Consider the following 115,343-nt stretch of genomic DNA (forward strand, 5'->3'; position numbering starts at 1 on the left):
CTGGATCAGACCTGAAGGCAAGGGAAAAGTCATGTACGCCTCCCCATCCCACAATGCCCAGAGTTTTGATAACCCTCAATTGCTCCAATTCTTTCTGGATGGAATGCAATATGTGGCTGGTGATGTAGACTGTGATGAAACTCCTATCGGGAAGATGAAACCCTAATGAGTAGGCATGTAGGAATGAATAATAGCCTGTGCTGCCGTACGCCCTGAAGTCATTGCGGCATTGATGGAGCCATTTAGAAGGTAATCTCCTGCTAGAAAGACCTGATCTGTGATTTTGCAAGCCGTAGGTGCAATCTCATATTTCATATCATCCACATGAGGGAGTGCATAAGAGATTTCATACAGCTTTAGAAACTTGAAGTATTCCGCCTTCACTCCTGAAATCTTTGAAAGTTCTTGTTGCACCTTCGAAATAAGCGTTTTCTGATCCATATCCGCTTCTAAAACTGTGACTGATAGCAAAGAACGGTCTCCATTTGCATAAGCCTCAGACACATCATCCATGAAGACGATATTATTGACCAAATGGTCACCTGGGAGCAATCCGATCATCGGCCTAGCCAGAAATGATCTCTGTAATGTAAAGTAAAGGTTGCAAACCTTGCGAGGGCTTCCAAATTGTCCCTGTAGTTGCTTCATCACTCGGTCAGGCTGTACAGCAATGATTACTCGATCCGCAATCAAAGTTTCTCCATTTTCCAGATGGATTACATTTCCCTGTACTTCTTTCACAGGATGATTAAAATAAATCTGTGTCTCACTCAATTGCTCCCGGATCATAGTAGGAATTTCTCCCATTCCTTTCTCAGGAACCGCCGCATGTCCTTGGGCAAACATCTTGAATACAAACTCAAACATCCTAGCCGAGGTATTCAAATGCTTTTCTAAGAAAATTCCTCTAAAGAAGGGAGAAAAGAAATTCTCAATAATCCGATCCGAAAAGCCATAATTCTTCAGATATTGATGGGTGGGGATATTTTCTCCGGCAAAAATCTCCTGGTTCGATTTATTTTTTAACTCCTGGGTAAGGGAAAACATTTTCACCTTATCCATAAAAGTCCCAACCTTAGAAAAGGCCATACTGACCACTTTCAGCGGATTTCTCATTGGGTCTGAAATAATGTAAGTATCATTTTGATCAAAAATGACAGCACCCGGGTCGAAAGTTTTCAGGTGAAGAGCCTGAAAATCCAGATACTTTTTAGCCTCTGGATAAGCAGTATTTAAGACTTGAAACCCATGATCTAAAAGAAATCCATCCACTTCATCGGTCTTCATTCTACCTCCGATTCGATCACTTGCCTCCAAAATAACAGGACGAAATCCAGCTCGCTCTAACTCAAGTGCCGAAATCAAGCCTGATATTCCAGCGCCGATGATGTAAATTTTTTCTTCTTTCATAGTTCAAGGGTTCAAATCATTCTAATTACAAAAATGGCCAAAATCTTCGAATCTGACCTGAATTTCTAACTCATGCGAATTCAAAGAGTTTTGCCAAATTTTGATGAAATCCATCAATGGTCTAGTCCTTTCACCTGCAATTTCTTAAAATCACAAAAAAATTAGACCATGCGATCCATCCTATTCATTTGCTTTCTACTATTCAGTTTCTCTGCTACCCAAGCGCAAACTTACTTTCCAGAAAAAGGTAATTGGGAAAGAAAATCACCTCAAGAGCTAAACATGGACGCCTCAAAAATCCAAGAGGCTATTGATTTTGCAAAAACTCATGAAAGTGACGCAAACCCAAATTTAAAAATCGCTCACTATGAAAGTGGCTTCGGAAGGGAACCCTTTGGCTACCCCATCGGGCCAATGAAAGTAAGAGGACCAGCCACCGGCTTGATCATTTACAAAGGCTATGTAGTTGGTCAATGGGGAGATCCAGATCGGGTAGATTTGACTTTTTCTGTTGCAAAAAGCTTTCTATCAACCACCGTGGGACTGGCTGTCCAAGAAGGCCTCATTCGCAGCGAACAAGATTTGGTATATCCATACATGGCACCGATCTATCCCTACTTGCCAGAGCGACCCTCCATCAATAAAGCTGACCATCTGGAAGAGGAGGACGTATTTGATCTTTTTGGAACAGAACACAACCGAAAAATCACTTGGGATCATTTGTTGAGACAAACTTCCGATTGGGAAGGAAGTCTATGGGGCAAACCTGATTGGGCTGATCGTCCTGCTGAAGGAGTAGCACAGAAGCGAGCAAGACCGCAAAATGAACCCGGAAGCAAATATGAATACAATGACACTCGGGTAAATGTACTTGCTTTGGCTGCCATGAACATATGGAGAAAGCCTTTACCGGTAGTCCTCAAGGAAAAAATCATGTATCCGATCGGTGCAAGTGATACTTGGAGATGGACCGGCTATGAAAATTCCTTTGTAATCATCGATGGACAAATCATGCAGTCTGTCAGCGGTGGATCGCATTGGGGAGGTGGAATGATGCTTTCAGCTTGGGATCAAGCAAGATTTGGATACCTGACTTTACGAAATGGTAACTGGCAGGGAGAGCAGCTTATTCCGGAGACTTGGATGGAAAAATCCAAAACCCCCACTCCTGCCAATCCTAGCTATGGGTTTATGAACTATTTCCTCAATGAGGATCAAAAGCAAGTCCCCGCTGGTCCCAAATCAGCTTTTCTCCATATTGGAGCTGGCACCAATATGATCTATGTCGATCCTGAAAATGATTTGGTGGTGGTAGCTAGATGGATTCCGAATGGAGATAAGGCCGAATTGGTAAGGCTAATCCTAGAAAGCATTAAATAAAAAAAGCCCCGGAAAACCGGGGCTAGGTGATCGTGAACAACTTTTCACTATTCCTTTTTGTGACTGAAGGAGTACCGCTTAATCGGCATTTTAGAACAACCTTAAACCTATTAACCTATTTCTAACCTAGAGCAAGACTAGCCGACTAAACCAAATAATCTTCTGTAATTGAAAATTACTTACTCGTCTTGCATACAAAATTACGGGAAAAATTAAGTCGCGGTTAACCCCTTCACCTTTTCTTGACTTATATCAAGATAGAATTAAACGATAGAGGAAATAAACAGCATTAAAGCCCTGTTGACTTAATAATGAGTTAAAAAAAGTGCAAAGAATCAGGTATGAAGATTAAATTGAAATTGTAATAATGAAATCGAGCCTGCCTGAGGCAGACAGGCATGACGCAAGCGACACACAGAGGGATGATTATAAATGCGAGATTCTCCCGAATCAAGTTCGGGACAAGCTATGTGACCGCTTTAAGACAAATTATAAACACATGAAAAGAATAGGGATTTTTATATTCGACAATGTGGAGCTCTTGGATTTTGCAGGGCCACTGGAAGTTTTTTCCATCGTTGGAGAAATCATCGGAAAAAGCGAATTGGAAGTGTTTACCATTTCGGAAAATGAAAGCCCTATCAAGACCATTCATGGGCTTTCAGTCTCGGCTGATCTCAGTCTAGATCATCTTGAAAGCTTAGACTACTTGGTAATCCCGGGAGGAGATGGTTCCAAACAAGTGATCCAAAATGAGGGTCTGATGAATTCCTTGGAGCAACTCATTCTAAAATCTGAGTGGACCATGACCGTATGCTCAGGGGCAAGAATTCCTGCTAAACTCGGTCTATTGGCTGATAAACCATTTTGTACGCATGCTTCGGTTTATGAGGATTTAAAAAGGATGGAACCCACAGGCATCCCAAGGCCGGATCAGCGTTTTGTCCAATCTGATAAAAAGCTATTTACTGCGGCAGGTATTTCTGCGGGCATAGATTTAGCCCTTTACTTGACAGCAAGAACTTTTGGAAAAAGCGTAGCTGAAAAAACTGCCGAATACATGGAATATCCAATGAATTACCAATGATTGCAAAGACGCCCCCACCACCCTATTATGCTGTGATTTTCACCAATCTCCTTACTGAGAACACAGATGGATATCAAAAAATGGCCGAAAGAATGGTTTTGCTAGCTGAAAAGCAGGCTGGCTACTTAGGCCACGAAAGTGTCAGAGATGGCCTTGGAATCACCGTGAGTTATTGGGAAAGTTTGGAAGCCATCAAAAATTGGAAAGCCGTCTCGGAGCATATTTTGGCTCAGGAATTGGGCAAAGAAAAATGGTATAAATCTTTTAAAACAAGGGTTTGCTTGGTGGAGCGTGATTATGGATTCGATCGAGAGTCAGATCAAAATGCGTAACCTAGGCTGATCCCGAACCAAAAAGGGAAAAAGGTACCTTGTCCGAATAATGGTGTCATGGAGGCTCGGAAAAGAAATCCACCCTCCTCAGGTTCCCTTCTATATCCAAAAATCATATGACCAACAGTCCCGGTTCCTACAGACCGACTATCCCCTACTGCAAATGCATTTGTACTATCCTCTGCACGGAGGAAAGTAGCTCCCGCCCCCATTTCGAAGTATTTTCCATTTTTCCCCAATAGGTAATTCAAGCCAACAGGTAGCGTTGCAACAGAATTTCCATCTATGGCGAAATAAGATAATCCAGCTTTAAAGCCTAAGCCATCAAAGCGCTTATCAAATCGCTGATCGTAATTAAACGAATAGCCCAAACCATTCCCAAAAAGCTCCATGTAAACCCCTCTACCCCTTTCTCTTGTGTTTTCTTGTGCAAAGGAGATTGTCGATACGGACAACAGTAGCAAGATGACTGCAAAAGTGAATATAGATTTCATGATTATATTAAAATGCATATCCAACTCCTATTCCTGCAAAAAGAGGCCAGAAGCCATTATTGTTAAAAATCGGGTTCAAATTCACCTTCCAAGTAAACCCTCCGTCAACAGGCACTCTTCGGTAGCCAAAATTCATCGTACCCATGATACTTGGCGAGCCATCTACATCCAGAATAAAGTTGTAAGAGTCAGACCCAGTGGTGGTACAGACATACTGTCCTGTGGTCTGATCAAAATAGCCTTCGATACAATACTCATAATAGCTATTATCAAAAGCAAAGAAGGTAGCTCCAAAACCTAATTCAAAATAATGGGGCCCCTTGCCATACAATCTATTAACCATGATAGGCAATGAAAAAAAAGAATCCCCATCCGGAGAGAGTGTATAGCCCCCTGCTCCAATCCGCATACCCCAAGAATTGATATTATCCTTGTCGAAACGGAAATCATAATTGAAACTATATGGAAGACCAGCTCCACCTAGTTCCACATAGACGGCCTTGGTTGGAGATGTGGGACTTTCCTGTGCCAAAACGAAATTTGAAAAAGTAATGGCAAGAATGGCGAGTAAAACTTTTTTCATTATAAAGGATTTTGTTCTTGTAACGCAAGACTAAAAGAAACGATACAGTTTTCCATGAAAATTGTTAAAGATTCTTTCAAAAATTTTCCGGTGATATAATTCTCTTAAATTAGGAAGGCATTTGGACGGATGAAAAAGAAATTAAAAGCATTATCGATGGTGATTGTGGGTTATTTTACCCTACTAATTGGACCTTCATGTGTCGAGGAACAATTGCCTGATCTCTTTGCCCGCTGCCCAGATCCGCGCGATGCTAATGCGATTGACATTACAGTCGATTTTGCTCCCTATCTCACCGATCGCTATGCTACCTCTTCTGATACGGTTGACTTCGAAGATTTTTTTATGGTCTTGGATTTGGAGGCTGAAGTATTGTCCGAAGCTAGTTCCTCTTGGACATTTGGAAGAGCCTATGCGCTTTCATGTGCTCCGATATACAATTTCAAAAACATCTCCAATATCGCTGTGACTTTGCGTGAACCTTTTGATGATCTATCAGCGGGTACGGATATTTCCTATCTCTTTGAAACCTTAGAAGGCACTCAGCTTTCGGATTTGAGAGACTTTCAGAATTTCATTCCTACTTTTGGGCTTTATTATCAAAACACTCCCGAAAACTTCTCACAAATGTCACTAAGAATATTTCTATTCCTGAGAGATGGAAGGCAAATACTAGTCGATACCACTTCCCCTACTTTGAAAACCAACTAATTATGCTGAAAAAGCTGTTTTTATTCATTTTCGCAGCAGCGATGATCATTGCTGTGGTGTATATGCTAGGCCCAAAAGTAGAAAGACAAGAACTGACGATCGAATATCCTGAAGTTCCCACCCGACTGACAGAGCTTGAGTCCTACCTACAAACAAGAGAAGATACGGTCATCGGTCTGAAAGAAGGTAATCAGGCCTACATTCAGTGGGCTGATGAAAGCAATAAGCGAAAAACCCCCTATTCCATCGTTTACATCCATGGTTTTGGAGCCAGCCCCATGGAAGGTGATCCGGTGCATCGATTTCTGGCAGAGCATTTTGGAGCAAACCTTTTCGTGACAAGACTTCCGGAGCATGGGATCAGACGGGAAAATGGGATGGAATACTTAAGTCCTCAAATCTTAGCCAATGCTGCTGGAGAGGCCTATCAAATCGGAAAAAGCCTTGGAGATGAGGTCATTATAGTCGGAACATCCATGGGTGGAGCTTTGACCCTACTGCTCGCTTCACAGCAGCCGGATATCAAAGCAGTTGTGGTCTACTCGCCTGCTATTACTGATTATGGAGGAAGATTGGAAGCTCTATTTAGTCCCTGGGCTCAGTGGATCATGGAAAAGACAAGCATGAAGAACAAAGTACTCCATCAAAACCGAGAAGGAGAAAAAGCAGCCTATTGGTCTGAGGACTACCATAGCAATGCCTATGAAAGCCTAGCGGTGATTATGTATGGAAATATGGAAGAAAAAACCTTCCAAAAAATCAGCCAACCGCTTATGCTAGGATACTATTATAAAAATGATGAAGAGCAGGACAAGGTGGTATCAGTGCCAAAAATGCTGGAAATGTACGAGCAACTTGGAACTCCTACCGAATTGAAAAGAGAGAAAGCGTTCCCGAAAACGGGCGATCATGTGATTGCCAGTTCCATTACTTCCAAGGATTGGGAAGCTGTCCTATTTGAAACCATTGATTTTCTGGAAAATGTGGTTGGAATTCCTGCTAACCCCAAGTTTCAGGAAAATATTGAAGAATTGACCGAGGCTAATGAACTGATGAAGAATTAAAAAAAGGCCCGAAAAATCAGATGATTTTCGGGCCTTTTGGCTTTAATCAATTAAAATCTAATTATCTACTTTTTACAATTCAAATTGTGAGCGGCTTAAAACCCGTTTTGAGGTTCAGCTTCCGTATGCTTCACGCTTCTAGCTTCAAGCTTCCGACCAGATATAAATAGAAAATCTTACAAAGGTCTTAAAGCTAATATTCGCATTTTAAATAAATCTATTCAGAAGATTCTCATAGTATTCCTGCTTGCCACTTATTTGCTCAGGTTCACCTGCCACAGCTGCATAGTTTCTCAAATCTTCCAATCCAAGTTGACCTTCTTCAAATTCCTTTCCTTTTCCTGAATCAAAGCTTTTATATCGATTGATTCTTCTCTCTAGGTAATCAGATTTTTCGAGGATATCCTGAGCGATCAACATGCTCCTTGCAAAGGCATCCATACTTCCGATATGAGCTAAGAACAAGTCATCTGCATCTGTTGAATTTCTTCTGATTTTTGCGTCAAAGTTGACACCACCACCTTGAAGACCTCCGGAAGTCAAGAGCACAAGCATCGCTTCTGTAAGTTCCTGAAGATTCAATGCAAACTGATCGGTATCCCATCCATTTTGATAGTCTCCTCGATTCGCATCTATACTTCCCAAAAGCCCTGCATCGGCAGCTACCTGCAATTCATGCTGGAAAGTATGCCCCGCCAGAGTCGCATGATTCACTTCGATATTTAATTTGAAATCCTTATCCAGACCATAGTGACGGAGGAAACCGATGACTGTTGCAGAATCATAGTCATATTGATGCTTGGTTGGCTCCATTGGTTTTGGCTCGATGAAAAAGGTACCCTTGAATCCATTCTTTCGGGCATAGTCTCTGGCCATAGTTAGAAAACGTGCAAGGTGCTCCGTTTCTCTTTTCATATCGGTATTTAGCAAGGACATGTAGCCCTCTCTACCTCCCCAAAACACATAGTTCTCTCCATCCAATTTGATGGTAGCATCAATGGCATTCTTAACCTGAGCTCCAGCCCAAGCCACCACATCAAAATTAGGATTGGTGGAAGCTCCATTCATATAGCGCGGGTTACTGAATACATTCGCAGTACCCCAAAGCAACTTTATTCCTGTTTCCTGTTGTTTCTGCTTCGCATAATCAGTGATGATTTCCATTCGCTTTTCATACTCAGCAAGAGAAGCTCCCTCATCTACCAAATCCACATCATGGAAACAGTAGTACGGTGCTCCAATCTTTGTAATAAATTCAAAAGCAGCATCCATTTTGTCCTTCGCACGTTGTACAGGATCTGGATTTTTATCCCAAGGATGCTGAATAGTCCCAGGTCCGAATGGATCACCGCCCGTTCCGCAGAATGAATGCCAATAGGCAATGGCGAACTTGAAATGCTCTTTCATGGTCTTTCCGCCTATCATTCGATTCTCATCGTAGTAGCGAAAAGCTAAAGGATTATCACTTTTGGGTCCGTCAAAAGGGATTTTTCCTATCTCTGGAAAATAATTTGTTGACATATAGGTTATGTTTAGGTTTGATATTTTTCGAATTATAAGTCCATTTTTTCAATATCTGAAAGCCGTTTTTTCCATCGGGAAAATAACTCTTCGTATGGCTCAAAGAAATTTTCATTGGGTTCATAGGTTTCGATCAACTGAAGCCCTTCAAAAGCCTCTGATTCATTGGAAAATAAACCCATTCCAATTCCTGCACCCCGAGCAGCTCCTTGAGCTCCATCCGTATCATAAAGGTCCAAAGTCACCCTATTCATATGAATAAAAGCACTTCGGAATATTGGACTCAAAAACATATTTGCCTTTCCGGCTTTTACGGTTTTGAGATCCAAACCCATTTCATTCATAATTTGAAATCCATAGGTCAATGCAGAAACAATTCCTTCCTGTGCTGCTCGAAGCATATGCCCTTTGCTATGCTTCAGCAAATCAAGCCCTATTAAATGAGCACCAAGTTGTCGATTTTGGAGAATTCGCTCGGCTCCATTTCCGAATGGAAGGAAAATTAATCCGTCTGAACCGATGGGAGCAGATCTTGCCGAGGTATTCATTTCAGTATAGTTGATATGACTTCCCCCAAGGAGTTTACGCATCCAACTATTCAGAATTCCAGTCCCATTGACACAAAGCAAAACGCCGTAAGAGGGTTTTTCTTTAGCATGGTTGACATGGACAAAGGTATTCACTCTCGAAAGTGGATCATGAAGAGGTGTATCACAAACCCCATAGACAGTACCGGAGGTACCGGCAGTAGTGGCAAGCTCTCCCGGCTTCAATACTTGCAGCGAAAACGCATTATTGGGCTGGTCCCCCGCTCGGTAAGCTACAGGCACCCCTACTTCTATACCCGTCAGCTTGGATGCTTGGGCTGTTACTTTTCCTTGCTCAGAAAAAGAAGGAACCGCCTTAGGCATCCAGTTCTTATCGATTTGGTAATTTTTTAAAACGGAATCACTCAAGCCATTTTTCTGGAAATCCCAAAAAATCCCCTCAGAAAGTCCTGTCTCTGAAGTCAGAATTTCACCCGTCAACTTCATGGCAATAAAGTCCCCGGGAAGCATCATTTTATGAATTTTAGAGGCAATCTCGGGTTGATTTTCAATCACCCAGCGAAGTTTGGATGCAGTGAAATTTCCGGGGGAATTCAAAAGGTTATTCATGCAATAATCCTCGCCCAGAGACTGGAAAGCTTTTTCGCCAATTCCAACCGCACGGCTGTCGCACCAAATAATTGAAGATCGAAGTACATTTTGATCCTTGTCGACCAAAACCAGACCATGCATTTGATAGGCGATACCGATTCCTTTCAGTTCGCCCTTTTTGACATTTGCCTGCTTGATTACATAGCGTGAGGCTTGCTGTACATATTTCCACCACATTTCTGGATCCTGCTCAGCATAGCCTGTTTCAGGAGCATCGATGGGCATTTCTTCCTCTGGAAATGCTTTTGAGACAATGGGTGCTCCAGTATCTGCGTCCAAAAGAGAGGCTTTGACGGAGGAGCTTCCGATATCAAATCCAATTAATAAGCTTCTCATTTTACCAGAAAATTATATAAAGTGCCGCGATAATACCCGAAATCAAAAATGCCCCAATCTTGAAACTGGTACTGGTCTGGAATAGCTCCTTATTTACATCGATACTGTTTGGATGATCCTTACCTTTTCCTTCATACAAACTGATCACAATCATCAATGCCGCAAGTACCAAGAAGACAATCCCCATTCGGTCAAGGAAAGGAAGATCAGGGAATGCTAATTTCAACACTACTGAAAGCGGAATACTCAACCCTGCACCTACCAAAGCTGCATTGGAAGTGGTTTTCTTCCAGAATACTCCAAAGAAGAAAATCGCAAAAACCCCTGGACTGATGAATCCTGTATACTCCTGAATAAACTGGAAGGCCTGATCTAATTGTCCTAAAGCAGGAGCTACAAAAGCTGCAATCACGAAAGCAACAACAGCCGTAATTCTGCCTACTCGAACCTGCTGCGTTTCTGTCGCATTTTTACCAAAATATTTGCTATAGATATCCATGGTAAAAATCGTAGAGGTACTATTGGCCATGGAAGCCAAAGAAGACACAATAGCCGCAGTCAAAGCAGCAAAAGCAAGCCCTTTCAATCCTACAGGAAGTAATTGTAAGAGTGTTGGGTAAGCCCGGTCTGATTTAATCAAGCCCGTAGCAGGATCTTCCATGGAAGAGATGAAGCTCGCGTCCATACCGTTATTGACGATCACCAATGCCGCAATTCCAGGAATTACAACGATCAAAGGCATTAAAATCTTCAAGAAACCGGCAAAAATCATCCCTTTCTGGGCCTCATCAAGGCTTTTTGCAGCTAGAGCACGCTGCGTGATATACTGGTTAAAACCCCAATAGCTCAGGTTGGTAATCCACATGCCACCTACCAAAACACTCAAGCCTGGCAGGTCTTTATACGCATCATAAGTTCCTCCCTTTCCGTCAGGAATCATCATTTCTCCTTTGGATAAAATCATTGAGAAATGGCCCGGAACTTCTTTTCTAAGTAGGCCTAAACCTTCCCAAGCATCTCCATTACCGACCATTTGCAAGGCAATGTAGGTAGTCGCAAGACCACCCGCGATTAGGAAAAAGACCTGAACTACATCAGTCCAAGCCACTGCTTTGAGACCTCCATAGATGGAATAAATCATCGCAAAAAGAGCCAAGCCGATAATTCCGTAGGTCAGGGGAATGTTCAAAATGGTATTCAAACTCAAGGCTCCGAGATAAAGCACCGATGTCAAGTTGACAAAAACATAAAGAAGAAGCCAAAAGATCGCCATGGTGGTTCTCACCCTTGTATCGTAGCGATCCAAAAGGAATCCCGGCATGGTGTAGATTCCTTTTTTGATGTATACCGGTAAAAAGAAAATAGCCACCACCAATAAGGTCGCAGCTGCCATCCATTCATAGGTAGAGATTGCCAATCCAAGGGCAAAACCTGAACCGGACATTCCGATAAATTGCTCTGCCGAGATATTGGAAGCAATCAATGAAGCACCTACCGCCCACCAGGGCAGTGCTTTGGAGGCGAGAAAGTAATCTGAGGAGTTTTTTACGTGTCCTTTTTTTTCTCGGGAGACAAAAAGCCCCATTCCGACAATTAATAGACAGTATCCAATGAATACCGCCAGGTCTAAAGGTTCTAAGAGCATAGGATTTTGGGTTGTAAAGCTACTAAATAAGGTTTTGGTTTAAAGACTAAGGGATAAATAGGGATTAAATATAAAACTTTCATGCAAACGTATGCGTGCCCTATCACCATTTTCAAAGAGAATTTTTGTAAAAGGCCAAAAGGTAATCCGGGAGATCGGTTTGAAATGCTTTGGAACCAATTTGTCCCAACATACTGATTCCAGTCACATTACTTACCCATAACCGGTCCGCTTTTAAAAGATCATCCATAGGAAATAGATCTTGGACAAAATCAATTCTTCTTTCCTCCAAAAAATCGAGGAAACTCCTACGCATCACTCCTCCGATACATCCGGATTCCAAGGAAGGAGTATAAATCTCCCCTCCTTTTTCCCAAAAAATATTAGCGGCTCCTGCTTCAGCCACATTACCATGATTATCTAGGAGAATAATTTCATCCGCCCCATTTCTCTTTCTTTCCAAATTGGCCAAAACGTAAGGTATCCCATTCAAGGACTTACTTGAGGAAAAAATACTGGGGTTTAATCGAATTCTTTCAGAAATTATTGCTCTATGCTTAATAGCTGGAGCTCTATGAAAATCAGAAATCTGAAGGACCTGAACCACATCAGATGATTCCGGAGTGTATTTTCCCTTTCCGGCCCTAATGACAGTCCAACGAAGACGGGATTCACTGTCCAGATTCAAAGATTGTATGAGCTGGAGTAGGCTATGCTCTTGCAGACCTGATACTGATAGTTCAAGGATTTCCATCCCATGTCTGAGTCTATCTAAATGAAAGTCGAAAAGCCTTATCTTTTCTCCATCCCAATACATCGTCTCGAATAAACCATCACCAAAACTCATGGCACGATTGGGTAAATCAATCTGACTTGCGAAAGACCAAGTATCAGATTCGGACATTTTTATAAAAATTGTATCGCTAGCGTTCATTAAACCGTTCATTTTCGAACATAAAATCCCACAACTTATTTAGACCTTTGTTAAATTTCGCCATTGATATAAAGATTTTTCTTCTAATTGACTAAATATTTACATTTTTGGACCGTCGAAATGATCCTAGCTTTCATTAGCATCATTATTGACTATTTCGGGCAATGGCAGGTAAAAGTAGTGTATTTGATATGATCGGGCCAGTCATGATTGGACCTTCTTCTTCCCATACCGCGGGTGTGGTCCGAATAGCTCGTGCTGCCATTCGGGTACTGGGGGAGACACCGGATCATGCAAGCATTGTCTTTTACAATTCCTTTGCGAGAACTTATGAAGGACATGGAAGCGACCGTGCGATTATTGGCGGATTGATGGATTTCAAAACTGATGATGAGCGAATTCGAGAAGCTTTAGATTTGGCAAAGTCAAGCGGCTTGACTTACCAGTTCAAATCCATCGGCAACTCCTCTGTTCATCATCCGAATACGATTAAGCTCAACCTCAAGAAAGGTGAAAAGTCTGTGGAGGTAGTTGGAGAAAGTCTCGGAGGTGGGCTCATCAACATTGCAGAAGTGGATGGATTTGTAGCCAATTTTTCGGCTCAGTTTCATACACTGATCATAAAGGCTCAGGATATTTCAGGAGCAATTGCTTTTATATCTTCAGTCATCGCTCAGGAAAAAGCCAATATTGCTACCATGTCAGTTTCGAGAAAGGGAAAAAATGACCTAGCTTGCCATGTCATTGAGATGGACTCAGGGATTAAGGCACTTACCCTAGAATATCTCAAGTCGCTCTCTTGGGTAAAAGAATTAATCTACATTCCAGATATAGATTTATAGAATAAAGTGAATTGAACCTATAAAAAATTTTAAACGCAACTTGCAACAAGCATCTGATTATAAACAGATTAACCAAAAAAAACTAAACCAAATGAAGAAACTTTTATTAGGTTTTGCATTAATGTTTGGAGCTTCTTTTGGAGTGAATGCACAAAACGCCGGTCCTTACGACCTGGAGACCGCTGTGACTATTGCTCTAGAGAATAACCTAACTTTAAAGCGAAGCGAATTAAACCAACTTAATAACGAAGCAAACCTGCTAAGTACAAAAGGCAACCGCTACCCTACCCTTTCCACTGGTGCTAGTAGTGGTTTTAGATGGGGGCGTTCAATCAACCCTGTGACCAACTTGTTTGAAACTGAGAGAATTGGAAACATCAACCTTTCCATGAACTCAAACATGACTCTTTTTGCTGCAGGAAGAATCAACAACACGATCAATCAAAACAAAGCGGATTTGGAAGCGGGTCAATTCAATATCGAGGCTACCCGAAACAATATCACCTTAAATACAATCAACCTATTTATCAATGTAGTTTTTAATAGAGAGCAGGTAAAAATCGCTGAGAATCAATTAGAAACTACCGAAGATCAACTTGCCCGTACAACTACCTTGGTTGAAGCAGGTCAGTTGCCGATTTCAGATCAATTAGACCTAGAGGCTCAGAACGCTACCAATCAGCTCGAGGTGATCAATGCCAAAAATGCTCTGCGAATTGCAAAATTGAACTTAGCACAAGCTATGCAGATTCCATTCACAGAGGAATTTGATATTGTAGATCCTGAGTTGGAGATAGATCAAAACTTGATGGCAACGGAGACTCCAGCTATGATTTATGAAACTGCTGTAGAAATTATGCCTGAAATTGCAGCTGCTGAGAAAGCAATCGAAAGTGCTGAATATGGTGTAAAATCGGCAAAAGGAGCCTTCTATCCATCTCTTGGACTTGGTGCAAATATTTTCTCAAACTACGTAGACCGGGTTTTTGGTACGGAAAGACCAGGCTTTGGGGAACAGATCGAGAATAACCTTTCTCAATCCTTGAACCTTAGCTTGAATATCCCAATCTTCACACAGTTCAACAATAAAGCTTCCTTACAAAGAGCGCGCGTTTCGCGCCAAATCGCCGAGGTGGCAGAATTGGAAGCCAAGAACCAATTGAGACAGGATATTGAAACAGCTTACAATCAGGCGCTCGCTGCTAGACTTTCCTACGAAGCTTCGCAGACAAGAGTAGAAAGCCTTGGAGAAAGCTTCCGAATTGCTCAGCAACGATTCGATCTGGGCGCTATCAATTCGGTAGATTTCCAAGTTGCTCAGACTAACTTCTTCAATGCCCAAGCGGATCTACTAAATGCTAAATACACTTACATTTTCCGAGTGAAAGTTCTTGACTTTTACCTAGGTAACCCCATCAACCTAAACTAAACCATGGCTACTAAAAAATCCAACAAATCACTCTATTACCTCCTTGGCGTAGTCGCCTTGATTATTGTTTTTGCAATCATTGCTAAATCTGCCGGATGGATTGGCGGAGAAAGAACTACTTCCGTACAAACCGCAAAAGCTAAGAAAACCAAGATTATCGAGAAGGTCTCTGCATCAGGAGAGATTCAACCAGAAATCGAAGTAAATCTTAGCCCGGATGTCGCTGGAGAGATCATTGAACTTAATGTCGCAGAAGGAGATTCTGTGGAAATGGGTAAGCTTTTGGTGAAAATCCGCCCTGATAACTTTATCTCTGCACTTGACAGATCCAGAGCAAACCTGAATCAGCAGCAAGCTAACCTTGCGCAAGCAAGGGCTAGTCTTCAAAGAGCAGAAGCACAATTTACCCAAAGCGAGCTAAACTTCAATCGTCAAAAGGTCCTTTTCGAGCAAAAGGCTATCTCAGAAGCTGATTATGAGCAGGCTGAAGCAAACTACATTTCTTCCCAAAAGGATTTGGAAGCTGCCAAGCAAAATGTAGTTGCTGCAGAATTTATCGTGAAAAGTTCGCAGGCAACCGTCAACGAAGCAGCTGAAAACCTCCGACTGACCAATGTTTACTCTCCTGTTTCGGGAATCGTATCCAATCTTCTTGTCGAAAAAGGTGAGCGTGTTGTAGGTACGCAGCAGATGGCAGGTACAGAAATGTTGACTATTGCTGACTTGACCAAAATGGAAGTCCGAGTAGATGTAAATGAAAATGATATTGTCCGTCTAGCCAAAGGAGATACCACAATCATTGAAGTGGACGCTTATTCTTTCTCAGGAAAGAATTTCAAAGGAGTAGTGACAAGCATCGCTAATACTGCCAATCAAAAAGCTTCGGCTGATGCGGTAACTGAATTTGAGGTGAAAATCAGAATCCTCAACTCCTCATATGCTGACCTAGTTGCTGAAGGAAATCGCTATCCATTCCGACCTGGAATGACGGCATCTGTAGAAATTATCACAACTGAAAAGTCTGATGTTCTTTCAGTCCCACTTTCGGCCGTGACTACAAGAGAAAGCGAATTGGATACCCTATCTGATGGAACTACCCGCATGAAGGAACTCATTTTCGTGGTAGAAAATGGCACTGCCAAAATGCGTACTATTAAAACAGGTATTTCTGACTACCAAAACATTGAGGTATTGGAAGGACTTTCAGAAGGCGAGGAAGTTATTTCAGGTCCCTACTTCACTGTCAGTAAAGAATTGAAAGATGGTGATAAAGTAGAAGTAACAAAAGCCCCTGCAATGGGCGAAAGTATCGCAGAGAATTAATTCTAGATCTTTTTTCAAAAAGCTTTCTTTCGAAAGTCTATCGGGAAAAACCCTTCATTTAGACTCTAGAAAGAAAGCTTTTTTATTTCCCTCCTTAGCACCCAACCGAACTTTTTCAGCGGATATTTTTTTATGAATTTGTGTGATTTGATACAATTTATTTATCTCATAAGAGTCACCTTTACCAGCTAGATTGATTTTCATTTTTAACTATGGAGCAAAGTACCCTCGACAAACCAAGCATAACACGCATTTTCCCCGTAACGGGAATGACTTGTGCTGCCTGTGCTTCCAGCGTAGAAACTATTTTGAGCTATACCGATGGGGTAGTTTCGGCCGCAGTCAATTTTGCAAGCAATACAGTAAAAGTCGAATTTGAAGAGGGTATTGATCCACAGCAGCTTCATGAGGCTTTAGCAGATGTTGGCTATGGTCTGATCATTTCTGACAAAAAGGTACAAGACAGTGTGGAGGAAGCTCAGGCCGAGCAATATCAAAAAATCAAAAAGCAAACGATCGGAGCAGCCATTCTCAGCATTCCTGTTTTCTTACTGGGAATGTTTTTTATGGATTGGCTACCGGGAAGGTGGATCAGTCTTGTTTTGACCATTCCAGTCCTTTTCTATTTTGGTTCTCACTTTTTTGTCAATGCATGGAAACAGTCAAAAAGTAGAAAGGCCAACATGGATACCCTGGTTGCTCTATCCACTGGAATCGCATTTATCTTTAGTAGCTTCAATACCATTTTTCCTCAAGTCCTCAGAAATCAGGGACTTGTACCACATGTGTATTTTGAAGCTGCGGTGGTGATTATCACTTTTATTTCCTTCGGAAAACTCCTGGAGGAACGCGCCAAATCCAGTACTTCTGCCTCATTAAAAAAGCTGATCGGACTTCAGCCTAAAACACTTACAAGACTGCGTGGAGAAAAATCCGAAGAAATCCCAATCGAAGAAGTCCAAAAGACAGATGTTATTTTGGTCAAGCCCGGTGAAAAAATCCCTGTGGATGGTCAAGTAATGGAAGGAGTGTCTTTCGTGGATGAAAGTATGATTTCGGGAGAACCAATCCCAGTAGAAAAGAAATCCGGAGATGAACTTTTTGCTGGCACGATCAATCAAAATGGGAGTCTTCAACTTCAAGCCACGGCCGTAGGCTCTGAAACTATCCTTTCACAGATCATTCAGCGAGTTCAGGAAGCTCAAGGAAGCAAGGCTCCGGTACAAAAATTGGTCGATAAAATAGCCGGAATCTTCGTTCCCACAGTGATGGGTATTTCGATTTTAACCTTTATCATTTGGATGGTTTTTGGTGGTGAGAATGCACTTACGCAAGGAATATTAGCATCCATTGCCGTTTTGGTGATTGCCTGTCCATGTGCACTAGGTCTAGCGACCCCAACCGCAGTCATGGTGGGAATGGGAAAAGGAGCAGAAAACAATATTTTGATCCGCGATGCGGAAAGTCTCGAGCTTGCTCATCAGGTAGATGCGATTATTTTGGATAAAACCGGAACCATTACCCAAGGCAAGCCTGAGGTCCAAAACGTAAAATGGGACAATGATTTGGATCCGCAAGAGCTAAATAGACTTTCTGGAGCATTACTTGCAATGGAATCCCAATCCGAGCATCCTCTAGCTAAAGCTATTACTAAGAATCTGCAGGAAAAAGGAATCAAATCCCAAAAAGTAGAAAACTTCCAAAATCTCTCAGGTCGTGGAATTCAGGCTTTCTTTGAGGGTAAAAAGTTACTGATTGGAAATCAGAGTTACATTCATGAAAATGGTATCGAAATCCCCGAAGCATTCACTGATTTTTCAAAAGAAGCGATGCTTGACGGAAGTTCTACCATTCATTTTGCAGATGAAGAAAGAGTCCTTGCTATTTTCAATATAGCCGATCAGGTTAAAGAGGGTTCTCTTGAAGCTATCAAAACTCTCCAAAAGGACGGGATTGAAGTTCACATGCTGACAGGAGATCAACAGAGTGCTGCTGAGAAAATCGCAAAAAGTACCGGAATCAAGCATTTTAAGGCAGGAGTACTTCCTTCTGAGAAAGGCGAATATGTGGAAATGCTGAAATCCCAAGGCAAAAAAGTGGCCATGGTTGGCGATGGCATCAATGACTCGGAGGCACTAGCCCGAGCAGATGTAAGTATCGCAATGGGCCATGGATCGGATGTGGCCATGGATGTGGCAAAAATCACGCTCATCACCTCCGATCTTAGAAAAATCCCCCAAGCAATCCACCTTTCTAAGTTGACAGTCAAAGGAATCCGGCAAAACCTGTTTTGGGCATTTATCTACAATGTAATCGGTATCCCGATCGCTGCCGGCTTGCTCTATCCGATCAATGGATTTATGCTTGACCCGATGATTGCAGGAGCAGCCATGGCTTTCAGTTCAGTATCCGTGGTGGGGAATAGCCTTTTGCTAAAGAGGAAATCGCTCTAAAGTTTGTTAAGTGAAAACTTGTTAAGGATTGTAGCATATATTTTGCAATCTCTGTTCTGAATTAAAATCCAAGAACTATGAATAAATTAATTCTATCATTTTTCACCTCCATTTTGATTCTAAGTGCTTTCTCCGCGACAGCACAGCAAATGGAAAATATTCCCATCATCGAGGTGATCGGGACTGCCAGCAGAAGTACAGCGCCTGATCAGGCTACATTCAATATCCTTTTAGAGGAAAAAGCCATGAATGTGCCCACAGCCACAGGCGTATTGAATACCAAGACAAAAAACCTCGCCGATGCCCTAAAAAAGGCCAGAATCAAGGACTATAAACTAGTGGCAGACAATTATTCTGTCAACGTCAATCGGGTAAAGCGCGGCAATTCCCTACAGGACAGCGGATTTGTGGCTAGGCAATCCTTAAGAGTAGTTACAACCAGTCAAAATGAAGACTTGCAAAAAATCTCAGAAGCCATCCAATCAGCGGGAGATATGAGTTATCAACTACGATTTGAGCTTTCCGAAGAACTCCAAAAATCACTGGAAAATACCCTGATCACCGAGGCACTAAGAGACGCTCAATCCAGAGCGAGATTGATTGCGGAGACTTTGGGAATTGCATCCATTCGTGTCCATCATGTTACTTTCGAACAGGATCTTCAAAAAGGCATTCGAATGATGTTGGGCGACTCGGAAAGCAGCCCAATGCTTATAGCCCCTGATAATCAGGATATTTCAAAAAGAGTATACGTGAAATATACCTATTGATAAAAAGCGAGGTCTTGGGTTAATACCCCAAGACCTTTAGCATACTTTCTTGTGTTTGATCCTCCGCAAAAAGGCGGTGAGTTACTTTTCCATTTTCATCACGATCAATCAACACATGCTTCGGCGCAGGAATCAGGCAATGCTGAATTCCCCCATACCCACCAAGTGATTCCTGATAAGCACCCGTGTGGAAGAATCCAATGTATTGCTTTTTCCCTTTTTGAACTTTAGGAAGATAAATATTAAACTGATGCGCCTCTGAGTTGTAATAGTCCATGCTATCACAAGTCAGACCTCCAAGTGAGATATTGTGATATTCTTCATCCCAGTTATTCACTGCGAGCATGATGTATTTTTGATTAAGTCCCCAGCTATCAGGCAATTGCGTGATAAAGGACCCATCGATCATATACCACAGCTCCTTATCATTTTGTAGCTTTTCATCCAAAATAGAATAAAGAACTGCCCCACTCTCCCCTACTGTATAGCTACCAAATTCAGTGAAAATATTCGGCTCGGTAGTGTTGTTTTTGGCGCACATCCATTTGATGTTCTTGACGATTTGATCTGCCATGTATTGGTAATCATAGTCAAAAAAGACATTGGTCTTGATCGGCCAACCGCCTCCAATATCCATAGTATCAAGACTTGGAGCGATTTTTTTCAAATCTACATACTTCTGAATAAAGCGAGTTAATTCAGACCAATAGTATGCCGTATCCCTTATTCCTGAATTGATAAAAAAGTGCAGCATTTTCAGGCTCACCAAGGGGTGCTCTTTGATTTTCTCCTCGTAAAGCTTGATGATATCATTGTAACGAACTCCCAATCGGGAAGTGTAGAATCCAAACTTTGGCTCCTCATCAGCAGCAATTCGAATTCCTACCTGAAATGGCACTTTCACATGCTCCAAATAGTAATCGATCTCACTTAGATTATCTAGAATCGGCACGCAGTTTTTGAATCCGTCATTGAGCAATTCGGTGATGTATTGCTTATACAAATCCCGCTTGTACCCATTACAGATAATAAAGGTATCCTTGGTGATTTTTCCACGCTCAAATAAAGTTCGCACAAGCGGAATATCGAAAGTGGAAGAGGTTTCGATATGAATATCATTTTTCAACGCCTCATCCAATACAAAGCTGAAATGCGAAGATTTGGTACAATAGCAATAAGTATAATTCCCCTTGTAATCATGCGTTTTCATCGCATTTCCAAAGTAAGACTTAGCGTTTTGAATGCTTTCAGAAATCTTTGGAAGATAGGTCAGTTTGAGCGGTGTTCCGTAGGTTTCAATTATCTCCATCAAGTTGACCCCATTGAAGAAAAGTTGGTTGTTTTCTACATGGAATTCCTTGGTAGGAAAGTCAAAAGTCTGTTGAATGAGGTCTATATAACGATTCATTTTTAAATATTTTCTTCTTTACAAAACTGCCACAAAATTTGGGGAATCCCATGAATTTTCAAAAACAAAGGTGCTCCCATTATATATAATTTATTTAATACTGCTTGTGTTTGAATTCCTCAGCTTCATTGGGCATCTCAATTGCCAAATAGCGGGATAAGCTAGATTCCTTAGAGTATATTAAGTACTTTTGCAAGCTGAAAATAACCCACCCAAAATACCATGAGAGATATCCGACTCGTAGAAGTACGATCTGAAATAGCTGCCGGCACACGAGGCGCGAGTTTAGGAATAGACGCACTCAAAATTGCTTCCTTGGATGCTAAATCAGACTTTTTTACTCAGTTTGACCCGATCAATGTGCCAGATGCCAATGATTACCTCTGGAAAGGCAATAAATTTCCTCATGCCAAGTACATTGATGGCGTATATCAGGTTTTGAAAAATGTGTACAGCACTATCGAATCGCTTAGAATCGACAAGAAATTCCCAATAGTCCTGGCAGGGGATCATAGTACTGCAGCAGGCACCATCATGGGAATCAAAGCAGCCCATCCCGATAAGCGCTTGGGCGTGATTTGGATCGATGCACATGCAGATCTCCATACCCCATTCACCACTCCTTCCGGCAATATGCACGGCATGCCTTTGGCTATGGCTTCGCAAACAGATAATCCTGAATGCAAGATTAATGAGCCTTCGGAGGACACTTTGATGTTTTGGGAGCGTATCAAAAATATCGGTGGCAATTTCCCAAAAATCAACCTTGAGGACATCGTTTTCATTTCGGTAAGAGATACAGAGTCACCGGAAGATTTCTTGATAGAAAAGCACGGAATCAAAAACTTTAAAACCAAAGAAGTACGGGAATTGGGAATCCAAGAAGTAGCCAAGCAAAGTCTGGAAATTCTGAAGGATTGCGATCAGATTTACATTTCCTTTGATGTGGATAGTCTGGACTCTTCCATTTCGGTAGGTACTGGAACACCCGTTCCGGATGGCCTTACGGTGAAAGAGGCCATCGAACTCAATGCAGAGCTTATCAAAGACAAGCGTGTCTGCTGCTGGGAAATTGTGGAAGTCAATCCTACTTTGGACACCGAAAACACCATGGCTGAAAACGCCTTTGAGGTCCTGGAAGTCACCACCAAATCTCTTGTAGATAATTTCTAAGGCATTTATTCAAAATAAATCCGGACGGCGACAGATAAAAATCGAGAAAACTGATTTATTACTGAAGCAGTCTTAAATTTGGCATTCAAAATATATCAACCTGCTTCGGCTTATTTACTGCTAAAAATCTAGCATGACCATACAAGAAAACATCCAAAAAGGCCTCCAACTTGCCTTTCAAAATATCTTTAATCATTCAGTAGAAACCCAAGATTTGGCTTTGGCCCCAACCCGGAAGGAGTTTGAAGGGACATATACTTTTGTGGTTTTTCCCTATTTGAAAATTTCCAGAACTACTCCTGAAAATACCGCGACTTTACTCGGTGAATACCTTCAGGAAAATGTCAAAGAAGTAGCAGGCTTCAATGTGGTCAAGGGTTTCTTGAATCTTGTGCTCAATCAAAGTTCTTGGTTGGACCTTTTTACAAAAATCTACCAAAACTCTTCCCGAGGCCAAATGCCTTCCAATGGTAAGCGGGTCATGGTAGAGTATTCTTCCCCAAACACCAATAAACCCCTTCACCTCGGGCATTTAAGAAATAACTTCTTGGGTTATTCTGTGGCTCAAATTCTGGAGGCGAATGGCTATGAAGTGATCAAATCCAATCTGGTCAATGATCGGGGAATTCACATTTGTAAATCCATGGTCGCCTATCTCCGATTTGGAAATGGAGAAACTCCTGAGTCATCCGGACTAAAGGGAGATCATCTTGCTGGAAAGTATTATGTGCTTTTTGACAAAGAGTACAAAAATGAGATCAAGGAACTGATAGCGTCTGGACAGACAGAGGAAGCTGCAAAGAAAAATGCTCCAATCTTGCTTGAAGCTCAGGAAATGCTTCGAAAGTGGGAAGCAAATGATCAGGAAACAGTCGCTCTTTGGAAGCAGATGAATACTTGGGTCTATGCAGGCTTTGATGAGACTTACCGAAAAATGGGCGTGGAATTCGACAAGTTTTATTACGAATCTGATACCTACCTACTCGGTAAGGACATAGTAGAGGAAGGCTTGCAAAAAGGCGTCTTTTTCAAGAAAGAGGATAATTCCGTTTGGGTAGACCTGACTGATGAAGGGCTTGATGAAAAGCTGGTTCTTAGAGGTGATGGGACTTCGGTTTACATCACCCAGGATATGGGTACTGCGGATTTGAAATATGAGGACTTCCAGATCGATAAGTCTGTCTATGTGGTTGGAAATGAGCAGGATTATCACTTTGATGTGCTTTTCAAAATTCTCAAAAAGCTAGGCCGTCCATATGGCGAAGGTTTGTATCATCTTTCCTATGGCATGGTAGATTTGCCTACCGGCAAAATGAAATCCCGCGAAGGGACAGTGGTAGATGCAGACGACTTGATGCAAGAAATGGTCGATACTGCTGAAAAACACACTAAAGAACTGGGGAAAATTGAGGGATTCAGCGCTGAGCAGGCAGAGGAGCTTTATCAGATTTTAGGACTTGGAGCCTTGAAATACTTCCTTCTGAAAGTGGATCCGAAAAAACGAATGCTCTTCAATCCGCAGGAATCCATCGAATTTCAGGGATTTACCGGGCCATTTGTCCAATATTCCCATGCTCGTATCGCCTCCATCCTACGCAAGGCCGATCAGATTGGAGTAGATTATCAAAATCCGGATTTCACAGGAATTGGATCTATTGCTCAGTCCGAATCTGATTTGATCTACCTGCTCAACGAATTTGAAAATAAACTCAGACTAGCTGGTGAGGAATATTCGCCATCGATCATTGCGCATTACCTCTTTGAATTGGCTAAGGAGTATAATCGCTTCTATGCGGATCAACAGATCTTTGCGGAGGAAAATCCCGAACTCGTAGCCTTCAGAGTTGCACTTTCTAAATTAACCGCCCAAACAATCAAAAAAGGGATGGGTTTATTGGGCATACAAGTACCAGACCGAATGTAATATGCAAAAGCTTTTAACTTTCATTTTTGCCCTTGGCATCCTGTCCTGTGGCCGAACACTAGAAAGACCTGAGAATCTTCAGGCAGGAATGATACCCGTAAATACGAAAACTATGGAATCAGAATTTTACAATTTCAAATTGAAAGACCTGGATGGCAAAGAGGTGAACTTTGAGCAATTCAAAGGGAAGAAAATCCTTGTGGTGAATGTAGCATCTAAATGTGGCTACACTCCTCAGTATGCTGCCTTACAAGAGCTGCACGAGAACTTTGGAGATAAAATCCAAATTCTTGCCTTCCCTGCCAATAACTTTGGGGGACAAGAGCCTGGTTCAAATGAGGAAATCAAAGAATTTTGCTCTACCAATTACGGGGTGACTTTCCCGGTTTTTGAAAAAATATCTGTGAAGGGATTTGATAAACATCCTCTCTACAGGTGGCTTTCTGATGAAAACCTAAACGGTTGGAATAATCAAGAACCAACCTGGAATTTCTGTAAGTACTATATCAATGAAAAAGGAGAATTAGAAAAATTCTTCCCTTCATCCGTCGCTCCATTGGATGAGGAAATCTTGGCATTGGTAGGAGCTTAATTCAGAATCTTAGTGAAGCACTCCATTACAACAAAAAAAGAAGCCTGGCTGCATGCAGTCAGGCTTCGTACTTTACCTTTGGCCTTGGCCAGTATTTTTGCGGGATCAATACTTGCCGCTTACTACGGGATTTTTAGATGGGAAATTCTAATTCTGGCCTCCTTAACCACCATTTTTTTACAAATCCTCTCCAACTTATCCAATGATTATGGGGATACGGTTCATGGGGCTGATTCTCAGGAACGTGAAGGGCCTGTAAGAGCAGTTCAGTCTGGGCTGATCACTTTGTCCGAAATGAAAAGAGCCATGTATCTTTTTGGGATGCTTTCATTCATATCTGGAATCAGCCTGATCTACCTAGCTTTGAATGATTGGATCTTATTTAGTGTATTCTTGGGATTAGGAATTTTAGCCATTTGGGCATCTATTTCTTACACCTCGGGCGGAAATCCATACGGTTACCTAGGATTGGGAGATTTATCGGTATTCCTGTTTTTCGGAATCTTGGGAGTAGCAGGAACGTATTTTCTGCATGGTTTAGAGCTTAATTGGCCCATATTTTTAATAGGCGGATCTTTGGGCTGCTTTAGCACGGCAGTTTTGAACATTAATAATATCAGGGATATCGAGTCAGATCAAAAAGCCGGAAAACGCTCCATCCCCGTGCGAATTGGCAGAAAAGCTGCCGTGAATTACAACTGGATCTTAATAATAGGCGGGTATGTTCTTTTGATGATCTTTTGCCTGAGTACTGGAACCTACAGTGGATTACTTTCAATTATAGCATTAGCTGTGATGATTCCGATTGGAATGGGAGTACAAAAAGCCAAAAACCCGAAAGAAACAGATCCATTTCTGAAAAAAATGGCATTGAGCACCTTACTTTGGGTCATCCTTTTGGGTGTGGGCTTATTGCTTTTTTGAAATCGAGCCTGCCAAAAGGAGACAGGCACTTCACAAGCGAGACACACCGGGATACCCCGATGGATCGGAGAATTCCGACGAGATTCCATAGCCTGCCCCGACTATTCGGGGTGGCCTTTGAAAATCAAATTATATGCACATGAAAGCTGATAAAAGTCCTTTTTTGCTAAGGAAATTATGCTAATTTGGCATAAAACATTAATCCAAAAACCATGACTAAAGTACTTGTACCTTTTGATTTTTCGGAAGAAGCCCAAAACGCATTGGATTTTACTTTGGCTTTTGCCAGTAAACTCGATAATGTTTCCATAGAGGTTCTTCACGTCTTAGAGATTCCCGCTACCACTAGTATGGGCACCATGGGCGGAGGTGAAATGATGGGAGATATAGAGAATCAGATTTTTTTCGTAGAACTCATGGACAAGCGAAAAAAACAGCTGAGTGATTTAGAAGCTGCTCATCAGAATAAACCTTATGCCTTTAAAAGCACCATCAAACTTGGTAATGCTTTCAAGAGTATTCAATCATCCATCTTGGAAGAAGATCCGGATTTAGTTGTCATGGGTTCTAAAGGCTCTTCAGGTCTGGAAGAAGTATTGATCGGATCAAATACAGAAAAGGTAGTTCGCACGGCCCGCTGCCCTGTCGTGACCATCAAATCTAAAGTCAACCCATCAGATTTGAAAAAAATAGTCTTTGCAAGCGACTTTAGAAGCAATTCAGCTGAAATCGCAGCTCGACTGAAAAGATTGCAGCATATTTTCGGGGCTGAGATTTTCTTAGTGATTGTCAATACACCAGGGAATTTTGAAACTACCAGAGAGTCCATTTCCAGAATTAAGCGATTCGCTAAAGAATTTGGATTCGAAAATGTGAAAGCAGAGGTCTATAATTCTACTTCTGAAGAAAATGGCATCATCGAATTTGCCGAGGATATAGATGCAGATCTAATTGCTATGGCCACTAGTGGGCGTACAGGCTTCCTGCATCTAATCACTGGCAGCATCGCTGAAGATGTAGTCAATCATGCCAAGCGGCCTGTTTGGACGCTTCGGGTAGAAGATTAATTCTTAAAAAAGACAGTACTAAGAGACTGTCTCAAAGTGTATTTACGTCATCGGGATCCCGACAAAGTCGGGAGAAGCCCGCCTACCGGAGGACAGGCGATCTCATTGTTGATTTAACTTAGTCAAGATAGATTGCTTCCCCGCCGCGGCGGATCGCAATGACGAAAGTCTATTGAGACAGACTCTTTTTAATTTTAAAGCATGGGAAGAAAAAATAACGATTGGAAAAAGCGAGACGGTGTAGTCTATTCTACCTCCTCGGATTTTGATTTCAATTACGACTCAGAAGAAACATCGGATACCCTCCCTCCTCAGCAGCAGAATCTAAAAGTCATGCTGGATAAAAAAGCTCGGGGAGGAAAGCAAGTGACGTTGGTGTCTGGATTTGTTGGGTCGGAAGATGATTTGAAGGAGCTTGGAAAAACGCTCAAATCCAAATGTGGTGTTGGCGGCTCTGCAAAAGATGGAGAAATCTTAATTCAAGGTGACCATCGGGACAAAGTCCTGCAAATTCTAATTGAGCAAGGATATAAGGCAAAAAAATCAGGAGGCTAATTCATGCCTTCCTATCGACTTTTTCAGGCAGGACTTTTTCCTTTTTTACCTTTTCTGATTGCTGAGGCAAAGGCGATCCGAAAAAGCAAACCCATCCCTCCTGCCCAAAGCAATCATTTGATTTTAGGAAGTGGCGACAAAAAACTATTGGTTTTTGGAGAGTCAACTGCGGCAGGTGTCGGAGCTAGCAAACCCGAAAAAACGCTCGCTGGACAAATCAGCTTTCATTTTGGTCAAGATTTCCAAGTGATTAATCTGGGTAAAAACGGCCTGCAAGCCAAAGATTTTTTCAATGAGTTTGGGGAAGAGATCAGTAATCTAAAAGGTCATATAGAGGGAGTTTTTCTTTTTATGGGAGCCAATGACTGCTTTAGACTTACGGAACCCTCAAATTACAAAAGCCTGCTTCTTGAAATTATCAATCATTTCCAGAAGAACTTTTCCCCGGAATGGATCTATCTGGCAGCCATCCCTCCTGTGAATAACTTCCCGGCATTTTCTCCAAGAATGCAGTTTTTCCTTCGCAAGCAGCGAACATTTTTGACCAAAAAAATGGAGGAGATCAAAGAAATTTACCCCAATATTATTTTTGAAGAAATAGACCTGAAGCTTAGCACAGAGTTTTTTGCAAGTGATGGAGTTCACCCATCCGACATGGGTTACGAAGCCATTGCCCAATTTGCCATTGATGGAATAAAAAGATGGCAGGCTAAAGTCTAGCCTCATTTTCCTTAAATTCTGCCCCAATTTTGATTTGAAACTATGAGACTACTTCATCTCCCAATTCTATTCATTCTCTCCTCATTGATTTTCTCCTGTCAAAATTCCAAGATCCAAGAGGAATTGATTTTTGACGAGGCAGCCCAATTTCGGTTGGATTCGACACTTGAGGCTTTCGTATCTCAAGGAAAAGTGGCTGGACTTTCTGCTTTGGTTTTTGAAAAAGGGCAGGAGCGCTATTTCAACGCATTGGGATATGCAGACAAGGAGGCTAAGCGAAAAATGAACAGGGAGACTATGGTTCAAATTTACTCCATGACTAAGCCAATCACCGGAGCAGCACTTATGAAGGCCTATGAGCAAGGGCTTTTTGAACTGGATGATCCACTGGAAAAATACCTGCCTGAATTTGCAAAAATGAAGGTATATCAACGGGTAGATGAAAATGGGGAAATGATTTTGACGGAAGCCCAGCGATTCATCACGGTACGGGATATTACTAGGCACACTGCGGGCTTCCCCAATCGAGACAATATTCCCGGTCTCAGCGAAGTCATGGCCGAAAAGGATGCTAGAAACTTCGAGAACAGCCTCAGTGATATGGCTTCCAAAATTGCGAGTACTCCACTTTGGTTTGAACCGGGCACTCAGTGGGAATATGGACTGAGCGTAGATATGCAGGCCTATTTGCTGGAGAAAGTGACCGGAGTTCCTTATGAGCAATTTGTGAGGGAAAACATTTTGGATCCTCTGGAGATGAATGAAACCATGTATTTCGTCCCAGAAAATTACCGGGATCGCATGGCTGCCGTTTACCAAAAAACCGATGAAGGTGGAGTCGAAAGACAAAATGATTCGATTTCTTATCGCTTTAGCTACAAAAATTGGCCTTTGACACCAGGAGGATTTGGCCTGAGCAGCACGATAGATGATTATTTGAAATTTGCCAAAATGCTCCTCAATGAGGGAAAGCATGAAGAGAAAACCATCCTTAAGCCAGAGACTATTCAATTGATGGCTACCAATCACCTCCCCGATTCGATCCCGCTTGATAAGCGATCCTGGCTACCAAGCAAGGGTCAAGTGGGGTTTGGGATTGATTTCGCTGTGCGAACAGCTGCTCCCCAAGGTCCGGAAGAGAATCCGGGAGAGGTAGGAGAATTCTTTTGGGATGGAGCTCTGAGCACCTTGTTTTTTGTCGATCCAACCAATGAGCTAATCGCCATTTTATTCGTTCAATTAACCCCCTACGATGGAATTGGACTACATCATGATTTCCGGCAGGCCATTTATGGTCCTTGGAAACCATCAAAAAATTAATCTTGCAGAAAACTATATCAAGCTTTGTATGTTTTGAATCGGTGGTTAACTTTGAATTCGAAATGAATTACTCCAAAGCACATAGCGCTTATTTTTATTCACATGCCTTTCAGGTTCATGTGCATCATTTCCATCATTCCTCTTGAGAGGAATATTACAAACACCCCACCCGGTGACGCTGATGATAGGGATTCGGCCTTTCACCACCATTTTACACAATCATTACATTTCTTAGCGTAAATTTATTCATGGAAAAAATTATCCGTATAGCCGTCCAAAAAAGCGGTAGACTCTCTGAAGATTCATTGAAGTTGATCAAAGAGTGTGGCATCAAATTCTATAATGGAACCGGAAAATTAAAATCCACCTCCACCAATTTCCCAATTGAGTTTTTATTCCTCCGGGATGACGATATCCCAGGCTATGTTTCTGATGGGGTTGCTGACTTAGGGATCGTGGGTGAAAACGAACTCGTAGAAAAGAACAAGGAAGTAGAAACGCTCAAAAAATTGGGTTTCTCAAAATGCCGGCTTTCTCTTGCCATTCCAAAGGGAGAAAAATACCCTGGAATTGACTACTTCGAAGGAAAAAACATTGCAACCTCCTATCCAAAGATTCTGGGCGATTACCTTCAGAAAAAGAATATCCAGGCAGAAATCCACGAGATCAGTGGCTCTGTAGAAATTGCTCCAAGCATAGGGCTTGCCGAAGGGATTTGCGACATTGTGAGCTCCGGCTCTACCTTGATGATGAATGGACTGAAAGAGGTTGAGGAAATCTTCAATAGTGAGGCTGTATTGATCGCCAACAAGGAATTGGCAGATTGGAAAAAAGAGATTGTGGACAAGCTCCTATTTCGAATCAATGCCGTCCAAAAAGGAAAAAGCAACAAATACGTCCTTCTGAATGCACCCAATGAATCTCTGGACAAAATTATCAGCCTGATTCCAGGAATGCGTAGTCCAACCATACTTCCTTTGGCTCAAAAAGGCTGGTCTTCTGTTCACTCAGTGATCAGTGAAGACCAATTTTGGGAAAATATAGAAGAACTCCGTGCTGCAGGAGCTGAAGGCATCTTGGTAGTTCCAATCGAGAAAATGGTAATTTGATCAATTAGCAAGCATTAAAACAAAAAGCTGATGAACATACTCGTCAATCCTGAAGAGAAAGTTTGGAAGAAAGCGGTTGAGCGACCTGTATTCAAGACCAAGCAAATCAATAAAATCGTCAAGCCTATTCTCCGAAAAGTGAAAAGAAATGGAGATAAGGCATTGATCAAATATGCCTATGAGTTTGACCATGTGGAGTTAGAAAGTCTCTTGGTCCCCCAGTCTGAAATCAAGGCAGCGGCTGATGAATTAAGTCCTCAACTCAAGGAAGCAATCCAAAAAGCAAAGGCAAATATCGAACGCTTTCATCAAGCTCAACAGAGCCCAGAACTGATCGAAGAGGTCATGCCAGGTGTGGTCTGCCGACGAAAGAGTGTAGCCATCCAGCGGGTGGGGCTTTATATTCCTGGAGGTACGGCACCACTTTTCAGCACAGTTCTAATGCTTGGTGTTCCTGCCAAAATAGCCGGATGTAAGGAAATTGTACTCTGCACCCCTCCCAATGTAGAAGGCAAGGTTCATCCGGCCATTATCTACACTGCTGATTTGATCGGAATCCATAAAATTGTCAAAGTTGGAGGTGCTCAAGCAGTTGCCGCCATGACATTTGGAACCGATATTGTCCCTCAAGTGGATAAAATCTTCGGCCCGGGTAATCAATTTGTGACTGCAGCCAAGCAAATGGTAACCAAATATGGAGTTGCAATCGATATGCCTGCGGGACCATCTGAAGTTTTGGTTTATGCAGATGATAGTACACCAGCAGAATTTGTGGCTGCAGATCTTCTCAGTCAGGCAGAGCATGGAGTGGACTCTCAAGTGGTTTTGGTGACTCACAGTGAAAAATTTGCCAAAAAAGTACTAAAAGAAATAGACGTACAACTGAAGGTACTACCTAGAAAAGATATTGCAGCAAAATCACTGGATAATTCCGTTGCTATTGTAGTCAAAGATCTTCAGGAAGCGCTTGATTTGATCAATTTCTACGCGCCGGAGCACTTGATCATCAGCGTCGAAAATGAAGAAGAGGCTGTGGAAGGAATCGTCAATGCAGGGTCTATTTTCATTGGGAAATATACTCCTGAATCCGTGGGTGATTATGCATCCGGCACCAATCACACACTCCCTACCTATGGCTATGCCCGAAACTACAGCGGAGTTTCTTTGGACAGTTTTGTCAAAAAAATCACCTATCAAAAGCTTACGCCTGAGGGAATTCAAAATATCGGTCCCACGGTAGAAGTGATGGCAGAAAATGAACTTCTTCATGCCCACAAAAACGCTGTTACTGTTAGACTTAACTCACTCAAAAAGAATAAGTAATGCCCTTTGATCTAAATTCATTACTTAGGCCTCATATCAAAGATTTGAAGCCCTACACTTCTGCGCGAGATGAGTACAGTGGTAAGGAGGGGATCTTCCTGGATGCTAATGAAAACCCTCTTGGCTCAGTGACTATTGAAAACTTCAATCGATACCCAGACCCCTATCAGACTAGCCTTAAGGTTGAGCTATCCAAGATCAAGGAAGTCGATCCCAAGCAGGTGTTTTTGGGAAACGGTTCGGATGAAGCCATAGACCTACTCTTTCGTGCCTTTTGCAATCCCGGAAAGGACAATGTGATTCTCCTCCCACCAACTTACGGCATGTATGAGGTCAGCGCCAATATCAATGATGTAGAAGTCCGAAAAGTGAGCCTGACCGCAGACTTTCAACTTCAACCTTTAAAGATTTTGGAGGCTGCAGATCATAATTCGAAGATTTTATTCATCTGCTCTCCAAATAATCCTTCCGGAAATAAGGTAAAGCGGGAAGATATCTATTTTCTCCTGCGAAATTTCCCAGGACTCGTGGTAGTTGATGAAGCCTATATCGACTTCAGTGATGAACCTAGCTTTACTACCGAACTGAAAAACTATCCCAACTTACTCGTGATGCAAACTTTCTCCAAAGCCTGGGGATTGGCGTCGCTTAGACTGGGTATGGCTTTTGGAAGTGAAGAAATCATTCGAATACTGAATAAAATCAAGCCTCCCTACAATATCTCAGGACTGACTCAGGATACTGTTTTGCATGCTTTGAAAGATAAAGGCAAGGTAGATTTGATGATCAAAGAGATCTTGGCCGAGCGGGATTTCTTGGAGTTGGAGCTGAAAAAGCTTCCATTCGTAGAGAAAATCCACCCTTCTCATGCTAATTTCCTTTTAGTGAAGCTTCCTCATGCAAATCAGGTTTATGAAGACTTGATCAAAGAGAAAATCATTGTGCGGAATCGTGCCAAGGTTACTTTATGTGAAGACTGTCTCCGAATTTCAGTTGGGACAAGAAGTGAAAATGAGGCTTTTATTGAGGCTCTGGCAGGAATTGGAAAATTGAAAAATTTAAAGATTTAAAAATTAACCTCCTGACGAATTAGGAAAGGATGACTTGTGATTTCCAATTGTCCTGTCTGGATTTACACTAAGATTGTTGTTGATTACGATTTTGCGAGGAGCAGTCCTAAAAAAAAAAGTTAAGTATTCATCCTAGAAAGCGACGAAGCCTGCCTTCCGGAGGGCAGGCAATCTTAAAAGTGCATGATTAGAATTCACAATTGCCATAAAAAAAATATTTATAGATGAAAAAGAAAGTGCTTTTCATAGACCGGGATGGTACCATCATCAAGGAGCCACCCACTGACTTTCAGGTCGACAGCTTGGAAAAGCTGGAATTTATCCCGAAAGCCATCTCAAACCTTCGCAAAATAGCAGAGGAAACGGATTACCATCTAGTCATGGTAACCAATCAGGATGGTTTGGGTACGGACTCATTTCCCGAAAAGGACTTTTGGCCGGCACAGTTCAAAATGCTCTTAACCCTTGAACAAGAAAACATCACCTTTGATGCCGTGCATGTAGATAAGACCTTTGAGCATGAAAATGCACCTACACGCAAACCAAGAACAGGTTTACTGCAGGAATACTTCTCAGACGAATACGATCTGGAGAATTCCTATGTGATCGGGGATAGATTGACCGATGTTCAATTGGCTGAAAACTTAGGAGCCAAAGCCATCTTCATCGGAGATTATGAACCAAAAGCTGCGCTTTCTACCAAGGATTGGGACGAGATTTACACCTTCTTGAAAATGCCTCCACGAAAGGCTACAGTCAGTCGAAAAACCAGCGAAACCGATATTCAAATCAGTTTAAATCTGGATGGAAATGGCTATTGCAAGATTAATACAGGCTTAAGCTTTTTTGACCATATGTTGGAGCAGCTTGGCAAGCATGGTTCGACTGACTTGGAGATACAAGTGAAAGGCGACCTGCACATTGACGAGCATCACACCATTGAGGACACGGCCTTAGCATTGGGAGAAGCATATTTGAAGGCCTTGGGAGACAAAAAAGGGATCTATCGCTACGGTTTCCTATTGCCCATGGACGATGCCTTGGCTCAGGTAGCGATCGATTTTGGAGGAAGACCTTGGTTGGTTTGGGAAGCTGAATTCAAGCGTGAGAAAATTGGTGATATGCCCACAGAGATGTTTTACCATTTCTTCAAATCCTTCTCAGACACTTCCAAGTGCAATCTGAATATTAAAGTAGAAGGAGACAATGAGCATCACAAAATCGAAGCAATCTTCAAAGGACTCGCCCGAGCCATCAAAATGGCAGTGATGCGCGACCCCAGAAATATCAATCAATTACCAAGTACAAAAGGAGTACTTTGATTTTGAGTTGATACTCCCATAACTGGAAGGTAAATAAGCTTTTAACATAAATTTGGATTTGAATTAGTACTTGTGCTTTTTCAAATCCATATTTTTTTTGTTTATTTCGGTATGCTACGAAATTTTAAAACTATTCTCACACTGTCAGTCTTGGTATTTTTTAGCTCCTGCAGATCAGAACTTTATGAAGCTGAAGAACTATTTGACGGAAAACGCTACGAGGAGGCTATTTCTTCCTTGAATGCCTACCTCTTTTTTCATGTGACCGATGTAAAAGCATTCCATCTCCGTGCCCGAGCAAAGGAAGAATTGGGTGATATTCCTGGGGCTATGGAGGATTACGAACGCATTATTCAACTTGATAATCAATACGCTCAAGCCTATGCGGGCATTGGGATCATCCTTTTTAATCAAGAGAAATACAAAGAGGCTGAATTATGGCTACTTCGCGCAGCCAAGACCGATGCAGAGGATTTTAATATCCTCTATCATTTAGGCAGGGCCCTTTTGATGAATGAAAATTACACCCTTGCGGAAGAGTTTTTCCTTAAAGCTAAGGAACTCAATGAAAAGCACCCTCAACTCCACTTTTACACCGGAATGGCTCGAGCCTTTCGTGGGGATGTGCTCGGTTGCGCGGCTTCCTTCAATACCTACGTAAATTTGGAACCCAACAATATGGTAGGACGCTACAATAGAGGTTTTGCTTTGATGCGTGCAGGTTATTTAGAATGGGCTTTGGAGGACTTTGATGCGGTACTTAAGACCGATCCAAACCACACAGAGGCATTGGGTAAGAAAGGCATTTGCCTGGCTCAATTGGGAAAAACTGAAGGATGCAATTACATTCAGCAAGCTGCATCCAAAGGTTCGGACTATGCCCAAAGCCATTTGGATCTCTGCTCTTAAGCCAATTTTGATTGAATAGCCTCCCGATAATTGGGCATGGCTTTTTCACTCAATCCCAAAAACAAATATGGCTCAATCAGCTCCAATTCCATCAAGTAAAATCCTGTATCCCTCATCACACCATCTACTCGGGCGTAAAGCGATTCGCTCGCAAACTCTTTCACAAAACTAGTAGCTGTTTCCAGCATAGGCTGATCAGGATTGATTTCTTGAATAGTTCCTCCAAAATAATGTTGCACCCGAAAATCTTCCTTCTTCGGAGTTTTTAAAACAGCATGGGAGAATTTCCCATCGAAAAATATCAGGGAATATTCTCCAACCTCAGCTACTTCCTGTACAAAAGGCTGGGCTAAAAATGATTCATTCTCCATAAGACCTTGAATTTGGTCCTGCTGGGCAATCGCTTTCTCTAAATCCAGTCGAAAAGTATTCTTTGCTCCCCCACTGACCAAGGGCTTGATGACAAACTCTTTCACCGCCAAGCCATCCATTACTGCCTTAGGGTCAAACTTGCTACCCATTTCCAAAAGCTTTCCAGCTATTGCCGGAAAGCCTTTTTTCTCCATTTCCAGCAAGTAGGCTTTGCTACTGTTCCATCGGATAGTTTTCAGATCATTGAAAACCGGGATTTTCAGCGACTCCATTCGATCCATCCACTGCAAAAACTCTGGATAATAATCGAAATAATCCCATACAGATTTGATCAACAACGCGTCATATTGAGCCCAATCTACCTTTGGGTCCGACCAAGGCATGATTTCATTGTCAAAACCCAAGTCTGAAAGTGTTTTGGATAATATCTGGTCCTCATCGATAGTATTGGCATCATAGGCCCCTGTAGACACGTAACTGACGATTCCGATTTTCTTTTGCATGATAAAATTTTGCCCAAAAGTAAGGTTTAACGATATTTTGTACGGACCGTTCTTCAAAAATCGCCTCGAAGAATTACTTTTGGGCTTTGCTCTACCTATGAAACACCGAAAGCTGGTCATCATTCCTACCTACAACGAGTCCGAAAACATTCAGGACATGGTTCGCACTGTGATGAATTTGGATGGTCATTTCGAACTGCTCGTCATTGATGATGGATCTCCGGATGGCACAGGTGAATTGGTCAAAGGCTTACAAACTGAGCTTGGTGGCCGTCTTCATTTGATCGAGCGAAAGGGAAAATTAGGCCTGGGGACAGCCTATATCACGGGATTCAAGTGGGCCTTGTCCCATGGCTACGACTACATCTTTGAAATGGATGCGGACTTCTCCCATGATCCTAAGGACTTGATCAGACTGTACCAAGCTTGTGCAGAGGAAGGATTTGACATGGCCATTGGAAGTCGGTACATCACCGGAGTAAACGTGGTTAACTGGCCGATTGGTCGGGTGCTGATGTCCTATTTCGCCTCAGTCTATGTTCGCTTTATCACGGGATTACCGATCAGTGATTCGACGGCTGGTTTTAAGTGCTATCACCGAAGTGTTTTGGCAGGTATAAAATTGGATGAAATTCGATTTATCGGCTATGCCTTTCAAATTGAAATGAAATTCACCGCCTGGAAGCTAGGTTTCAAAATCAAAGAAGTCCCGATCATTTTTACAGACCGAACGAGAGGCACTTCCAAAATGAGCAAAGGAATTTTCAAAGAAGCGGTTTTTGGCGTGATTTGGATGAAAATCAAAAGTATTTTTTCTCCTTACCAACTCAATCAAAACGAATGGACTGAATCGGGTTTACCCGTGAAATAACAATCACCGGAATCCACAGCACCAAGGCTGTTAAAATCGTGATCCCAATATTCAGACCGATAAAGACAGGCCAATTCCAATCTATCGGCACATAGCTCATATAATAACTCTCTGGATTGAGTGGGATAAGGTGAAAATAGTATTGCAAGACCCCAATGCCCAATCCCAAGGAATTCCCAATCAGAAGTCCACGTCCCAAAATCCGCATTCCATTCCAAAAGAATATTTTTCGGATCTGAAGATCCCTTGCTCCCAAGGCTTTCAGCAATCCAATCATCTGCGTACGCTCCATGATGAGAATAAAAAGGATGGCTCCCATATTAAAAACAGCTACAAAACCAATTAAAATCAAGAAGACGTACACGTTGGTATCCAGCAACTTAAGCCAGTCAAAAATCTCCAAATATTTATCATCTGAGGGAATTAATTTCAAGTCCAAATCCAGTACATCCTCAATTGACCGGGTGAGCTCTGGACTTGATTGACCTTCCAAAAAGATCTCTAAGCCTCCTACCTGATCTTCTTTCCACCCATTCAGGTTGCGAATGGTTTGAAGCTCTCCGATGATGATTTTTTGATCAAAGTTTTCTAAAAATGTCTCATAGATCCCCACAACTTCCACCCTTCGATAGCGAGGAGGATCCTGCACAAAGTATAGCAGAATTCTGTCTCCCACTTCCAAAAGCAGACGATTAGCCAAATAGCGACTGATTACAATTTCATTGGATGTGCCGTTTTGAGGAATGCTTAGAAATCGTCCTTCAACCAGGTATTCTCGGAAACCCAAGGTATCAAAGTCACTGGAAACCCCTTTCATCAAGACACCTTCCACTTCCTCTTCCCCTTTCATCAATGCCGCTTTATGGGCTACTTGCTGCACTCGTTGAATTTCCGGGATGTTTTGATAAATCTGAGGGTAGTTGGGTTTTAGAGAAAAAGGGTTTTCCTCAAAGGAATTGCTCATCGTAAAGCGCTGCACCTGATAATGTCCCGTGAATCCGTATACCTTATCGGAAACCGTCTTTTGAAATCCTCCCAAAATCATGAATGCGAGGATGGAAACGGCAATTCCAATTCCCAAACTTCCCACGGCGATTTTATGAATCGTCGCGGAAAAACCGCCTGTCCGGCTAAAACTGATTCTTTTGGCAATGAAATAGGAAAGGTTCAACAGAGTGGTTTAATTTGTGAAGACACAGCGCAAATTAGCATGAAGAAGATGAAAAAATTAATCCAATTCGGTTTTTTGTCAATTTTGATCCTTTCAATCAGTTTTGGCTCCACTTCACTTTTTGCTCAGGTACTGACTGGTGCTGAGCGACATGAATTATACCTTCCCATGCTGGAGGGGAAAAAAGTTGGCTTGGTTGGAAATCAGACCTCCATTCTTCCCCAGTCCGACAACAAACATGTCGTGGATTTTCTGCTTGAAAATGGCGTTCAAATGAAAAAGGTTTTCGTACCTGAGCATGGATTTAGGGGGACAGCCGATGCCGGAGAAAAAGTAGACAATAGCATAGACCAAAAGACCGGGCTGCCAATTATCTCACTCTATGGAAATAATAAAAAACCCGCAGCGGATCAAATTCAAGATTTGGATGTGATCATCTTTGATCTCCAGGATGTGGGGACCCGTTTTTTCACCTACATCAGTACCATGCATTATGTAATGGAAGCCTGTGCTGAGCAAGGCAAAAAGATCATCATCTTTGATCGTCCCAATCCAAATGGAGGCTATGTGGATGGCCCAATACGAAAGCCGGGTTTTGAATCTTTTGTGGGAATGCATCCCATCCCGGTTGTTCATGGACTTACCGTAGGTGAGCTGGCGCAAATGATCAATGGGGAAAAATGGCTAAAAGGCGGAATCACAGCAGATTTGGAGGTAATTCCTGTGGCTAATTGGACACACAGCCAAACCTACAATCTTCCAATCAAGCCCTCCCCCAACCTGCCCAGTGATCTAGCCATAAAACTCTACCCTAGCACCTGTTTTTTTGAAGGTACCGTCATGTCATTGGGTAGAGGTACCTACGAACCCTTTCAGATGTATGGCTACCCGGATCCAAAGTTTGGAGACTTCACATTCACTCCAGTTAGCATAGATGGAATGTCCAAAACACCTCCCCATCAAGATAAGCTTTGCTATGGGGTTGATCTTCGTGGAGAATCATTAGACCATCATTTTACCCTCAAATACCTACTAGATGCCTATCAAAAATCGGGAATGAAGGAGAAGTTTTTTAATAATTTCTTCAATACACTTGCCGGCACGGATGAACTGAAAAAGCAGATTTTGGCAGGAAAAAGCGAGTCGGAAATCCGAGAAAGCTGGAAGGCAGGATTGGAGGATTTCAAAGCGATGAGAGCGGGGTATTTATTGTATGAGTGAGGGGGATGATTGAAGTTGGAAGAGGGAAGTGTGAAGTAGGAAGAGGGAAGCGTGAAGTAGGAAGAGGGAAGTTGGAAGTTGGAAGTTAGGAGGTTGGGGAGTTTGGGAGTTTGGGAGGTAAGGAAGTTTGAAGTTAGGAAGTTTGGGAGTTTGGGAATTAGGAGGTTGGGGAGTTTGGGAGTTTGGGAGGTAAGGAAGTTAGGAAGTTAGGAAGTTGGAAGTTGGAAGTTTAGGAGTTTGGAAGTTGGAAGTTTAAAGTTAAAACGCATTGAAGTCAAAAGAGGAAATGAGGATTATTTATATGGGCACACCGGAATTTGCGGTGCCGGCCCTAGAAAAGCTAGTGGAAGCGGGTTGGAATATCGTCGGAGTAATCACCGCTCCCGACAAACCTCAAGGGCGAGGAAGAAAATTGGTGGGTTCGCCGGTGAAGCAAGCATCAGAACGTCTTGGACTTCCTATCCTACAACCTACCAATCTCAAAAACCCGGAATTTCAAGAAGAGCTCAAAGGGCTTAAAGCTGATCTACAGATCGTCGTAGCTTTTCGAATGCTTCCCGAATCCGTTTGGAGCATGCCGCCATTAGGCACTTTCAACCTGCATGCTTCTCTCCTGCCCGACTATCGAGGAGCTGCTCCTATCAATTGGGCTATAATCAACGGGGAAACTGAAACCGGTGTCACAACATTTTTCCTCAAGCATGAAATCGACACCGGAAGTATCATTTTTCAGGAAAAGATTGCCATTCTTCCAGAAGACGACTTGGGAATTGTCTATGAAAAATTGATGAATGTAGGATCCGATTTGGTAGTTCGAACGGTGGAAGCCATTTCAAAGGACGAAGTAAAGCCACTTCCTCAGGACGAAAGCAAGGCCCTGCACCATGCGCCAAAAATATTCAAAGAAACCTGTCAGATCGATTGGACTCAATCATCTGAATCCATTCACAATTTGATCCGGGGACTCTCTCCTTATCCTGCAGCATGGACTACACTCCATGATAAAACCTGCAAGATCTTTAAATCCAAATCCCATCCTGAACCATTTCCCGAGCTAAAACCCGGTGAATGGAAAAGCGACGGAAAGAGTTTTCTAAAATTTCAATGTGGAGAAGGACATTTGGAGGTACTGGAGCTGCAGCTTGAAGGAAAAAAACGGATGCGAGTAGATGATTTCTTGAGGGGTTATACGCTATAAAAGTTTCTAATTAAGTCCATTAGGATTTTTAAAGGTTCAATTTTTTTCCAAACTTTAGGTAAACAAAATTTTTATTCAAATGAACTTTAAAAAACTAATTTTCAGCCTATTTCTGGTAGTAGGGCTTGGTTTTTCTACTGAAGCTCAGATTCTCAAAAAACTAAAGCAGGCAGCCGAGCGAGGTGCTACAAATGCTTTGGAGAAGAAAACAGAAGAAGAGATCAATAAGCTCGTCCAGCGCCAAATCGAAAAACAACTCAGCGCTTGGGGAAGTAATGAATCCAGTCCAATCAATATGGACATGGAATCTATTTTTGCAGGAATTGGCGAACCTGTCGACATCGAAGATAGCTATGAGTTTTCCGGGTATATGACCATGGAGATTGTCAGTACCGATGCCAAGGGAAAAACGGAAGACCCGGTCACCATGAAGACCCTTATGACAGACCAGGAGTATACAGCTATGGAGATAAGTGACCCTGAGGCAAATGAAGGTCTGATGACCATAGTATTTGATTTTAAAAATAGTGCCTCTGTCCTATTCATGGATAATGAAGGTCAAAAAAGCAGCTTTGCTTACAAGTTTGACATGAGTAAAATCGCTGATGAAGATATGGATGAGCAAGTTGAGGATTATGATGTGAGCTTTGAAAAAACAGGAAATACCAAAACTATTTTAGGCTATACTTGTGACGAATACGTCGTCAAGAGCGAAGATGGAGAAGGACATTACTGGATCACTCAAGAGCCCATTGAGGGAGTCAGATCCCTTTGGAGTATGGACAGCCCATTGCTTAAAAACGCCACCAAAGAAAAATATGCCAAGCGATTCGCCAATTTACCCTATGGAGATTTTATGGAAATGAGCTTCACCGAAACAGGAGGAGATACGATAGATATGACCGTCATAGAAATCGAAAAAAACAGTCCCAAATCCCTTACCACTTCTGAATATCCAAATGTTATGGAGAGCATGGGCAAGGATTGATTAGCATAAACAAATAACAAAGGAGAGGCGATGAGAATTTCATTGCCTTTTTTCGTTTAATAGTGGCTAGTCATCAATTCTCATTTTTATAAACCAAGCAATCAAGGTAAATTCAGCCTCGATCAAATAATACAGATGAAGCTTACCCTAATAGCCGCAAAAGCAAAAAACAATGTAATCGGGAAGGAAAATGACCTTATCTGGAGATTACCAGCTGATTTCAAGCGATTTAAAGCAATCACAAGCGGGCATTATATTTTAATGGGGAGGAAAACTTTCCTTTCGCTGGGAAAACCACTCCCCGACCGAACCCATTTGGTCATCACACGAGACCCGAAATTTGAAGTACCTGAAGGACATTTTACTTTTGGCACGATCGAAGATGCCTTTACCTTTTGCAATAAATTAGGAGTAAATGAGCTCTTTATCATTGGTGGTGGAGAGATATACTCGCAGACAATAGCTATGGCTGACAAGCTTATCTTAACAGAAGTCGAGGCCGAACCAGAGGGAGACACTTATTTCCCTGAATTTGATCCAAAAGACTGGAAAGAAGTCTTCCGGGAATATCATCCGGTTGACAGCAGGCATCGCTTTGCTTTTTCCTTTGTGGACTATGAAAAAATCGACCGACCATGAGTCAATCCGTCATTTGGATCACAGGAGCTTCATCTGGAATTGGTGAAGCTTGCGCAAAAAAATTCTCCCAAGAAGGTCATGCACTTATTCTTTCTGCGAGAAATCAAGAAGCGCTCGAGCAAGTAAAAAAAAGCTGTCAGCATCCAGAACGCATTCAAGTCCTACCTCTTGATCTATCTGATCAGTCAAACTATGATCAGAAAGTGCAGGAAGCCCTAGGCTACTTCGGTCGAGTGGATGTCCTTTTGCACAATGGAGGAATCAGTCAACGATCTCTGATTTCAGAAACCCAAATAGAAGTAGACCGGAAACTCATGGAGGTGAATTTCTTTGGAACAGTGGCTCTAACAAAGGCCATCTTACCCTATTTTATCCAACAGAGGTCTGGTCATTTTGGGGTGGTGACCAGTTTGGTGGGAAAATTCGCTTCCCCTTATCGATCCTCCTACGCGGCTTCCAAGCATGCCTTGCATGGTTTTTTCGATACACTGCGAGCAGAGCATGACAAGGATGGCATTCGTGTGACGCTAATTTGTCCCGGATTCATCCGCACGCAAGTTTCTGTAAATGCCCTTACTGGAGACGGAAGTCCTCTTGGCCAAATGGACGATGCCCAAGCCAAAGGCTATCCGGCAGAAAAATGCGCTGCAGAAATCTATGCTGCTATCCGAAAAGAAAAAGAAGAAGTCCTGATCGGTGGAAAAGAAACCTATGCTGTGTATTTAAAGCGCTTCTTCCCCCGTATTTTCTCCAAAATCCTTAAAAACGCTAAAGTCAGATAAAATGCAATTGGTAAAAGCCGAGATCATCGCCATCGGTGATGAGTTACTTTATGGCCAAATCGTAGATACAAACAGTCACTGGATTTCTCAGGAATTGGATCTAGTGGGGGTAAAAGTGGTGCAAAAAACAACCGTTGGAGATAAGCGAGAGGATATTTTGGCAGCATTCGAAGCTGCTGAAAAGCGAGCCGATTTAGTCTTAATCACGGGAGGATTGGGACCCACACAAGATGACCTAACAAAGCCACTTTTAGCGGAGTATTTTCACTGCCCAATCAAAGAAGTTCCTGAAGCAGTTGAAGCCATTACGGCCTTTTTCAAGCGAAGAGGGCGGGAAATGACTCCTCTAAATGTACTTCAGGGTCACCTTCCCTCCTGCTGCACCTACGTGCCCAATGAGGTGGGAACTGCCCCCGGAATGTGGTTTGAGCGAAATGGAACCTACTGGATGTCCATGCCGGGTGTTCCCCATGAGATGAAAAAACTCGTGAAGGACTTTGTTTTACCCAAATTACCGACGCTTTTTGACCTGCCCGTGATCTATCACAAGGTGATCAAAACAGCAGGAATCGGAGAAAGCTGGCTGGCAGATATGATCAATGATTGGGAAAACGCACTTCCTGAAAACATTAAATTAGCCTACCTTCCTTCTTTGGGACATGTCAAACTGCGCTTGACCGGCTTTGGAACTAACCATCAGGAGATACAGCAAGCGGTGGAAAAGCAAATCCAACTGGTACTTCCAAGGATTCAGAAATACGTTTATGGATTCAATGAAGAACGGCTTGAGACAGCCATTGGGAAACTTTTGAGAGAAAGTGGGAAAACCGTAGCTTTGGCTGAAAGCTGTTCGGGAGGATATATTTCCCACCTCATTACAACGGTGCCCGGAAGTAGTCAGTATTTGCAAGGAGCGGTCGTTCCCTACCACAACGAATTCAAGGAAAAAATCCTAGGCGTATCCGCCAAAACCTTGGAAACTTGGGGAGCGGTGAGCGAACAAACGGTCCAGGAAATGAGTAAAGGGGTAAGAGAACTCTTTCATGCAGACTTTGGGATTTCGAGCAGTGGAGTAGCCGGTCCGGATGGAGGAAGTCCCGAAAAACCGGTTGGAACCGTATGGATCGCCTGTGCCGGAAAGGACTTTGTTGAAAGCAAAAAGCTCCAACTTACCCAAGATCGAATGCTGAATATTCAACTGACAGGGGTTGCTGTTTTGAATTTGCTAAGAATCTGCATTGAGAAATATGACAAATAAAATTTTATCTTATCCGTTTTGATGGATGGTAAATAAAATTTAATTTTAAAACTTGATTATAAACCCAATTAAATATCAAAACCAGAATGGCTAGTGTAGAAATGCTCATGCCCAAAATGGGTGAAAGTATCATAGAAGGAACCATCTTGTCCTGGCTGAAAAGCGAGGGAGATGAAATCGAACAGGATGAATCAGTACTGGAAGTAGCAACCGATAAGGTCGATACAGAGGTACCGGCTACTCATGGGGGGATTTTGAAAAAGATCCTGGCCAAGGAGGGTGATGTCATCGCGGTGGGTGCTCCGATTGCGATCATCGAAACTTCCGATGAGGTAGAAGTTCCTGCAGCCGCGCCTAGTGATACGCAAAAAGAAGAATTGGTAGCTGCTGCTCCTGATAACACAGCATCTATTCTCAGTGAGCCTGAAGTGAGTTCTGCAGACGTCTCTAGCAAGGATGGACGCTTCTATTCTCCTCTGGTCAAAAGTATTGCAAAAGAAGAAGGCATCTCAGCTGCTGAGTTATCTAAAATTCCAGGCACAGGCAAGGAAGGTAGAGTGACGAAGCAAGACATGCTTTCTTATTTGAAAAATAGAAAAGCTACACCGGCACAGGAAACCGCTGCTGCTCCTGCCCCATCCATTGCAGAACCTAAACCGGTTCCTGTAAGTATTTCAGCATCTGATGAGATCATCGAGATGGACCGAATGCGTAAGATGATTGCGCAGCGAATGGTAGACTCCAAGCGTATTTCTCCTCATGTTACTTCCTTCGTGGAAGCAGATATGACAAATATTGTTCTATGGAGAGAGAAAAATAAGCATGCCTACAAGGAAAAGTATGGAGAGCCTATCACCTATACCCCATTCTTTATCGAGGCCATTGCAAAGGCAATCCGGGACTTCCCGATGATCAATATCTCCGTGGATGGAGATCGAATTATCAAAAAGAAAGCCATTAACATTGGTATGGCGGTGGCTCTACCTTCTGGCAATTTGATAGTGCCTGTGATCAAGAATGCAGATCAGCTGAATCTAGTTGGTATCTCCAAGCAGGTAAATGATCTAGCCAACCGAGCGAGAAATAACAAGTTGAATGGAGATGACCTCGCTGGAGGAACTTATACGGTCTCGAATGTAGGCTCCTTCGGAAATGTAATGGGAACTCCGATTATTCCACAGCCTCAGGTCGCAATTATGGCAGTGGGTGCCATTGTGAAAAAACCTGCAGTAGTCGAGACTCCAACCGGCGATGTAATTGCCATCCGGCATAAGATGTTTCTCTCTCACTCCTATGACCACCGGGTTGTAGATGGCTCCCTAGGCGGGATGTTTGTAAGGCGAGTAGCAGATTATCTGGAAGCCTTTGATATGAATTCAAGTTTTTAATCAGAATCCCGGGAGACCGGGATTTTTTTATGTCTTAATGGTGAAAGCTTTACTCTTGTAAAGAAAAAAAATGAAATACACCTAAGGTAAAATACGCTTCGCGCCTGCCTGCCGTGCAGGAAATATAGCTCTCTTCGGTCGGTGAAATAAAAAGCGCTGAAGACATAGCAAGACGAAGAAGAATCTGAATTGAAGAAATACGATTTAGGAAATACGATATTTTCGTCTCAATTGACCTGAAATCATTTCTCTGATGGACATCTTCTCTCTTGGCTGTTTTAATGTCGAATGATTAAATAATTTGAAAATTGAAAAATTGGAAAATTGGAAAATTTTTAAAACCTGCCTAATGTAATGAATTGCAGAATAGACTTCATCTTTCCGATTTGGGAATAAGTTAAAAATTGAATTCTCATTACCGGAAGAGAGGAAAAAAGCGCTGAAGTACCAGTCCGCCGTGCTGGACGCGAAATATATCAGCCCCTGGTAAGCAAGTCGAGGTACGAGGCGCAGCGCAACCCAGGGTAAATCATACAATTCCAATCCCAGCGCTGGCCCAAGATCTCAAAATGGAAACGAATACTAAGGGCCAGCAAGAGCATAAGAAATCCCGGAATTAGAATGCCGTACCTATAGACCTGTCTGACTCCAGGCAGGCACGAACGGCGGCAAAGAAATACACCTTTGTTGAAATACGCTTCGCGAAATACACCAAAGGTGAAATACATCTCATTTCGGTTGGTGAATTACAGTAGCGAGAAGAGTACTGAAGGAACGACTTTTATAAGCCCTGGGTAAGCAAGTCGAGGTACGAGGCGCAGCGCAACCCAGGGTAAATCATACAATTCCAATCCCTGCGCTGGCCCAAGATCTCAAAATGGAAACGAATACTAAGTGCCAGCAAGACGAAGATGAATTCCTAATGGATTGGGAAGTTGGAAAAGGAAGATAAAAGCAAGAAGTACCTCGGGTAAGATGGAAGGGATTCTGTCTTTGATAGTAAGTAAGAGTAAAAATGAAACCTAAAACAAAAAGCAAATGAATATAATCAGTGAAATAAAAGAGCGGGCTATGGCACCTACTCCACCTTTCTTTGAATGGATAAAGAAGATCGGTTTATTAATCGCTGCGGTGGGCTTGGCGATTATGACAGCTCCGGGGGAGGTACCTGAAATCCTTCAGGTTTATGCCGGTCATGCTATTACGGCAGGCACCATCCTGGTGAGTATCTGTCAACTAACCGTAGATGAGAAAAAGCTGGAGGAAAGACTTCTCCAAGCTATTGACTAAGAGACCTATTAAATTGAAAAAACCGGGTAGCAGGTGGCTATCCGGTTTTTTTGACTTTGACAAAACGTCCGAAGTGAAGAGTAAAATTCTAATTAGCGAAAGGAAGGAAGCTGAAGGTAAAATTTAAGCATTCGAGGTTCTGAGTTTTGTTGAATCGGGGAATTACCGAATCGGGGAATTGTCGAATTGAGTGGTTCGGGGTTCGGAGTTGATATCGAACTGATGAATTGTCGAAAGTTGAAAAGTAGCTGCTAAGTGTTAAGGGTTAAGGGTTAAAAGTTTCGAAAATGAGGAATGAGGAATGAGGAATTAGGGGAGGAACGTTTTAGGTTTTTGGTTCTACGTTCGTTTATCATTTGTGGGTCTTGAGGATTAGCCAACCTTTCATTGAAAAAATCTTGGTAGGTGGTTTGGAGTTCAATGTTCAATACACCGACAGTCGTAGTACGTGATTAAGGGTTTTAGGATCTTGTCTCTTGTCTCTTGTCTCTAGATTCTTGATACTTGATACCTGATACTAGATACTAGATACTCTCTTAATCTTTATTCCAAAAATAAACCACCGACGCCTGCGCCATCACACTCGTCAGGTTCTTTCCCTTCGGGAAGTCAGGGGTACTCGCCGGATCCAACTGCCACTGATAGTTTCGGGCATGGATCAGCTGCAACTTGGAACTTAGCAATAGATTATTAAACTGCTTGTCATAGAGAAAGCCGAGAGAGAGGTCTACCCAGGGTTTATTTATCGACTGTTGACCAAAGGTTCTATAGAAAAATCCCTGTCTGTTTTCCAATCGCTCTAGAATCAGCCCTTTCTTCTCAAAATCATTTACCATAGCAACTTCAAGAGTTTGAATATTCATTCCAGGCCCCATTCCCACCCCCATCGGTTGGCCAAAATTAGTAAATCCCCTCGCCTGATGGTGCATATGCCAGCTACTTAAGCCTTTCAAACCCGGATATCGGATATATCGATTGACAGACTCTTGCTGGTGAGTTATTTCTGATCGAATCTGAATTTTTTGTTCTGTTCCTGGCAATTCAAATAATTTAACCAATCCAAAAATATAAGCCCTTGCGTGTTCTGGATTTAGTGTAAACTCCCTCCAATTAAAGGCATGATCTCGTCTACCGAATTCAAAATAGACTTCAAGCTGGGAAGGCAAATTCTTAAAGGACCCAAATATTGTAAACTGTTGATCTTGCCCATTTCCATCAAAATCAACTGTATCACCACCTTCGAAAAATCGCTTTTTTTGAAAGCCTTGAAAAACCGGAAATAAGTCTACAAATCTTCCTGTTAGGGTATTGCTGTATTGCTGAACTGTACGACTAAATCCGAGAGAAATTCCTTTTACCCACTTGGGATGCCAAGTGAAACTAAAGGCATTCAAATACCTCCAATCACTGGAAATAGGCTCAAAAAACACTTCATCCAATTCAAGAATTCCAGTTCCACCAAGATTGCTAGATGCAAGCTTCCCGATAAGAAGCTGCATCTCAATACCTCCGATAAATGTCTTTGCCGGCTTAGTAGTATTGATAGTCAAGTGGGGAAAGCCAGCTGCATTATTTGAAAAGGTCAAAGAATTCCACTGTCCAGGCCCCCACCAAATATTTTTGGTAGAGATCCCCGTTTCAAATGCGCCATATTGAGCTACCAATTTGGTTTGGCCCCACCAAAGCTTTGAATAAATTCCATCCCCAAAGGATTGAGGGAAATCTCCATAGTTTAGGTCAAAATAAAAATCATCAATTCGAGAATCAGACCAATTTCGCAAAAACTCAGGTTCAGTACCTTTACTTCCAAAAACCAATTCCGGATTAAACTCTAGTCTTAAAAATTTCCAGGATACATTGATCCCCCCTGACCAATATGATTGGTATCCCTTTACTGGTAAAACACCCCGATCATCCCAACCATAATTTGATCTGCTACTGATTCTTTGAAAAGAAACTAAAGGACTGATTGAATATATGACTCCCCATTCGGTCTCCTCTTCTGAAACCTCCTGAATAATAGAGTATCTAAAATCTTGAATTGAGGAAGTGTCTGAAAAGCTAAGGCTATACCTCCTACTTAACTCCCGCTCAATGGAAATAGTATTTTGAAAAACCTGAGATTTTAAAGAACCTGAAAACAGGAATAAAAAGAAAAAGAAAAATAAAATTCGTTGAATCATTGACCCATTTTAGCGCGTATGACTTCAAAAATGAATTGGGGTGTAGAAATCAGGTTTCTTCGCCACAATCTTCTAGGCTCTTTGATAAATCTTGGTAACCATTCCAAACCCATATCAATCCAAAATTGACTGGGCCTTTTGACTGTACCGGCATAAAAATCAAAGACTGCCCCTATGGAACAAACCACCTTTGCCTTTAATTGAGTTTTATGCTGATAGACCCACTTTTCCTGCTTGGGTGCTGTCATTCCAACAAACAATACATCAGGTTGAAACTGATTGATTCGTAAAATCATTTCCTGATTTTCTTCCTCAGAGAAATTAGTTTTGTATGGTGGACTATAGGTCCTCACCTTCAGCATTGGAAACTCTTCCTCTAATCGGTCCCGGATCAATGAAAGTGTATTTTCGGATGCACCCAAATAAAAGACTTTTCCTACTCCCTTAGCCTTAAGCAAATTCAGGAAGTGCAAATGAAGATCAAATCCTGATATTCTCCTAATCCTTTGATTTTTTAAGAATTGACTCGCCCAAACTACCCCTACTCCATCAGGAATCAAATAATCAGAAGCACTCAATGCTTCTGAAAATACGGGATCCTCTTGTGCTACGCAATAGGAATGGGGGTTTAGCGTATTGGCTACAGAAAGCTGATCAGGAAGATCTTGTGGAAGATGAAGTGTTAAATTATACTGAAAAAGCTTCATCTACTAGTAAATTAAATAATGCTTGACAAAATTCTCACAAAACGATTTTCAAACTTTTCCAAGGTGTAATCTCTTTGAAACTTTTCCTTTCCAGCTTTTCCAAAGGTTTCTCTTTGTAAAGGATTTTCACACAATACACGAATTGCATCTGCAAGTTTTGCAGGTGATTTAAAAGGAACTAGAAGTCCGTTTACACCATCCTCAACTATTTCCGGAATAGCTCCCTCGTAAGTGGAAATAACTGGTAATCCAGCTTGCATTGCTTCCAAAAGAACTAAAGGAAAACAATCTTCATGTGTGGGGTGAATAAATACATCAGCTTCTTGGAAAGCCAATTTCTTTTCTTCTCCTTGAACCTTACCCTTGTATTTAATATTTTCCTTCAATTCATATTTCGAAATTAATTCCTCTAATTTGGCCGAGCTTATATCCCCCTCTCCTCCAGCTATAGTCAAGTGGAAGCTGACTGAACTGTTCTTTAATAAATTGGAAGCTTCCAAAAGATCCAAAACCCCCTTGCTTTTGAACAGATTAGATAAAAAAAGTAATCGAGTAGGCCTCTCCAATGAAGTGGAATCTTGCCGATTCGAAAAACCCAGATCGGGAATCCCATTTGCGCAATAATAAACACGTGATCGAGGAACAAAGTCTTCGATATCTGAATAAAGTAAGGGAGAGAGCAAGATTACTTGGGCTTTTTTGAATACGAATGGATATAAGAATTTTCCAGTTTTGGTTTGATCGTATTTCTTAACACCTTTATTATGAAAGTGAAAGACATGAGGCAACCTAAAAATCCTACAGATCAAAACTACCGCAGTATCTTTGATTAAGCCAAGCCCATGGGAAGTCAGAGTAATGTAAACTAAATCTGGTCGATGAAAAATGGCCTGGTAAGTTACGTTAAGCAACAACCCCAAGTACTTGGCCCACTTCCGGATGCCAGATTTACCAATATCCTCTACCGAGGAAGAAGTACTAAGGTTGATATAGTAACAATCGATTAATTGATTAATTATTTGACTAGATTTTATATACTTCCCAACCACTGATGCACCATGGAAAGGCGGTGGAAAATGCAATATAAAAAGGATTTTTTTCAACTTTAAGAAAAGAAAATTATTATGATTTATTTGAATAAATATCAATAACTTTTTTAAATACTTTAACCATTTGATCAGTATTACTTCTTTGAAGAATTAGTTCTTGAGATTTTAAGCCCATCTTAATATATTCTTCATCCGATAAATTATAGGCTTGTGTCAATTTTTCTACTAATGAATCAATATTGTTTTTTAAAAACCTAAAACCAGTGACTTCATCAATTACTAAATCATCCTCAGTTCCATCAGCTTCAGATACTATACAAGGGGATTTCCATAACATAGCTTGATTCAAAGCTAGCCCTCCTACTCCAGGCAATACAAAAAAATCTGCAGCGTTAAAATAAGAATCTACACCTTTTTCAATCCTACCAAAAAAAATAATGTCTTCAATTTTATTATTTAAAACAAATTTTTCTAACTCATTTTTAATTGGACCATCACCAATAACCCAGAGGATAGAGTCCTTGTTCACTAAGTTAAAATTATTGAAAGCTTCTAATAAAAATCTAACGTTTTTATCTTCGAAGATACCTCCTACATATAAGAATACTTTTTTTGATGTATTTTTAAGTTCTAAACTCTCAATTACAACTTTTTCGAAATTCAATTTAAAGGTATCCAAATCAATTCCATTATACGCAACATAAATCGGTTTGGTAATTCCAATATTTCTTAAATTAAATTTTGCTTTAGTACTATAGGTTATAATATAATTAGCCCTAGAAAAAAATATTTTTTCAGCAAAGGATTTAATACGGTTAACAAAAAAAGAATGTCCTTCAGGATACCAACCACAAGCCCAAATTACAATTCTTAAATTAAAAATATTTTTAAGTAAAAGGAAAACCCAAGAGGTGATATTACTTGTAGCACCTTCTATAATAAGAACATCAATTTTTTCCCTTTTAATTTTAAAAATCAAATCCAAGCTAAACTTAAGACTAAAGGTACTTATTGTAATTTGAATATTTTTATAATTTTTAAATAAAGATTCTGAACCGTCAATTGTAATAGCAGGTCTACCATCATTTTTATTCTTATTTTGAAAATAACAAATAAGACTATTATTCAATACTTCATTAAACTGTTTATAAAAATTAATTCTATAATGAGTTAAAAACGGAGATATAAGAGCAATTTTTTTATTCATATTTTTTTTTGAATCATTCATCAAAATGTGATAAGGCAATAAAATAAAAAATGTAAGAAAAAGAATAAATCAATGTATTATCAGCAAATAAAAGAAAATTATAAAATAATATAATAATTTTTTGTTTTATACAACCATTTCGGTAAAGAAAAAAAGAAAATAATATCAGTATAATTAAACCGTGTTCAATTAATATTTTAAAAATATCATTATGTAGTAAATATATGCCGCCAAAATTACCCTTTAGTAAATTTACTGTATACCCCTCCCCCAAACCCCAAATCCAGTTAAAGTTTTCAAATATCTGGGATTTAATTAAGGTAAAGTTATACAATGAAGTACGGCCTGAAGTAAAATGACCAGGTTGTAAACCGGTATTTTGAATTATATATTCATTAAAAAACCCATTTGCGAGAAAAATAGTAAAAATCAAATAAACCAAATTAAGGTAGATTAAAAAGTACTTGTTTGACAAAATTTTTCTAAAAAAAAATGGAAATAAACAGATTAAAGAAACAATAATTGTAGAATAAATAATAAGTCTCTTAGGAAACACGATCATAAAAAGAATAGAGACTACATAATAACTATATTTCTTTTCTAAGAGAAAAATTAAAGATAAGAATCCAAAAATATAACTTAGGCTAGCAGGCATATCAGGAGGATCAATAAAATATCTAAATGAAATTACCGAAAATAAATCCGGAGAAAAAATTAAAAAAATCAAAGCCATAAAAACACTTAAATAAAATGCATTGTATACAGGAAATTGAAGATGTTTTTTATCCAAAAACAAAACAATACCGGTTAGATAAAATATAACATTAAAAAAAGCTTGTATTGAAAATTGATTAAACCTAAATAAAGAAGAAAAAACTAAAATAATAAACGGAAAAACAAAAAAATTTAACCTTTTAGAAATTCTGAAATTAATTATATAAAAAATAAAAAATAAAAACGATAAGTATTTTAAATACTTAAAATAAGTAAAACTTAATTCTATAAAAGGAATATTAGAAGTAAATACATATACAATATAAAAGTATAGAATAAAATTAAAATATTTTTGCTTATTAAATTTCACTAAACAAAATTAATTATTTGTAACGATCTTTTCTATGGTTTCCGAAATACTTTCACAATACATATTTAAATTTACCACATTTTCTTTTAATGAAAAAATATACTTCTTTAAGGAAACCAAATCATCTAAGGACGAAATGGTTTTATATTGAAAATTGGAATAGGCTTTAAAATTAATATTTTTATTATTAAAATGGTAAAGCTGGATAAATGGAATATCTATTTGTAAATAAGGGATAACCAGAGTAGAATAATGTGATAAAACAACTTTTGGAATAACATGACCATCAATCATATGAAAGTTAGGGTATTTTAAACACAAATCATTTAAATAATTACTTTTGTCACCGGGATGTTTTTTTAAATAAACAATAAAATCTAATTTGGATAAAACTAACCAAAGCTCAGACAAAATATCATCACATAATTTATCATATACTATAGTAGCTGAAGAAGAAAACAACTGTTCCTTTGAAAAAATTTGACCAATATAAAGTATTGAACATTGATCACCTTTAGAATTAATAATTTTCTTTAAATCATAATGATCAATTATAATTTTTGATTTTACATTATTAAAATAATTTTTAATTTTATTACAGTCATAATCAGATAAACTCAAAAGAAAGTCAAGGGAAGGCTTGAAATTATTCTTAGTGTTACCACTATTATAATTAAATACTCCATGCTGCCAAAATAAAGTTTTAATTGATAATAGGTTACAAAGCTTACATAAAATAAAATTCTTTTTTGATAACTGAACAAAAATGATAAAATCGGGTCTAAACAGGATTAACCAAATATAAATAAACCATTTACCTAAAAAGCCTTCATAAGCTTTAAAAAAAGGTTTTATTCCTTTTTTGATCCACCATTCCTCTTGTTCATAATAGAAAGAGAATCTATATTTCTTTTCGTCAACGAATAATATTTTTTTCAAATTTCAAAATATTTCTAACCACAATACTTCCCATTACAATTATTTGAAAACCAACACTAAAAGCCCAGTAATAGGCAGCATGTACATATGTATAATTTTTCAAGAAAAAGCAATTTAATATAAAATTAGCTAAAGCGCCAACTAGAACAGCAAACAACATAAGTTTTGTATTCTTTGACACAAGCATGTAGGTTGATAGAAAACTCGAAATATTAATAAGTAAAAAACTTATTAAAAACCAAAATAACAGAGTATAAAATTCAGGTCTTATTTCAAGCCCAATATAATATTCATAAATAGTAGTACTAAAAAAATAAAACGCAATAAAATAAGATAAACTAAAAACGACACAAAGAAAAAAAGTTTTCAAATAAAAACGCAAAAATTTTTTAAAATTTTCATCATATAATCTTCCATAGTCCTTAAAAAAAACAAAAGTAAATGGAAAAACAATAAGATTCATATACCCTGCATATTGAGCAATAGCTGAATAATAGCCAGTTTGTTCAGCACCAAAATATCCAGTAATAAAAAAACGGTCGCTCGATGATGTTATCCAACCAATTAATGCACTTGGAATCAAGTATAGAGAATATCCAAAAAACTCCTTAGTCTTATCAGTAAAATTTAAATCAATATGAAATCTGCTTCCAATACCATTTGCCTCTTTGTTCAGAAAAAAAAAGTATAACATCTGAGCCAATGCCATTGTAAAAACATAAATGAAATCAAATTTTTGGTGCACCTGCAGAATAAAAATAAGTATTACAGCTTCAAATACAGCAAATAAGCCGCGATATTTTATTAAGTTCCCGATTTTTGAATCGGATCGTAAAACTCCTTGTAATGTGTTATTAAGAGAAAAAAAAATGATATAAGTTAATGTAGCTAAGATGAGTAATAGTGATTCAAATTTCCCAAATAAAAGTATTCTAATTGACTTATTACTAATAATAGCTAAATATGCTACTAAAAAAACAGGTATAAATAGTTTTTGTACCTTAAAAACTTCTAATCTATCGTTTATATTTTTCAATTGGTGAGAGTATCTTTGAATTCCCATTCCAATTCCTAAATCAATTATTGGAAATGATAGAGAAGCAAGTAAAATTATCTGCACATATATTCCATATGAGTCAACTCCATAGGTTCTTATAAAAAAAGGAATAACAATAAAAGGCCGTATAAAATCAAACACCTTAAAAAGTATGCCTTTAAAAAGAGATTTAAACATTTTAAAATAGAGAATATTGTGGGGTTATCTAATGTTTCCTACTAAAAATCTTCTATTGTAATAAAAAAGTTACTGATTTAAAATCCATTATATTATCAACATCCACTGAACTCTTTTCACTCATTACGTACTTCTTTACTCTCCCAAAATCTGAAATTTTTTTCACTTCTAATGATTGAATATTAATAAAATAAATAGCTCCATTTAACTCCCATACTTTGGGGCAGTCCTGTCTTCTTAAAAAATCACCTTTTTTAGATTTCTTTAAAAACCCATCTCTCTGCTCTTCAAAAAGATTAAAATAAGGATTAGCCTTACTTTCCTTGACTGAAACAACCATATCCAATTCCTCATCCCATAATTGCATAGCTTCCGAAATATGTTGTGAGGTCCTAAGTGGGCTAGTTGGCTGCAACAAGCAAATTTTAGAATAACTCCTGCTTAAATTATTTTGGTAAAAATCAATCGCATGTAAAAGTACTTCTCTTGTACCGGCTGTATCGGTTGCTAATCCTGCAGGTCGCAAAAAATGAACTTTTAATCCATAATCTTCGACAACCTTCTTAATCTCCAAATCATCAGTACTTACACAAATATTTTCATCCGATGTTAGCCCTCTTGCTGCATCTAATGTATAACAAATCATTGGCTTACCATTAATAGGTAAAATATTCTTCCTTGGTAATCCTTTTGATCCACCCCTGGCTGGAATAATAAACAAGGTATCTGTAATCAAAACTTTATCTGATTAAAATCAATTTGAGCTTTCTTATAATCCTCATGCTTCCCAATGTCCAACCAATACCCCATCAAAGGATAGGCTGCTACTTTTTTTCCCTGAGCAATTAATAATTCCATCAAGTCTGTTGCATTAAAATGATCTTGTTTGGGAAGAAAGTCAACTACTTCTCTTTTCATCAAATAAATTCCAGCATTGGAATAATGAGTGTATGTAGGTTTCTCCTTTAAGCCAATTACCTTTTTATCCTCTGTTTCCATTACTGCATAAGGAATATTGACTTGATAAGGAATACAAGCAACTGCCAAATCAGCTTCTTCCTTCTGGAAATACAAGAAAAAATCTTCAAAATCGATATTGGTTAAAAGATCGGAATTCATCATCAAAATATGATCATGAACAAAATCATTTACCAAGCCAAGGGCGCCAGCAGTCCCCAAAGGCTGATCCTCCCAAACATATTTTACTCGAATACCCTTTTTTGCCCCATCACCAAAATAATCAACTAATTGATCTCCTAAATATCTAACTGATAACCAAATATCATCAACTCCAAATGACGCTAACCGATCAATATTATGCTCCAAAATGGGTTTATCTCCAATTTTTAAAAGAGGCTTAGGAATAATATCCGTAAGCGGTTTTAATCGTTCTCCTCTCCCACCAGCCATAATCAAAGCATCTACTGGCAAATAGGATTTTTGATGCTTAAAGTTGACCACATTGATGATCTCCATTTGAGAATTCACAACCGGAAAAACGGAAAAATGCTTTTTCCTTAATTCGATAATCTCATTCAAATCATACTTTCCTTGTTGGATAAATTTTGGGCTTGGTTGAATAAATTCAGAAAGATGGTTTTCAAAGCCAAGACCTTTAATAAATCCTCTTCTCAAATCACCATCTGTCAAAGATCCCAATAATTTATTTTCTTCATCTACTAGAAATAAAATCGCATCGGATGCTAGGGTATCTAACTGTTTTAATGCTTCCCTGACAGGGGTATTTATATCCGTTATATGCCTACGAAAAGTTTGCATAATTCTCCTTAAGGACTTTTAAAATAGTTTGCGATGGATTGGGCTGATAATAAAGGTTTTTGCCCTCAAATTGTTTGTTCGAATAAATCAATGCGCTTTTCACAATTTCTTCAGAATCAAAAGGTAAATGGATTACATTTTCTCCAGCCAATCTACCTTTCTGCCTATCTCCTAAATTCAAAACATATTTCTGAAAAGAAGCTGCTTCAACAATTCCGCTCGACGTGTTCCCAATCATCAATTTGGAATACTTCATACAAGTAAAATAAGATTGGGTTCCAAAATTCTCAATTACCCTGACATTATTGTGCATTTTTGAAAGCTCTTCGAAAGCGACTCTATAAATCAAACCTGCAGTATCCGCATTAGGCATAGTAATAACAATCTGATAGTTGGCTGACAACTGCTCTAGGGCCAAACAAATCTCATTGCAATACTGCTCATTTAATTTAAAAGCAACCGTTTCAGGGTGTACCGTTACTAAGATGGTGTCCAGGTAAATATCAATTCTCCATTTCTCTTGAAACTCATCGATGGAAAGTAAAGGCAGGGTCTCTAAATTCTCCAAACTGAGTGAACCCACATTAAAAATTTTGGTATACTCATCATCTAACAATTGGTATAACCTATCTTTGAAAGCTTCAGTGGAAACAAAATGAAGGTCACTGGATAAGGAGATACTATGTCGATAAATATTGTCAATTGCCCCCAAAGTTGTTTCTCCGCCATAAAGATGGGCAATTTTCACTTGATAGGGGATTGATGCTGCAACTGCTGCCGCCATTTCAAACCTATCTCCCAATGCAAAAACAACATCAAACTCTCTGTAGTTTTCTTCCCAAAATTCAGAAAATTTTAGGGCAGTTAGTGCATAACTAGAAGCAACAGCATTAGGAGTATCACCCAATAACAAAGACTCTATCTTTCGAAATGCTTTAAATCCATCTAATTCAATTTGAGCGAGGGTGTACCCATGTAGTTTAGAAAGATGAGTTCCAAATACAATTAACTTTAGATCGAAATCCTGATCCTTCTCCATTGCCTGAATCAATGGCAAATAAATACCATAGTCAGCACGGGAACTTGTTAAAACCCCGATCCTAATCATCTTAAATGTTCAATTGAGAGTTTTCTCCCCTCAGATAGATCAATCAGAAGTTCCCTACCAAGAACATTGTCGATCTGCATTGGCGAAATTCCATCTCCAGGTCGAAGTGCGATAAGATCATCTTTACTCAGGATCTTTCCTTTCTTTACATCACGTTTTAAATGAAGGCTTTTTCTGGCAATTGAAATATTCTTTTCCTCACTTGGGCTAGGCTCTTTAATTCCTGAACCTGAAATAGCCTGTTCAATATTTCTTATTGCTTTGACCATTGCTTTAAGTTCGGAAGGTTCAAGGGAAGCCGCGTGATCTGGACCAGGAAGATTCCTATCCAAAGTAAAATGTTTTTCTATAACACAGGCCCCCAAGGCAACCGCTGCAATAGGTACCTCTATCCCCAAGGTATGGTCTGAATAACCGACTTTCACTCCAAGCTCCTTTGCCATTTGATTCATAGCCAATAGATTGACATCTTCCATTGGAGTGGGGTACTCTGTATTGCAGTGCAAAACTGTAATTCGCTCATTCCCTATTCCTTCTTTATTAAAAACCTCCAAAGCCTCATGCACTTCTTTCAGTGTAGCCATACCTGTGGACAAAATAATATCCTTACCTTTTCTTGCAATATGCTGTAAATAGGGCTTATTAGTAATTTCACCTGAAGGGATTTTATAGAAAGGAATATTCAGGTTATTCAAAAAATCAATACTATCTGAGTCAAAGCCTGTTGATAGAAATTGTATCCCTTTTTCCATGCATCGCTGTATCAAGATTGGATACCAATCCTCCCCCATTTCCAATTGCTTGAGCATTGAGAATTGAGTAACCTCCTCTCCTAGCATATTTTTCTTTTGATACTCGGCTTTTTGGGCAGTTGGGTTGACAATTTTTTCAGCCTTAAAGGTCTGAAATTTAACAAAATCTGCACCTGCTTCAGCAGCAGTATCTATCAATTCCAAGGCTTTATTGATGTCACCATTATGATTAACACCTGCTTCAGCAATTATAATAACATGTCTGTTTTTCATAACTTTCTAAGCTTATTGCCGACCCAAACCCCCTTTTCCAAAATATCAGAGGTAACTACACTACCAGCACCAATTACAGACCCTGATACTATTTTCGCGTTCTGTTTCACCACCGAATTTGCCCCTATCATGCTTTCCTCCTCTATTGAAACATTCCCACACAAAACTGCCCCTGGAGCAATGTGAGAATAATCAGAGACTTTACAATCATGCTCGATGATACAAGAAGTGTTTAAAATAACTCCTTTTCCAATTTCACTTTGAGAATTAACCATTACATTCTTTCCAATGTAAGTGGAATTATTCAATTTCGCGGATCTAGAAATATTTGCACTTGGATCTTTTGCTATAAATTGATTTAAGCCGAGATCCTCAAAAACCGAAATCAATTTTTTTCTTATGAGATTTTCTCCCACTGAAGGAAAAACTAAGTCTTTACCCACAATACCTTTAAGATCAACCCCTCCTTCATACCCTAAATATTCTAGTTCGTATGGATTTTTTATTGCTTTTTTTAGGTCAAAATATCCATTAATGTGGTATCCGGCATCTAGAAGAGATTCTATAATAACATAAGCATGACCTGAGTAGCCAAAAAGGAAAACTGATTTAGACTCTGACACTACTTGGGATATTTACTATTCTTTCCTCTAAATATTCAGCATTTTTTTGACCGTCTCTGAAGCAGTCTTGATACATGGGTAAGCGATACATCAACTGCCAAATGGGACGAGTCATAGTATTAGCCTCATTTGTAACTTTTAAAAAAGCATCACGCTCTTCTAAATTTTCCAATTCCAGACACATCAGCCAGTAATTAGCTTTTGTATTTTCAAGTTCTTGCCTAAAAGTTAGGCCTTGAGTTTTAAAAAACTCCGCATAACCATCTGCCAACTTTCTCTTATTGATCAAAAAGCGATCTAATTGTTCTAATTGTGCACAAATCAGTGCTGCATTTATATTAGGCATTCTGAAATTATAGCCTAATTGATCATGATAAAATTCGTAGGCGTGAGGTACTTTAGCGGTTGTTGTTAAATGTTTACCAACTATTCCTAAATCCACATCATTTGTAACAATCATCCCTCCTCCTCCAGAGGTCACAATCTTATTTCCATTAAAGGAAAAAACACCAAGTTTCCCTAAACCACCTGTATGTTTTCCTTTATAATAACTTCCTAAGGATTCTGCTGCATCCTCAACCAATGGGATATTCCAAGCATTACAAACTTCTAATAGTTCATCAATATGAACAGGAAATCCAAAGGTATGCATAGGCAAACAGGCTGCAATTCTTTTTCCAGTTCTTTTATTGTAGGTACCCGATTCCCTTTTCTCACCATATTCTTCCAAAAATTCAGAAACTGCTTTTGGGGATAAGCCCATTGTTTCATAATCCACATCCAAAAAAATAGGTTCTGCTCCATTGTATTTTATTGCATTTGCGGTGGCCACAAAAGTCAGAGCTTGTGTAATTACCTCATCTCCTGTTTTCACTCCTGCCAATTGAAGGGCTATTTGCAGCCCTGATGTACCATTGACCACGGCAACCGCCTTTTTTGTTTGGCTGATTTCAGCCATTATTTTTTCAGCTAAATCCACATAGGCTCCAACAGAAGAAACAAAAGTTGAATCCAAAGTGTCCATCACATATTTTCGCTCATTCCCAATAAAAACTGGAGCATGTAAAGGAATAAAGTCTTTGGATTTGAATTTATCCTGAATAAACTTAATCGTTTCCTGAAATGCCATTATTACATTTTGGAGTCTAAATATTTCCCTGTTTCCTTGTGGGTAAAAGCAGGTAATAGCTCATTAAAAATATTTACCAAATCAGTTTTTGACCATTTCTTTCTTTCCAAAAGACTAGTGATCTGGCAAAGAAACCAATCAAGTTTTTCATCATTATATGGAAGACTACTTTTTACTATACCCAAATTCTCAAATCTTTCTAAGTCCAGAGTTTCTCCTTCCATAAAAAACTCCTCAAAATCTTTCTCTCCGGTTGTATCACTTTTTGAAAAGAAGCACGGCCATTTCCCTTGGCTAGGTAAAGTTTTTACAAGTTCACGTGCTTCTTCTTCACTTTTACATTCATAAGCCTCATATCCCAATTCCTTAAGATATTTAACAGCTATCTCTGCAAAGGTTATAAGGTGTAATTCCTCACTTAATTTCGGAAAAAATACATCCCTATTATCACCAAGCAGGCAAGACATTAAACACAACTCTCCTGATTCCTGAGGAGTGACAAAATATCTTTTGATATCATTAGGAGCCACTAAAGGCTGTATTTTTTGAATCCGTTGATTGAACCCATGAAGTAAAGATCCATCAGAAAAAGCAACATTTGCAAAGCGAGCAGTAGATATGGGAAGTTCTAAACTTTCTCGCATCAAAAAAAGCTCCATAATGCGTTTGGAAGCCCCCATCATGTTTACGGGGTTAGCAGCCTTATCTGTAGAAACGCAAAAGTATTTTTTCACTCCCTTTCCTTTAGCTTGTTGAATGGTTTTTAGAGTATTTAGGACATTAACCTCAACCATTCGCATTAAAGTGAAAGGATCTTTTTCACTTCGAACATGTTTCAAGGCAGATAGGTTAAGCACATAATCATAATCCCCATCAGATTCCCAAAAAGCATCATAGATTGAAGATCCTATGTCGAGAGCATATGTTTTAAAATCACCATCGATATAACCTAGTGAACTCCTAATGTCACGAACTAATTCGACTAGGTTATTTTCACTGATATCTACTGCATGAAGCTTAAGCGGATTTCTTTTGAAAATCTCTTTAGTAACAGCTTGACCAATAGAACCTGCTGCACCAATCACTAAAAACTTTGAGTTTGATACTAATTGGCAAAGAGTATTTTCATTTGATGAAATATCCTTGCTGAAAAGTAAATTGCTCCTCCCGATAAGATTCAGAATATTCATAAAGATAAATTCTATTAGTTCAAAAGGCTTAAATCCCCCCTCATCATATCCTCCACTAACCCTTGGAGATCGTATTCCGGTTCCCAGCCTAGTTGAGTTTTGGCTTTGGTAGGGTCACCGATTAGGAGGTCGACCTCCGTTGGCCTAAAATATCTAGGGTCAACCCGGACGACTACGTCGCCGACGTTAGGTGTTAAGTCGTTAAGCGTTAAGCGTTCAGCGTTAAGCGTTAACGGTTCAGCGTTAATCGATGTCTCGTTTAACGTTTTAACATTTAACGCGTTAACGTTTAACCCTTCGACTTCGCTCAGGGTGACACCTGTTGCTGCTTCGTACCGCTGTTCATCGATCGAATCGAGGATTCCGATTTCGTCGACTCCCGTTCCTTCCCATCGGATATGGAAGCCGACATGGGCGAAGGCCATTTGGACGAAGTCACGGACTTTGGTGGTTTGGCCTGTGGCAATGACATAGTCTTCAGGTTTTTCTTGTTGTAAGATTAGCCACATCGCCTTCACATAATCCTTGGCATGTCCCCAGTCTCGCTGTGCATCCAGATTACCTAGATACAAGCAGTCCTGCTTGCCTAAGGCAATGGCAGCTGCTGCCATGGTAATCTTACGGGTTACGAAGGTCTCCCCTCTTCTTGGTGATTCATGATTAAAGAGAATCCCATTACAGGCAAACATATTGTAGGCTTCTCGGTAATTCTTAGTGATCCAAAATCCGTAGATCTTGGCTACTCCATAGGGAGAGCGGGGATAAAAGGGAGAATTCTCATCATAGAACCCCTTTTCATTTTTATTCTCAGGCATGCCTCCATAGAGTTCGGAGGTAGAAGCCTGGTATATTCTAGTCTTATTTTCCAGTTTGAGAATGCGTACAGCTTCCAAAAGTCGAAGTGCACCTATACCATCCACATTGGCTACATATTCCGGAGAATCGAAGGAAACCTTGACATGGGACATAGCCCCGAGGTTGTAGATTTCATCGGGTTGGACTTCCTGAATAATGCGGATGATATTGGTGGAATCCGTTAGGTCTCCGTAGTGAAGGTGGAAGTTGACATGTCCTTCATGCGGGTCCTGATACAGATGGTCGATGCGCTGGGTATTGAAGGAGGAAGCTCTTCGTTTGATACCATGGACGATGTATCCTTTTTCTAAAAGTAGTTCGGCTAGGTAAGAGCCATCTTGGCCGGTGATGCCGGTAATTAATGCTATTTTCATGTTTTTTTGGAACACAGAGTCTCGCGGAGTTAATCACGGAGTCTCACTGAGTATTTTTTTAATTTCACAGACCTGCATGCCGCAGGCATGGTTACAATGAGTTAGGCACAGAGTAACACGGAGTTTTTTATTGGAACACGGAGTTTCTCGGAGTTAATCACGGAGTCCCGCGGAGTATTTTTTAGTATCAAGGAATTCCGCTGAGTCTTTTCTTGGAGCACTGACTGTCCCGAACTCGGGAGAGTCTCGCGGAGTTTGGCACAGCTTGTCCCGAAGTATTTCGGGAGAGGCTCACGGAGTTTTTATTTTTTATTGGAACACGGAGTTTCTCGGAGTTAATCACGGAATCCCGCGGAGTCTTTTTTAGTATCAAGGAATTCCGCGGAGTCTTTTCTTGGAGCACTGACTGTCCCGAACTCGGGAGAGTCTCCCGGAGTTTGTCACAGCTTGTCCCGAAGTATTTCGGGAGAGGCTCACGGAGCTTTTATTTTTTAAAGAATAAATCTTTGGATTCCTTTTACGAGGCTTTTGGTTCTGAAATTAAGTAATAAGCCAACTCTGTATCCTGAGAATTTCAAGTAGGTTAATACCTGGGCTTTGTGGACATCTGTTAATTGCTCTACAGTTTTCAATTCTAGAATTACTTGATCTTCTACTAATAAATCTATTCTATAGCCACATTCAAGTTTAATTTCTTCATAAATCAAGGGAACTGGAACCTCGGATTTAACATCGAAACCTAATTTTTCCAGTTCATATTTAAGACAAGCCTGATAAGCTGATTCAAGAAGACCTGGACCAAGTTTAGAATGTACCTTAAAGGCACAACTCAAAATTTGTTCTGTAAGAGCTTCTTTTTCAAGCATAATTGTTAGGAATACGGAGTTTATCGGAGAATGATTTTTTGGAACATGGAGTCCCACGAAGTTTTTGTTTATTGGAACACGGAGTCTCTCGGAGTTAATCACGGAGTTCCTCGGAGTTTTTATTTTTTTGGAGCACGGAGGCTATTTTTTTTGGAACACGGAGTCTCTCGGAGTTAATCACGGAGTCTCTCGGAGTTTTTTTTGGAAAAATGAAGTTTAAAGGAGTTTAACACGGAGGCTCACGGAGTATTTTATTTGAATCTGATTTGATATTTTTTGAAACTCACAATCTTGGGACAAACAACCCTAATTTTGAATGAAGTCCATTTAAAACTCTGTGAAAATCTGTGCCTCCTCCGTGCTTCCTCAATGCTCCAAAACCTGCGAGCTTGCGAGCACTCCGTGTAACTCTCCCGAATCCCAATAAATCGGGACGGGACAAGTTGTGTTATCTCTCTGGTACTCGGTGTAACAAATCAAGCGAGCTTGCGAGCACTCCGTGTAACTCCGTGCATCCCTCAGTGAAACTCTGTGTAATTAAACCCGCGAGCTTGCGAGCACTCTGTGTAACTCTGTGCCTACTCAGTGGTACTCAGTGTAACAAATCAAGCGAGCCTGCGAGCAATAACATTCATTTAAGCATTCTTTCTATCACCCCTTCCATATCTACTTTAGCTTTCCAGCCCAATTTCTTCCCAGCTTTTTCCGGATCTGCTTTTGATATACTCAAATCAGTGGGACGCATCAGATCAGGTGATTGAGATACATGTTCTTGCCAGTGTAACCCCAGAACTTCAAATGTCTTTGAAACAAACTCCTCCAAACTTTGGCTTTTGCCTGTTGCAATAATGAAGTCCTCCGCTTTATCTTGCTGAAGCATAAGCCACATAGCTTCTACGTACTCCGATGCCCAGCCCCAATCTCTGGACACATCCAGTCTTCCCAAAACCAGCTTTTCTTCTGCCCCTTCAGAAATCCTTTTGGCAGTTTGAATGATTTTTTGAGTTACGAATCTTGCCGGTCTTAAAGGAGATTCATGATTAAAAAGAATCCCTGTGCAGGCAAATAAATCATAAGCCTCCCGATAATTATCTACCAGCCAGGTTGAGGATGCTTTAGCTAAGGCATAGGGACTCCTAGGCTTAAATGGGGTTGTTTCTTTTGCAGCTTCACCCTCAGTATCTCCGAAAGCCTCTGAACTTCCTGCATGATAAACTTTAATCCCTCGGGCTTCCATTTTTACCGCTTCAAGCACATTCAGAATCCCAATGGTAAAGCTTTGTATAGTCTCTGCTGGCTGTTCGAAAGATAAACCAACGGATGACTGACCTGCCAAAAAGTAGATTTCATCAGGTTTGGACTTTTTTATTGCCACCAATACAGATCTAAAATCCTCAGGGTCCATGGAAAGCAAATGCACTTCATTTTTGATTCCCAAAAAGTTTAATCCTCGAAAAACACTTCCCTGGGCATCTCTGGAAGTCCCAAAAACCTCATAGCCTTTTTTCAGTAAGAAGTCAGCCAAATAGCTACCATCCTGCCCAGAAACTCCGATAATTAATGCTTTCAATGAATCTTGAATATTAGACTATGCTTAAAAAGAAAATTTGTATTGAGTTCAATTATTAAAGTTCCTCTATCTGATCGGTCAATACATTCACTACTTCCATGCCTCGAATTTCCTGCAAACGCTCCTGACCTCTTAGATAAGTCAGGTTACCATTCTCATCCCGGCTTTCCATAAACTGACTCTCTCTGTAAGCTTCTTCTAAGGAACAAGCCTTTACATTTGAGCTTAGCAGGTCTTTTCTTACAAAATATGCATTATTCCCGTCCAGATTACCTCCAATCAATGCATAGCCTTTTTTATCTGCTAAGTATTCTAGTGCTGGAAGAGATGCTCCAAAATATAGGTTTGAATGATGGGCGGCCGTACGGAAGAAATCAGGTTTATATGGAATGCTTATGGCCCTTTCCATTCCAAATACGCTGTTGTATTCCATAATTAAGATGGCAGGATTTAACTTTGAAAAATCCATCGCTTCCAATACATGGTAATCATTGCCGTCAATATCGATATGAAGTAATCCTAAATCTGAAAACCCAGTTTCTGCCATCAAATCATTGATATTCTCACAGGTGATAAAGGCTGCTTTATGATGCAATTGATGCTTCCAGTACCAAGGCTGCAAAGGAAGAGAATTCATATAGGTAGCGGATCCGTCCATGACAAAGCCTGACCACAGATTATTCATCATCAAAAACCGGGTGTTTGATTCCTTATAGTCCTCTACTCCAAACTCTACAAAAGTTTTATTTTTTATCTCGAGGTTCTTGATCAAATATTGAATGATCCCATCATCTCCAAACTGGCTAAAAATTCTAAACTCATAATCATTTATAGAGGTTGAAGTCATGCCCCATTGTTGATTTGACAACAATTTCCCCATCGCCAGTAAGGCAGTTTCATCTTTGACTTGTTGCGGTGGGTTAAGCCTTCTTGACAAGGCGCGATAGATTCTCTTAGATAACATTCTTATAAATTTCTAAGGTTTGAAGGGCTGTATTTTTCCAAGAAAACTGCTGTACCCGTTGATATCCTTTTTCGATTAAAACGGACCTTAAGTCCTCATCAAAAACCACTTTCTCTAATTGAGAGGCCATTTCCTCAACATTCAATGGATCGAAGGTCAGCCCTGCATCTCCTATCACTTCAGGCAATGAACTGGTATAACTACTGACAACCGGACAGCCATAGGTCATGGCCTCCAAAGGAGGAATCCCAAAGCCTTCATATAGAGATGGATAAACAAAAGCATGGGCTTGAGAGTACAGACTAGCTAAATCCAGGTCCGTTCCTGCCCCCTGTAATACTTGATTGGAAGAAAGCCCCAAGGATTGAATCAATTCTATTTCCTGCTGATTGAAACCTCCACCTCCAAAAGCGTAAATATTCAGTTCGGACTTAAGTCTCTCCGAACTAGCAAATGCCTTTAGAAAATTGGAAAAGTTTTTATAACCAGACCTTAAGCCCACATAGAGGATAAAAGGTCTATTCACCTCACTTTCCACTTTATCTATTTTCAATGCTTTATCAGCTGCAAGATGGACCACAGAAATTTTTTCGGAGTCGATGTCAAAAAGACGGATTAAATCTTTCTTAGTTTGATGGGAAATACTAATGATATGGTCTGCCCTTTTAAGCGCAGCCTTTTTTGGAACAGTCACTAATTCTTCTGGCCTAAATTGATCTGAATACAATTCTTGGATCATATCATAAACCGTCACAATTACGGGTCTATTGGTTTTGATAATTGGCTCTGAAGAAAAATAGGTTTCATGTATGATGTCCGGCCTACTAAGAAAGGACCTTAGACTTCCCTTATAACTGTTTAATTTTCGAAAGGCCCGAATACTATGCGATGGGTATTTATGAAAATAATGACTCTTGACCAATTTCGAATTACTTTCGGTCAGATAGTAATTGATATGCCATCCTGCTTCAATAGCTACATCCTCCCCCATATTTTGCATTTCTTCAGCCATCCTGACAAAATATCTAGAGATGCCTCCGTATTTCTGAATGGAGAATATTTGAGGATCAAAAAGTACCTTCATTGATAGGTCTGATTTAGTAGCAAAAGCCTAGAAAATGCGTTTTATCGTCAGGAATAAATCTGGAAACAAGACCCGCAAATAGGCAGAAATAATTTTCTTAAGACTAACGAAAATTCCTTCATGGATTCTAAGAAAGTAGAAATATTCCTTTGCTGCCATCCCTTTCACACTGTGGAATAAAAACCAACGCTTAGAAAAACTAAGTTTAGAGTCTCCCCAATAAGGAATGGAATTAATTTCACAGCTGGCAATATATTTTTCCGTGCTGTAGCAGGGAAATCCAGCAGCTTGAGCTCGAAGACCATAATCGTAATCCCCGAAATAATGGGTAAAATCAGGGGAAAGTCCATTCAGTTTTTGATCAATCTCAGCAGAAACTAAGACTATGTTTCCATTGATCAACTTTACTTCTTGGGGTCTTCCATTCGGAACGACCATGCCATCATAATTAGTCCCCCCAAATGAAAAATCACCTGTAGCAGGATCCTGACAAGCTCCCACAATTATTCCCGGACGTTCCAGCTCATAATACTGTTCAAACATCGTTAGAATAGCAGAAGGATACAGGTAAGTGTCGTCATTAAGCCAAATGAAGAAGTCAAATTGATCCGATTCCTTTGCCTTTTCCCAGGCCAAATTCATTCCCCCATTCCAGAACAGGCTTCCATTACCTTTTACTTTCATCACCTGAGGAAAATTCTTTTCAAGCATTTCTGAAGTCCCATCAGAGGAAGCATCATCACAGAGAAAAACTTGCAATTCAGTATTTTCCGGCAGCATTTGATCAAAAAGATTCTCCAAACACCTATTGGTTTTTTCTTTTCGGTTGAAACAAGTAAGTATAACTGCTACTTTCAAGGTAATGATGATCGAATCGGATTGATTATAATTTCACTTTTTTATAGCTCTCTTGATTTTCCAGGAACCAAGCATAAGTCCTTTTTATCCCCTCTTCTAAGCTTGTTTTCGCTTTCCAGCCAGCCCTCTCCATTTTAGATACATCCATCAACTTCCGCGGTGTCCCATCAGGTTTGGTAGAATCCCAGATAATTTCTCCGCTATGCCCTACGATTTTTTGAATAAGTTCGGCGAGTTCGCGAATGGTTAGGTCCTTTCCAGTTCCCACATTGTAGAGATTATCAGCGAATTTATTCTCCATCGCAAAAACTACCGCTTCAGCTAGGTCTTCCACATACAAAAACTCCCTCATCGGGTTACCTGAACCCCACAGGGTTACTGCTAAATCCCCTTTCTGTTTTGCATCATAAAACTTCCGAATCATGGCTGGAAGCACATGGGATGTTTTTAGGTCGAAATTATCAAAAGGACCATAGAGATTAGTGGGCATCAAAGAGATATAATCCTTTCCATATTGCTTTCGGATGGCTTCACATGCCTTTACGCCTGCAATTTTAGCTATCGCGTACCACTCATTGGTTGGTTCCAAGGGAGCGGTAAGCAGGTATTCTTCTTTTAGAGGTTGAGGAGCTAATTTTGGATAGATACAAGAAGAACCTAGAAAGATGAACTTGTCCACTCCCGCATGAAAGGCCGTATCGATCAGATTATTCTGAATCTGTAGATTCTCCATCAAGAACTGATAAGGATGCTCATTATTTGCCAAAATCCCTCCTACCCGAGCTGCTGCATCGATTACCACCTCAGGTTGTTCCTTTTCGAAAAACTCTCTAACAGCCGCCTGATTTCTGAGATCCAGTTCGGTGGAAGTTTTGCCAATCAAATTGGTATAACCATCCGCTTCCAACTTTCTCCAGATAGAAGAACCTACCATACCTCGGTGGCCGGCGATGTAGATTCGGATGTCTAGGTTGAGTTTCAAGAATTAATGCGAATTAAAGGTTAAAATTTAAGCGTTATTAGTTCGAGGTTCAGGGTTCCAGCTTGAGCGGGTCAGAATGATCAATCTGTTCCGCTTTCCTTGTTCGACTATTTAAAATCTTTATGTATGAAAAAGGCGGTATTCACCGTTTTGGCAAGGACGGAGTAACCATATTCTTCCAAGTACCCTAGCATGGGATTTTGATCGATATTTGAAAGTGAGTTTCTCAATATTTCAGCTAGAATGACTTTGGGCTTGTACTTGTCCAAATTAATAGAGCGAATCACCTCAAAATCCAATCCCTCAACATCTACGGTAAGAAAATCGATTTCTTGATTTTTCGGCAGGTATTGATCGAGTATTTCCTCCAGGGTGGCTGTTTGGATATCCTTGGTAAACAATAGCTTAAAATGATCCTGACCATCTCTTTTTTCAGAAATCTCCTTTGAAAAACCATTCAAGGCTGGCTCATTAAAAGCATAATAAGTCAAAACCTGCTTTTGATCGGAAATAGGAATTTCTAAGTTGATATCCCTAGCCCTCACTTTATTAAATGCCTTCATACTATTGGGCATGGCATCTATATTGATTCCCGACCAGCCCTTAAGATAGAATAAATAGGTATTTGAATATCGGTAAGGATGATGGGCACCTACATCTACATAGAAACCACGATACTTCTTTCTGATATCAAAGATTCTTTTCAAAAGCACATCCTCCCCTTCCTGCGAAAATGATTGAAGGGCATATTTGCTTTTGTACTTTTCAGGAAAGAGACTGTAGTCCCTGAAAAAGCTTAGATCCTGGATTAGGTTTTTTGGAAGAATGCTGCGGAGAATCTTTTTCAAGCCAATTTTTTAATAATGAATGGAGTGAACCATGGACTTATAACACTGAAAAATAGATGGTAAAAGGATTTTGGGTTCTGGGTTTGAGGTTCAGCGTTCATGGTTAACAACGTTGAACATTGAACATTGAACCTTTAACTGCGAAGCAACCACGAACTCGACTGAATCTTCTCCCCCATTCCATCCAAGAGTTCGATTCCCAATTCCTGGCAAACGGGTACTTCCGGGATGGATTGATTATTCTGATCCCCACCATTGGCAAAGGCGAGTTGGTAGCGATCTCCCAATTCTTGATGAATTTTCCGGATCGTTTCGCAAACTGTTCTGTCCTGATCGATGGAAAGATATACCCGGTCCACAGATTTGATATTTGATACGATAAAGAGGCGTTCATCCTCCAACTGAAACTCTGCTGAGCCCTTAAGCTTGCGCTGATGATCATTGTTTACGATCACAATCAACTCATCTCCTACAGCTCTGGAATGGTTAAAATATTCAATGTGTCCTTTATGTAAGGGATTGAAGTAACCGGAGACGATGATGGCTTTAGGCATAGGTCAAAGTTCAATGTACGAGGTTTAGATTTTGCTACTTGGGAGTATGGTGTAAAAGGTTAAATGTTAAGCGTTAAGTCGTTAATTGTTAAGCGCTAAGTCGATATTAATCGATATTCTTTTAAATAGAAGTTCACTTATAGCCTTTTCCCCCACTGTTTTTCAAAGTCCGAATAAGTCCTTGAAGTTTGAACTTAAGCTTTTCTGTTAGTATCAGAATTTCCTCATGTTCTTCGCTAGAGATATAATTCCAATCTAGGGCTCTATATGATTGAGAACGCACTTCGCCATTCGAACCCTTTGCGATATATAAGAAATTAATGAATTCTTTATTCCCGTTTCTTTCAAAACCTTCAGCAATATTATCCATGGTTGAACCTGCGGCTGACGTAATTTGGCTCGAAAATTTGAAGTCTTTGAGGAAAGGACCTTTCAGAGTAAGCTATTTCACATAAAAAGAAAGATCTCTTGCCAATTGCCAAACCTGTAAATCTTCAAAACATTCGATTGAAGCCACGCTTAACCTTTAACAATTAACTCTTAACTTTTTATACACTATACAGAAACCTCTACCCCTTCTACTCCCCTTTCTTACCCCACTCTTCCTTCATATTAGCATAAAAATCAGAGCCGAATACCCACCCTATTCCTACAATTAAACCCAGCATGGTAAAGATGACCAAGGTGAGGGGTCGTTTGGGGGCAGATTTTTCGGTGGGAACTGAAACTGATTGAATATCAGAAAAAACAGGAGTATCCTTAGAAACTTGCAATCGAGCTTGCTCTAACTGCTTGGCCAGTTCATTGTATACAGAAAAGGCCAAATTAAACTCCGCTTCCAAACGCTGAACTTCTGACTGGGCTGAGGCTGTGATGATATTTTTATTGCGGTCTCGATAGGCCGCCAAGCGACGCTGCATAGATTCAAATTCTGCCTTTTTCTCCCGATAGCGTTCTTCAGTAAATAAAAGCTGCTCTTTAGCATTTCGAATTCGGAAGGCGATTACTTCTTCTTGAAGTAGCTTTTGTGCAGCTAAAGCCATTTGAGCAGACATAACGGCATTTGGCATGATGAACGATAATTGGACAAAGCCCTCCTTCTCGTTGGTGGTAACACTAAGCTGCGAAGCCAAGCGTTCAAAATGTTTTTTCTCTTCTTCAGATACAAATACTAAAGAGGTATCAGAGGAAGCTACTGATTCGCTTTCACCTCTTATCGCTTTCAGGAGCAAACCCGGGAGTCCTAAAGTATATTTTTTGACCGAGCTGATCAGGCCAGGTTGATATACCTCCTCAAAGTATTGAGAATAGGTTATAGGCTGCCCTGTTTCCGGATTGGTGATAGGAGTTTGAATTAGGGCTTTTTGAAATTTTACCGATCCAGCCAATTTGGGATACAAGGTTGGAGGTATCTCTTGTCCATCACCCATTTCTCCGAGATTGATTCCTGCTAGGGATGCCAATCCACTCAATCCTCCAGGCTTCTGTCCACTTGCTACCTGAGGAATAAAAGTAGAAGAGGCTGTAAACTCTACCGGAGACAGGAAGGCTACCAAAAGACCAAGGACAATAAAGCCAGTAAGAATCTTAATGATAAAGGACCTTGTATCCCATAGCTTTTTCACTAATTCGAGTAAATCAATCTCATCTTCAGGATTAGGCTGAGGAGGAAAGTAGGGATTGGGATAGGAAGAAGGAGGCTGCTGAGACTGCATCTTAATTATTCAAGTTTTGAACCAAAATTATTGTTGTCAAAGCACCTGTGGTGACTGAAAGAATCTGGATAAATGTATCAATAAATGGCTTATCTGACTTTTCCTTAGGAGGCTTGCGATTCACTAAAATTCTTGAATCAGGAAGAACGGTTGGATTTTTGAAAAGACCAATTTTGGAGGATAAACCATTAGGTTGAATTAAAAAGGCTTTCCCCCCTTCCTTACGGACTTTTCCTCCTGCATTTCTTAGGTAGAATTTGGCTTTCTTTCCTTCTTTCCAGACAAAATTGACCTCATTTTCCACCGCTCCTAAAACTTCGACTGTACCGGCCCTGTCTGCTATAAATATTTGATCTCCATCTTGAAAAAAAGACTGTTGTAAATTACCTGATTTAGAAAGGTTTACTGCCAATACATTTCCATTTCGAATAACATAAGAAGCGGGTAAATAAGCATCATCCCGAAGTCCTCCTACCTTATCAGCCAGGGCAGAGAAGGTTTCAAATCGTTCCTCCAATACTATAGAACCCGGAAAACGTACAGCTCCATCGATAGAAATACTTCGAAGGGGTTCTACTCCCTCTTGTTTACGAACAGAAATGATATCATTATTTTCTAAAACGAAGTTGGTGTTTGAAGAATTTGTATTTCCCAAAAGGTAGTCCGAATCAGGAATAATATCAAAGCGTTGAGAAAGTTGCCCAGTATTATAATCAAATCGCTCCCTATTCACTACCACTAAATCCTGATCTGCATACTCAAGAAAACCACCAGCTTGTAAAATGGCATCCTCCACACTCATCCCTGCCGTAAGGAGAATTTCCATAGGTTCACGTACGTACCCAGTCACTCGGACAGTGGGATTAATCACCTCAGTCACTTCTTTTGAATACAAAATCACCTCATCCTTAGGCTGAAGGTAAGTTTCTTGCAATTCGGCAAGCTTATCCAAGGAATAGGTATTCACCTGAAAAATCCCTGATTCTGCATCAAATCGCTTGAGGTCAATCCGGGAGGTTAGTAATTTGGATTGATAGTCAAGCTCCTCGAAAGAAGTGGATTGAAATATTAAGTCAAAAAGAGAAAGATTCTCTCGCCAGAATAGAGATTTTCTTCCTTTAGAATCAAGGCTGCCTACATTCTGTGAAGAATTAGAAATAAGAGAATCTGAACTATCTAATCCGAAACCTGAGATATAAACCAATTTTTCTCCTTGGACTTCCTGTAGTGAATAGACTTTTACCGAATCCTGACTTTCCAGTTGGATAGGCAGCGAGTTGTTAAGCACAGACTGCAAATTATAGGTAGTAAAGCTTCGCTTCCCATTAAGATTTTCCTTATAGACATCTACCTTTCCTAAATAGGTGTTTGGGCGGATATTTTTACCTGCATTTAGAATCAATGATTTAAGATCAGGAAACTCAGAAATTGGATAATCTCCAGGTTGATTTACATTTCCACTCAAAGTCACTTGATTCAGAACTTTTTCAAGAATTGGAAAAAAACGAACTACGTCGCCATCCTGAAGTTGATATTCACTGGCAGTTTGGTAATTGGCGGAAGTAAGAAACCTATCATAAATATCCTGACCATTTCTCTCCATATCAGACTTAATCCGTTGAATTGTCACAGTTTCACGGGAGGTATTTACTGGAAGTCCACCTGAAAAACGGATCAAATCCTGCAGCGTTTCTCCAGGTTTTAATTCATAGATCGCTGGTTTCTTTACTTCACCCTGAAGCGTAACTGTGGACTGACGAGGGGGGATAAAAATCAAGTCATTGGAAGTGAGTCTGAAATCTTCATTCAATGAACCTGAGGTAAGAAAGTCATATAAATCTACTTCCCGGTATAATTGATTATTCCTGTAAACCTTAATTGAACGTAGAGATCCCGATGTTTTTATACCACCTGAGGTATATAAGGCTGTTAAGACAGAAGCCATACCAGAAACCAAATGAGCTCCTGGAGCGTTACTTTCACCGACCACAGTGATTTTCACCGGTCTAATTTGGGTAAGCGAGACATCGAGAAAGGTAGTTTGCCTAGCAGAAAGCAAACCTGAGAAATACTTCCCGAAATAGACTGTAAGGCGGTCTCGAAGCGTGCCATAGGTATTGCCTGCTGCTTGAAACACCCCGAAATTTGGAATGGTAATATTTCCATTGAGATCCACTTCTGCCTCAACTTCCAGGGAGTTGTCCCCAAAGATGACAATCCTAAGCCGATCTCCAGGAGAAATCAAGTATCCCTCATCGATATTTCCTACCAGATAATCCTTGGATAGATAAGGATTATTATCAAATATGCTGTAACCAAAATAGGTCGAATCGGACTTAGTGGTACCCAAAGATCTTACATCCATTATTACCTCATCAGCTAAAGTAGTAGTATCCAAACCAATTTCTGAAGGGTTTTGAGTTTGAGGCATGGATGGATTTAAGCCTTGAGAAGGAGTAGACTCTTGGTTCCCCAAATAATTATTAAGAAAGGCATCAAAATCAATTCCTCTCATTCGAGCCATTTGTCTTGCTTGATTTTCGGATATGCCTCTTTTTGCCAATTCATCAAGAGCTTGCTGCCTAGTGTTGATATCCATTGCCGCAGCTTGTTTGGCAAGTTGCTCCTCTGACTGTCCATAAGCAATTGATGAAAATAGGACGAAAGTAAAGAGGGTTCCTAAGATTGAGTTAAAGAGTGATTTCAAGGTATTTTAATTTTCTTGCTAGAAGTAAAATTTCGGGAATTAATTCTATGTATTAAAGTCTGAAATGTAAAGAAAGCTATTTATTGATATATGCAAAGCTTCGCCCTTTCAGTCCCAATCTAGAGAAAAAATCGATTTTGAATTCTGCTTGGAGATGGATCAGTAGTAAAGGATTCCCGTAGCTTCTTCCTCGATATATTTCTTCCTTCTTAGGTCTTAGCTTATAAAAAAGACTGGTTAACAGTTAATTTGGGGGTCAAAAAGCCAAAACCTTGCCATCATTAGCAGTGTTTTGACGCTTCAAAGATATAAAAACGAGCAGTTTTGGTACTCATTTTAAATCCTATTTCCACTAACTTTTTTTATATACTATTTTTTGCATTTTATATTAAATTATTGCCTTTTGAATTTAGATTAATAACTTCTTTATTGAATAAAAAAATAAGCCATGATTTTAAAGAAAAGTGCTTTCTGCAATGGGGAGGATATGGCTGCGCCAAGATAGGTGGTTAATCTCACCGACTGAAAGGAGGTGTATCTTGGGAGGCGCAGACGACTATATCTTTCCAAACGAAGGGAGGGATTTCTTTCTGAACATAGTGAAGATTTTTAAAAGATAGCTACGCAGATAGGTAAAGATATGGCTTCGCCGAGATAGAGTCTTTCTCACCGAAGAAAGGAGATATGTCTTTTGAAGCGAAGTCGACGATATTAGAGAAGATAGCTGCGCAGATATAAAAAGATATGGCTTCGCCAAGATAGACGGTCTATCTAACCGACTGAAAGGCGGGGTATCTTGGAAGGCGTAGACGACTATATCTTTCCAAACGAAGGGAGGGATTTCTTTCTGAACATAGTGAAGATTTTTAAAAGATAGCTACGCAGATAGGTAAAGATATGGCTGCGCCAAGATAGACGGTCTATCTTACCGACTGAAAGGAGGTGTATCTTGGGAGGCGAAGCCGACTATATTGCTGAGCGTAGTGAAGTTTATTTCGCCATAGGCGTATTTCTTTCAATTTCGAGACTGCCTGCCCTCCGGGAGGCGGGCTGCTCCACTACGCGGCTCGCAGTGACGGTAAAAACAGTAATTTCTGGAACGAAGTGAAGCCTATTTCCTCCTCCCCGGCTGATATATTTCCTCCATTCTTTTTTCTACCTCTTCTCTATAAAAGGCTACATCCTTAAAATTAGCATCGGCATAACGCTGGGCTTGATCAAGAAAGTGAGGAGAATCGGGATCGGAACTCTGACCACCTGCCAAAATACTCTTGGCTTTTACTTTCTCGCCAAACTCTACCACTGCCACAAAGCTATTGCCCGAGCTACCATAAAGAGCTTTGGTTCCCTCTTTTTGACTGGCACCATAGGATGCCAATGCTCCCCATCTACCGGAAGCCAATCCAATCGGAATGAAGGGCTTGTCATCATCATATTTCAGATCAATATCTCCACTAAGTCGCTGAAACCTGTTGACTTGTCCCCAGGCTAAGTTCCAAGTTCCAAAGTCTTCTTTCAATTGCTCAAGGGTCTCTTCAAAAACTTGAACCATCTGCTTCTGAACATCCGCTTGAGAATGTGATTCCAAAGTTTCATTTTCAACCAGATCATTTAAATCCCGGAATTGACGCTGATAGTTAATCCCATAAAAATGAGCCAAGGTCATCGCTTCGGATTCCTTGGATGTTTTAAAATCCCAGGCCTTAAGAATCTCTTTTGCAGCCATCAGATCGGTGTTGTTTCCATACTTTTCAAGAGCGTTCACCAATGCTGGAATCAAACGCTGAAGAGCAGGAATTACCGGGTCATAGGCCAATTCAATAAAGGAATCCAAATCTAGATTTTCAGCCTTTGATAACACATCCACCGCATGAATGCCACGGAAATTTTCCTGGTCAGGAGCCATATAAAAAGGATAATCCTCGGCTTTTGGACTGAATGGACCTGCTGCCGTAAATGGAGTTGAATTACAGTTTTGAATCCAGTTGGTCGGAGGATTCAGGATTGTAATGCTTTCATCTACCGTATGCAAGCCTTGCCAATCAGTTGCAGGATCTGAGCCATCTACAGGTTTGGAATAATCGTATTGTGGGTCTCTTTTGGGAATAAAATTACCATGGAAGTAAGCGATATTGCCTTCCGCATCCGCAAAGACCGTATTGTTGGAAGAATTGGTTCGAATATCCATCATCTCCCGAAACTCCTCATAATTATCCAGCTTGGTTCGGGTATAGCTCTGAATCAGGGCATTGACTGGGTCCCAATTGATTCGGGTAGCCACCCAATTGTCCCCAAGTTTGTGAGTAATTGGACCCTGATGAGTTCTGTACATGGTAAAGTCCTTAGTCTTGAGCCCCTCCGAGGTTTTGTACGAGAGTGTCACAGGAACTTCCTCAAGTTCACGCTTTTCATCACCATACTGATAAAAATATTTACCGTTTTCCTCAACAACCTCCTGCTTAAACTCATCGATAAAATCCACACGCGTGGAAGTATGAATCCATCCTGTTTTCTCATTAAATCCTTGATACACAAAAAACTGGCCCCAGGTGACAGCACCATAGGCATTCAATCCCTCCTCGCTTACCACGTGAACTTCAGGTCGAAAATAAAAAGAGGTATGAGGATTGATTAGCAGCATGGCATTTCCGGAGGCAGTCATATCCCCACGGATTGCAATTCCGTTACTTCCCTTGGGCTCTTCATATGGGTCAGGGTGATTCAAACCATCCCCAAATTCAGAATAGGCCAAAGCCTTATTTTCTTCATAAAATGCTCTGATTCTGGAGGTAGGTATTTGCTCTATATCCCCTCCAATGGAACCCTCAAAAAAGTACATAGGAAACCAAGGTTCATAGCGCTCAATCACTTGAGGCTCCACTTCAGGATGCGTGTGCAGGAAATAATTGACCCCATCAGCAAAAGCCTGACAAAGCTCCTTCAACCAATCCGGGGCCTTTTCATACGCAGCTTTGGCCTCTGCCTCTGTCATATATAGGTTTGCTCTCAAATCAGAATAAAGCGCTTCTTCTCCTTCGAGTTCGGCCAATCTACCCGTAGCCCAAATGTAATTTCGCTCTACCCTCCTGAAGTCGTCCTCACATTGGGCATAAAGCAATCCAAAAACCGCATCCGCATCACTTTTTCCATAAATATGAGGCACTCCAAAATCATCCCGGATGATCTCCACCCGTTCTGCTTGGGCTTCCCAAATATCGATTTCAGTCGGAGTCTTACAGGCAAAAACGAAAGAAAGAAAAGCAGCTAAGAAGAAGGTGGATCGGAGCATGTATTTAAATTTGGGTGAAACTCTAAATAAAGTAAATATTGGGAAATTTGGCTTGGAAAATTTGAAGGGCGGTTTTTCTATCTCATTCCTAGGAGCAACGATATCTCTCTTGCAAAGGAGAAAAGTAAGAAATATAACTTCGGTGAAATACACTTTGTGAAATACGAATTCAGCGAAATACACTTCGTCAAATATGCTTCACTACTTTTAGCGAGATATTGGACTTACCGTCACTGCGAGCCGCGTAGCGGAGCAGCCCGCCTCCCGGAGGGCAGGCAGTCTCAAAAATGAAGAAAATACACCATGTGAAATACACCTCACTCCTTTCGGTGAAATAAATAGTGGTGAAGTGCCAACCCGTGGTGGACAGGACTTGTAACACGACCGGATTGAAAATCCTACGATAAGACAACATTTAAAAACCACTCGATATTTCGGAAAATTCTGTAAAACTTCATTTTTCTATTCAAAATTTTACCTTTGAAAAATCATAAAAACCCAACACCCATGGACTACCGATCTTTGATTTCCTCTCCTACTCTTTTGATTGATGAAAAAATCTGCCGTGCCAATATTAAAAAAATGGCGGATAAAGCATCTCTCCACCAAATGGAACTGATTCCCCATTGGAAAACTGCCCAGTCAAGGACTATTGGCAATTGGGCAAAAGATTACGGCATTCGGCAAATCACGGCTTCTTCCATTAGACAAGCTGCCTACTTGAACAACCAGGGTTGGGAAAATATCCACATTGCCTTCCCCTTCAATGTTAGAGAAATACCAAGGCTGAATAAAATCACAGAAAGCCAGTTCATTTCTGTTCAGATCGTCAATACCTTCACCATCTCCAAATTAGCCGAAGAACTTAAAAACTCCATCGGGTTTATGATTGAAATAGATGCTGGATACGGTAGAACGGGGGTTCACATGAGTGATTTTGGGAAAATTGACGAAATTCTTCGGATTGCAGCGGGGTCTGATAAATTGAATTTTATTGGCTTCTACATACATCCAGGGCATACCTATTACATGCCAGACAAGGAGGGAATCTATCATGAGACCCGGCAGGCATTAGCCATGCTCAAATCTAAATATCAGGCTCAATTTGAAAGTTTAAAAACCCGAATCGGGGATACTCCCGGCTGTGCTGTGGCACATGATTTTGGAGATATCGATGAGATGGGTCCGGGAAATTTTGTGTTTTATGATTTAATGCAGGCGGATTTAAAAAGCTGCGAAAAATCGGATATTGCCGTTGCGCTTGCGGTTCCTGTGGTAGATATTATTCCAGAGCGAAGTGAAATTTTGGTTCACGGTGGTGGAGTACATCTGGCAAAAGACTTTTTGCAAGATGAAAGTGGTCAAAAGATCTTTGGAGAAGTGGTGCTTCTGAATGAAAAAGGCTGGGAAATCCCAAGTGAAACCAGCATTGTCAAAAGTATTTCTCAGGAACATGGCTTGATTAAAGCTTCGAAGGAATTATTGGAGCAAGTGAAAGTGGGAGATCTTTTGGGAATCCTTCCTGTCCACTCTTGTATGACCGCCGATGCGATGGGCGCTTATTTAAGCTTGACTGGCGAATGGGTAGATCATGCGGAAAAGAAGAGTTTTTAAATCGACGATTTACGATTCAATTTTTCAACTGAACCGTTTTTCAAATTTTGATCGCCAGATTTTTTCTAATCGGTTTAATATCGAATGATGAATTTGCCTGCTGCAAGCAGGTTTTCAATGTCGAATGTCGAAGTTGCCTGCTGCAATCAGGTCTCGAATTTGGTAAAAGTGCTGAAGGCACGACTTATAACAGCCCAGTATGAGCAAAGAGGAACGATGAGCGAAATGCTGGGTAAAAAAGAAATAAAATCACCCCAGCGCTGGCCCATGATTTTTGATTTGTAACCCAATTAATTGTGCCAGCAAGACGAAGAGGAATCTTTATAGACGAAATACGATTTACGAAATACGGCGTTTTTGTCTCAATTGACCTCAAATCATTCCTCTAGAGTTCTTCTTCTCGCTCGGCAGTTTTAATGTCGAATGATGAACTTGCCTGCTGCAAGCAGGTTTTGAATTATGAATATCGAAGTTGCCTGCTGCAATCAGGTCTCGAATTTGGTAAAAGTGCTGAAGGCACGACTTATAACAGCCCAGTATGAGCAAAGAGGAACGATGAGCGAAATGCTGGGTAAAAAAGAAATAAAATCACCCCAGCGCTGGCCCATGATTTTTGATTTGTAACCCAATTAATTGTGACAGCAAGACGAAGAGGAATTTTACAATTAGCCTTTTTAAAGATCAACCCGTCATAGTTGATTTTTGCGTGTTTTTTCTTGATACTTTTTCGCCAAAAAGTATCCAAAAGACATTGGCCCAGTCTTTTCTTCAAATCGCAGCTAGTGAATCGAAAAAAATAAAACTTCGTCGCGATTTGATTTTTGAAAGGCTCAGAAATCTAAAAATGGGCGGATTCCCGAAACAAGTTCGGGACTAGCCCATTTTCTTAACGATTTCCTTGCCTTGCAAAAACCGAAAATCCCGTAGGCCATCCCAAATACTCTAAAATTCCACCCTACCTATGGAAGGTAAGGTATGCATGGAGACCTCTTTCAAATTCAGGCAGCCAAAAACGACGAAAACGAGAGTGCTGTAGTGCCGGTCCGCTTTGGTGGACGTCAATTTTTTCAATAGCCAGGGGTTTCAACCCCTAGAAAATAAATTTACGGGTCCCCCAGCGCTGGCCTATAGTCTTTGATGTGGAAACGCATTCTTAGTGCCAGCAAGAGAACGTAAAACCCTGAAAAAAAAAGGCCGTGCGTGATGACCTGTCTACCTAAGGTAGGCACCAAGGGCGGCGAAAGCCCTTATATCTTGGCGCAGCCATATCTTTCTTTATCTGCGAGGCTATCTTTTATTCCTTTGCTGAATTGAATGGGTAAGATTTTCGATACGTCCAATGCCTTTTTTGACCTAAAAACATTCCTCTGAAAGCATTCTTTTCAGTTGACGTTTAAATTTCGAATGATAAACTTGCCTGCTGCAAGCAGGTTCTCAATTTCGAATTGCACTCCATCTTATCTGTGAGCTTCATACTTTGAAACGGGGATTCTATCACGCAATTCCTGTATCGTACTACTCGGAACTTCTTGGCTTAACTCATAGGCTTTCGCCAAGCGACTCACCTGCTCTACCGAACTAGCACCAACTGAGAGCGATGCAATGGCAGGCTCTTCCAAGCCAAAACGAAGCAAAACAGCCTGAGGATCAAATCCACTTCCATGGATTATCTCCCGTATTTCCTCAACCTCTGCTTCTGAAAAGTTCAAATACTCCTTTGTAGGCTTATCCAATAAAATGCCTTTCGCCAAGCTACCTCTCACCAAAATCCTTGATTCACTCTCTCTTATCATTGGGAAAATAGATTCTTCAGTCCTCCTATCCAATGGACTGTATTGAGTCATAAAAAGTGCGGGAGGGTTTTGCTTAAGTACATTCCGCACCACATTGGGTCGAATTGAAGAAATCCCAAAAGCTCTGATTTTCCCTTTCTCTTTCAATATCTCAAAAGCTTCCAAAGTTTCATCCCAAGGATCATCTATGGTACCTCCATGAAGGAGGTAAAAATCCAAATAATCAGTTTGAAGTCGTTTGAGACTTTCATCCACAGCTTTCAAAATATAGGCTTTCTTAGGATTCCAATCCCATCCTGATCCATCCGGACGCCATTCATTTCCCACCTTGCTGGAAATCAACACCTGATCTCTTTTTCCTGCTACAGCCTTACCTACATTCGATTCATTGATTCCTTTTTGATATAAATCGGCTGTATCCAGCAAATTTATCCCAGAATCCAAGGCCTGATGAATGATTTCCATGCTTTCCTTTGTTTTTTCGGGAAGGGACATACAGCCTAGGCTTATTTCGGGAATTTGAAAATCAGTTTTGGGAAGCTGTATTTTATTCATCACATCTTATCATTTTGATTTATCCCCAAGTTTTCAAAATTTATGGTTTATTCATATCAGAAAATGATTCTTTCTGCCATTAATAGCTATTTTTGCGACGCTTAGAACCTATTAAAATGAAAAAAATCGCAGTTTTTACCTCAGGAGGAGATAGCCCAGGCATGAATGCCTGTGTACGGGCAGTGGTACGTACAGCCATTTTCAAAGGCCTTGAAGTTTACGGAATCTACAGAGGCTATGAAGGTATGATTGAGAATGATATCAAACGGATGTACACCTACTCCGTCAGTAATATTGTGCAAAGAGGCGGCACTATTCTTAAGTCTGCTCGCTCAACTGAGTTTCGAACTCCTGAGGGCAGAAAAAAGGCCTATGAAAATCTTAAAGCCCATGGAATTGAAGGTTTGGTAGCTATCGGAGGTGATGGAACCTTCACAGGAGCAAAGATTTTTCATGAGGAATTTGGCATTCCGGTAGTTGGCTGTCCCGGGACAATTGATAATGATATCTATGGCACCGACTATACGATAGGTTTTGATACAGCGGTGAATACTGCTTTGGATGCTATTGATAAAATCAGGGATACGGCAGCGGCTCATGACAGGATATTTTTCATCGAAGTAATGGGGCGTGATGCGGGCTTTATCGCAGTAGAGTCAGGAATTGGAAGCGGTGCCGAATTTGTCATGGTGCCAGAAACCGCCACAGACCTTGACGCTGTGGTCAAATCCCTTAAAAATCTCCGAAAAACCAAAACTTCAAGCATTATCGTAGTGGCTGAAGGAGACGATGAAGGCAGTGCTGAGGTAATCATGAATAAGGTCAAGGAGAAAATCAAAGACAAGAAGAAGGAGTTTAAAGTGACTACTTTGGGTCATATTCAGCGTGGCGGAAACCCTACGGCCCGAGATCGGGTTTTAGCTTCAAGATGTGGAATGGCAGCGGTGGAAGGATTGCTTGAAGGCAAGTTTGCCTGTATGGCTGGCATCATGAATCAAGAGGTCGTATATACACCTTTCGGAGACTGCATCGGAAAAGAAAAACCCCTGATCCAAGATCACCTGAAATTAATTGAGTACTTAAGTATCTAATATGGGCTTTATCCCGATTTTCCTTACCCTTGGAGGTGCTTGCCTCCTGTTTTTTCTTACCGTAAGAAATACCTTTCAGCGGAAAATAGCACTTGAAAAAGAACTGTTTTTCAATCTTGGGGAAAAGCTCCCTGAGTTGAAGGGGAAATCTGAAGAGGTGACTAGCAGCGAGCAGATTCTAAAGCAAATCTCTGAGCTTGAATTGAGTCCTAAAACCAAAAAAGAGGTATTAGAGCTGCTTAGAGACATGAAAGTCAATCGATCGCAATACAACAAACTGATCAAAAAAGCTCCTTACAATTGGGTCGCCAAAATCAGTGGCTTTCGGCCAATTTGATATTGATCCACTTGAGAATTTGCTCAAAATCATCTGGGTGAAACCACTGATAATCAGACTCTTTTCGAAACCAGGTCAGCTGTCTTTTGGCGTAGCGTCTTGAATTACGTTTCAGTAATCGGATAGCTTCTTCCCGATCATACTTTCCTTCCAGGTATCCGAATATTTCTTGATAGCCTACAGTTTGAAGAGAATTCAGATGACGCTGTTCGAAAAACTGCTTCGCCTCCTCAAAAAGTCCATTGACTATCATTTGATCCATTCGTTGATCGATCCTTTGATAGAGCTCTTCACGATCTCGCTCAAGGGCGATTTTTAAAATTCGAAAAGGCCTTTCCACTTTTTTTCGTTTCCTGAAAGAGCTAATAGGTTTTCCTGTCCCTCGAATCACCTCCAAAGCGCGCATCAATCGCTGTGGATTCTGAATATCCACTTGGCTGAAGTATTCTGGATCCGTGTTCTTGAGTTCTTCTTGCAGAAATTCCAGACCATTTTCTTGATAGTCCCGAATCACCTCCTTTCGGAAGGAATCCGGAATATCCGGCATATCATCTAAGCCATCGGTGATAGCTTTTGCAAAAAGCCCCGAACCTCCGGTCATGATGACAAGAGATTTCTCCGAAAAGAGATCCTCTAAAATTCGCAAGGCATCGCTTTCGAACTTTTTGACATCATAGTCTTCTGAGATTGAAACAGAATCGATTAAATGGTGTTTTACCTCCGCTAATTCAAGGGAAGTAGGTTTCGCTGTTCCAATGGATAGTTCCCTATAAAACTGTCTGCTGTCGCAGGATATGATTTCTGTATTAAAATTTTTGGCTAGTTTTAGACACAAATCTGTTTTGCCCACAGCAGTAGGACCAACTATCAAAATCAGGGTCGGATTTTCGGACAATGGATCAGGAATTTTGATTTACTTTCAAAAGTCCAAACTTATAGAATGAAAAGCAAAAGCATACTAATCGTAGAGGATAACGATCTGAACCGAAAGTTTTTCGAAAATCTTATCGGTCAAATCTGGGAGTTTGAAAGTGCTCTCAACGGACGTGAGGCCATCGAAAAATTAGAAAAAAGGGATTTTGATTTGATCCTGATGGATATACAGATGCCAGAAATCGATGGTATCACTGCCCTAAAAAGAATTCGAGAAAAAAATCTGAGTCTCAGTCCCGTCATTGCGGTAACAGCTTTTGCGGATGAAAGTGAACGGGATTCCTTTTTGAGTCAAGGCTTTGATGGCTTTATTACCAAGCCCATTCGTCCAAAAGAATTCATCCTGCAAATCCAAAAAACTATCGACGGGGAAAAGCCAAAGATATCCAAAGCCAAAATCCCTTTGGATGTAGATGACTTGATATTGGACAAGAAAATATTCAATCAACTAAGTAAATACAATAAACCAGAAACTATACAGCAAATCTACCGTGACTTCATGGAGGAAGCTGATCAACTCCTTCCAGCTATAAATAGAGATTTTGCAGATGGGCTATACGAGGAAGTCAGCAAACACTGCCACATCATCAAGGGAAATGCCGGCACACTCGGAATCAATCGAGTGTACATAGCTGCCGCAAAAGCAGAAAAAGAAAGCCGACAAAATCAAATTTCCTCCCTTGATAAATCATTGGCTGAAATGGAGAAAGAAATCATCAGATTTAGTAAATATTTATCAGAAGAAACTATTTTTAACTCATGAGCGAAACAAAAAGAATATTAGTCGGTGAAGACAGTTCTATTATCATCAATCTTACCAAAAGTGTACTTGCATTCGAAAACTACGAAATGACTGCTGCCAAAAATGGCAAACAAGTTTTGGAAAAGTTTGAGAAAGAAGACTTTGATTTGATTCTGATGGATATCAGCATGCCTGTCTTAGATGGAATTGCCTGTACTAAGGAAATCCGTAAAATGACCGACGAAAAGAAGGCAAAAGTCCCCATCATTGCCATCAGCGGTAATATCCATAACATGACCCACGATGAATTCCGAAAGGCAGGCTTTGATGATTTTCTTCAGAAGCCTCTTGATTACGACCGCCTTTTGGCCACCGTCAAAAAATTCCTGAGTTAAATGGCAATCAAGTACACAAGACATTTTTTGGACAAACTTGAAAACTTATTCGCCTCCTCGGAGTATATTCTACGATACGAGAAGGGAAGTTTCAAGTCAGGATATTGCATCCTGAAAGACACCAAAATTGTGATTGTGAACAAATACTTTCCCCTGGAAGGTAAAATCAATGCATTGGTAGATATCCTTGGCGAATTGCAGTTTAACCCTCAAGATTTTAAGGAAAAATCTGTTCAGGACTTCCTAAAGGAACTACAACAAACCCAACTGAAATTTTGAATATTCGATTTTTAGGTACCGGTACCTCACAGGGAGTTCCAGTCATTGGCTGTGACTGCGAGGTCTGCCGGTCGGTAGATTTCAGAGATAAACGATTTCGATGTTCTGTTCACATTGAGACAGAAGGCAAAAGCCTCGTGATTGATACGGGACCCGACTTTCGGATGCAAATGCTTCGAGCCGATATTCACCAACTTGATGCAGTCATCTATACCCACGAGCACAAGGATCACACGGCTGGACTAGACGATATCCGACCTTTTAATTTTCGCCAAAAGAAAGACATGCCTGTCTATGGCCGAAGTCAAGTACTCAATCAGATTCGTCAGGAGTATTCCTATGTTTTTTCGGAGAAAAAATACCCTGGAGTGCCTCAGGTTTTGCCCATTGAAATTGACCAAGAGCCATTTGAAGTGGAAGGGATTTCCATCAATCCTATTCCCGTGATGCATCATAAATTGCCGGTTTTGGGTTTTCGGGTGGGTGACTTCACCTACATTACCGATGCTAACTACATCTCTGAAGAATCCAAAGAGAAAATCAAAGGATCAAAAATCTTGGTCTTAAACGCTCTTCAAAAAACTCCCCACCTCTCCCACTTCACACTGGAAGAAGCCATCGAAATGGCACAAATGCTGGGAGCTGAGCAAACTTATTTCACTCATATTTCCCACAAGTTGGGACTTCACCGGGAGGTAGAAAGTGAGCTCCCTGAGGGCATTCATCTAGCTTATGATGGATTGATGCTATCTTTGCCTTGATGCATTTAAATTATCATTTTCTTCGCTTCCTCTGCCCTCGGCTTCAGGAAACAATGCAAGGTTTTGTGGCAGTAGCCTGCTTTTCGCAAAACAAAGATGAGCTTGTCATCGAATGGAAAAAAGAAGAGGAGACGCGGTTTTTGCGTGCACACTTTCTTCCTCCGCAGATCTACTATTCTCTCCCTGAAAACTTTCAGCGTGCCAAACGAAATTCCATTGATCTTTTCCCTGAACTGATTGGTGAAAAAATAAAGTCCTGTCAGGTTTTGAGTTTTGAAAGAGCATTCTATTTCGAAATGGAATCAGGTATGATTTTGCTACTCAAACTCCATGGAAACCGAAGCAATATTCTGCTCTACGAACCCAATCAGGAATTCCCAATCCGAGTATTCCGAAATGCACTTTTGGAAGATAAATCCTTGAATTGGAGAGAGCTCGAAAAATCCCTTGATCTCAGTCAGTCTCAATTTGAAGCGCTCCAAGGCAATGCTTCTAAGTTTCTACCCACCTTGGGCAAAATCCCCAGAGCATTTCTGCTAAAAAAGGGTTATCCTGAGGCAGATTTGGGGGAAAAGTGGACTCAGATGCAAGAAATAATCGATATGCTAGACAGTCCGCTTTTCACTTTGGTTCAAGAGGATGAGGATGTCCACCTTACCCTTCTTCCCAGCGAAAATGCCATAGGTCAGTATTCTGACCCTTTGGAAGCTTTAAATGCGCTTTTTCATAAGGCTTTGGTGATTGGGGCTTTGGAAAGAGAAAAGAAGCAGCTAGCCAAAAGTTATGCTGATCAAATCAAGCGAACGGAAAATTTCATCCAAAAAGCCAAGGCCAAATTGGAAGAACTCCAAAACTCACCTCCACCTGCACAGATTGCAGACGTAATCATGGCTAATCTTCATGAATTTTCTGATGGAGTACTGAGTAAAAATCTTTTCAACTTTTATTCAGAGGATGAAATCAAAATTACCCTCAAACAAAACCAGAAACCGCAAGAATTAGCGGCTAACCTATATCGAAAAAGCAAAAACAGAGAGATCGAATGGAAGCAATTGGAGGAGGCGATTGATTCCAAAGAGAAAAGGCTATCGGAATTGCAACACTTGGCAGAGCAGGTGGAACTTATGGATGGGTTTCGAGACCTGAAAGAGTTTAAAAAGAATCATAAATCTGAAATCAAAGACGCTAAAAATCAAGAAAGTCTGCCTTTCAGACAATTTAATATTTATGGGTTGGAAGTTTGGGTTGGAAAATCATCTAAGGACAATGATGAGATGCTACGAAGGTTTGTACATAAAAATGATATTTGGCTACATGCAAGGCAGGCTCCAGGTTCGCATACCATCATCCGAAATCCAGCAGGAAACAAGATAGCAAATGCCGTTTTGGAGCGTGCTGCATCGCTGGCAGCTTACTATTCCAAATTAAAGAATGAAAGTCTCGCTCCTGTGATTTACACAGAAGCTAAATATGTGAGAAAGATCAAAGGTTCTGCTCCAGGTTCGGTCATGGTGGACCGAGAAAAAACCCTTTTGGTGAAGCCTGAGGGCCCAAATCAAGAAATTTCGGGGGATATCAAGGACTGATTCGTGGTGGATCAGGAGCGCGAAGAGAAATTTTATTGAAGCCATTGACAAGGACCACTGTACCAACTATCCCAGTAGCCCCACCCACATACAAAAGAGCTTTCCCTGCATCTGGGTTACTGCCTAAAAGCTGACCGCCGATGATAGTTACCGTATACCCAATAGTGGCAATAAAAATCCCTGTCTTTAACTGCTTTTTGGAATTATGAAGGTTGAGTTGGACCTCATATAACTCTTGATCCATCTGGACAATAGACCTTCTCAAGGAGTCCAAATTGGCCTGTTGGGAGCTACTTTGAGCCCAAGAATTTGACATGGACAATATGCCCAAAAAAGTCACTGCAATAAAAAACCGACTCATACTATTGATTAATCCAGCTTTTGAATTCGTTTACACGCTCTCTTGCCACTACCAAGGCATCTTCTGATTTGGCGTTCATGGCAAGGGCTAATCGCCCGTTAAGATAAGGCTTGATTTCGACCAAACCATCTAAATGAATAATCATTGAACGATTAATTCTATAAAACTTTAACGGATCTAGCAAGTCGGACTCCAATTCACTGAGAGAATGATCGATTACATATCTCACTGAAGAACCAATTTCTACCAAGTAGGTCAAGCCTTCTTCTGCATAGAAATAAGCCACATTTTCAACCGGAATAAAGACAAATTTATTACCCAGTTTAGTTAAAAACCTCTTCTTATAACTTTTTGATGTATAATGCTTTACGATGTTATTAATAAAGCTCTGATCCAGTGATGGTGTTTTAGAATTTGGATTGAATTTCTGAGCCTTTTGAAGAGCTTTCACCAACCTCTGTTCATCTATTGGCTTGAGTACATAATCCAAGCAATTATGGTCAAAAGACTGAAGTGCGTATTCATCATAAGCCGTTATGAAAATTACAGGAATTTTCAAATCAGCCATCCCGGCAAAGGCTTTGAAACTCAACCCGTCTGCCAAATGTATGTCGCACAGGATCAAATCGTAATTTGAGATATTTTCCAATTTGGACCTAAACTCGCGGACACTTTGAACAGAATCGATGACTTTCCAATCAGAAAAATTTTGAGAAACGATGGATTTGATTCGCTTCTGGGCTAGGGGTTCATCTTCGACTAACAGTATTCTCATAGCTTCCTATCAAAGGGAGTTTAACTTCAAAAATCTTTTCCCCATCAAGAATCTCGATGGAATGATCTAAAAACCTATATCTTTCAGAAATGTTTTGAAGACCTATTCCGGTAGATTCTTCTACCGCCATTTTTGGCTGCTTGGGATTACTCACTATAAGATAGTCACCCATGGTGTATATTTCAACCTGTAGCGGTTCTGTCTCTGTAAAGTAATTGTGCTTGACAGCATTCTCTACCAGTAATTGAAGCACTGCAGGTGGAATAAGCTTCGATTTACTTTCCTCTTCAATTTCCACTTTAAAGGAAAGCGATTGATCAAATCGGATAGAAAGCAAATCCATGTAATCATATAAAAATTTAAGCTCCTCTTTCAAGGTGATGAGTTCATTTACCTTGTTATTGAGCATGTAGCGATAGATAGAACTTAGCTTTTGCAAGTAGCTATCAGCCACTTGAATGTTTTCATGAATCAGAACTGACAAAGCGCTGAGATTATTAAAGAAAAAGTGAGGATTAAGTTGTGTATTGAGTGATTCCAATCTTGCCTCGGCGCTCAAAAGCTTAAGCTTTTCAGCCTCCAGGTTTTTCTCACTGAATTTTTTATTGAAATAATAGATCGCATTGACACAGTTGAGGAAGAGATTTACTCTGAAGAGAAATCCCAGGGTCAAGAGGAAGTTTTGTTTGGTCAGGTCAAAAGGACCTCCAAAGATTAATCCGGTTGATTTCACAGAAATCAGAGCTAGTCCGGAGATCAAAACGAAGCTCGACAAAAATTGAACTGCTAAAGGATGGACTTTTTTGAAAAGTAGAAGGGTATTTTTTTCGATGAAATAATTGGCAAACCAAACGAGGTAAGACAGAATGATGATTAGGGGAAAAAGTTGATTTTTAGGAAGAGCAGCTTGAAATAATCTATCCCCATCCAATATGAGAATATTGAAAAAGGAATACAATCCCAAAAGTCCCGGATAAATGAATTTATATCTATGGCTAAACATGCCCGCTGATTTCTTCCCCTGAAATGATAAATGAATGAAAAGCAAGGGTGGGGCAATGCCCTACCCCTGCTATATGGTGGTTAAATAATTCTCTTAAAGTGTCGGTAATAATACTCCGTTGATGACATGGACTACGCCATTTTCAATCGCGACGTCAGCTACTACTACATTGTAGGTATTTCCTTCTGCATCTGTCACGGTTACATTCGCTCCAGTTCTAGTCACAGTCAAGTCCTCTCCAGCAAGTGTAGGCACCGTCTGAGAACCTTCTGCAAGGTCAGTAGAAAATGCAACTGTAGGAACCACGTGGAATCCAAGTACTTTTTGTAATCCTTCCAAACCGATTGCATCAACCAATTCATCAAGATCTGCCACTCCAAGGGTACCCAAAAGATCTACAAAGGCATCATTGGTAGGAGCGAATACAGTGATAGCTTCTGCATCAAGCAAAGTTTGTCCTAGTCCAGCAGCAGTCACCGCATCTAGTAGGACTGTCAAACCAGCATCTGTAGCCGCTTCAACTACATTTGGAAGATTTTCTTCAGGCAATAACACACCGTCAATGACATGGACTACTCCATTTTCGATCTCAACATCTGCTACAGCCACATTATAGGTATTCCCTCTTGCATCGGTTACTGTAACTGCATTTCCATTACGAGTAACAGTCAAATCCTCTCCTGCAAGTGTAGGAACGGTCTGAGCTCCTTCTGCCAAATCTGTGGAGAAAGCAACAGAAGGTACAACATGGAATCCAAGGATTCTTTGAAGTTCTTCGATACCTACGGCATCAACCAATTCCTGAAGAGACCCTAGGCCTAATGCTCCAAGAAGATTTACAAAAGCATCATTGGTAGGTGCGAATACTGTGATTGCTTCAGCATCAAGTAGTGTTTGACCAAGACCGGCAGCGGTAACAGCATCCAAAAGAACAGTAAGACCTGCAGCTTCTGCAGCCTCGACAATATTCGGCACATCTGGCTCATTCGCAGTAGGCAATACCACTCCGTCGATTACGTGAACTACACCATTTTCGATTGCTACGTCAGCAGCTACTACATTAAAGGTGTTTCCTCTGGCATCAGTCACAGTTACATTGGATCCAGTACGGGTAACTGTCAAGTCCTCACCAGCCAAAGTAGGTACTGTTTGTGCACCTTCCGCCAAATCAAAAAAGAATGCTGTTGCAGGCACTACATGGAAACCAAGGATTCGTGTCACTTCTTCAATTCCAACAGCAGCGACCAATTCCTGTAGAGAACCTAGGTTCAATGCAGCCAAAAGATCAAGGAAAGCTTGATTGGTAGGAGCAAATACGGTGATAGCTTCAGCATCAAGAAGTGTTTGGCCAAGGTTAGCAGCAGTAACTGCATCCAAAAGAACAGTCAAACCAGCTGCTGTAGCTGCTTCTACTACGTTTGGAAGCGAGAACTCAGGTAAAAGCACTCCGTCGATCACATGAACAACTCCATTTTCAATGGCTACGTCTGCGACTACTACATTTGCTGTGTTACCCAAAGCATCTGTCACAGTCACTCCGCTTTCACTAGCTTCTACTGTCAATTCCTGACCAGCTAGAGTCGTGAATGTATTGGTAGCTTCTAGATCTGTAGAGAAAGCTACTGCAGGTACTACGTGGAAACCTAGGATAGTCTGAAGATTTTCGATTCCTCCGATTTTAGCAACCAATTGGTCTAAATTCTCTGCATCATAAGCAGCCAAAGCAGCTGCAAAAGCATCATTGGTTGGCGCAAAAACAGTCATTGCTTCTGCTCCTAACAAGGCTCCACCAAGATCGGCAGCAGTAACAGCATCAATCAGCGTGGTCAATCCAGCACTTTGTGCAGCTTCTACCACATTTGGAAGCATCAAATCAGGAAGCATCACACCGTTAATTACATGGACTACACCATTTGCAATTTCGATATCTGCTGCAACCACTTGAGCTGTACGTCCTAGTTGATCGATAACAGTCACAGTTCCACCAGCAACTTCAACGGTGATTTCTTGTCCGGATACGGTTGTGAAAGTATTGGTAGGCTGTAGATCGCCAGAAAAGGCTACTGCAGGCACTACATGGAATCCAAGTACAGCTTCTAAGTTTTCGATACCTCCAATTTTCAATACCAACTCATTTAAGTCAGCAGCATTGAAAACCTCCAAAGCAGCAGCAAAAGCTTCATTCGTTGGAGCAAAAACAGTAATAGCTCCAGCTGAAAGCAGAGTATTTGCCAATCCGTCAACTGCAGTCACCGCATCGAGTAAGGTAGTAAGACCAGCCTCAGTAGCTGCTTCTACCAAATTAGGAGCAGGCAATTCAATAGAAGGAATCAAAACACGGTCAATCACATGGACTACTCCGTTTTCGATTTCCACATCAGCCTGTACTACTCGCGCAGTATTTCCGGCAGCATCGATTACAGTTACGATACCTGGAGCACGGTTTACTACTAATTGCTGACCAGCTAAAGTGGTCACTACATTAGTCTCATTAAGTTGGTCTGAGAAAATTGTGTTTGGTACAACGTGAAAACCAAGGATGGTTTCAAGATTCATTGGACCTCCGATTTTTTCTACCAAATCATTCAAATCTGTCGCTCCAAACTCAGTCAAAGCATTCGCAAAGGCATCGTTGGTTGGGGCGAAAACAGTAATTGCGCTTTGCGCTTGCAAAGTCGCTTCCAAGCCGGGAATAGCCCGAATGGATGTCACAAGAGTGGTCAAACCAGCATCCTCAGCTGCTTCTATGAGCGTGGGATAAGGTAAAGGGCCTTGATAGTCTTCATTCTCACAAGCGACGAATGAAAAAAAGACGACCCCGACTAAAAGGTACTTTAAGAGTTTTGTCATAGCATGTTATGGTTAGTTTGCTTTCAAAACTCTGTATAGACACAAATTGATTTCTGAATAATCGCGAACTGTAGATTTTTCACTGTGAACTGTAGAAGTTTCACCCTGAATTGAAAAAAGCCCCGGAGGGCTTTTGATTCTAAATCCAATAAATGGAGATTGAAATGCAGTTTTAAACTCAGATCAGTCTCTACTTCTTAATTCACAATATGAATTTTGAGCATGTTGGTCTTGCCTTTGGCTTTGAGTGGCATACTGGCAGTATTGATAATGATATCACCAGAATTTACATGGTCATCACGCTTCAGGGTATTCTCGATATCTTCGAATGTAGCATCTGTGGAAATTTGATTCTCATAGTAATAAGCCCGCACTCCCCATACCAAAGACATTTGAGTAATCAATTTTTGGTTTCTGGTGAAAACAAAAATACTTGCCTTTGGACGATGAGATGAAATTCGGAAAGCTGTAAAACCTGAAGAAGTAATCCCCACGATAGCTTTTGCCTTGACGTTTCTTGAAAGTCTGGAAGCCATCAGGATGAGGTTATTGCTCAAGAAAGTCGGTGCACTTTCTGGGATTTTGTAGAGGTTGTGGTAAATATCTGAGTTATCTTCTAGATACTTGATAATGCTGGACATAGCCTTCACAGCATTCACAGGATATTTCCCTGAGGCTGTTTCGGCAGAAAGCATGACCGCATCCGCACCATCAAGAACCGCATTCGCCACATCATTGGTTTCTGCCCTGGTAGGTCGTGGATTCGAGATCATACTTTCCATCATCTGGGTGGCGATAATGACTGGCTTGCAAGCAAGCTTACATTTCTCGACCATTTTCTTTTGCCATAAAGGGACGATTTCTTGAGGCACTTCCACCCCTAGGTCTCCCCTAGCTACCATGATGGCATCTGTCGCTTCGATGATATCATCGATATTGTCCAAAGCCTCCGGTTTCTCGATTTTTGCCACAATCCTGCAGACTTTTCCCGCTTTTTGGATTCGCTCTCTCAAATCCGTGATATCATCTGCTGATCTGACAAAAGAAAGCGCAATCCAATCTACCTCTTGCTCCAAACCAAAAACTAAATCTTCCAGATCCTTTTCGGTAAGAGAAGGGGCAGACACTTTCGTGTTGGGTAGGTTAATTCCCTTTCTGGACTTTAAAATACCACCGTGAACTACCGTACAATTTACATTTTTACCATCGGTATCCTCCACGATCAGCTCCAGATTCCCATCGTCAATCAAAATACGATCACCAGAAACCACATCGTTAGGCAGGTTTTGATAAACCGTAGATACCAAGGAAGCATTTCCCACCACAGGGTCATTGGTAATCGTGATTTTATTTCCGGGAACAATTTCAACTCCGTTATTCTCTACTTCTCCTACTCGGATTTTTGGACCTTGAAGATCCTGTAAAATACCAAGGTGTAGATTTTCTTCTTTATTGATTTTTCGGATAATTTCAATTACCTCTTTATGTATAGCATGACTACCGTGGGAAAAGTTAAGCCGAAATACATTGGCCCCAGCAGCTGCTAAGCTTTTGATCGTTTCATAATTATTGGAAGCAGGTCCAATGGTAGCAAGAATTTTGGTCTTGTTGAATTGATTCATTATTAATAGGTTAATAGGTTTTCTTTTGATTTTAATTTCGAGATATCAAGCTTCATGACATTTTGTACATAAGGAATCTGCCGGAGATTGGAAACAAAAATTTGAGCGTCCAGTAGCTCTGTTTCATCTTGTACCAATAGAAAATAATCCATGGTCCTAAGTTCGGGGATTAAGTAAGATACATTTCTTTCAGAGGTGATTGCCTTGTTTTTCAGAAGCTGAATAAATCCATGAGGTAAAGAAAGGAAATATTGGCTAATTTTCAGATTGGGAGCAGACAAAAACTCCAATTCGATATCATCCTCCCGCGTCAGATCTAATTGAAGCGCACGATTAATCAGCCAGGCCATTTTGTAGTCCTTGACAGGAGATACAATACCCAAAAGCTCAAAATCATAGGTATGCTCAATTTCTAATCTGACTTTCTTCATTTAGGCTTGGCAAGACTTAGCTCAAAGTTAGAAATAAAAAAATGACGAAAAATGAAGCAGCACCTCTTTCAGATTTTTTTTGGGAAAATAAGCCCTTGAAAAAAGGGCTAACAACAAACCAATCAAAAGGCTAGCTTCTTCGACAAAGATTGAAAAATCCTCAAATACTAGGAATATTGACCCCGAAATTTGAAGATTTTAATTAAATTTCTATGTTGAGTAACAAAGTTGGTAAAAAATTTACTTAGACCTTTTCTTTGCCTATTCGCTTTTAAATATATTTCTTTGCGGAGTGTTATTAACTAAACTGATCACAAAATGTCTGAAATTGCACAAAAAGTAAAAGCCATCATCGTAGACAAACTTGGCGTAGAAGAATCTGAAGTGACCATGGAAGCGAGCTTCACCAATGATTTGGGAGCTGACTCTCTTGACACTGTAGAACTGATCATGGAATTCGAAAAAGAATTCAACATCTCTATTCCAGACGACCAAGCTGAGCAAATTGGCACTGTAGGTCAAGCTGTCTCTTACCTTGAGGCTAACGTAAAATAATCATTCTTTCATTCATTTTATGAATTTGAAACGAGTTGTAGTAACGGGTATAGGCGCCATCACTCCCATTGGCAATACTTCCGAAGAATTTTGGAAGGGATTGACAGCGGGCGTAAGTGGCGCTGCACCTATTACCAAATTCGACGCATCACTTTTCAAAACCCAATTTGCCTGCGAAATCAAAAATCTCGATGTAGATAATTTTATCGACAGAAAAGAGGCAAGGAAAATGGATCCTTTCACGCAGTATGCCATGATCTCCGTAGATGAGGCGATGGCTGACTCAGGATTGGATTTGGACAAAATTGACAAAGCACGTGCAGGGGTAATTTGGGGATCTGGAATCGGTGGATTGCGTACATTCCAAGACGAGGTTACTAGCTTCGCTTTAGGAGATGGAACGCCTAGATTCAATCCTTTCTTTATTCCTAAGATGATTGCTGATATCAGTGCAGGTTTTATTTCCATCAAATATGGATTTAGAGGCCCTAACTTCGTCACCGTTTCGGCATGTGCTTCTGCCACTAATGCGCTAATCGATGCATTTAATTACATCCGAATGGGCAAAGCTGATATTTTCATATCAGGTGGCTCTGAAGCTGCTGTAACCGAAGCAGGAATCGGTGGATTCAATGCGATGAAAGCATTGTCGCAAAGAAACGATTCACCTGAAACAGCTTCTAGACCTTTTGATAAGGATAGAGATGGTTTTGTGTTGGGTGAAGGTGCCGGAGCTCTTATTCTTGAAGAGTATGAGCATGCAGTAGCGAGAGGTGCCAAAATCTATGCAGAGCTAGTCGGTGGTGGAATGTCAGCAGATGCAAATCATATTACCGCTCCACATCCTGAGGGATTAGGAGCTAGCGAGGTGATGGAATCTGCATTGAAGGATGCCAATCTGAGTCCAGCGGATATTGATTATATCAATGTGCATGGAACCTCCACTCCACTTGGTGATGTGAGTGAAACCAAAGCAATCCAAAAAGTATTCGGAGAACACGCTTACAAGCTCAATATCTCCAGTACCAAGTCCATGACTGGTCACTTATTGGGAGCTGCAGGAGCTATCGAGGCGATCGCTTCTATCATGGCTATCAAACATGGGATTATTCCTCCGACGATCAACCATTTCACGGATGATGAAACCCTTGATCCCAAACTTAATTTGACATTTAATCAGGCTCAAAAGCGTGATGTAAATGTCGCTTTGAGTAATACCTTCGGTTTTGGCGGACACAATTGTTCTGTCATCTTTAAGAAAATAAACTGATTACCAGTTGAATTTGCTGAAGCGTCTGGGAATTCAAAACTTATTTCTGAGTAAAAAAGACAAAAGGCTTGCCTCCTCCATCAAAATGATGACTGGAGGCAAGCCTTTTAATATTTCCCTCTATCAACTGGCCTTGACTCCGGCGGCTTTGGGGGAATCAAGCCCACAAGGATATCGAGTAAGCAATGAGCGCTTAGAGTTTTTAGGTGATGCCGTTCTCGGTTCAGTCATTGCCGAATACCTTTTCCAAAAATACCCCTTACGGGATGAGGGCTTTCTCACCGAAACTCGCTCCAAACTTGTCAATCGAGAAAGCCTCAACCAGACCGGAATCAAAATCGGTATCAAAAATATGCTCTGGGAGTATATTGAGGATAGACCCTTTACTGCAAATAAATCTCTCTATGGGGATATTTTGGAAGCGATGATCGGAGCCATTTATTTGGACAGGGGTCATGCTTTCACCAAGAATTTTATCCTGCAGCGCATCCTCCTTCACTTTGATATCCAAGGGATGATCGCAACCACCTCCAATTACAAATCAAAAATCATCGAGTGGACTCAAAAGGAAAATAAGGAAGTGGATTTTAAGATAATTGAAATCAATGGCAACCAGCGGTACAAAGAGTTTGTTGTAGCTTTGAGAATAGAAAATCGAGACGTAGCCGTTGGAAAAGGCCCCACTAAAAAGAAAGCAGAACAGGAGGCCTCCAAAATTGCCTGCGAACAATTAAAAATCCCCCATTAGAATTCCCCTTCAATCAGTATGAAATTAGCACTTGCCACAGTCAATCAGACACCGCTAGACTGGACGGGAAATCTCCAGCGAATCATTGCTGCAACCGACCAAGCAAAGAAAGAAGGTGCAAGACTTATTTTTTTTCCTGAGCTCTGTATTACTGGTTATGGCTCAGAGGATCTATTCCTCAGCTATTGGTACCCTGCAAAAGCTTTAGACCAAGTCCAATTGCTGCTACCTCATAGCCAAGGTGTAACGATCGCAGTAGGTCTCCCCTACCGAATCCAAGACAAGGTCTACAATACCATGGCCTTGCTAGAAGATGGTGAATTGAAAGGCTTTGTTGCCAAGCAGTTTATGGCAATCGACGGTGTTCACTATGAATTTCGCTGGTTTACTCCCTGGAAAGCCAATGAACAGATCGAAGTTGATTTCTTTGGAGAGAAAATCCCCTTTGGCGATATCACTTTCGAAAAGGAAGGAATTCATTACGGATTTGAGATCTGTGAAGATGCTTGGAGAGGAAAAGAAAGACCGGGCTATAGACTTTGTGAACGCAAAGTAGATTTGATCATCAGTCCCAGTGCAAGCCATTTTGCTATGGGCAAAACACTTGAGCGCAAGCAATTAATCGAAGACAGCTCAAAGATTTTTGACTGCTTCTATGCCTATGTGAATCTCCTTGGAAATGAGTCAGGAAGGATGATTTTTGATGGAGAGGCGCTTTTCGCTAAGTCGGGAAAAATTCTTTGTCGAAATCAACTTCTTTCATTTCAAGACTATCAGGTCATGACCTTCGACTACCAGGATGAGGAGCAAGAAATTGCAGAAATCCATCCTAAGGAGTGGGAGTTTGCTCAAGCTTCTGCCTTGGGTCTTTTTGATTACCTAAGAAAAAGTAAAAGCAAAGGCTTTGTACTTTCACTTTCCGGTGGAGCAGACTCCTCAACCATTGCTGTATTGGTTGCAGAGATGGTCCGCAGAGGTCTTGAAGAGCTGGGATTACAAGCATTCTGTCAAAAGATTGGTTTAAGAGAGTGGGGAAATTTTTCAGCAGATCCTGAAAAGCTGCTGGTAAATAAACTCCTAACCACGGCGTACCAAGGTACTTCCAATTCATCCAAAGACACTTTTGAAAGTGCTAAATCTTTGGCTGATAGTCTTGGGGCTAAATTTTACCACTGGACAATTGATGAGGAGGTTTCGTCCTACACCACCAAGATCGAAAATGCCTTGGGAAGGAAGCTGACTTGGGAAAAGGATGATATTACATTGCAAAACATTCAGGCACGAGCACGTTCTCCGATTATTTGGATGCTAGCCAATATCAACAATGCACTGCTTTTAGCTACTTCCAACCGATCCGAAGGTGATTTAGGCTATACAACTATGGATGGTGACACGAGTGGTAGTATTTCGCCCATTGCAGCTGTAGATAAATATTTCGTGCTCCATTGGCTAAGGTGGGCGGAGAAAAACCTGAATCGCTCTGGTCTCAAAAAAGTCAACTCCCTTAAGCCTACTGCCGAACTTCGACCAAGTGAACGAAGACAAACGGATGAGAAGGACCTGATGCCCTATTCGCTGATTGTGGAAATTGAAAAACTAGCGATTCGGGATAGACGATCCCCCATGGACATTTATTGGCTCTTAAAAGAAGAACTGGATCTGAATCCAGAAGAATTGAAAGGTTATGTAAAAAAATTCTTTCAACTTTGGGCAAGGAATCAGTGGAAGCGGGAAAGACTCGCTCCTTCCTTTCATTTGGATCAATTCAATGTTGACCCTAAAACTTGGTACCGATTCCCTATCCTTTCCCAAGGATTCTCAGAAGAACTCGCACAATTGGAAAAAGCTTAATATCCCATGAATTTGACACAGTTTTTAAATTACATCGTCTGGGATCCAAACCCGGCTGTAATCCCCGGATTTGATCGACTAAGATGGTATAGTCTTCTTTTTGCCCTTGGCTTTATTATTTCCCAACAGTTTATGGTCTACTTTTTCAGAAAAGAAGGACATAAGGAGGAATTGGTCGATAAACTGACCATCTACATGGTGTTGGCTACTATTATCGGTGCCCGGCTAGGACATGTTTTGTTCTATGAGCCAGCCAGATATTTGAGCAATCCGATTGATATTTTGAAAGTCTGGGAAGGTGGACTTGCCTCTCACGGAGCAGCCATAGCCATTCTGATTGCGCTTTGGATGTATGCGCGCAAAACGCCAGGGCAAAGCTACCTCTGGGTAGTGGACCGGATAGTCATCGTTACAGCCATGACGGGAGCGCTCATCCGTTTGGGAAATTTGATGAATTCCGAAATCGGTGGAAAGGACATGGAAAGCGACCAAGGAATCGTCTATGCCCGTGATTTGGAAGAAATACTGGAATCCTTGCGAGTACCCATTGTTTCGATCGATGCTTACAAACCAGATGACCGTAGTGAAGAACTCAGCGGAAATGGCATTGTCCCGGTAAATGTGAGAATCGAAATCAGTAAAGGTGATTTCAGCAAAGAGACTTTAGAAAACACACTGCAAAGCGATGTGAAGTATGCCCTCACGCAGTTTAATAGCTCCAAAAAGTATTTTGCAGAACCTCTGGAAACACCGCTCAATTTGACACTTGAGGAAAATAGAGACAGCTTTATCGCAATTGTCAAAACCTTCGGAAAAGCCAAACACCCTACACAAATCTATGAATCAGTGACTTACTTCCTCATATTCCTGCTACTCTTAGGGATTTGGTGGAAGTATAAAGAACAAGTGCCGGAAGGACTGCTTTTGGGGCTTTTCCTGGTTCTTGTCTTTGGGATGCGCTTCGTTTGGGAGTTTTTCAAAGAAAACCAAGTAGAATTCGAAGAGGGGCTTCAATACAATATGGGTCAGCTCCTGAGTATTCCATTGGTACTTGGAGGGATATTCCTGATTATCAGAGCCTTGAAAAACGGACTCAAGCCCCTCAAAGATCAGGGAACTGGATCATGACCCTGACCACCCCAAGGGTGACAGCGGGAAATTCGCTTGATTCCTAGCCATCCACCTTTCAAAGGTCCATGCTTGAGGATAGCTTCTTTCGTATATTGACTACAAGTGGGTGTATACCGACAGGAGGAAGGAAAAAGTGGCGATATCGTATACTGATAGACCAATACCGGAAAAATGGCGATCTTTCTAACAAGGTTTTTCCACATGAGTTGTCTTATTGGTCTGATTGATTCGAAAACCAAAACTATTGATTGAAAATTCCCGGTGAAAAATCCTTTTGTACATATTTTCATTTTTATGCTGCTAGCCTTAGGCTGGAGCCATGAACTATGTGCACAGGATACTAGCTTAGCCCCTGCGAGGCAAAGTCCACCTGACAGTGTTTATGTGAACAATATATTCATCATCGGGAATGAAAAAACGCAAAAGAATATCATTCTTCGGGAGCTTGACTTTGCTAGTGGATATTATTACGATTGGGATACTTTTCTAGAAATCCTACAAGCTGACCAAAATAAAATCTACAACCTTCGGCTTTTCACCTCTGTGGAGATTACGCCGCTCTTCACGGAAGATGATCAGGTAGAAATCCTGATTCGGGTAAAGGAGCGTTGGTATATTATTCCTTCCATCATTTTTCAATTGGCGGACCGTAACTTCTCGGAGTGGTGGACTAATCAAAACCGGGACCTTTCCAGAGTAAATTATGGTCTTCGGGTCTCACATGGAAATGTGGGAGGTAGAAATGAAAAGCTGAGATTTAGCGGTCAACTTGGGTTTACCCGAGCGTTGGACCTACGGTATAGCAAACCATACATCGATAAGAATCAAAAACACGGGCTAGCTACCCAGATCACGTTCTTTGAGCAAAAGACTTTGGCCATTCGATCGGCAGATAACCGGCAGGTCTTTTTCACCAATGAAACGGAAGACATTCTTCGGAAAAGTCTAACGGCCGCTGTTCAATACACCTATCGGCGAACATTCTATAATTTTCATTTTTTGACACTGGGCTATTCATCCAATACAGTGGATGAGGACGTTTTAACAGAAAACCCCAACTACTTTCTACACGGTGAGAACTCGCTCAGATATCTCTATATGAGTTATACCTTCCGTCATGATAATCGTGACCTTGCTGCTTATGCTACCAAAGGAGAATTGCTTCAAGCAACAGCAACCAAGTATGGAATTTTCAATACTGATGATATTGATGAGATAGAAGTTAGCATTACGGCGAATAAGTATTTGCCCATCAATGACAAGTTTCATTTTGCCACAGGACTAACAGCTAACTGGTTTTTGAGTCCAAATCAGCCTTATACACTTGTACGAGGTGTGGGGTATAACCCGAACTTCATTCGAGGCTATGAACTGAATGTCATCGAAGGACAGCAACTGTATGTTCACAAAAACTCATTCCGTTGGAAATTCCTCGATTGGGCGATCGATATTTCGAACATCATGCCCCTTGAGCAATTCAGCACGATTCCATTTCGCTTTTACCTCAGTGCCAACTTCGACCATGGCTATGTGAAGGATAGAAACCAAATCCCTGAAAACGCACGATTGACTAATCAATATCTCTATGGATATGGCTTAGGAATTGACTTGGTGGGATTTTATGATGCTGTTTTCAGACTGGAATATTCACTCAACAATTCTGGACAGGGAAATCTTTTCCTAAATATCAAAGCCCCTTTCTAAGACTCTGAGGAGGAAGTAATTACAAGTATTTGTAGTTATTTATTTTTTAACCTAAATTCAAAGGAGACTTTTAATTGACTCCGATGAAAAAGGTCCTGACTTTTATTTTGACCTGGGGGATTATTCAATTTGCTTTTGCACAAAACGACCCTCTGACCCAAACTCATGGTGCCCGAATGGTAGCCTTGGGAAATATGCGGGTTCACCTCCCGGATACCTGGTCTTACTTCAATAATATTGGAGCTTTGGACAGGATAAGCTATACGGGAATTGTAGTTGGCTATGACCACCGATACAATCTCAAGGAACTTTCCACCTTTAGTCTAGCTGGAAGTTTTCGGAATACTTGGGGAACTTTTGGCGCAGGAATTAGCCGTTTTGGTGGGCCTCTGCTCAATCATCAAACTCTGGGTGTAGGATATTCAAATACACTTGGGATCAGCAGCTTTGGAATAAAGCTGGAATGGGCGCAAACGCAAATCGAGGGATTTGGAAGTGCGGGAGGATTGGTGGTCAGCATTGGAGGCGTGACAGAGCTGAGTCCGTCCCTTTTCCTAGGAGCGCATATCAGCAATATCAATCGTGGAAAGATCAGCCCAGAAAGCGAAAGCAGACTGCCTACCTCGGTGCAATTGGGACTTCATTACCTCCCTTCTGAGTCTCTCAGTCTTTTGCTGGAGTTTGAAAAGGATATCCTTCAGGACCCCATCGTGAAGGCTGGAATCGAATATCGCCTGAAAGAGTGGGTAATCCTTCGAACTGGTGTGAATTCCCAGCCGGCTAAGATTTATGCTGGATTTGGAATTCAAAAAGATTCTTACGGTTTTGACTATTCCTATGGCAATCAATCAGCTCTGGGAAACACACATCACCTTAGCCTTTTCTACCGATGGAACGACTGAGGAAAATCGGACTATCGGCGTTAATTCTATTCCTTTCAGGTCAAATTGCATTTGCCCAAACTCCTCCAAAACCTGAAATCAATCCGGAAGATCTTATCGAGCGGCTTTTCCCCATTCCTGAAGATGATATTGACTATGAAAGTATTTACGAAGTCCTGCTCCAACTCTACCTCAACCCGATCAATCTGAATCGGGCGGATTATGAAAGCTTGCAGGCGAGTTATCTACTGAATCCAAATCAGATCGAGAGCTTCTTTAAATACCGTGACCAACATGGCGATCTGATTTCCCTGTATGAACTTCAGGCAATTCCTGAATTTGATCTTGTCACTATTGAGCGTTTACTTCCATTTGTGACTTTGGGGGAAAAAAATCAACGAACAAAGGGTTTTTGGCAGCGATTATCTGAAGAAGAACAAGCCTATTTCATTTTTAGACACAGAAGGGTCTGGGAGCAAAGGAGAGGCTTTAGTCCAGCGGACACGAGCAGTACAGGACGTATTTCTTCCCGGTATTTGGGTGATCCAAATGACTTATACCTGAGGTTTCGGATTCAGCATGCGAGGGACTTTAGTCTTGGATTTACCTTAGATAAGGATGCTGGCGAGCAATTCACTTGGGATCCAACAACCCGTCGCTACGGCTTTAATTTTTTCTCCTTCCATTTTCATCGCTATAAAGTTGGCAAGTGGAAAACCCTGGCATTGGGAGATTTTCAAGCTTCATTTGGTCAGGGTTTAGTCTATGGTGCAGGATACACATTAGGCAAAGGTGCAGAAACAGTCCCTACTGTGAGGAGAAGTAGCGTGGGAATTCTGCCCTATACCGCCGCATTGGAGTTTGGATTCTTTCGAGGTGCTGCTGCGACATATGAGCATCGGAATTGGGAATTTACTGCTTTGGCGTCCTACGCTCCTCGCGATGGTCGTGCTAGAGAAGCTCTTGACAGCCTTGAAGATACCAACAACCTGATTAGCTCATTCAATCAAAGTGGGCTTCATCGTACTCCTTCAGAACTAACCACCAAAAATCAATTCCGTGAACTCAGCCTAGGAGGTGCTATACAATACAAACCAGTTTCTAGAGCACAGCTTGGTGCTACTTTTCTCCACACTGCTTTTAATAGAAGCTGGATACCCCAACAGCGGCGCTACAATCAATTTGAATTTAGAGGAAGGGATAATCAATTGGGAAGTTTTTATTTCAATTACAATTGGAAAAACTTTCTCTTTTTTGGAGAAAGTGCCCTTTCAGCTTCCGGAGGAAATGGGACCGTGATTGGAATGATTTCCAGTCTTAGTCCGAAAGTTGATTTTTCCCTCCTGTGGAGAAATTACGGGAAAAACTTCCATAGCTTTTATGGGAATGCTTTTGCAGAAAGTACCCGCCCTATCAATGAGCGGGGAGTCTACATGGGCTTGGAAGTGCGTCCTGACAAGAATTGGAAGCTAAATGCCTACTATGATTTTTTCAGATTTCCTTGGCTAAGATTCAGGTTATACAACCCCTCAACTGGCTATGAATGGCTGACTAGATTGAGTTATCGTCCATCCCGTACCTTGAATGCGTTTGTTCAATTCAGAGAAGAGCAAAAAGATCGAAATCTCCCAGATTTGAATGAGCCGGCTACCCCCTACCGCAGTCAAGCCATACGAAGACGAACAGGCCTTTTGAACTTGGATATTCAACTGACCAAAAATCTATTTACTCGAAGCAGGATTTGGTGGACAGGAGTTGATTTTGGCAGTAATTCTAGCAATGGATTTATGATTATCCAAGATTTAAGATTTGCTAGAGAAAAATGGAAAATCACCGGTCGCTATGCACTTTTTGATACAGATGACTTCGACAGCAGAATTTACGCTTTTGAAAACCATGTGCTTTGGACCTTTTCGATTCCTGCATTTTCAGGACAGGGACAGCGCTATTACCTTTTGGGTGAATACGATTTGAGCAGAAAACTTCGGCTATATTTTCGATTTGCCCGAACTACATTTACAGATCGGGAAAAAATCAGTTCTGGACTACAGGAAATTCAAGGCAGCCGACAAACTGAGACCACACTTTTGCTTCGATACTATTTAAATCGCTAAATTTCCATCAATGGTAGGCATTGTCCCTTCATTTTTGATAATTTTCCATAAAAGACCATCAAACCTTATGAACAAAATATTACTAACAACTTTCAGCTTGCTGCTCAGTATTTCCTTGACCTATTCGCAAGGGCTGGATCTTAGCAAGTTTGAAAAGAATGAAGGATTTGTAGACTTCTATCTCGATCGGGAGAAAGGTAAAATTTATCTCAAAATCGAGGACTTGGAAGAAGAGTTTCTCTATGTCAATTCACTCACCGCAGGCGTAGGCTCCAATGACATCGGACTCGATCGCGGCCAACTTGGAAACACGAGAATTGTAGAATTCCGAAGATCGGGCAACAAGGTTTTCCTGGTCCACAAAAACTATGATTTCAGAGCCTATTCGGACAATCCCTATGAGGTCAAATCGATTCAAGATGCTTTTGCAGAATCAATTTTATGGGGATTTGAAATCAGCCAAAAAGATGGAGAAAGCCTAATTGTAGATGCCACCAACTTCTACATGCAGGATGTCCATGGAGTTGGAGATAGACTGAGCCAAAGACGACAAGGAACCTACCGAGTTGATAATTCGCGGTCAGGTCTTTACTTTGATATGATCAAAAATTTCCCTGAGAATACCGAAGTAGAAGCGACCATCACCCTCACAGGAAATGCTACAGGTGGATTGATTCGATCCGTCACACCTAGTCCAGATGCAGTGAGCGTGAGGCAGCGACATTCTTTCATCAAACTTCCTGATGATCAATACCAAGCTCGAGAATTTGATCCAAGAGGTGGATTTTTCTCTATCAGCTACATGGATTTCACGACCCCGATCTCTGATCCAATCATGAAGAGATTCATAAGCAGACATCGCCTGGAAAAGAAAGACCCTAATGCGGCTGTGTCAGAAGTGGTAGAGCCAATAGTCTATTACTTGGATAGAGGAACGCCCGAGCCGGTAGCCTCAGCCTTGATCGAAGGTGGAAACTGGTGGAGTCAAGCTTTTGAAGCTGCAGGATTCAAGAATGCTTTCCGGGTTGAAATGGCTCCTGAAGGAATGGACCTGATGGATGTACGGTACAATGTAATACAGTGGGTGCATCGCTCCACCCGAGGCTGGTCCTACGGAAGTAGTGTCAGAGACCCTCGAACAGGAGAAATCATCAAAGGACAGGTTTCTTTGGGTTCTTTGCGGGTACGCCAAGACTACCTGATTGCTCAAGGTCTTTTGCAACCATTTGAAGACGGAAAACCAGCAGATCCGAGAATGTTAGAAATGGCTTTGGCAAGATTACGCCAGCTTTCAGCCCATGAAATCGGACATACCATTGGTCTGGCTCATAGCTATGCTACATCCGCAGAAGGTCGATCCTCGGTGATGGATTATCCTCATCCCTACATTACTCAAGCATCCAATGGAGAACTTGATCTTTCCCAAGCTTATGATGACAAAATTGGCGAATGGGATAAGTGGGCGATCAAATACGGCTATGGAACTCCAGCTCAAGGACAAAGTGAGGAAGAGTTTTTGGAAAAAACCTTAGAAGACACCTACGCTGCAGGATATGAGTTTATCACAGATTCTGATTCCAGAGACCCAAGTGGAGCCCATCCCCGCTCCCATCTGTGGGACAATGGTGCTTCGGCAGCAGAAGAACTAAACAGGATGCTAGATCTTAGAAAAAACAAACTGGCATCCTTTGGACTAAATGCCATCCCAGAAGGTACACCACATGCTATGCTGGAGGAGGTGCTCGTTCCCTTGTTCCTCATGCATCGCTATCAAGTAGAAGCTACCAGCAAACTGATTGGAGGCTTGGACTATACCTATAAAATCAAGGGAGACAATCAGCCAAACCACAGCTGGATTCCAGCATCTCAACAAGAAGAAGCTCTTGGTGCCCTACTTCGCACAATCAGTCCGCGTGAATTGGAAGTGCCAGAACATATATTGGCTTTGATCCCACCGAGACCTTATGGATTTGGTAGAAATAGAGAAACTTTTGTCTCCCGTACAGGCCCAGTCTTCGATCCTATCGCTCCGGCAGAGAGCGTGACAGATGCAGTATTTACGTTCTTACTTGAAAGCGGTAGAGCCAATCGCCTACACTTGCAAGCTATGCAAAATGCTGATCTTCCGAGTCTCGAATCTGTTTTGGACAAAGTGACTGCTCAGCTGTTTTCCAATACTAACCGCGTGGATTTACAGCAGGAAATCAAAATGATGACCGAAGCAAAATATGTAGATTATTTAATCGCACTTTCCAAAAATTCGGATGCCTCCAATTCAGTTAGAGCCATAGTGAGAGCAGAATTAGAAGAAATCTCCAAAAAGGGCGGACCAAATGGAATGCTTGCCATGCATCGCGATTACCTTTCTGATAAGATTGAAAGCTTCCTTGAGCTTCCACAGGAAATATCCTCGCCAGAAGCCCTCAAAATTCCAGATGGTGCCCCAATTGGGATGGAAAGTATGAGTTGTGACTTTGAATATTGAATCAAAAAGATCCCGGAGAAATTCGGGATTTTTTATTTCTATAAAAGAAAATCATAATAAAAATTTATATTTCAGATAGTTACATTCATTTTTAATCTATGCCACAAAAGAAAAGATGTTTTGTAGTGATGGGCTTTGGGATCAAGACCGACTACGTCAATGGCAGAAAGCTCAACCTGGATAAATCCTATCGCCTCTTGGTCAAACCCGTGGTTGAATCTAGGGGTCTTGATTGTTTCCGAGCTGATGAGATCCCTCATTCGGGCAATATCGATGTGAAAATGTATCAGGAACTGCTGGAGGCGGATCTAGTCATCGCGGATCTTTCGACAGCCAATCCAAACGCACTCTACGAATTAGGAGTACGCCATGCCTTAAGGCCATTTACCACGATTGTCATTTCCGAGGATAAGTTTGTCAATCCATTTAATCTTAATCACCTTTCCATTTCTAGCTATCAGCATTTAGGAGATGCTATTGATTTTGAAGAAGTCCATCGCTTTAGAGAAGCACTGGGTAAGCTTATAGATACGGTATTAGGGAAAAAGAAGACCGACAGCCCTATCTATACTTTCTTAAACTCATTGGTACCTCCCAAGGTGCAGGAGCAAATAGATGCTGCAATTGGCCGAGCCAAAGCCGCAGAAACCCCACAAAAGGCATCTGAAAATCTGGGAGTGGCTACTTCCTTGCTGATTCAGGAGGCAGAAGATGCAATCGAGGTGAAAGAGTTTGCAAAGGCAAAGCAGCTTTTTGAGACTGTAAGAACCCTTTCTGGAGAAAAAAACGATAGCTACATCATCCATCGATTGGCATTTTGTACTTACAAGGCAGCCCTTCCTGATACCGTTTCATCCTTGCATCAGTCGCTCGCCTTATTGAATTCCATCAATTTGGCCCATACCAATGACGCCGAAACAGTTTCTCTGGCAGGAGCAGTTGAGAAAAAGTTATACGAGGTGGGCGAAGGAAATCAGCATTTGGAAAATTCGATTTTGTACTATCAGCGGAGTTATTATCTGCTCAATAACCGATACAACGGGGTAAATCTCGCTCTGACACTTCTCTATAGAGCTACTTCGAGTATTGCAGAAAATGATCAAGAAAGGATTGCAGATTTGGTTTTTGCGCGGAGGACATGGCAGCGAGTCCTATTTCTCTGCGAACGAGATTGGCCGATAATCAATCAAAAAGAAGCAGGAGATCTTCAACGCATGCAAAATGGGAATAAGGACGGCCAAGAACTCAAAGAATACTATCAAGCAGAGAAATATTGGATTCAGGTCAATAAAGCAGAGGCTAGTTATGGCTTGGGGGATTTCGAAACCTACCGCATTGCTTTAGCGGAAGCTGAAAAAATCCCACATCATCCCTGGCAAGTTGACAGCTTTCATCAACAAATGGATAAATTAGCAGTCGAATTGAAAAAAGTGGGGCATTTACTTGAACCCAAATGGGAAGCTCCTGATTAATCTATAAAAAAGACTCGATGAATATGAATAATCCTTTATTGGACAAATTTGAAGCACCTTTTGAAACAGCACCATTTAACCAAATCAAGACAGAACACTTCCTGCCCGCTATCCAAAAGTCAATCGAACTTGCCAAGGATGAAGTAAAAGCAATAAAAGCTTCCCCTTTACCAACTTTTGAAAATACTATTGAAGCTTTGGACCGGGCTGGGGAAAAGCTTGGAGTGATTGCAGGAATATTTTTCAATCTGAATTCTGCAGAAACCAATGAGCAAATCCAAAAGCTTGCGAGGGAGATTTCCCCACTTTTGACAGAGCATTCCAATGATATTCTTTTGGACAAAGAACTCTTCGAACGAGTTGAGCAAGTTCACTCTCAAAAAGAGCAGCTTAACTTAAGCCCAGAACAAGAGACACTTTTGTCAAAGACTTATAAATCTTTCGTGAGAAATGGAGCAAATCTCAATGAGGAAGACTCTCATAAGCTTCGCAAAATCGATCAGGAACTGGCTCAGCTTTCTCTGAAATTCGGAGAGCACGTGCTAGCTGAGACCAATCGGTATGTACGATTTGTAGAAAATGAATCCGAGGTAGAGGGACTTCCGGAAAGTATCAAAGAGGCTGCAGCACAGACTGCTGAAGAAAAGGGAATAGCGGGACAATGGGCATTTACGCTGGATTATCCTTCTTATGTCCCGGCCCTGACTTATTTGAAAAACCGTGAATTGCGTAAAGAACTTTTCATCGCCTACAACACCAAATCTTCTAAAGGCGATGAATTGGATAACAAATCGGTGATCAAACATATCCTCCAACTTCGCTATGAACGAGCCAAACTACTTGGATATCAATCACATGCACATTTCGTTCTGGAAGAGCGGATGGCAAAAACTCCAAAAGAGGTATTGGAGTTTCTGGAAAACTTGCTAGAAAAAGCAAAGCCTAAAGCGAAAGAAGATGTGTCTGAAGTAGAAGCTTTTGCCAAAAAACTGGACGGAATCGAAAGACTGGAACGATGGGACTTTGCCTACTACTCCGAGATGCTCAAAAAGGAAAAATATGAGTTGGATGATGAGCTACTTCGCCCCTATTTTCAATTAGAGAAGGTCGTAGATGGAGTATTCCAAACAGCCGGAAAGCTATACGGGATTCAGTTTACACCAAATAAGGACATTCCTGTTTACCATTCAGATATGACAGCCTATGAGGTCAAAGATCGAGATGGAAAGCACCTAGCTGTGTTTTATGCGGACTTTTTCCCTCGGGCTGGAAAGCGCAATGGCGCTTGGATGACTAGTTACAAAGGCCAATATCAATTAGGAGGAAAAGATCACAGACCCCATGTTTCCATTGTCTGCAACTTTACCAAACCAACCAAAACCAAACCTAGTCTTTTGACCTTCAATGAGGTAACGACTTTATTTCATGAGTTTGGACATGCGCTGCATGGCATGCTGGCAAAAAGTAATTACTCTTCGCTGTCAGGCACGAGCGTCTATTGGGATTTTGTAGAATTACCATCCCAGATTTTTGAAAACTGGTGCTACGAAAAAGAATGCTTAGACCTATTTGCAGTTCACTTTGAAACCGGAGAAAAAATCCCACAAGAATTAATCGATCGAATCAAAAAAGCTGCAAACTTCCAACAAGGATATCAAACTGTTCGTCAGATCAGTTTTGGACTATTGGATATGGCGTACCATCATCAGGATCCATCCAAAATCGAAGATATAGCAAGCTTTGAAAAGCATGTAATGGAAAAGACGGACTTGCTACCAAAAGTACCAAACACCCTTATGAGTACGGCCTTTTCCCATATCTTCCAAGGAGGTTATTCTGCTGGTTATTACAGTTACAAATGGGCAGAAGTGCTGGATGCGGATGCTTTTGAGTTGTTTTTGGAGAAAGGAGTCTTCGACACTGAGACTGCTGAATCCTTCGCTAAAAATATCCTTTCAGCAGGTGGAACAGAGCACCCATCCAAACTATACAAGCGATTTCGGGGAAGAGAACCCAAACCAGATGCCTTATTGAAAAGGGCTGGTCTGATTTAAATAGCAAAACCTAAGCAACATAAATATGAAGAAAAGAGGAATCTGGGTTCCAGCCTACGTAAAGGCACTTTTAGTGATGATTTTCATTATTGTCACGGTTTTCTTTCTAATCGTCGGAAAGAGCATTTTAGTGCCGCTGTTTATGGGAGGTTTTTTTGCCATTCTCTTCACTCCAGTCAGTAATTGGCTGGAGTCAAAAAAATTCCCTCGAACATTATCCTCCTTTGTTTCCCTTTTATTGATGACACTTGTAGTAGGAGGACTTTTGTACTTCATCATTGGAAATGTAGCAGCCTTCTCCAATGATTTTGATAATGTATCAGGAAAAATCTCCACCTATGCCAGTGAGATAGATGAATGGACAAACTCCACACTTGGAATGGATTATGCCATCCAGGAAAAGGCAGACTTTGAATACATCAAGAATGTCTTGGATGAGCATAGTTCAAGCATTTCCAATTTTGCGCTGAAAACAGTAGGTTCCTTGTCTGGAATTGTATTGATTCCTGTATTTATGTTTTTTCTGCTTCTCTATCGAGACCATCTAGCGCAAATGATGATAATGATCTATAGAGATCATGACCCGACGCTAGTAAAAATGCGAATTACAAGCCTTCGAAAAGTCATCCAACATTATATCGTGGGTGTGGGGAAGGTGATGATCATTTTGGCGATCATGAACGTATCTGCCTACACAGCTCTTGGGATTAAGCATGCTATATTTTTTGGTGTTTTAGGCGCGATCTTGAATATCATTCCTTATGTAGGCCCTTTCTTTGGAGTACTTCTTCCTATTGTTTATTCATTCCTGACCAAAGACAGTCTATTTTACCCGATTGCTGTTTTGGTCATTTATCAGATTATCCAAGTGATCGAGGGAAATTTCCTCACCCCAAAAATCGTCGGAGGGAATGTCAATCTCAATGCCTTTATTACCTTCTTGGGCCTTCTGATAGGCGGAACCATCTGGGGAGTAGCTGGAATGATCTTGGTCATACCTACCCTGGCGATATTAAGAGAAATATTTGATCTGAGTGAGGAAACAAAGCCGTTCGCATTTATGTTGGGCGAAGATAAAAGTGATAAAAAGGAAAAGCCCAAACCAAAAGATGAGATACCTGCAGATTAGTTTTTTGCTGATAGGATTCCTATTCACAGTTTCCTGTGATACAGACGAGGATAAGAAAGGTCGTTTTCTCCTAAAAGGAAATGAAAAACTTGATGAAAACGATCCTCGATCTGCCATTCACTTTTATGCCGAAGCACTTTCAATTGACTCAACTTATGGAGACGCCTGGTACAATAAGGCTATGGCCCATATCCAGCTAGGTCAATTTCAGGAAGCAACATTGGATTTTTCTGAAGCCATTCGATACCTAGAGAAAAAGGATGAAGCCTATTTTCAGAGAGGCCTAGCCTACTTGGATAATGGTGAATTTTACAAAGCTCGAGAAGATGCCCTTTGGATGCAGGAGAATCAGGCAGAGAATTGGGAAGGATTCTTCTTGGGAGGATTGGTTTTTGAAAAACTCGGTGAATTTGAAAAGGCTATCGATTCCTTTGGGAAAGCCTTAGAGCTAAACCCTGAAAATAGCGACCTGCTCGTGAATCAGGCTACAATTTTTTACTACCAAAAAGACTTTTCAAAAGCTGATTCACTGCTGGATAAAGCACAAGAAATCAATCCTTTGGAGCCGAATCTTCATAACGTCAAATCGTTGATTGCCTTTGAAAAAGGCAAGTACCAAGAAGCTCTTGAGGACGTGGAGAAAGCTATTTCATTGAATACCTCCCAGCCTTATTTTTATAATAATAAAGGTCTTTATCTCTTATATTTGGGAGATCTGGAGGAAGGAATAGAATTTATCAACCGAAGTTTGAAAATGAAGGAGGACAACCCATTTGCTATTCGCAATAAGGGTATTTATTACGTCTTGAAAGAAGATATTATTTCGGCGAGGCAACTTCTAGACCCTCTGTACAAAGACTATCCAGAAATGGAATTATTAGAGGAATATTATCTAAAAGCTCAGAATTGATGGCTTTTTGCAGAAACCACCTCTTTGATTGCCTTCAATAGTTCTGCTGCATCAATCGGCTTCGCTACAAATCCATCAAATCCACTGGATTCAATTCGCTCCATGATTTCAAGCTTTGCTGCGGCTGTAAGGGCTATAATCGGGACATCTTTTATAGCCTTGATGCGCTCAGTAGCTTCAAACCCATCCATGACCGGCATTTGAATATCCATCAAAATACAATCGTAATTTTTAGACTGAACTGCATCCACTGCCAAGCTTCCATTTGGTACTCGATCGTAGGTGTAGCCCCACTTCTTAATGATTTTGCCCAAGACTAGTGCATTGACGTCATTATCCTCCGCCATCAAAAGATGCAGCGTAGAAAAATCACGGTTAAATCCATTAAGGATTACTCTTTTGGGAGTTTGGTCTTGATCAAGTTCAAATTCCATATCAAAATAGAAGACAGATCCTTTTCCTACTTCGGACTCCAAGGAAATGTTTGATCCCATGAGTTTCAAAAGTCTTCGGGTTATAGATAGCCCAAGGCCTGTGCCTCCATATTTTGAATTGAAACTAGGCTTGACTTGATCAAAATCGTCAAAAATTCTTTCCTGATGCTCTTTTGCAATTCCTACTCCTGTATCCTGCACCTCAAAATGGATCTTGATTCGATCTCCTTTTTGTCCCAAGAATTTAGCTCTTACATCTACCTGACCTTCATGAGTAAACTTCAAGGCATTGGTAATCAGGTTATTTAGAATTTGAGAAAGACGGGTTTTATCGCTCTTTACAATCACATTGAGATTCGGATCTATATCGAGATTCAATTGATTCTTACTATCTCTAGCGTGGAAAGCAAGTCCTTTCAAGACTTGGTTAATAGTTTCCGAGAGATGGAAAGGAGCATTTTCTATGGATAATTTACCTGCTTCTATTTTTTGGAAATCGAGTAGATCATTGATCATGATGATCAAGTTATCCACTGCAAAACTGATTGTCTGAAGCGTATTCAACTGGGAATCAGTTGGATTCTCTTGTTTTAACGAATAGACAGATCCAGAAATAGCGTTCAAAGGAGTGCGAAGCTCGTGACTAATCATGGACAAGAAGTCTGACTTGATTTGACTCGCCTTTTCAGCAGTTTGACGTGCATCATCCAATTTGGACTCAAACTCTTTTTGATTGCTTATGTCAGTCAGGTAGCCGTACCAAACCATATCTCCATTTTCCAAAACCTGAGGACGGGCTGCTCCCATGACCCATCTGAATCCGCTTGGTTCCTTCTCATCTCTAACTCGGAATTGACACTGCCAAGGCTCCAGCTTACGCGCAGATGCCACAGTACTCATGACCAAGTTTGGAATGTCTTTCGTGTGTACCTTGGTAAGGGCTG

106 protein-coding genes (2 of these 106 only partly in view) are annotated in these 115,343 nt (G+C 40.9%); 56 read left to right on the top strand and 50 right to left on the bottom strand.

What is annotated here, in order from left to right:
• Positions 1-166, top strand: partial view of a ThuA domain-containing protein gene (locus tag G457_RS0106955; RefSeq protein WP_026945827.1) — the end only. 770 nt of this gene lie to the left of the window's left edge; 166 of the gene's 936 nt are visible here — the last part of the coding sequence; its start codon lies off the left edge, out of view; it ends in the stop codon at positions 164-166.
• Here G457_RS0106955 and G457_RS0106960 read toward each other — a convergent pair.
• Positions 163-1,410, bottom strand: a complete 1,248-nt coding sequence (locus tag G457_RS0106960; RefSeq protein ID WP_026945828.1) for an NAD(P)/FAD-dependent oxidoreductase — start codon at positions 1,408-1,410, stop codon at positions 163-165. The genes G457_RS0106955 and G457_RS0106960 overlap by 4 nt on opposite strands.
• A 168-nt stretch (positions 1,411-1,578) precedes the next feature.
• Between G457_RS0106960 and G457_RS0106970 the strand changes: the two genes are divergently transcribed.
• The 3 genes from G457_RS0106970 (at position 1,579) to G457_RS0106980 (ending at position 4,209) form a co-directional block, all read left to right on the top strand.
• A complete protein-coding gene (locus G457_RS0106970; RefSeq protein ID WP_026945829.1) occupies positions 1,579-2,790 on the top strand; it encodes a serine hydrolase domain-containing protein in 1,212 nt (403 codons plus the stop codon).
• Between the two features lie 367 nt (positions 2,791-3,157).
• Positions 3,158-3,877, top strand: coding sequence for a DJ-1/PfpI family protein (locus G457_RS0106975; RefSeq protein WP_081701390.1), 720 nt, complete (start codon positions 3,158-3,160; stop codon positions 3,875-3,877).
• On the top strand, positions 3,874-4,209 hold the full coding sequence (locus tag G457_RS0106980) for an antibiotic biosynthesis monooxygenase family protein (RefSeq protein ID WP_026945831.1): 336 nt from the start codon (positions 3,874-3,876) through the stop codon (positions 4,207-4,209). Before G457_RS0106975 ends, G457_RS0106980 begins: the two co-directional genes overlap by 4 nt.
• On the opposite strand, the gene G457_RS21150 is transcribed toward G457_RS0106980, so the two are convergent.
• Positions 4,197-4,703 carry a hypothetical protein gene (locus tag G457_RS21150; RefSeq protein ID WP_081701403.1) on the bottom strand — a complete coding sequence of 169 codons (507 nt, stop codon included), beginning with the start codon at positions 4,701-4,703 and terminating at the stop codon, positions 4,197-4,199. The genes G457_RS0106980 and G457_RS21150 overlap by 13 nt on opposite strands.
• 7 nt (positions 4,704-4,710) lie before the next feature.
• Positions 4,711-5,286 carry a hypothetical protein gene (locus G457_RS0106990; RefSeq protein WP_026945832.1) on the bottom strand — a complete coding sequence of 192 codons (576 nt, stop codon included), beginning with the start codon at positions 5,284-5,286 and terminating at the stop codon, positions 4,711-4,713.
• A 129-nt stretch (positions 5,287-5,415) separates the two neighbouring features.
• Here G457_RS0106990 and G457_RS0106995 point away from each other — a divergent pair, with 129 nt between their 5' ends.
• Both G457_RS0106995 and G457_RS0107000 read left to right on the top strand, forming a co-directional pair.
• Positions 5,416-5,997, top strand: a complete 582-nt coding sequence (locus G457_RS0106995; protein WP_026945833.1) for a hypothetical protein — start codon at positions 5,416-5,418, stop codon at positions 5,995-5,997.
• A gap of 2 nt (positions 5,998-5,999) precedes the next feature.
• Positions 6,000-7,061 (top strand): alpha/beta hydrolase, encoded by a 1,062-nt coding sequence (locus tag G457_RS0107000; RefSeq protein WP_026945834.1) that lies wholly within the window; start codon positions 6,000-6,002, stop codon positions 7,059-7,061.
• A gap of 207 nt (positions 7,062-7,268) precedes the next feature.
• Here G457_RS0107000 and xylA read toward each other — a convergent pair whose 3' ends face one another.
• The 4 genes from xylA to G457_RS21155 all read right to left on the bottom strand — a co-directional run bounded on the left by xylA (position 7,269) and on the right by G457_RS21155 (position 12,666).
• Complete coding sequence (xylA, locus tag G457_RS0107005; RefSeq protein ID WP_026945835.1) at positions 7,269-8,582, bottom strand: xylose isomerase; 1,314 nt, start codon at positions 8,580-8,582, stop codon at positions 7,269-7,271.
• Between the two features lie 32 nt (positions 8,583-8,614).
• Positions 8,615-10,117 carry a xylulokinase gene (locus G457_RS0107010; protein WP_026945836.1) on the bottom strand — a complete coding sequence of 501 codons (1,503 nt, stop codon included), beginning with the start codon at positions 10,115-10,117 and terminating at the stop codon, positions 8,615-8,617.
• A gap of 1 nt (position 10,118) precedes the next feature.
• Positions 10,119-11,762 (bottom strand): sodium/sugar symporter, encoded by a 1,644-nt coding sequence (locus G457_RS0107015; protein WP_026945837.1) that lies wholly within the window; start codon positions 11,760-11,762, stop codon positions 10,119-10,121.
• Positions 11,763-11,874: 112 nt separating this feature from the next.
• On the bottom strand, positions 11,875-12,666 hold the full coding sequence (locus G457_RS21155; RefSeq protein ID WP_051260743.1) for an aminotransferase class IV: 792 nt from the start codon (positions 12,664-12,666) through the stop codon (positions 11,875-11,877).
• 194 nt (positions 12,667-12,860) lie between these two features.
• Here G457_RS21155 and sdaAB point away from each other — a divergent pair, with 194 nt between their 5' ends.
• From sdaAB to G457_RS0107035, 3 genes are all read left to right on the top strand, one after another.
• Positions 12,861-13,538 carry an L-serine ammonia-lyase, iron-sulfur-dependent subunit beta gene (sdaAB, locus tag G457_RS0107025; RefSeq protein ID WP_026945838.1) on the top strand — a complete coding sequence of 226 codons (678 nt, stop codon included), beginning with the start codon at positions 12,861-12,863 and terminating at the stop codon, positions 13,536-13,538.
• A gap of 91 nt (positions 13,539-13,629) precedes the next feature.
• Positions 13,630-14,967: a TolC family protein gene (locus tag G457_RS0107030; protein WP_026945839.1), complete on the top strand. Its 1,338-nt coding sequence runs from the start codon at positions 13,630-13,632 to the stop codon at positions 14,965-14,967.
• Positions 14,968-14,970: 3 nt separating this feature from the next.
• Positions 14,971-16,290 carry an efflux RND transporter periplasmic adaptor subunit gene (locus G457_RS0107035; protein ID WP_026945840.1) on the top strand — a complete coding sequence of 440 codons (1,320 nt, stop codon included), beginning with the start codon at positions 14,971-14,973 and terminating at the stop codon, positions 16,288-16,290.
• Positions 16,291-16,344: 54 nt separating this feature from the next.
• On the opposite strand, the gene G457_RS22990 is transcribed toward G457_RS0107035, so the two are convergent.
• Positions 16,345-16,494 (bottom strand): hypothetical protein, encoded by a 150-nt coding sequence (locus G457_RS22990; RefSeq protein WP_208325320.1) that lies wholly within the window; start codon positions 16,492-16,494, stop codon positions 16,345-16,347.
• Positions 16,495-16,502: 8 nt separating this feature from the next.
• Here G457_RS22990 and G457_RS0107045 point away from each other — a divergent pair, with 8 nt between their 5' ends.
• Both G457_RS0107045 and G457_RS0107050 read left to right on the top strand, forming a co-directional pair.
• Positions 16,503-18,743 carry a heavy metal translocating P-type ATPase gene (locus G457_RS0107045; protein ID WP_026945841.1) on the top strand — a complete coding sequence of 747 codons (2,241 nt, stop codon included), beginning with the start codon at positions 16,503-16,505 and terminating at the stop codon, positions 18,741-18,743.
• Positions 18,744-18,820: 77 nt separating this feature from the next.
• On the top strand, positions 18,821-19,513 hold the full coding sequence (locus tag G457_RS0107050) for an SIMPL domain-containing protein (RefSeq protein ID WP_026945842.1): 693 nt from the start codon (positions 18,821-18,823) through the stop codon (positions 19,511-19,513).
• A 19-nt stretch (positions 19,514-19,532) separates the two neighbouring features.
• Here the strand turns inward: G457_RS0107050 and G457_RS0107055 are convergent, their stop codons facing one another.
• Positions 19,533-20,921, bottom strand: a complete 1,389-nt coding sequence (locus G457_RS0107055; RefSeq protein ID WP_026945843.1) for an arginine decarboxylase — start codon at positions 20,919-20,921, stop codon at positions 19,533-19,535.
• A gap of 222 nt (positions 20,922-21,143) precedes the next feature.
• Between G457_RS0107055 and G457_RS0107060 the strand changes: the two genes are divergently transcribed.
• The 8 genes from G457_RS0107060 to G457_RS0107095 all read left to right on the top strand — a co-directional run bounded on the left by G457_RS0107060 (position 21,144) and on the right by G457_RS0107095 (position 29,196).
• Complete coding sequence (locus G457_RS0107060; RefSeq protein ID WP_026945844.1) at positions 21,144-22,094, top strand: arginase; 951 nt, start codon at positions 21,144-21,146, stop codon at positions 22,092-22,094.
• 133 nt (positions 22,095-22,227) lie between these two features.
• On the top strand, positions 22,228-24,018 hold the full coding sequence (argS, locus tag G457_RS0107065) for an arginine--tRNA ligase (protein WP_026945845.1): 1,791 nt from the start codon (positions 22,228-22,230) through the stop codon (positions 24,016-24,018).
• A 112-nt stretch (positions 24,019-24,130) separates the two neighbouring features.
• Positions 24,131-24,610 (top strand): glutathione peroxidase, encoded by a 480-nt coding sequence (locus G457_RS0107070; protein WP_394373335.1) that lies wholly within the window; start codon positions 24,131-24,133, stop codon positions 24,608-24,610.
• A 12-nt stretch (positions 24,611-24,622) separates the two neighbouring features.
• A complete protein-coding gene (locus tag G457_RS0107075) occupies positions 24,623-25,534 on the top strand; it encodes a 1,4-dihydroxy-2-naphthoate polyprenyltransferase (protein WP_026945847.1) in 912 nt (303 codons plus the stop codon).
• A gap of 212 nt (positions 25,535-25,746) precedes the next feature.
• Positions 25,747-26,601: a universal stress protein gene (locus tag G457_RS0107080; protein ID WP_026945848.1), complete on the top strand. Its 855-nt coding sequence runs from the start codon at positions 25,747-25,749 to the stop codon at positions 26,599-26,601.
• Between the two features lie 201 nt (positions 26,602-26,802).
• Complete coding sequence (locus G457_RS0107085; RefSeq protein WP_026945849.1) at positions 26,803-27,156, top strand: translation initiation factor; 354 nt, start codon at positions 26,803-26,805, stop codon at positions 27,154-27,156.
• Between the two features lie 3 nt (positions 27,157-27,159).
• On the top strand, positions 27,160-27,876 hold the full coding sequence (locus G457_RS0107090; protein ID WP_026945850.1) for a GDSL-type esterase/lipase family protein: 717 nt from the start codon (positions 27,160-27,162) through the stop codon (positions 27,874-27,876).
• A 42-nt stretch (positions 27,877-27,918) separates the two neighbouring features.
• Positions 27,919-29,196 carry a serine hydrolase domain-containing protein gene (locus G457_RS0107095; RefSeq protein WP_026945851.1) on the top strand — a complete coding sequence of 426 codons (1,278 nt, stop codon included), beginning with the start codon at positions 27,919-27,921 and terminating at the stop codon, positions 29,194-29,196.
• Between the two features lie 45 nt (positions 29,197-29,241).
• Here G457_RS0107095 and G457_RS22745 read toward each other — a convergent pair whose 3' ends face one another.
• Entirely contained in the window at positions 29,242-29,400 is a 159-nt protein-coding gene (locus tag G457_RS22745; protein WP_155847099.1) for a hypothetical protein, read from the bottom strand.
• Positions 29,401-29,444: 44 nt separating this feature from the next.
• Between G457_RS22745 and hisG the strand changes: the two genes are divergently transcribed.
• The 5 genes from hisG to G457_RS0107125 all read left to right on the top strand — a co-directional run bounded on the left by hisG (position 29,445) and on the right by G457_RS0107125 (position 34,929).
• Complete coding sequence (hisG, locus tag G457_RS0107105; protein ID WP_026945852.1) at positions 29,445-30,305, top strand: ATP phosphoribosyltransferase; 861 nt, start codon at positions 29,445-29,447, stop codon at positions 30,303-30,305.
• A gap of 30 nt (positions 30,306-30,335) precedes the next feature.
• A complete protein-coding gene (hisD, locus tag G457_RS0107110; RefSeq protein ID WP_026945853.1) occupies positions 30,336-31,628 on the top strand; it encodes a histidinol dehydrogenase in 1,293 nt (430 codons plus the stop codon).
• Positions 31,628-32,698, top strand: coding sequence for a histidinol-phosphate transaminase (gene hisC, locus G457_RS0107115; protein ID WP_026945854.1), 1,071 nt, complete (start codon positions 31,628-31,630; stop codon positions 32,696-32,698). The genes hisD and hisC overlap by 1 nt, the downstream gene beginning before the upstream one ends.
• 224 nt (positions 32,699-32,922) lie before the next feature.
• Complete coding sequence (gene hisB, locus G457_RS0107120; RefSeq protein WP_026945855.1) at positions 32,923-34,020, top strand: bifunctional histidinol-phosphatase/imidazoleglycerol-phosphate dehydratase HisB; 1,098 nt, start codon at positions 32,923-32,925, stop codon at positions 34,018-34,020.
• 111 nt (positions 34,021-34,131) lie between these two features.
• A complete protein-coding gene (locus G457_RS0107125) occupies positions 34,132-34,929 on the top strand; it encodes a tetratricopeptide repeat protein (protein ID WP_026945856.1) in 798 nt (265 codons plus the stop codon).
• On the opposite strand, the gene G457_RS0107130 is transcribed toward G457_RS0107125, so the two are convergent.
• A complete protein-coding gene (locus G457_RS0107130; protein ID WP_035483363.1) occupies positions 34,926-35,804 on the bottom strand; it encodes an ATP-grasp domain-containing protein in 879 nt (292 codons plus the stop codon). The two genes, G457_RS0107125 and G457_RS0107130, sit on opposite strands and share 4 nt — an antisense overlap.
• Positions 35,805-35,901: 97 nt before the next feature.
• On the opposite strand from G457_RS0107130, the gene G457_RS0107135 reads away from it, so the two are divergent.
• Positions 35,902-36,675, top strand: coding sequence for a polyprenol monophosphomannose synthase (locus G457_RS0107135; RefSeq protein WP_026945858.1), 774 nt, complete (start codon positions 35,902-35,904; stop codon positions 36,673-36,675).
• Here G457_RS0107135 and G457_RS0107140 read toward each other — a convergent pair.
• Positions 36,632-37,846 carry an ABC transporter permease gene (locus G457_RS0107140; protein ID WP_026945859.1) on the bottom strand — a complete coding sequence of 405 codons (1,215 nt, stop codon included), beginning with the start codon at positions 37,844-37,846 and terminating at the stop codon, positions 36,632-36,634. The two genes, G457_RS0107135 and G457_RS0107140, sit on opposite strands and share 44 nt — an antisense overlap.
• 48 nt (positions 37,847-37,894) lie before the next feature.
• Between G457_RS0107140 and G457_RS0107145 the strand changes: the two genes are divergently transcribed.
• The 8 genes from G457_RS0107145 to G457_RS22750 all read left to right on the top strand — a co-directional run bounded on the left by G457_RS0107145 (position 37,895) and on the right by G457_RS22750 (position 46,610).
• Positions 37,895-39,067, top strand: a complete 1,173-nt coding sequence (locus G457_RS0107145) for an exo-beta-N-acetylmuramidase NamZ family protein (protein ID WP_407637259.1) — start codon at positions 37,895-37,897, stop codon at positions 39,065-39,067.
• 286 nt (positions 39,068-39,353) lie between these two features.
• Entirely contained in the window at positions 39,354-40,265 is a 912-nt protein-coding gene (fmt, locus tag G457_RS0107155; RefSeq protein WP_035483480.1) for a methionyl-tRNA formyltransferase, read from the top strand.
• Between the two features lie 79 nt (positions 40,266-40,344).
• The gene (locus G457_RS0107160) at positions 40,345-41,253 is read left to right on the top strand and encodes a DUF4412 domain-containing protein (RefSeq protein WP_026945862.1); all 909 of its coding nucleotides are present in this window, start codon (positions 40,345-40,347) and stop codon (positions 41,251-41,253) included.
• Between the two features lie 135 nt (positions 41,254-41,388).
• Positions 41,389-41,892, top strand: coding sequence for a dihydrofolate reductase (locus G457_RS0107165; protein WP_035483366.1), 504 nt, complete (start codon positions 41,389-41,391; stop codon positions 41,890-41,892).
• The gene (locus G457_RS0107170; protein ID WP_026945864.1) at positions 41,889-42,674 is read left to right on the top strand and encodes an SDR family oxidoreductase; all 786 of its coding nucleotides are present in this window, start codon (positions 41,889-41,891) and stop codon (positions 42,672-42,674) included. The genes G457_RS0107165 and G457_RS0107170 overlap by 4 nt, the downstream gene beginning before the upstream one ends.
• A 1-nt stretch (position 42,675) precedes the next feature.
• Entirely contained in the window at positions 42,676-43,932 is a 1,257-nt protein-coding gene (locus G457_RS0107175) for a competence/damage-inducible protein A (RefSeq protein ID WP_026945865.1), read from the top strand.
• An 86-nt stretch (positions 43,933-44,018) separates the two neighbouring features.
• Positions 44,019-45,320 carry a dihydrolipoamide acetyltransferase family protein gene (locus G457_RS0107180; protein WP_026945866.1) on the top strand — a complete coding sequence of 434 codons (1,302 nt, stop codon included), beginning with the start codon at positions 44,019-44,021 and terminating at the stop codon, positions 45,318-45,320.
• Between the two features lie 1,038 nt (positions 45,321-46,358).
• Positions 46,359-46,610, top strand: a complete 252-nt coding sequence (locus G457_RS22750) for a hypothetical protein (RefSeq protein WP_026945868.1) — start codon at positions 46,359-46,361, stop codon at positions 46,608-46,610.
• A gap of 536 nt (positions 46,611-47,146) precedes the next feature.
• On the opposite strand, the gene G457_RS21160 is transcribed toward G457_RS22750, so the two are convergent.
• The 28 genes from G457_RS21160 to G457_RS22755 all read right to left on the bottom strand — a co-directional run bounded on the left by G457_RS21160 (position 47,147) and on the right by G457_RS22755 (position 78,915).
• Entirely contained in the window at positions 47,147-48,793 is a 1,647-nt protein-coding gene (locus G457_RS21160; protein ID WP_051260744.1) for a capsule assembly Wzi family protein, read from the bottom strand.
• Positions 48,790-49,500 (bottom strand): WecB/TagA/CpsF family glycosyltransferase, encoded by a 711-nt coding sequence (locus tag G457_RS0107200; RefSeq protein ID WP_026945869.1) that lies wholly within the window; start codon positions 49,498-49,500, stop codon positions 48,790-48,792. Before G457_RS0107200 ends, G457_RS21160 begins: the two co-directional genes overlap by 4 nt.
• An 11-nt stretch (positions 49,501-49,511) precedes the next feature.
• Positions 49,512-50,549, bottom strand: a complete 1,038-nt coding sequence (locus G457_RS0107205) for a glycosyltransferase family 4 protein (RefSeq protein ID WP_248602835.1) — start codon at positions 50,547-50,549, stop codon at positions 49,512-49,514.
• A 73-nt stretch (positions 50,550-50,622) separates the two neighbouring features.
• On the bottom strand, positions 50,623-51,756 hold the full coding sequence (locus tag G457_RS0107210; protein ID WP_162142689.1) for a glycosyltransferase family 4 protein: 1,134 nt from the start codon (positions 51,754-51,756) through the stop codon (positions 50,623-50,625).
• Between the two features lie 13 nt (positions 51,757-51,769).
• Positions 51,770-52,840, bottom strand: coding sequence for a hypothetical protein (locus G457_RS0107215; protein ID WP_155847100.1), 1,071 nt, complete (start codon positions 52,838-52,840; stop codon positions 51,770-51,772).
• A 9-nt stretch (positions 52,841-52,849) separates the two neighbouring features.
• The gene (locus G457_RS0107220; protein WP_026945873.1) at positions 52,850-53,779 is read right to left on the bottom strand and encodes a hypothetical protein; all 930 of its coding nucleotides are present in this window, start codon (positions 53,777-53,779) and stop codon (positions 52,850-52,852) included.
• The gene (locus tag G457_RS0107225) at positions 53,757-55,013 is read right to left on the bottom strand and encodes a lipopolysaccharide biosynthesis protein (RefSeq protein ID WP_026945874.1); all 1,257 of its coding nucleotides are present in this window, start codon (positions 55,011-55,013) and stop codon (positions 53,757-53,759) included. Before G457_RS0107225 ends, G457_RS0107220 begins: the two co-directional genes overlap by 23 nt.
• A gap of 52 nt (positions 55,014-55,065) precedes the next feature.
• Positions 55,066-55,749, bottom strand: a complete 684-nt coding sequence (locus G457_RS0107230; protein ID WP_248602828.1) for an acylneuraminate cytidylyltransferase family protein — start codon at positions 55,747-55,749, stop codon at positions 55,066-55,068.
• On the bottom strand, positions 55,746-56,792 hold the full coding sequence (locus G457_RS0107235) for a nucleotidyltransferase family protein (RefSeq protein WP_026945876.1): 1,047 nt from the start codon (positions 56,790-56,792) through the stop codon (positions 55,746-55,748). Before G457_RS0107235 ends, G457_RS0107230 begins: the two co-directional genes overlap by 4 nt.
• On the bottom strand, positions 56,776-57,900 hold the full coding sequence (gene neuC / locus G457_RS0107240; RefSeq protein ID WP_026945877.1) for a UDP-N-acetylglucosamine 2-epimerase: 1,125 nt from the start codon (positions 57,898-57,900) through the stop codon (positions 56,776-56,778). Before neuC ends, G457_RS0107235 begins: the two co-directional genes overlap by 17 nt.
• Positions 57,897-58,925: an N-acetylneuraminate synthase gene (gene neuB / locus G457_RS0107245; protein ID WP_026945878.1), complete on the bottom strand. Its 1,029-nt coding sequence runs from the start codon at positions 58,923-58,925 to the stop codon at positions 57,897-57,899. The genes neuC and neuB overlap by 4 nt, the downstream gene beginning before the upstream one ends.
• Positions 58,922-59,548 carry an acetyltransferase gene (locus G457_RS0107250; RefSeq protein WP_026945879.1) on the bottom strand — a complete coding sequence of 209 codons (627 nt, stop codon included), beginning with the start codon at positions 59,546-59,548 and terminating at the stop codon, positions 58,922-58,924. Before G457_RS0107250 ends, neuB begins: the two co-directional genes overlap by 4 nt.
• Positions 59,535-60,677: a LegC family aminotransferase gene (locus tag G457_RS0107255; protein WP_026945880.1), complete on the bottom strand. Its 1,143-nt coding sequence runs from the start codon at positions 60,675-60,677 to the stop codon at positions 59,535-59,537. Before G457_RS0107255 ends, G457_RS0107250 begins: the two co-directional genes overlap by 14 nt.
• 2 nt (positions 60,678-60,679) lie before the next feature.
• Positions 60,680-61,867, bottom strand: coding sequence for a UDP-N-acetylglucosamine 4,6-dehydratase (locus G457_RS0107260; RefSeq protein ID WP_026945881.1), 1,188 nt, complete (start codon positions 61,865-61,867; stop codon positions 60,680-60,682).
• A 14-nt stretch (positions 61,868-61,881) separates the two neighbouring features.
• Complete coding sequence (gene gmd, locus G457_RS0107265; protein WP_026945882.1) at positions 61,882-63,096, bottom strand: GDP-mannose 4,6-dehydratase; 1,215 nt, start codon at positions 63,094-63,096, stop codon at positions 61,882-61,884.
• Positions 63,097-63,587: 491 nt separating this feature from the next.
• Complete coding sequence (locus G457_RS0107270) at positions 63,588-63,962, bottom strand: GxxExxY protein (protein ID WP_026945883.1); 375 nt, start codon at positions 63,960-63,962, stop codon at positions 63,588-63,590.
• Between the two features lie 631 nt (positions 63,963-64,593).
• A complete protein-coding gene (locus G457_RS0107280) occupies positions 64,594-65,532 on the bottom strand; it encodes a GDP-mannose 4,6-dehydratase (RefSeq protein WP_211230220.1) in 939 nt (312 codons plus the stop codon).
• A gap of 55 nt (positions 65,533-65,587) precedes the next feature.
• Positions 65,588-66,496, bottom strand: a complete 909-nt coding sequence (locus tag G457_RS0107285) for an FkbM family methyltransferase (RefSeq protein ID WP_035483371.1) — start codon at positions 66,494-66,496, stop codon at positions 65,588-65,590.
• Positions 66,486-67,580: a glycosyltransferase family 4 protein gene (locus G457_RS0107290; RefSeq protein WP_026945886.1), complete on the bottom strand. Its 1,095-nt coding sequence runs from the start codon at positions 67,578-67,580 to the stop codon at positions 66,486-66,488. Before G457_RS0107290 ends, G457_RS0107285 begins: the two co-directional genes overlap by 11 nt.
• Before the next feature lie 27 nt (positions 67,581-67,607).
• Positions 67,608-68,438: a glycosyltransferase family 2 protein gene (locus G457_RS0107295; protein WP_162142690.1), complete on the bottom strand. Its 831-nt coding sequence runs from the start codon at positions 68,436-68,438 to the stop codon at positions 67,608-67,610.
• A 25-nt stretch (positions 68,439-68,463) separates the two neighbouring features.
• On the bottom strand, positions 68,464-69,420 hold the full coding sequence (locus G457_RS0107300) for a GDP-L-fucose synthase family protein (protein WP_026945888.1): 957 nt from the start codon (positions 69,418-69,420) through the stop codon (positions 68,464-68,466).
• A gap of 107 nt (positions 69,421-69,527) precedes the next feature.
• Positions 69,528-70,268 (bottom strand): FkbM family methyltransferase, encoded by a 741-nt coding sequence (locus G457_RS0107305; RefSeq protein ID WP_026945889.1) that lies wholly within the window; start codon positions 70,266-70,268, stop codon positions 69,528-69,530.
• Positions 70,269-70,402: 134 nt separating this feature from the next.
• Positions 70,403-70,822 (bottom strand): adenylyltransferase/cytidyltransferase family protein, encoded by a 420-nt coding sequence (locus tag G457_RS0107310; protein ID WP_026945890.1) that lies wholly within the window; start codon positions 70,820-70,822, stop codon positions 70,403-70,405.
• A gap of 133 nt (positions 70,823-70,955) precedes the next feature.
• The gene (locus G457_RS21165) at positions 70,956-71,258 is read right to left on the bottom strand and encodes a four helix bundle protein (RefSeq protein WP_211230223.1); all 303 of its coding nucleotides are present in this window, start codon (positions 71,256-71,258) and stop codon (positions 70,956-70,958) included.
• 142 nt (positions 71,259-71,400) lie between these two features.
• Entirely contained in the window at positions 71,401-72,537 is a 1,137-nt protein-coding gene (locus G457_RS0107320; protein ID WP_051260747.1) for a Wzz/FepE/Etk N-terminal domain-containing protein, read from the bottom strand.
• A gap of 1 nt (position 72,538) precedes the next feature.
• Positions 72,539-75,244: an SLBB domain-containing protein gene (locus G457_RS0107325; protein WP_026945892.1), complete on the bottom strand. Its 2,706-nt coding sequence runs from the start codon at positions 75,242-75,244 to the stop codon at positions 72,539-72,541.
• A gap of 1,111 nt (positions 75,245-76,355) precedes the next feature.
• Positions 76,356-78,533 carry an acylase gene (locus G457_RS0107330; RefSeq protein WP_026945893.1) on the bottom strand — a complete coding sequence of 726 codons (2,178 nt, stop codon included), beginning with the start codon at positions 78,531-78,533 and terminating at the stop codon, positions 76,356-76,358.
• A gap of 187 nt (positions 78,534-78,720) precedes the next feature.
• Positions 78,721-78,915: a hypothetical protein gene (locus tag G457_RS22755; RefSeq protein ID WP_162142691.1), complete on the bottom strand. Its 195-nt coding sequence runs from the start codon at positions 78,913-78,915 to the stop codon at positions 78,721-78,723.
• Positions 78,916-79,040: 125 nt separating this feature from the next.
• On the opposite strand from G457_RS22755, the gene G457_RS0107335 reads away from it, so the two are divergent.
• The 3 genes from G457_RS0107335 to G457_RS22760 all read left to right on the top strand — a co-directional run bounded on the left by G457_RS0107335 (position 79,041) and on the right by G457_RS22760 (position 80,771).
• A complete protein-coding gene (locus G457_RS0107335) occupies positions 79,041-80,147 on the top strand; it encodes an alanine racemase (protein WP_026945894.1) in 1,107 nt (368 codons plus the stop codon).
• An 84-nt stretch (positions 80,148-80,231) separates the two neighbouring features.
• A complete protein-coding gene (locus tag G457_RS0107340; protein WP_026945895.1) occupies positions 80,232-80,432 on the top strand; it encodes a hypothetical protein in 201 nt (66 codons plus the stop codon).
• Between the two features lie 174 nt (positions 80,433-80,606).
• Positions 80,607-80,771 carry a hypothetical protein gene (locus G457_RS22760; protein ID WP_155847103.1) on the top strand — a complete coding sequence of 55 codons (165 nt, stop codon included), beginning with the start codon at positions 80,607-80,609 and terminating at the stop codon, positions 80,769-80,771.
• An 833-nt stretch (positions 80,772-81,604) separates the two neighbouring features.
• Here G457_RS22760 and G457_RS0107360 read toward each other — a convergent pair.
• Positions 81,605-82,495, bottom strand: a complete 891-nt coding sequence (locus G457_RS0107360) for an aldo/keto reductase (protein WP_026945896.1) — start codon at positions 82,493-82,495, stop codon at positions 81,605-81,607.
• 116 nt (positions 82,496-82,611) lie between these two features.
• Here G457_RS0107360 and pfkA point away from each other — a divergent pair, with 116 nt between their 5' ends.
• Together pfkA and G457_RS0107370 are read left to right on the top strand one after the other, a co-directional pair.
• Entirely contained in the window at positions 82,612-83,586 is a 975-nt protein-coding gene (pfkA, locus tag G457_RS0107365) for a 6-phosphofructokinase (RefSeq protein WP_026945897.1), read from the top strand.
• A gap of 1 nt (position 83,587) precedes the next feature.
• Positions 83,588-83,923, top strand: coding sequence for a hypothetical protein (locus G457_RS0107370; protein WP_026945898.1), 336 nt, complete (start codon positions 83,588-83,590; stop codon positions 83,921-83,923).
• On the opposite strand, the gene miaA is transcribed toward G457_RS0107370, so the two are convergent.
• The gene (miaA, locus tag G457_RS0107375; protein WP_026945899.1) at positions 83,901-84,818 is read right to left on the bottom strand and encodes a tRNA (adenosine(37)-N6)-dimethylallyltransferase MiaA; all 918 of its coding nucleotides are present in this window, start codon (positions 84,816-84,818) and stop codon (positions 83,901-83,903) included. The two genes, G457_RS0107370 and miaA, sit on opposite strands and share 23 nt — an antisense overlap.
• Before the next feature lie 45 nt (positions 84,819-84,863).
• Between miaA and G457_RS0107380 the strand changes: the two genes are divergently transcribed.
• Genes G457_RS0107380 through G457_RS0107400 form a run of 5 tightly spaced genes read left to right on the top strand, consistent with a single transcriptional unit; the run spans position 84,864 to position 88,619 of the window.
• Positions 84,864-85,619 carry a response regulator gene (locus G457_RS0107380; RefSeq protein ID WP_026945900.1) on the top strand — a complete coding sequence of 252 codons (756 nt, stop codon included), beginning with the start codon at positions 84,864-84,866 and terminating at the stop codon, positions 85,617-85,619.
• Positions 85,616-85,993: a response regulator gene (locus G457_RS0107385; protein WP_026945901.1), complete on the top strand. Its 378-nt coding sequence runs from the start codon at positions 85,616-85,618 to the stop codon at positions 85,991-85,993. The genes G457_RS0107380 and G457_RS0107385 overlap by 4 nt, the downstream gene beginning before the upstream one ends.
• A complete protein-coding gene (locus tag G457_RS0107390; RefSeq protein WP_026945902.1) occupies positions 85,994-86,272 on the top strand; it encodes a hypothetical protein in 279 nt (92 codons plus the stop codon). It abuts the gene before it with no gap.
• Positions 86,269-87,033: an MBL fold metallo-hydrolase gene (locus tag G457_RS0107395; RefSeq protein ID WP_026945903.1), complete on the top strand. Its 765-nt coding sequence runs from the start codon at positions 86,269-86,271 to the stop codon at positions 87,031-87,033. Before G457_RS0107390 ends, G457_RS0107395 begins: the two co-directional genes overlap by 4 nt.
• Before the next feature lie 53 nt (positions 87,034-87,086).
• Positions 87,087-88,619, top strand: a complete 1,533-nt coding sequence (locus tag G457_RS0107400; protein ID WP_248602831.1) for an NFACT RNA binding domain-containing protein — start codon at positions 87,087-87,089, stop codon at positions 88,617-88,619.
• On the opposite strand, the gene G457_RS0107405 is transcribed toward G457_RS0107400, so the two are convergent.
• From G457_RS0107405 to G457_RS0107430, 6 genes are all read right to left on the bottom strand, one after another.
• Positions 88,609-88,980, bottom strand: a complete 372-nt coding sequence (locus G457_RS0107405) for a hypothetical protein (protein WP_026945905.1) — start codon at positions 88,978-88,980, stop codon at positions 88,609-88,611. The two genes, G457_RS0107400 and G457_RS0107405, sit on opposite strands and share 11 nt — an antisense overlap.
• Position 88,981: 1 nt before the next feature.
• Positions 88,982-89,755: a LytR/AlgR family response regulator transcription factor gene (locus tag G457_RS0107410; RefSeq protein ID WP_026945906.1), complete on the bottom strand. Its 774-nt coding sequence runs from the start codon at positions 89,753-89,755 to the stop codon at positions 88,982-88,984.
• The gene (locus G457_RS21170) at positions 89,730-90,758 is read right to left on the bottom strand and encodes a sensor histidine kinase (RefSeq protein WP_035483379.1); all 1,029 of its coding nucleotides are present in this window, start codon (positions 90,756-90,758) and stop codon (positions 89,730-89,732) included. The genes G457_RS0107410 and G457_RS21170 overlap by 26 nt, the downstream gene beginning before the upstream one ends.
• Before the next feature lie 93 nt (positions 90,759-90,851).
• Positions 90,852-93,608: a fasciclin domain-containing protein gene (locus tag G457_RS23020; protein WP_081701394.1), complete on the bottom strand. Its 2,757-nt coding sequence runs from the start codon at positions 93,606-93,608 to the stop codon at positions 90,852-90,854.
• 197 nt (positions 93,609-93,805) lie between these two features.
• On the bottom strand, positions 93,806-95,230 hold the full coding sequence (gene pyk, locus G457_RS0107425; protein WP_035483382.1) for a pyruvate kinase: 1,425 nt from the start codon (positions 95,228-95,230) through the stop codon (positions 93,806-93,808).
• A 2-nt stretch (positions 95,231-95,232) separates the two neighbouring features.
• Positions 95,233-95,661 carry an IPExxxVDY family protein gene (locus tag G457_RS0107430; RefSeq protein WP_026945908.1) on the bottom strand — a complete coding sequence of 143 codons (429 nt, stop codon included), beginning with the start codon at positions 95,659-95,661 and terminating at the stop codon, positions 95,233-95,235.
• Positions 95,662-95,979: 318 nt separating this feature from the next.
• On the opposite strand from G457_RS0107430, the gene G457_RS0107440 reads away from it, so the two are divergent.
• The 5 genes from G457_RS0107440 to G457_RS0107460 are packed head-to-tail and all read left to right on the top strand — an operon-like array spanning position 95,980 to position 101,213.
• Positions 95,980-96,216: an acyl carrier protein gene (locus tag G457_RS0107440; RefSeq protein WP_024282156.1), complete on the top strand. Its 237-nt coding sequence runs from the start codon at positions 95,980-95,982 to the stop codon at positions 96,214-96,216.
• 19 nt (positions 96,217-96,235) lie between these two features.
• The gene (gene fabF / locus G457_RS0107445) at positions 96,236-97,486 is read left to right on the top strand and encodes a beta-ketoacyl-ACP synthase II (RefSeq protein ID WP_026945909.1); all 1,251 of its coding nucleotides are present in this window, start codon (positions 96,236-96,238) and stop codon (positions 97,484-97,486) included.
• Between the two features lie 7 nt (positions 97,487-97,493).
• Positions 97,494-98,234 (top strand): ribonuclease III, encoded by a 741-nt coding sequence (rnc, locus tag G457_RS0107450; RefSeq protein ID WP_026945910.1) that lies wholly within the window; start codon positions 97,494-97,496, stop codon positions 98,232-98,234.
• Positions 98,235-98,252: 18 nt separating this feature from the next.
• Entirely contained in the window at positions 98,253-100,085 is a 1,833-nt protein-coding gene (nadE, locus tag G457_RS0107455; RefSeq protein ID WP_035483385.1) for an NAD(+) synthase, read from the top strand.
• 6 nt (positions 100,086-100,091) lie between these two features.
• The gene (locus G457_RS0107460; protein WP_026945912.1) at positions 100,092-101,213 is read left to right on the top strand and encodes a prolipoprotein diacylglyceryl transferase; all 1,122 of its coding nucleotides are present in this window, start codon (positions 100,092-100,094) and stop codon (positions 101,211-101,213) included.
• On the opposite strand, the gene yidD is transcribed toward G457_RS0107460, so the two are convergent.
• On the bottom strand, positions 101,195-101,419 hold the full coding sequence (yidD, locus tag G457_RS0107465; RefSeq protein ID WP_026945913.1) for a membrane protein insertion efficiency factor YidD: 225 nt from the start codon (positions 101,417-101,419) through the stop codon (positions 101,195-101,197). The two genes, G457_RS0107460 and yidD, sit on opposite strands and share 19 nt — an antisense overlap.
• Positions 101,420-101,510: 91 nt before the next feature.
• On the opposite strand from yidD, the gene G457_RS0107470 reads away from it, so the two are divergent.
• The 8 genes from G457_RS0107470 (at position 101,511) to G457_RS0107505 (ending at position 113,965) form a co-directional block, all read left to right on the top strand.
• On the top strand, positions 101,511-102,920 hold the full coding sequence (locus tag G457_RS0107470; RefSeq protein ID WP_026945914.1) for a BamA/TamA family outer membrane protein: 1,410 nt from the start codon (positions 101,511-101,513) through the stop codon (positions 102,918-102,920).
• A gap of 83 nt (positions 102,921-103,003) precedes the next feature.
• Positions 103,004-103,822 carry a PorV/PorQ family protein gene (locus G457_RS0107475; protein WP_026945915.1) on the top strand — a complete coding sequence of 273 codons (819 nt, stop codon included), beginning with the start codon at positions 103,004-103,006 and terminating at the stop codon, positions 103,820-103,822.
• Positions 103,810-105,915 carry a helix-hairpin-helix domain-containing protein gene (locus tag G457_RS0107480; RefSeq protein ID WP_026945916.1) on the top strand — a complete coding sequence of 702 codons (2,106 nt, stop codon included), beginning with the start codon at positions 103,810-103,812 and terminating at the stop codon, positions 105,913-105,915. Before G457_RS0107475 ends, G457_RS0107480 begins: the two co-directional genes overlap by 13 nt.
• A gap of 67 nt (positions 105,916-105,982) precedes the next feature.
• On the top strand, positions 105,983-108,400 hold the full coding sequence (locus G457_RS0107485; RefSeq protein ID WP_026945917.1) for a zinc-dependent metalloprotease: 2,418 nt from the start codon (positions 105,983-105,985) through the stop codon (positions 108,398-108,400).
• 98 nt (positions 108,401-108,498) lie between these two features.
• Positions 108,499-109,872 (top strand): tetratricopeptide repeat-containing protein, encoded by a 1,374-nt coding sequence (locus G457_RS21185; protein WP_035483389.1) that lies wholly within the window; start codon positions 108,499-108,501, stop codon positions 109,870-109,872.
• A gap of 23 nt (positions 109,873-109,895) precedes the next feature.
• Positions 109,896-111,926 carry a M3 family metallopeptidase gene (locus tag G457_RS0107495; RefSeq protein ID WP_026945918.1) on the top strand — a complete coding sequence of 677 codons (2,031 nt, stop codon included), beginning with the start codon at positions 109,896-109,898 and terminating at the stop codon, positions 111,924-111,926.
• Between the two features lie 25 nt (positions 111,927-111,951).
• Positions 111,952-113,055: an AI-2E family transporter gene (locus G457_RS0107500; protein WP_035483392.1), complete on the top strand. Its 1,104-nt coding sequence runs from the start codon at positions 111,952-111,954 to the stop codon at positions 113,053-113,055.
• Positions 113,036-113,965, top strand: coding sequence for a tetratricopeptide repeat protein (locus tag G457_RS0107505; protein WP_035483491.1), 930 nt, complete (start codon positions 113,036-113,038; stop codon positions 113,963-113,965). Before G457_RS0107500 ends, G457_RS0107505 begins: the two co-directional genes overlap by 20 nt.
• Here the strand turns inward: G457_RS0107505 and G457_RS0107510 are convergent.
• Positions 113,956-115,343, bottom strand: partial view of an ATP-binding protein gene (locus G457_RS0107510; RefSeq protein WP_026945921.1) — the 3' portion only. The gene runs 1,525 nt beyond the window's last position; the window shows 1,388 of its 2,913 coding nt (coding positions 1,526-2,913); the start codon falls outside the window, past its right edge; its stop codon occupies positions 113,956-113,958. The genes G457_RS0107505 and G457_RS0107510 overlap by 10 nt on opposite strands.

The organism is Algoriphagus marincola DSM 16067 (genome assembly GCF_000429405.1).
Taxonomy (GTDB): domain Bacteria; phylum Bacteroidota; class Bacteroidia; order Cytophagales; family Cyclobacteriaceae; genus Algoriphagus; species Algoriphagus marincola.

What these genes read in the sequence shown, in the direction of transcription:
- G457_RS0106990 (WP_026945832.1), bottom strand. Translation starts at nt 5,286, where the DNA reads ATGAAAAAAGTTTTACTCGCCATTCTTGCCATTACTTTTTCAAATTTC.
- hisG (WP_026945852.1), top strand. Translation starts at nt 29,445, where the DNA reads ATGGAAAAAATTATCCGTATAGCCGTCCAAAAAAGCGGTAGACTCTCT.
- G457_RS0107390 (WP_026945902.1), top strand. Translation starts at nt 85,994, where the DNA reads ATGGCAATCAAGTACACAAGACATTTTTTGGACAAACTTGAAAACTTA.
- G457_RS0107225 (WP_026945874.1), bottom strand. Translation starts at nt 55,013, where the DNA reads ATGTTTAAATCTCTTTTTAAAGGCATACTTTTTAAGGTGTTTGATTTT.
- fabF (WP_026945909.1), top strand. Translation starts at nt 96,236, where the DNA reads ATGAATTTGAAACGAGTTGTAGTAACGGGTATAGGCGCCATCACTCCC.
- hisB (WP_026945855.1), top strand. Translation starts at nt 32,923, where the DNA reads ATGAAAAAGAAAGTGCTTTTCATAGACCGGGATGGTACCATCATCAAG.
- G457_RS0107180 (WP_026945866.1), top strand. Translation starts at nt 44,019, where the DNA reads ATGGCTAGTGTAGAAATGCTCATGCCCAAAATGGGTGAAAGTATCATA.
- G457_RS0107165 (WP_035483366.1), top strand. Translation starts at nt 41,389, where the DNA reads ATGAAGCTTACCCTAATAGCCGCAAAAGCAAAAAACAATGTAATCGGG.
- G457_RS0107145 (WP_407637259.1), top strand. Translation starts at nt 37,895, where the DNA reads ATGAAAAAATTAATCCAATTCGGTTTTTTGTCAATTTTGATCCTTTCA.
- G457_RS0107175 (WP_026945865.1), top strand. Translation starts at nt 42,676, where the DNA reads ATGCAATTGGTAAAAGCCGAGATCATCGCCATCGGTGATGAGTTACTT.
- G457_RS0106975 (WP_081701390.1), top strand. Translation starts at nt 3,158, where the DNA reads ATGAAATCGAGCCTGCCTGAGGCAGACAGGCATGACGCAAGCGACACA.
- G457_RS0107255 (WP_026945880.1), bottom strand. Translation starts at nt 60,677, where the DNA reads ATGGCATTTCAGGAAACGATTAAGTTTATTCAGGATAAATTCAAATCC.
- gmd (WP_026945882.1), bottom strand. Translation starts at nt 63,096, where the DNA reads ATGAAAATAGCATTAATTACCGGCATCACCGGCCAAGATGGCTCTTAC.
- G457_RS0106960 (WP_026945828.1), bottom strand. Translation starts at nt 1,410, where the DNA reads ATGAAAGAAGAAAAAATTTACATCATCGGCGCTGGAATATCAGGCTTG.
- G457_RS0107235 (WP_026945876.1), bottom strand. Translation starts at nt 56,792, where the DNA reads ATGCAAACTTTTCGTAGGCATATAACGGATATAAATACCCCTGTCAGG.
- G457_RS0107125 (WP_026945856.1), top strand. Translation starts at nt 34,132, where the DNA reads ATGCTACGAAATTTTAAAACTATTCTCACACTGTCAGTCTTGGTATTT.
- G457_RS0107260 (WP_026945881.1), bottom strand. Translation starts at nt 61,867, where the DNA reads ATGAATATTCTGAATCTTATCGGGAGGAGCAATTTACTTTTCAGCAAG.
- argS (WP_026945845.1), top strand. Translation starts at nt 22,228, where the DNA reads ATGACCATACAAGAAAACATCCAAAAAGGCCTCCAACTTGCCTTTCAA.
- G457_RS0107470 (WP_026945914.1), top strand. Translation starts at nt 101,511, where the DNA reads ATGCTGCTAGCCTTAGGCTGGAGCCATGAACTATGTGCACAGGATACT.
- yidD (WP_026945913.1), bottom strand. Translation starts at nt 101,419, where the DNA reads ATGTGGAAAAACCTTGTTAGAAAGATCGCCATTTTTCCGGTATTGGTC.
- G457_RS0107405 (WP_026945905.1), bottom strand. Translation starts at nt 88,980, where the DNA reads ATGAGTCGGTTTTTTATTGCAGTGACTTTTTTGGGCATATTGTCCATG.
- G457_RS0107050 (WP_026945842.1), top strand. Translation starts at nt 18,821, where the DNA reads ATGAATAAATTAATTCTATCATTTTTCACCTCCATTTTGATTCTAAGT.
- G457_RS0107310 (WP_026945890.1), bottom strand. Translation starts at nt 70,822, where the DNA reads ATGCCTAAAGCCATCATCGTCTCCGGTTACTTCAATCCCTTACATAAA.
- G457_RS0107335 (WP_026945894.1), top strand. Translation starts at nt 79,041, where the DNA reads ATGGACTACCGATCTTTGATTTCCTCTCCTACTCTTTTGATTGATGAA.
- G457_RS0107035 (WP_026945840.1), top strand. Translation starts at nt 14,971, where the DNA reads ATGGCTACTAAAAAATCCAACAAATCACTCTATTACCTCCTTGGCGTA.
- G457_RS0107170 (WP_026945864.1), top strand. Translation starts at nt 41,889, where the DNA reads ATGAGTCAATCCGTCATTTGGATCACAGGAGCTTCATCTGGAATTGGT.
- G457_RS23020 (WP_081701394.1), bottom strand. Translation starts at nt 93,608, where the DNA reads ATGACAAAACTCTTAAAGTACCTTTTAGTCGGGGTCGTCTTTTTTTCA.
- G457_RS21155 (WP_051260743.1), bottom strand. Translation starts at nt 12,666, where the DNA reads ATGTCCGAATCTGATACTTGGTCTTTCGCAAGTCAGATTGATTTACCC.
- G457_RS0107060 (WP_026945844.1), top strand. Translation starts at nt 21,144, where the DNA reads ATGAGAGATATCCGACTCGTAGAAGTACGATCTGAAATAGCTGCCGGC.
- G457_RS0107380 (WP_026945900.1), top strand. Translation starts at nt 84,864, where the DNA reads ATGAAAAGCAAAAGCATACTAATCGTAGAGGATAACGATCTGAACCGA.
- G457_RS0106980 (WP_026945831.1), top strand. Translation starts at nt 3,874, where the DNA reads ATGATTGCAAAGACGCCCCCACCACCCTATTATGCTGTGATTTTCACC.
- G457_RS0107500 (WP_035483392.1), top strand. Translation starts at nt 111,952, where the DNA reads ATGAAGAAAAGAGGAATCTGGGTTCCAGCCTACGTAAAGGCACTTTTA.
- neuB (WP_026945878.1), bottom strand. Translation starts at nt 58,925, where the DNA reads ATGAAAAACAGACATGTTATTATAATTGCTGAAGCAGGTGTTAATCAT.
- G457_RS0107505 (WP_035483491.1), top strand. Translation starts at nt 113,036, where the DNA reads ATGAGATACCTGCAGATTAGTTTTTTGCTGATAGGATTCCTATTCACA.
- G457_RS22760 (WP_155847103.1), top strand. Translation starts at nt 80,607, where the DNA reads ATGAATATCGAAGTTGCCTGCTGCAATCAGGTCTCGAATTTGGTAAAA.
- hisC (WP_026945854.1), top strand. Translation starts at nt 31,628, where the DNA reads ATGCCCTTTGATCTAAATTCATTACTTAGGCCTCATATCAAAGATTTG.
- xylA (WP_026945835.1), bottom strand. Translation starts at nt 8,582, where the DNA reads ATGTCAACAAATTATTTTCCAGAGATAGGAAAAATCCCTTTTGACGGA.
- G457_RS0107430 (WP_026945908.1), bottom strand. Translation starts at nt 95,661, where the DNA reads ATGAAGAAAGTCAGATTAGAAATTGAGCATACCTATGATTTTGAGCTT.
- G457_RS0107200 (WP_026945869.1), bottom strand. Translation starts at nt 49,500, where the DNA reads ATGAAGCTTTTTCAGTATAATTTAACACTTCATCTTCCACAAGATCTT.
- pyk (WP_035483382.1), bottom strand. Translation starts at nt 95,230, where the DNA reads ATGAATCAATTCAACAAGACCAAAATTCTTGCTACCATTGGACCTGCT.
- G457_RS0107095 (WP_026945851.1), top strand. Translation starts at nt 27,919, where the DNA reads ATGAGACTACTTCATCTCCCAATTCTATTCATTCTCTCCTCATTGATT.
- G457_RS0107030 (WP_026945839.1), top strand. Translation starts at nt 13,630, where the DNA reads ATGAAGAAACTTTTATTAGGTTTTGCATTAATGTTTGGAGCTTCTTTT.
- G457_RS0107285 (WP_035483371.1), bottom strand. Translation starts at nt 66,496, where the DNA reads ATGTTATCTAAGAGAATCTATCGCGCCTTGTCAAGAAGGCTTAACCCA.
- G457_RS0107290 (WP_026945886.1), bottom strand. Translation starts at nt 67,580, where the DNA reads ATGAAGGTACTTTTTGATCCTCAAATATTCTCCATTCAGAAATACGGA.
- G457_RS0107080 (WP_026945848.1), top strand. Translation starts at nt 25,747, where the DNA reads ATGACTAAAGTACTTGTACCTTTTGATTTTTCGGAAGAAGCCCAAAAC.
- G457_RS0107270 (WP_026945883.1), bottom strand. Translation starts at nt 63,962, where the DNA reads ATGCTTGAAAAAGAAGCTCTTACAGAACAAATTTTGAGTTGTGCCTTT.
- G457_RS0107400 (WP_248602831.1), top strand. Translation starts at nt 87,087, where the DNA reads ATGCAAGGTTTTGTGGCAGTAGCCTGCTTTTCGCAAAACAAAGATGAG.
- G457_RS22750 (WP_026945868.1), top strand. Translation starts at nt 46,359, where the DNA reads ATGAATATAATCAGTGAAATAAAAGAGCGGGCTATGGCACCTACTCCA.
- neuC (WP_026945877.1), bottom strand. Translation starts at nt 57,900, where the DNA reads ATGATTAGGATCGGGGTTTTAACAAGTTCCCGTGCTGACTATGGTATT.
- G457_RS0107460 (WP_026945912.1), top strand. Translation starts at nt 100,092, where the DNA reads ATGAATTTGACACAGTTTTTAAATTACATCGTCTGGGATCCAAACCCG.
- G457_RS0107370 (WP_026945898.1), top strand. Translation starts at nt 83,588, where the DNA reads ATGGGCTTTATCCCGATTTTCCTTACCCTTGGAGGTGCTTGCCTCCTG.
- G457_RS21160 (WP_051260744.1), bottom strand. Translation starts at nt 48,793, where the DNA reads ATGATTCAACGAATTTTATTTTTCTTTTTCTTTTTATTCCTGTTTTCA.
- G457_RS22990 (WP_208325320.1), bottom strand. Translation starts at nt 16,494, where the DNA reads ATGAAAATCAATCTAGCTGGTAAAGGTGACTCTTATGAGATAAATAAA.
- nadE (WP_035483385.1), top strand. Translation starts at nt 98,253, where the DNA reads ATGAAATTAGCACTTGCCACAGTCAATCAGACACCGCTAGACTGGACG.
- sdaAB (WP_026945838.1), top strand. Translation starts at nt 12,861, where the DNA reads ATGGCAGGTAAAAGTAGTGTATTTGATATGATCGGGCCAGTCATGATT.
- hisD (WP_026945853.1), top strand. Translation starts at nt 30,336, where the DNA reads ATGAACATACTCGTCAATCCTGAAGAGAAAGTTTGGAAGAAAGCGGTT.
- G457_RS0107475 (WP_026945915.1), top strand. Translation starts at nt 103,004, where the DNA reads ATGAAAAAGGTCCTGACTTTTATTTTGACCTGGGGGATTATTCAATTT.
- G457_RS0107000 (WP_026945834.1), top strand. Translation starts at nt 6,000, where the DNA reads ATGCTGAAAAAGCTGTTTTTATTCATTTTCGCAGCAGCGATGATCATT.
- G457_RS0107015 (WP_026945837.1), bottom strand. Translation starts at nt 11,762, where the DNA reads ATGCTCTTAGAACCTTTAGACCTGGCGGTATTCATTGGATACTGTCTA.
- G457_RS0107340 (WP_026945895.1), top strand. Translation starts at nt 80,232, where the DNA reads ATGATGAATTTGCCTGCTGCAAGCAGGTTTTCAATGTCGAATGTCGAA.
- G457_RS21150 (WP_081701403.1), bottom strand. Translation starts at nt 4,703, where the DNA reads ATGAAATCTATATTCACTTTTGCAGTCATCTTGCTACTGTTGTCCGTA.
- G457_RS0107070 (WP_394373335.1), top strand. Translation starts at nt 24,131, where the DNA reads ATGGAATCAGAATTTTACAATTTCAAATTGAAAGACCTGGATGGCAAA.
- G457_RS0107485 (WP_026945917.1), top strand. Translation starts at nt 105,983, where the DNA reads ATGAACAAAATATTACTAACAACTTTCAGCTTGCTGCTCAGTATTTCC.
- G457_RS0107055 (WP_026945843.1), bottom strand. Translation starts at nt 20,921, where the DNA reads ATGAATCGTTATATAGACCTCATTCAACAGACTTTTGACTTTCCTACC.
- G457_RS0106970 (WP_026945829.1), top strand. Translation starts at nt 1,579, where the DNA reads ATGCGATCCATCCTATTCATTTGCTTTCTACTATTCAGTTTCTCTGCT.
- pfkA (WP_026945897.1), top strand. Translation starts at nt 82,612, where the DNA reads ATGAAAAAAATCGCAGTTTTTACCTCAGGAGGAGATAGCCCAGGCATG.
- G457_RS0107410 (WP_026945906.1), bottom strand. Translation starts at nt 89,755, where the DNA reads ATGAGAATACTGTTAGTCGAAGATGAACCCCTAGCCCAGAAGCGAATC.
- G457_RS0107320 (WP_051260747.1), bottom strand. Translation starts at nt 72,537, where the DNA reads ATGCAGTCTCAGCAGCCTCCTTCTTCCTATCCCAATCCCTACTTTCCT.
- G457_RS0107135 (WP_026945858.1), top strand. Translation starts at nt 35,902, where the DNA reads ATGAAACACCGAAAGCTGGTCATCATTCCTACCTACAACGAGTCCGAA.
- G457_RS21185 (WP_035483389.1), top strand. Translation starts at nt 108,499, where the DNA reads ATGCCACAAAAGAAAAGATGTTTTGTAGTGATGGGCTTTGGGATCAAG.
- G457_RS0107385 (WP_026945901.1), top strand. Translation starts at nt 85,616, where the DNA reads ATGAGCGAAACAAAAAGAATATTAGTCGGTGAAGACAGTTCTATTATC.
- G457_RS0106995 (WP_026945833.1), top strand. Translation starts at nt 5,416, where the DNA reads ATGAAAAAGAAATTAAAAGCATTATCGATGGTGATTGTGGGTTATTTT.
- G457_RS0107210 (WP_162142689.1), bottom strand. Translation starts at nt 51,756, where the DNA reads ATGAATAAAAAAATTGCTCTTATATCTCCGTTTTTAACTCATTATAGA.
- G457_RS0107495 (WP_026945918.1), top strand. Translation starts at nt 109,896, where the DNA reads ATGAATAATCCTTTATTGGACAAATTTGAAGCACCTTTTGAAACAGCA.
- G457_RS0107480 (WP_026945916.1), top strand. Translation starts at nt 103,810, where the DNA reads ATGGAACGACTGAGGAAAATCGGACTATCGGCGTTAATTCTATTCCTT.
- G457_RS0107045 (WP_026945841.1), top strand. Translation starts at nt 16,503, where the DNA reads ATGGAGCAAAGTACCCTCGACAAACCAAGCATAACACGCATTTTCCCC.
- G457_RS0107330 (WP_026945893.1), bottom strand. Translation starts at nt 78,533, where the DNA reads ATGCTCCGATCCACCTTCTTCTTAGCTGCTTTTCTTTCTTTCGTTTTT.
- G457_RS0107130 (WP_035483363.1), bottom strand. Translation starts at nt 35,804, where the DNA reads ATGCAAAAGAAAATCGGAATCGTCAGTTACGTGTCTACAGGGGCCTAT.
- G457_RS21170 (WP_035483379.1), bottom strand. Translation starts at nt 90,758, where the DNA reads ATGTTTAGCCATAGATATAAATTCATTTATCCGGGACTTTTGGGATTG.
- G457_RS0107360 (WP_026945896.1), bottom strand. Translation starts at nt 82,495, where the DNA reads ATGAATAAAATACAGCTTCCCAAAACTGATTTTCAAATTCCCGAAATA.
- G457_RS0107010 (WP_026945836.1), bottom strand. Translation starts at nt 10,117, where the DNA reads ATGAGAAGCTTATTAATTGGATTTGATATCGGAAGCTCCTCCGTCAAA.
- G457_RS0107160 (WP_026945862.1), top strand. Translation starts at nt 40,345, where the DNA reads ATGAACTTTAAAAAACTAATTTTCAGCCTATTTCTGGTAGTAGGGCTT.
- G457_RS0107085 (WP_026945849.1), top strand. Translation starts at nt 26,803, where the DNA reads ATGGGAAGAAAAAATAACGATTGGAAAAAGCGAGACGGTGTAGTCTAT.
- G457_RS0107090 (WP_026945850.1), top strand. Translation starts at nt 27,160, where the DNA reads ATGCCTTCCTATCGACTTTTTCAGGCAGGACTTTTTCCTTTTTTACCT.
- G457_RS0107440 (WP_024282156.1), top strand. Translation starts at nt 95,980, where the DNA reads ATGTCTGAAATTGCACAAAAAGTAAAAGCCATCATCGTAGACAAACTT.
- fmt (WP_035483480.1), top strand. Translation starts at nt 39,354, where the DNA reads ATGAGGATTATTTATATGGGCACACCGGAATTTGCGGTGCCGGCCCTA.